The 115,343-nt window shown below is 60.4% G+C and carries 103 protein-coding genes, 1 tRNA gene, 1 pseudogene and 1 riboswitch (2 of these 106 cut by a window edge); of the genes and pseudogenes, 47 read left to right on the forward strand and 58 right to left on the reverse strand.

The genetic code is table 11. From position 1 onward, the window contains the following. From NZ453_RS12960 to yjfF, 4 genes are all read left to right on the forward strand, one after another. Window positions 1-872 carry the 3' portion of an ABC transporter substrate-binding protein gene (locus NZ453_RS12960; RefSeq protein WP_263771042.1) on the forward strand. The gene continues 79 nt to the left of window position 1, outside the view, so the window shows 872 of its 951 coding nt (coding positions 80-951); its start codon lies beyond the left edge, outside the window; its stop codon occupies window positions 870-872. Window positions 873-1,002: 130 nt separating this feature from the next. After that, a complete protein-coding gene (locus tag NZ453_RS12965; RefSeq protein ID WP_263771043.1) occupies window positions 1,003-2,514 on the forward strand; it encodes a sugar ABC transporter ATP-binding protein in 1,512 nt (503 codons plus the stop codon). Then, complete coding sequence (locus NZ453_RS12970) at window positions 2,511-3,560, forward strand: ABC transporter permease (RefSeq protein WP_263771044.1); 1,050 nt, start codon at window positions 2,511-2,513, stop codon at window positions 3,558-3,560. The genes NZ453_RS12965 and NZ453_RS12970 overlap by 4 nt, the downstream gene beginning before the upstream one ends. After that, on the forward strand, window positions 3,557-4,603 hold the full coding sequence (gene yjfF, locus NZ453_RS12975; protein ID WP_263771046.1) for a galactofuranose ABC transporter, permease protein YjfF: 1,047 nt from the start codon (window positions 3,557-3,559) through the stop codon (window positions 4,601-4,603). Before NZ453_RS12970 ends, yjfF begins: the two co-directional genes overlap by 4 nt. 18 nt (window positions 4,604-4,621) lie before the next feature. Here yjfF and NZ453_RS12980 read toward each other — a convergent pair whose 3' ends face one another. Continuing rightward, window positions 4,622-5,683, reverse strand: a complete 1,062-nt coding sequence (locus NZ453_RS12980) for an ROK family protein (protein ID WP_263771047.1) — start codon at window positions 5,681-5,683, stop codon at window positions 4,622-4,624. 378 nt (window positions 5,684-6,061) lie between these two features. On the opposite strand from NZ453_RS12980, the gene NZ453_RS12985 reads away from it, so the two are divergent. The 10 genes from NZ453_RS12985 to galK all read left to right on the forward strand — a co-directional run bounded on the left by NZ453_RS12985 (window position 6,062) and on the right by galK (window position 16,823). Further along, window positions 6,062-6,817, forward strand: coding sequence for an ABC transporter ATP-binding protein (locus NZ453_RS12985; RefSeq protein ID WP_263771048.1), 756 nt, complete (start codon window positions 6,062-6,064; stop codon window positions 6,815-6,817). 18 nt (window positions 6,818-6,835) lie between these two features. After that, entirely contained in the window at window positions 6,836-7,645 is an 810-nt protein-coding gene (locus NZ453_RS12990) for an ABC transporter permease (RefSeq protein ID WP_263771049.1), read from the forward strand. Window positions 7,646-7,653: 8 nt separating this feature from the next. Further along, window positions 7,654-8,505, forward strand: coding sequence for an ABC transporter permease (locus NZ453_RS12995; protein ID WP_263771050.1), 852 nt, complete (start codon window positions 7,654-7,656; stop codon window positions 8,503-8,505). A gap of 19 nt (window positions 8,506-8,524) precedes the next feature. Beyond that, on the forward strand, window positions 8,525-9,289 hold the full coding sequence (locus NZ453_RS13000; protein WP_263771051.1) for an ABC transporter ATP-binding protein: 765 nt from the start codon (window positions 8,525-8,527) through the stop codon (window positions 9,287-9,289). A 26-nt stretch (window positions 9,290-9,315) separates the two neighbouring features. After that, entirely contained in the window at window positions 9,316-10,401 is a 1,086-nt protein-coding gene (locus NZ453_RS13005; RefSeq protein ID WP_263771052.1) for an ABC transporter substrate-binding protein, read from the forward strand. Window positions 10,402-10,428: 27 nt separating this feature from the next. Next, a complete protein-coding gene (locus NZ453_RS13010) occupies window positions 10,429-11,943 on the forward strand; it encodes a sulfatase-like hydrolase/transferase (protein ID WP_263771053.1) in 1,515 nt (504 codons plus the stop codon). A gap of 32 nt (window positions 11,944-11,975) precedes the next feature. Continuing rightward, window positions 11,976-13,211 (forward strand): anaerobic sulfatase maturase, encoded by a 1,236-nt coding sequence (locus NZ453_RS13015; protein WP_263771054.1) that lies wholly within the window; start codon window positions 11,976-11,978, stop codon window positions 13,209-13,211. A gap of 40 nt (window positions 13,212-13,251) precedes the next feature. After that, window positions 13,252-14,397, forward strand: coding sequence for an aldose epimerase family protein (locus tag NZ453_RS13020; protein ID WP_263771055.1), 1,146 nt, complete (start codon window positions 13,252-13,254; stop codon window positions 14,395-14,397). 228 nt (window positions 14,398-14,625) lie between these two features. Then, a complete protein-coding gene (locus NZ453_RS13025; protein ID WP_263771056.1) occupies window positions 14,626-15,660 on the forward strand; it encodes a UDP-glucose--hexose-1-phosphate uridylyltransferase in 1,035 nt (344 codons plus the stop codon). Window positions 15,661-15,668: 8 nt separating this feature from the next. Beyond that, window positions 15,669-16,823, forward strand: a complete 1,155-nt coding sequence (gene galK / locus NZ453_RS13030; RefSeq protein ID WP_263771057.1) for a galactokinase — start codon at window positions 15,669-15,671, stop codon at window positions 16,821-16,823. 154 nt (window positions 16,824-16,977) lie between these two features. Here galK and NZ453_RS13035 read toward each other — a convergent pair whose 3' ends face one another. The 16 genes from NZ453_RS13035 to gyrA form a co-directional block, all read right to left on the reverse strand. Continuing rightward, the gene (locus NZ453_RS13035) at window positions 16,978-18,588 is read right to left on the reverse strand and encodes a methyl-accepting chemotaxis protein (RefSeq protein ID WP_263771058.1); all 1,611 of its coding nucleotides are present in this window, start codon (window positions 18,586-18,588) and stop codon (window positions 16,978-16,980) included. A gap of 234 nt (window positions 18,589-18,822) precedes the next feature. Beyond that, a complete protein-coding gene (locus tag NZ453_RS13040; RefSeq protein ID WP_263771059.1) occupies window positions 18,823-19,407 on the reverse strand; it encodes a hypothetical protein in 585 nt (194 codons plus the stop codon). A gap of 538 nt (window positions 19,408-19,945) precedes the next feature. Next, a complete protein-coding gene (locus tag NZ453_RS13045; protein WP_263771060.1) occupies window positions 19,946-20,152 on the reverse strand; it encodes a hypothetical protein in 207 nt (68 codons plus the stop codon). A gap of 97 nt (window positions 20,153-20,249) precedes the next feature. Then, a complete protein-coding gene (locus tag NZ453_RS13050; protein WP_263771061.1) occupies window positions 20,250-21,038 on the reverse strand; it encodes a 3'-5' exonuclease in 789 nt (262 codons plus the stop codon). A gap of 1 nt (window position 21,039) precedes the next feature. Beyond that, window positions 21,040-21,939 carry a cysteine synthase CysM gene (cysM, locus tag NZ453_RS13055; protein WP_263771062.1) on the reverse strand — a complete coding sequence of 300 codons (900 nt, stop codon included), beginning with the start codon at window positions 21,937-21,939 and terminating at the stop codon, window positions 21,040-21,042. Further along, window positions 21,932-22,927, reverse strand: coding sequence for an ADP-glyceromanno-heptose 6-epimerase (rfaD, locus tag NZ453_RS13060; protein WP_263771063.1), 996 nt, complete (start codon window positions 22,925-22,927; stop codon window positions 21,932-21,934). The genes cysM and rfaD overlap by 8 nt, the downstream gene beginning before the upstream one ends. A 94-nt stretch (window positions 22,928-23,021) precedes the next feature. Beyond that, the gene (gene rfaE1 / locus NZ453_RS13065; protein ID WP_263771064.1) at window positions 23,022-23,954 is read right to left on the reverse strand and encodes a D-glycero-beta-D-manno-heptose-7-phosphate kinase; all 933 of its coding nucleotides are present in this window, start codon (window positions 23,952-23,954) and stop codon (window positions 23,022-23,024) included. Between the two features lie 32 nt (window positions 23,955-23,986). Next, window positions 23,987-25,153, reverse strand: a complete 1,167-nt coding sequence (lapB, locus tag NZ453_RS13070; protein ID WP_420851651.1) for a lipopolysaccharide assembly protein LapB — start codon at window positions 25,151-25,153, stop codon at window positions 23,987-23,989. A 56-nt stretch (window positions 25,154-25,209) separates the two neighbouring features. After that, a complete protein-coding gene (locus tag NZ453_RS13075) occupies window positions 25,210-25,479 on the reverse strand; it encodes a LapA family protein (RefSeq protein ID WP_263771066.1) in 270 nt (89 codons plus the stop codon). Window positions 25,480-25,556: 77 nt separating this feature from the next. Next, entirely contained in the window at window positions 25,557-25,850 is a 294-nt protein-coding gene (locus NZ453_RS13080; RefSeq protein WP_263771067.1) for an integration host factor subunit beta, read from the reverse strand. A gap of 9 nt (window positions 25,851-25,859) precedes the next feature. Continuing rightward, on the reverse strand, window positions 25,860-27,557 hold the full coding sequence (gene rpsA / locus NZ453_RS13085; RefSeq protein WP_263771069.1) for a 30S ribosomal protein S1: 1,698 nt from the start codon (window positions 27,555-27,557) through the stop codon (window positions 25,860-25,862). Window positions 27,558-27,711: 154 nt separating this feature from the next. Further along, the gene (locus tag NZ453_RS13090; protein WP_263771070.1) at window positions 27,712-29,652 is read right to left on the reverse strand and encodes a bifunctional 3-phosphoshikimate 1-carboxyvinyltransferase/cytidylate kinase; all 1,941 of its coding nucleotides are present in this window, start codon (window positions 29,650-29,652) and stop codon (window positions 27,712-27,714) included. Window positions 29,653-29,654: 2 nt separating this feature from the next. Then, window positions 29,655-30,539, reverse strand: coding sequence for a prephenate dehydrogenase (locus NZ453_RS13095; RefSeq protein WP_263771071.1), 885 nt, complete (start codon window positions 30,537-30,539; stop codon window positions 29,655-29,657). Next, the gene (hisC, locus tag NZ453_RS13100) at window positions 30,539-31,627 is read right to left on the reverse strand and encodes a histidinol-phosphate transaminase (protein ID WP_263771072.1); all 1,089 of its coding nucleotides are present in this window, start codon (window positions 31,625-31,627) and stop codon (window positions 30,539-30,541) included. The genes NZ453_RS13095 and hisC overlap by 1 nt, the downstream gene beginning before the upstream one ends. A gap of 55 nt (window positions 31,628-31,682) precedes the next feature. Further along, the gene (pheA, locus tag NZ453_RS13105) at window positions 31,683-32,774 is read right to left on the reverse strand and encodes a prephenate dehydratase (protein WP_263771073.1); all 1,092 of its coding nucleotides are present in this window, start codon (window positions 32,772-32,774) and stop codon (window positions 31,683-31,685) included. A 53-nt stretch (window positions 32,775-32,827) separates the two neighbouring features. Continuing rightward, window positions 32,828-35,482 (reverse strand): DNA gyrase subunit A, encoded by a 2,655-nt coding sequence (gene gyrA / locus NZ453_RS13110; RefSeq protein ID WP_275983194.1) that lies wholly within the window; start codon window positions 35,480-35,482, stop codon window positions 32,828-32,830. Between the two features lie 293 nt (window positions 35,483-35,775). Between gyrA and NZ453_RS13115 the strand changes: the two genes are divergently transcribed. The 7 genes from NZ453_RS13115 to NZ453_RS13145 all read left to right on the forward strand — a co-directional run bounded on the left by NZ453_RS13115 (window position 35,776) and on the right by NZ453_RS13145 (window position 41,919). Beyond that, window positions 35,776-37,107 (forward strand): TRZ/ATZ family hydrolase, encoded by a 1,332-nt coding sequence (locus NZ453_RS13115; RefSeq protein ID WP_263771075.1) that lies wholly within the window; start codon window positions 35,776-35,778, stop codon window positions 37,105-37,107. Window positions 37,108-37,185: 78 nt separating this feature from the next. Further along, a complete protein-coding gene (locus NZ453_RS13120; RefSeq protein WP_263771076.1) occupies window positions 37,186-37,869 on the forward strand; it encodes an OmpA family protein in 684 nt (227 codons plus the stop codon). A gap of 74 nt (window positions 37,870-37,943) precedes the next feature. Beyond that, window positions 37,944-38,645, forward strand: coding sequence for a bifunctional 2-polyprenyl-6-hydroxyphenol methylase/3-demethylubiquinol 3-O-methyltransferase UbiG (gene ubiG / locus NZ453_RS13125; protein ID WP_263771077.1), 702 nt, complete (start codon window positions 37,944-37,946; stop codon window positions 38,643-38,645). Between the two features lie 349 nt (window positions 38,646-38,994). Then, a complete protein-coding gene (locus NZ453_RS13130) occupies window positions 38,995-39,765 on the forward strand; it encodes an ABC transporter substrate-binding protein (RefSeq protein WP_263771078.1) in 771 nt (256 codons plus the stop codon). 18 nt (window positions 39,766-39,783) lie between these two features. Further along, entirely contained in the window at window positions 39,784-40,542 is a 759-nt protein-coding gene (locus tag NZ453_RS13135) for an amino acid ABC transporter permease (RefSeq protein WP_263771079.1), read from the forward strand. A gap of 36 nt (window positions 40,543-40,578) precedes the next feature. After that, a complete protein-coding gene (locus tag NZ453_RS13140; protein WP_420851652.1) occupies window positions 40,579-41,310 on the forward strand; it encodes an amino acid ABC transporter ATP-binding protein in 732 nt (243 codons plus the stop codon). 12 nt (window positions 41,311-41,322) lie between these two features. Beyond that, complete coding sequence (locus NZ453_RS13145; protein ID WP_263771081.1) at window positions 41,323-41,919, forward strand: MarC family protein; 597 nt, start codon at window positions 41,323-41,325, stop codon at window positions 41,917-41,919. On the opposite strand, the gene NZ453_RS22065 is transcribed toward NZ453_RS13145, so the two are convergent. The 3 genes from NZ453_RS22065 to NZ453_RS13160 all read right to left on the reverse strand — a co-directional run bounded on the left by NZ453_RS22065 (window position 41,894) and on the right by NZ453_RS13160 (window position 43,730). Further along, complete coding sequence (locus NZ453_RS22065; protein WP_263771082.1) at window positions 41,894-42,814, reverse strand: DMT family transporter; 921 nt, start codon at window positions 42,812-42,814, stop codon at window positions 41,894-41,896. The genes NZ453_RS13145 and NZ453_RS22065 overlap by 26 nt on opposite strands. 114 nt (window positions 42,815-42,928) lie before the next feature. Continuing rightward, window positions 42,929-43,363: a hypothetical protein gene (locus tag NZ453_RS13155; protein WP_263771083.1), complete on the reverse strand. Its 435-nt coding sequence runs from the start codon at window positions 43,361-43,363 to the stop codon at window positions 42,929-42,931. A gap of 280 nt (window positions 43,364-43,643) precedes the next feature. Next, window positions 43,644-43,730, reverse strand: a tRNA-Leu gene (locus NZ453_RS13160). Window positions 43,731-43,816: 86 nt separating this feature from the next. On the opposite strand from NZ453_RS13160, the gene queA reads away from it, so the two are divergent. From queA to NZ453_RS13190, 6 genes are all read left to right on the forward strand, one after another. After that, window positions 43,817-44,863, forward strand: coding sequence for a tRNA preQ1(34) S-adenosylmethionine ribosyltransferase-isomerase QueA (gene queA / locus NZ453_RS13165; protein ID WP_263771084.1), 1,047 nt, complete (start codon window positions 43,817-43,819; stop codon window positions 44,861-44,863). Next, entirely contained in the window at window positions 44,853-45,971 is a 1,119-nt protein-coding gene (tgt, locus tag NZ453_RS13170) for a tRNA guanosine(34) transglycosylase Tgt (protein WP_263771085.1), read from the forward strand. The genes queA and tgt overlap by 11 nt, the downstream gene beginning before the upstream one ends. A gap of 57 nt (window positions 45,972-46,028) precedes the next feature. Beyond that, on the forward strand, window positions 46,029-46,352 hold the full coding sequence (gene yajC, locus NZ453_RS13175) for a preprotein translocase subunit YajC (protein WP_263771087.1): 324 nt from the start codon (window positions 46,029-46,031) through the stop codon (window positions 46,350-46,352). Between the two features lie 84 nt (window positions 46,353-46,436). Next, entirely contained in the window at window positions 46,437-48,323 is a 1,887-nt protein-coding gene (gene secD, locus NZ453_RS13180; protein ID WP_263771089.1) for a protein translocase subunit SecD, read from the forward strand. Between the two features lie 12 nt (window positions 48,324-48,335). Beyond that, on the forward strand, window positions 48,336-49,280 hold the full coding sequence (gene secF, locus NZ453_RS13185) for a protein translocase subunit SecF (RefSeq protein WP_263771090.1): 945 nt from the start codon (window positions 48,336-48,338) through the stop codon (window positions 49,278-49,280). Between the two features lie 88 nt (window positions 49,281-49,368). Continuing rightward, a complete protein-coding gene (locus NZ453_RS13190; RefSeq protein ID WP_263771091.1) occupies window positions 49,369-50,070 on the forward strand; it encodes a cytochrome b/b6 domain-containing protein in 702 nt (233 codons plus the stop codon). Between the two features lie 238 nt (window positions 50,071-50,308). Here NZ453_RS13190 and NZ453_RS13195 read toward each other — a convergent pair whose 3' ends face one another. From NZ453_RS13195 to purB, 6 genes are all read right to left on the reverse strand, one after another. Beyond that, window positions 50,309-51,811 carry a tripartite tricarboxylate transporter permease gene (locus tag NZ453_RS13195; protein WP_263771092.1) on the reverse strand — a complete coding sequence of 501 codons (1,503 nt, stop codon included), beginning with the start codon at window positions 51,809-51,811 and terminating at the stop codon, window positions 50,309-50,311. Window positions 51,812-51,992: 181 nt separating this feature from the next. After that, the gene (locus NZ453_RS13200; RefSeq protein ID WP_263771093.1) at window positions 51,993-52,454 is read right to left on the reverse strand and encodes a tripartite tricarboxylate transporter TctB family protein; all 462 of its coding nucleotides are present in this window, start codon (window positions 52,452-52,454) and stop codon (window positions 51,993-51,995) included. A gap of 51 nt (window positions 52,455-52,505) precedes the next feature. Continuing rightward, a complete protein-coding gene (locus NZ453_RS13205) occupies window positions 52,506-53,483 on the reverse strand; it encodes a tripartite tricarboxylate transporter substrate binding protein BugD (protein ID WP_263771094.1) in 978 nt (325 codons plus the stop codon). Window positions 53,484-53,801: 318 nt separating this feature from the next. Beyond that, entirely contained in the window at window positions 53,802-54,260 is a 459-nt protein-coding gene (locus NZ453_RS13210) for a c-type cytochrome (protein WP_263771095.1), read from the reverse strand. A gap of 148 nt (window positions 54,261-54,408) precedes the next feature. After that, window positions 54,409-54,729, reverse strand: a complete 321-nt coding sequence (locus tag NZ453_RS13215; protein ID WP_263771096.1) for a DUF2322 family protein — start codon at window positions 54,727-54,729, stop codon at window positions 54,409-54,411. Between the two features lie 29 nt (window positions 54,730-54,758). Next, window positions 54,759-56,126 carry an adenylosuccinate lyase gene (purB, locus tag NZ453_RS13220; RefSeq protein ID WP_263771097.1) on the reverse strand — a complete coding sequence of 456 codons (1,368 nt, stop codon included), beginning with the start codon at window positions 56,124-56,126 and terminating at the stop codon, window positions 54,759-54,761. Window positions 56,127-56,240: 114 nt separating this feature from the next. Between purB and NZ453_RS13225 the strand changes: the two genes are divergently transcribed. The 9 genes and pseudogenes from NZ453_RS13225 (at window position 56,241) to NZ453_RS13265 (ending at window position 67,682) form a co-directional block, all read left to right on the forward strand. Beyond that, window positions 56,241-56,852, forward strand: a complete 612-nt coding sequence (locus NZ453_RS13225) for a glutathione S-transferase (RefSeq protein ID WP_263771098.1) — start codon at window positions 56,241-56,243, stop codon at window positions 56,850-56,852. Between the two features lie 1,101 nt (window positions 56,853-57,953). Further along, a pseudogene (locus tag NZ453_RS22210) lies at window positions 57,954-58,220 on the forward strand (methyl-accepting chemotaxis protein); the annotation flags it as partial. A gap of 359 nt (window positions 58,221-58,579) precedes the next feature. Continuing rightward, entirely contained in the window at window positions 58,580-58,948 is a 369-nt protein-coding gene (locus tag NZ453_RS13235; protein ID WP_263771101.1) for a response regulator, read from the forward strand. Between the two features lie 11 nt (window positions 58,949-58,959). Beyond that, window positions 58,960-59,313: an STAS domain-containing protein gene (locus NZ453_RS13240; RefSeq protein WP_263771102.1), complete on the forward strand. Its 354-nt coding sequence runs from the start codon at window positions 58,960-58,962 to the stop codon at window positions 59,311-59,313. Then, entirely contained in the window at window positions 59,310-61,637 is a 2,328-nt protein-coding gene (locus tag NZ453_RS13245; RefSeq protein WP_263771103.1) for a chemotaxis protein CheA, read from the forward strand. The genes NZ453_RS13240 and NZ453_RS13245 overlap by 4 nt, the downstream gene beginning before the upstream one ends. A gap of 114 nt (window positions 61,638-61,751) precedes the next feature. After that, on the forward strand, window positions 61,752-64,976 hold the full coding sequence (locus NZ453_RS13250; protein ID WP_263771104.1) for a methyl-accepting chemotaxis protein: 3,225 nt from the start codon (window positions 61,752-61,754) through the stop codon (window positions 64,974-64,976). 18 nt (window positions 64,977-64,994) lie between these two features. After that, on the forward strand, window positions 64,995-65,561 hold the full coding sequence (locus tag NZ453_RS13255) for a chemotaxis protein CheW (protein ID WP_263771105.1): 567 nt from the start codon (window positions 64,995-64,997) through the stop codon (window positions 65,559-65,561). A gap of 165 nt (window positions 65,562-65,726) precedes the next feature. Continuing rightward, window positions 65,727-66,563, forward strand: coding sequence for a CheR family methyltransferase (locus tag NZ453_RS13260; protein ID WP_263771106.1), 837 nt, complete (start codon window positions 65,727-65,729; stop codon window positions 66,561-66,563). Window positions 66,564-66,590: 27 nt separating this feature from the next. Continuing rightward, a complete protein-coding gene (locus NZ453_RS13265; RefSeq protein WP_263771107.1) occupies window positions 66,591-67,682 on the forward strand; it encodes a protein-glutamate methylesterase/protein-glutamine glutaminase in 1,092 nt (363 codons plus the stop codon). Window positions 67,683-67,753: 71 nt separating this feature from the next. On the opposite strand, the gene NZ453_RS13270 is transcribed toward NZ453_RS13265, so the two are convergent. The 13 genes from NZ453_RS13270 to NZ453_RS13330 all read right to left on the reverse strand — a co-directional run bounded on the left by NZ453_RS13270 (window position 67,754) and on the right by NZ453_RS13330 (window position 82,999). Next, a complete protein-coding gene (locus NZ453_RS13270) occupies window positions 67,754-68,467 on the reverse strand; it encodes an ABC transporter ATP-binding protein (RefSeq protein ID WP_263771193.1) in 714 nt (237 codons plus the stop codon). Then, window positions 68,467-69,306 carry an ABC transporter ATP-binding protein gene (locus NZ453_RS13275; protein ID WP_263771108.1) on the reverse strand — a complete coding sequence of 280 codons (840 nt, stop codon included), beginning with the start codon at window positions 69,304-69,306 and terminating at the stop codon, window positions 68,467-68,469. The genes NZ453_RS13270 and NZ453_RS13275 overlap by 1 nt, the downstream gene beginning before the upstream one ends. After that, entirely contained in the window at window positions 69,303-70,610 is a 1,308-nt protein-coding gene (livM, locus tag NZ453_RS13280; protein ID WP_263771109.1) for a high-affinity branched-chain amino acid ABC transporter permease LivM, read from the reverse strand. Before livM ends, NZ453_RS13275 begins: the two co-directional genes overlap by 4 nt. Continuing rightward, complete coding sequence (locus tag NZ453_RS13285) at window positions 70,610-71,566, reverse strand: ABC transporter permease subunit (protein ID WP_476747134.1); 957 nt, start codon at window positions 71,564-71,566, stop codon at window positions 70,610-70,612. The genes livM and NZ453_RS13285 overlap by 1 nt, the downstream gene beginning before the upstream one ends. Window positions 71,567-71,690: 124 nt before the next feature. Further along, window positions 71,691-72,785, reverse strand: coding sequence for a branched-chain amino acid ABC transporter substrate-binding protein (locus tag NZ453_RS13290; protein ID WP_420851643.1), 1,095 nt, complete (start codon window positions 72,783-72,785; stop codon window positions 71,691-71,693). A 284-nt stretch (window positions 72,786-73,069) separates the two neighbouring features. Further along, window positions 73,070-74,014 (reverse strand): substrate-binding domain-containing protein, encoded by a 945-nt coding sequence (locus NZ453_RS13295; RefSeq protein WP_263771111.1) that lies wholly within the window; start codon window positions 74,012-74,014, stop codon window positions 73,070-73,072. Window positions 74,015-74,075: 61 nt separating this feature from the next. After that, on the reverse strand, window positions 74,076-75,080 hold the full coding sequence (locus NZ453_RS13300; protein ID WP_263771113.1) for an ABC transporter permease: 1,005 nt from the start codon (window positions 75,078-75,080) through the stop codon (window positions 74,076-74,078). A 7-nt stretch (window positions 75,081-75,087) separates the two neighbouring features. After that, complete coding sequence (locus NZ453_RS13305; protein WP_263771114.1) at window positions 75,088-76,581, reverse strand: sugar ABC transporter ATP-binding protein; 1,494 nt, start codon at window positions 76,579-76,581, stop codon at window positions 75,088-75,090. Window positions 76,582-76,673: 92 nt separating this feature from the next. After that, window positions 76,674-78,116, reverse strand: coding sequence for a sugar ABC transporter ATP-binding protein (locus NZ453_RS13310; RefSeq protein WP_263771115.1), 1,443 nt, complete (start codon window positions 78,114-78,116; stop codon window positions 76,674-76,676). Between the two features lie 2 nt (window positions 78,117-78,118). After that, window positions 78,119-79,120: a sensor histidine kinase gene (locus tag NZ453_RS13315; RefSeq protein ID WP_263771116.1), complete on the reverse strand. Its 1,002-nt coding sequence runs from the start codon at window positions 79,118-79,120 to the stop codon at window positions 78,119-78,121. A gap of 12 nt (window positions 79,121-79,132) precedes the next feature. After that, entirely contained in the window at window positions 79,133-80,773 is a 1,641-nt protein-coding gene (locus NZ453_RS13320; RefSeq protein WP_263771117.1) for a response regulator, read from the reverse strand. An 88-nt stretch (window positions 80,774-80,861) separates the two neighbouring features. Continuing rightward, window positions 80,862-81,788, reverse strand: coding sequence for a carbohydrate kinase family protein (locus NZ453_RS13325; protein ID WP_263771118.1), 927 nt, complete (start codon window positions 81,786-81,788; stop codon window positions 80,862-80,864). Beyond that, window positions 81,785-82,999, reverse strand: coding sequence for an AGE family epimerase/isomerase (locus NZ453_RS13330; protein ID WP_263771119.1), 1,215 nt, complete (start codon window positions 82,997-82,999; stop codon window positions 81,785-81,787). The genes NZ453_RS13325 and NZ453_RS13330 overlap by 4 nt, the downstream gene beginning before the upstream one ends. 254 nt (window positions 83,000-83,253) lie before the next feature. Between NZ453_RS13330 and NZ453_RS13335 the strand changes: the two genes are divergently transcribed. Next, on the forward strand, window positions 83,254-84,261 hold the full coding sequence (locus NZ453_RS13335; protein WP_263771120.1) for a LacI family DNA-binding transcriptional regulator: 1,008 nt from the start codon (window positions 83,254-83,256) through the stop codon (window positions 84,259-84,261). 21 nt (window positions 84,262-84,282) lie between these two features. Here NZ453_RS13335 and NZ453_RS13340 read toward each other — a convergent pair whose 3' ends face one another. From NZ453_RS13340 to NZ453_RS13400, 13 genes are all read right to left on the reverse strand, one after another. Then, the gene (locus NZ453_RS13340) at window positions 84,283-85,302 is read right to left on the reverse strand and encodes a zinc-dependent alcohol dehydrogenase (RefSeq protein ID WP_263771122.1); all 1,020 of its coding nucleotides are present in this window, start codon (window positions 85,300-85,302) and stop codon (window positions 84,283-84,285) included. 49 nt (window positions 85,303-85,351) lie between these two features. Next, window positions 85,352-86,293, reverse strand: coding sequence for an AraC family transcriptional regulator (locus tag NZ453_RS13345; RefSeq protein WP_263771123.1), 942 nt, complete (start codon window positions 86,291-86,293; stop codon window positions 85,352-85,354). Window positions 86,294-86,339: 46 nt separating this feature from the next. Continuing rightward, window positions 86,340-87,137: an L-iditol 2-dehydrogenase gene (locus tag NZ453_RS13350; protein WP_263771124.1), complete on the reverse strand. Its 798-nt coding sequence runs from the start codon at window positions 87,135-87,137 to the stop codon at window positions 86,340-86,342. Continuing rightward, window positions 87,134-88,537: a D-arabinitol 4-dehydrogenase gene (dalD, locus tag NZ453_RS13355; RefSeq protein ID WP_263771126.1), complete on the reverse strand. Its 1,404-nt coding sequence runs from the start codon at window positions 88,535-88,537 to the stop codon at window positions 87,134-87,136. The genes NZ453_RS13350 and dalD overlap by 4 nt, the downstream gene beginning before the upstream one ends. 34 nt (window positions 88,538-88,571) lie before the next feature. Continuing rightward, window positions 88,572-89,618, reverse strand: coding sequence for an ABC transporter ATP-binding protein (locus NZ453_RS13360; protein WP_263771127.1), 1,047 nt, complete (start codon window positions 89,616-89,618; stop codon window positions 88,572-88,574). A 123-nt stretch (window positions 89,619-89,741) separates the two neighbouring features. Beyond that, window positions 89,742-90,572 carry a carbohydrate ABC transporter permease gene (locus NZ453_RS13365; protein WP_263771128.1) on the reverse strand — a complete coding sequence of 277 codons (831 nt, stop codon included), beginning with the start codon at window positions 90,570-90,572 and terminating at the stop codon, window positions 89,742-89,744. Window positions 90,573-90,580: 8 nt separating this feature from the next. Next, on the reverse strand, window positions 90,581-91,441 hold the full coding sequence (locus NZ453_RS13370; RefSeq protein WP_263771129.1) for a carbohydrate ABC transporter permease: 861 nt from the start codon (window positions 91,439-91,441) through the stop codon (window positions 90,581-90,583). Window positions 91,442-91,541: 100 nt separating this feature from the next. Continuing rightward, complete coding sequence (locus tag NZ453_RS13375; RefSeq protein ID WP_263771130.1) at window positions 91,542-92,849, reverse strand: ABC transporter substrate-binding protein; 1,308 nt, start codon at window positions 92,847-92,849, stop codon at window positions 91,542-91,544. A 1,255-nt stretch (window positions 92,850-94,104) separates the two neighbouring features. Continuing rightward, window positions 94,105-94,674, reverse strand: coding sequence for a class I SAM-dependent methyltransferase (locus NZ453_RS13380; protein ID WP_263771131.1), 570 nt, complete (start codon window positions 94,672-94,674; stop codon window positions 94,105-94,107). An 83-nt stretch (window positions 94,675-94,757) separates the two neighbouring features. Next, entirely contained in the window at window positions 94,758-95,708 is a 951-nt protein-coding gene (locus NZ453_RS13385) for an AraC family transcriptional regulator (protein WP_263771132.1), read from the reverse strand. Window positions 95,709-95,913: 205 nt separating this feature from the next. After that, window positions 95,914-96,960 (reverse strand): ABC transporter permease subunit, encoded by a 1,047-nt coding sequence (locus NZ453_RS13390; RefSeq protein ID WP_263771133.1) that lies wholly within the window; start codon window positions 96,958-96,960, stop codon window positions 95,914-95,916. A gap of 15 nt (window positions 96,961-96,975) precedes the next feature. Continuing rightward, the gene (locus NZ453_RS13395; RefSeq protein WP_263771134.1) at window positions 96,976-98,478 is read right to left on the reverse strand and encodes a sugar ABC transporter ATP-binding protein; all 1,503 of its coding nucleotides are present in this window, start codon (window positions 98,476-98,478) and stop codon (window positions 96,976-96,978) included. A gap of 147 nt (window positions 98,479-98,625) precedes the next feature. Beyond that, on the reverse strand, window positions 98,626-99,558 hold the full coding sequence (locus NZ453_RS13400; RefSeq protein ID WP_263771135.1) for an ABC transporter substrate-binding protein: 933 nt from the start codon (window positions 99,556-99,558) through the stop codon (window positions 98,626-98,628). Between the two features lie 348 nt (window positions 99,559-99,906). On the opposite strand from NZ453_RS13400, the gene NZ453_RS13405 reads away from it, so the two are divergent. The 5 genes from NZ453_RS13405 to NZ453_RS13425 all read left to right on the forward strand — a co-directional run bounded on the left by NZ453_RS13405 (window position 99,907) and on the right by NZ453_RS13425 (window position 105,698). Continuing rightward, window positions 99,907-100,392, forward strand: coding sequence for a GFA family protein (locus NZ453_RS13405; protein WP_263771136.1), 486 nt, complete (start codon window positions 99,907-99,909; stop codon window positions 100,390-100,392). 168 nt (window positions 100,393-100,560) lie between these two features. After that, window positions 100,561-101,316, forward strand: a complete 756-nt coding sequence (locus NZ453_RS13410) for a winged helix-turn-helix domain-containing protein (protein ID WP_263771137.1) — start codon at window positions 100,561-100,563, stop codon at window positions 101,314-101,316. Then, the gene (locus NZ453_RS13415) at window positions 101,316-103,895 is read left to right on the forward strand and encodes a hybrid sensor histidine kinase/response regulator (protein ID WP_263771138.1); all 2,580 of its coding nucleotides are present in this window, start codon (window positions 101,316-101,318) and stop codon (window positions 103,893-103,895) included. The genes NZ453_RS13410 and NZ453_RS13415 overlap by 1 nt, the downstream gene beginning before the upstream one ends. Next, entirely contained in the window at window positions 103,892-104,905 is a 1,014-nt protein-coding gene (locus NZ453_RS13420; RefSeq protein WP_263771139.1) for an ABC transporter substrate-binding protein, read from the forward strand. The genes NZ453_RS13415 and NZ453_RS13420 overlap by 4 nt, the downstream gene beginning before the upstream one ends. 40 nt (window positions 104,906-104,945) lie before the next feature. Beyond that, window positions 104,946-105,114: riboswitch (yybP-ykoY riboswitch) on the forward strand. An 8-nt stretch (window positions 105,115-105,122) separates the two neighbouring features. After that, window positions 105,123-105,698, forward strand: coding sequence for a TMEM165/GDT1 family protein (locus NZ453_RS13425; protein WP_263771140.1), 576 nt, complete (start codon window positions 105,123-105,125; stop codon window positions 105,696-105,698). Here the strand turns inward: NZ453_RS13425 and NZ453_RS13430 are convergent. The 6 genes from NZ453_RS13430 to NZ453_RS13455 form a co-directional block, all read right to left on the reverse strand. Then, entirely contained in the window at window positions 105,695-106,939 is a 1,245-nt protein-coding gene (locus NZ453_RS13430; RefSeq protein ID WP_263771141.1) for an MFS transporter, read from the reverse strand. The genes NZ453_RS13425 and NZ453_RS13430 overlap by 4 nt on opposite strands. Next, window positions 106,936-107,766 (reverse strand): DeoR/GlpR family DNA-binding transcription regulator, encoded by an 831-nt coding sequence (locus NZ453_RS13435; protein WP_263771142.1) that lies wholly within the window; start codon window positions 107,764-107,766, stop codon window positions 106,936-106,938. Before NZ453_RS13435 ends, NZ453_RS13430 begins: the two co-directional genes overlap by 4 nt. A 178-nt stretch (window positions 107,767-107,944) precedes the next feature. Next, window positions 107,945-109,555: a methyl-accepting chemotaxis protein gene (locus NZ453_RS13440; protein ID WP_263771143.1), complete on the reverse strand. Its 1,611-nt coding sequence runs from the start codon at window positions 109,553-109,555 to the stop codon at window positions 107,945-107,947. A gap of 331 nt (window positions 109,556-109,886) precedes the next feature. Further along, window positions 109,887-110,984: a tRNA 2-thiouridine(34) synthase MnmA gene (mnmA, locus tag NZ453_RS13445; protein ID WP_263771144.1), complete on the reverse strand. Its 1,098-nt coding sequence runs from the start codon at window positions 110,982-110,984 to the stop codon at window positions 109,887-109,889. Then, the gene (locus tag NZ453_RS13450; protein ID WP_263771145.1) at window positions 110,977-111,567 is read right to left on the reverse strand and encodes a hypothetical protein; all 591 of its coding nucleotides are present in this window, start codon (window positions 111,565-111,567) and stop codon (window positions 110,977-110,979) included. The genes mnmA and NZ453_RS13450 overlap by 8 nt, the downstream gene beginning before the upstream one ends. After that, window positions 111,564-112,010, reverse strand: a complete 447-nt coding sequence (locus NZ453_RS13455) for an NUDIX hydrolase (protein WP_263771146.1) — start codon at window positions 112,008-112,010, stop codon at window positions 111,564-111,566. Before NZ453_RS13455 ends, NZ453_RS13450 begins: the two co-directional genes overlap by 4 nt. A gap of 104 nt (window positions 112,011-112,114) precedes the next feature. On the opposite strand from NZ453_RS13455, the gene NZ453_RS13460 reads away from it, so the two are divergent. The 5 genes in view from NZ453_RS13460 to NZ453_RS13480 are tightly spaced (at most 34 nt apart) and all read left to right on the forward strand, a layout consistent with a single transcriptional unit that may run on beyond the window. Beyond that, entirely contained in the window at window positions 112,115-113,044 is a 930-nt protein-coding gene (locus NZ453_RS13460) for a branched-chain amino acid transaminase (protein ID WP_263771147.1), read from the forward strand. A gap of 34 nt (window positions 113,045-113,078) precedes the next feature. After that, window positions 113,079-113,273 (forward strand): zinc-finger domain-containing protein, encoded by a 195-nt coding sequence (locus tag NZ453_RS13465; RefSeq protein WP_263771148.1) that lies wholly within the window; start codon window positions 113,079-113,081, stop codon window positions 113,271-113,273. A 34-nt stretch (window positions 113,274-113,307) separates the two neighbouring features. Beyond that, a complete protein-coding gene (gene waaF, locus NZ453_RS13470; protein WP_263771149.1) occupies window positions 113,308-114,411 on the forward strand; it encodes a lipopolysaccharide heptosyltransferase II in 1,104 nt (367 codons plus the stop codon). After that, complete coding sequence (locus tag NZ453_RS13475) at window positions 114,408-114,854, forward strand: YybH family protein (RefSeq protein ID WP_263771150.1); 447 nt, start codon at window positions 114,408-114,410, stop codon at window positions 114,852-114,854. Before waaF ends, NZ453_RS13475 begins: the two co-directional genes overlap by 4 nt. Beyond that, window positions 114,851-115,343, forward strand: partial view of a hydrolase gene (locus NZ453_RS13480; RefSeq protein ID WP_263771152.1) — the 5' end (the start) only. The gene runs 512 nt beyond the window's last position; only the first 493 of its 1,005 coding nucleotides appear in the window; it begins with the start codon at window positions 114,851-114,853; its stop codon lies beyond the right edge, outside the window. The genes NZ453_RS13475 and NZ453_RS13480 overlap by 4 nt, the downstream gene beginning before the upstream one ends.

Raw genomic sequence — 115,343 nt, forward strand, 5'->3', positions numbered from 1 at the left:
CATTGACCCTGGGTTTCGCCCAGGTCGGCGCGGAAAGTGAATGGCGTACGGCGAACACCGTGTCGATCAAGGAGGCCGCCAAGGCCGCCGGAATCACACTCAAGTTCTCCGACGCGCAGCAGAAGCAGGAAAACCAGATCAAGGCCATCCGCAGCTTCATCGCGCAAAAGGTTGACGTGATCGCGTTCGCCCCCGTCGTCACCACCGGCTGGGACACCGTCCTCATGGAAGCCAAGAAGGCCAAGATTCCGGTCATCCTGACCGACCGCAGCATTGAAACCAAGGATGAGTCGCTGTACGTGACGATGATCGGCTCGGACTTCACCGAAGAAGGTCGTAAAGCCGGCAAATGGCTGCTCGAGAACTACAAGGGCCAGGGCGATGTGAATATCGTCGAGCTCCAGGGCACAGTAGGCTCGGCACCGGCGATCGAGCGCAAGAAGGGCTTCGAGGAAGTGATCAAGGCGGAACCGCGCTTCAAGATCACCCGCTCGCAGACCGGCGATTTCACCCGCGCCAAGGGCAAGGAAGTCATGGAAGCCTTCCTGAAGACGGACAAGAACATCCAGGTCCTCTTCGCCCATAACGACGACATGGCCATCGGCGCCATCCAGGCCATCGAAGCGGCCGGCATGAAGCCCGGAAAAGACATCATGATCATCTCGATCGACGCCGTTAAGGGCGCGTTCGAAGCGATGATGGCCGGCAAGCTGAACGTGACCGTCGAATGCAACCCGCAGCTCGGGCCGCAACTGATGGACATCGTCAAGGAAGTGAAGGCCGGGAAGCAGCAACCGAAGCGGATCAACACCAAGGAAAGCATCTTCCCGATGGAAACCGCGGCCAAGGAATTCCCGAACCGCAAGTACTAAGCGTTGTAATGTAGTAGCCCGTGCCCGGCCTCGCCGGGCGCGGTCATCAGCAGGGAGCCTAGAACAAAGCAAGGAGTGCAACCGCCCGGATGCCGGGGGAACGCCTCCCATTCGAGGGGAACAGGGTCTCATGAGTACCGAACCCATCCTGGTCATGAAGGACATCTGCAAGTCTTTCCCAGGTGTCGTCGCACTGAAGAACGCGCAATTGCGCCTTTTCCCCGGCGAAGTTCACGCCGTCATGGGGCAAAACGGCGCCGGCAAATCCACATTGATCAAGGCGCTCACGGGCGTCGATCTGCCCGACAGCGGAGAGATCCGACTGCAGGGCAAACCCATCCAGCCGACGTCCGTCAACGAAGCCCAGAAGATCGGCATCAGCACGGTCTACCAGGAAGTCAATCTCTGCCCCAACCTTTCGGTGGCGGAAAACATTTTCATCGGTCGCTTTCCGATGCGCGGATTCGCCATCGACTGGAAAGCGATCGAACGCGAGTCGAAAGCAGCGCTCGCCGCACTCAATATTCACATCGACGTCAACCAGACGCTGTCGATGTACCCGGTGGCTATCCAGCAGATGGTCGCCATCGCCCGCGCACTCTCCACTGAGGCGCAGGTCCTGATCCTCGACGAACCGACCTCCAGCCTGGATGAAGGCGAGGTCGAGCGCCTCTTCGACGCCTTGCGCCAACTGAAGGCCAAGGGCATGGCGATCCTGTTCGTCACGCACTTTCTCGACCAGGTGTACGCGATCTCCGATCGCATCACGGTTTTGCGCAACGGCGAGTTCATCGGTGAATACGCCGCCAGCGCCTTGCCGCGGATCGACTTGATCAACGCCATGGTCGGACGCGAAGTCAACGAAGCCGTATCGGCAACCAATGGCGCCAGCGCCACCGACATAACGAACGCCAAGCCTTTCGTTTCGACCCAAGGCCTCGCCTCTCGGGGTGGCATGCGCCCGCTCGATCTGGACGTTTACCAGGGCCAAGTGCTCGGCCTCGGCGGTCTGCTCGGCTCGGGTCGTACGGAGACGGCGCGCATGCTGTTCGGGATCGATGCGACTGACGCCGGAACCGTGAAGGTGGAGGGCAAGACGGTCAAGATCAACTCGCCGTACAAGGCAGTGCGGCAAGGGCTCGCCTTCTGCCCCGAGGATCGCAAGACCGAGGGCATTGTCGCCGACCTGTCGATCAGGGAAAACATCATCCTCGCGCTGCAGGCCCGGCGCGGCGTCTTCCGCTTCCTTTCCAAGCGCACGCAAACGGCGATCGCCGACGAATACATCAAGCAACTTGGCATCCGGACACCGGATGCGGAAAAGCCCATTGGACAACTCTCGGGCGGCAATCAGCAAAAGGCCCTGCTCGCCCGCTGGCTCGCCACCGATCCGAAAATGCTGATCCTCGACGAACCGACCCGCGGCATCGACATCGCCGCCAAACTGGAAATCATGGAGCTCGTAAAGGCGCAGTGCCGCAAGGGCCTGGCCATCCTCTTCATCTCTTCGGAAATGAGCGAAGTGTTGCGCGTCAGTGACCGCATTGCCGTCCTGCGCGATCGGCAAAAGATCGGCGAGATCGCCGGACAGGATGCCGACGAACAGCGCATCTTCCAGATGATTGCGGGGGCCGAAGCATGAAGCCCGACACCTTCCGCAACCTGATCCGCAACCCGCTGTTCTGGCCCTGCGTCACACTGACGTTGCTGTGCGCCGTGAACTTCTACTTCAACCGCGGCTTCTTCGATATCGAGATCAAGGACGGCCATCTTTACGGAAGCGTCATCGACATCCTGAACCGCGCCGCACCGCTGATGCTGATCGCGATGGGCATGACGCTCGTGATTGCCACCCGTGGTATCGACATTTCGGTCGGTGCCACGGTAGCGATCGCCGGGGCCGTCGCCGCTGCGATGATCGGCGGCTCGCTCGTCATCAAGGATGGCGTTCAGACCTACGTCTCCAACGTACCGATGCCGTTGGCGATCGCCGGGGCGCTGGGTGTTGCCCTGCTCTGCGGGCTATGGAACGGCCTGTTGGTGGCTGGCGCCGGCATGCAGCCGATCGTCGCCACGCTGATCCTGATGGTTGCCGGGCGAGGCATCGCCCAACTCATTACCGAGGGCCAGATCGTCACGGTGTATTACGAACCGTTCTTCTTCTTCGGCAACGGATTCCTGTTCGGCATCCCGTTCTCGCTCTATATCGTCGCCGTCGTGCTCATCATCCTGTTGCTGCTGATCCATCGCACGGCGCTCGGCCTATTTATCGAAGCCGTCGGCGTCAATCCGGTCGCCTCGCGTTTCTCCGGTATCCAGGCGCGCACGCTGGTCTTTTCGGTCTATGCTTTCTGCGCGGTGACAGCGGGCATCGCGGCGCTGATCATCACGTCGAACGTGAAGAGCGCCGACGCCAACAACGCCGGCCTGCTCATGGAACTCGATGCCATTCTCGCCGTCGCGCTCGGCGGCACCTCGCTCGCCGGCGGACGCTTCCATATGATCGGCACTCTGATCGGCGCACTGATCATTCAGACACTGACCTACGCCATCTACTCGCTCGGCGTGCCGCCGGAAATCAACATGGTCGTGAAAGCGCTCGTGGTCTTCGGCGTCTGCGTCATCCAGTCGCCCGCCCTACGCGAAATTCTCGCCAAACACGCATTCCGCACCCGGGAGGTCGCATGAACCTGCTTGCCCGCATCAATGCGCGCACCTTGCCGCTCATCGTCACCAGCCTGCTGTTCGTCGCGCTGTTCGCGTTCGGCTCGGTCTCCTACGACAGTTTCTTCTCGGCCCAGGTCTTCCTGAACCTCTTTATCGACAATGCGTTCGTGATCGTCGTCGCCATCGGCATGACGTTTGTCATCCTGACGGGCGGCATCGACCTGTCCGTAGGCTCCATCGTCGCCCTGACGACGATGGTGACGGCTGCCCTGGTCGAACAGCATCACTGGAGCATCTGGGCGGTCATCCCGCTCGTTTTGCTGATGGGCTGCGCGTTTGGCGTGATGATGGGTGTCCTCATCCAGTATTTCGAGCTGCAACCGTTCATCGTCACGCTTGGTGGCATGTTCCTCGCCCGCGGACTCTGCTACGTGATCAGCATCGATTCGATCTCGATTACCGATCCGAGCTACGCGGCCGTGTCCGAATACCGCATCATGTTCGGCGAAGAGGCCTTCCTGTCGATCAGCGCCGTCATCGCGCTCGTCACGCTCGCGATCGGGATCTTTCTGGCGCAGTACACGCGCTTCGGGCGTACCGTCTACGCGATCGGTGGCAATGAACGTTCGGCGATTCTGATGGGGCTACCCGTCGCGCGTACCAAAATCCTGGTCTACACCTTGAGCGGGTTTTGTTCGGCGCTCGGCGGCGTGCTCGTCACGTTCTACATGCTGTCGGGCTACGGGCTGCATGCACTCGGCCTCGAGATGGATGCCATCGCTTCCGCGGTCATCGGCGGCACGCTGCTCACGGGCGGTGTCGGCTATTTGGCGGGCACTCTGGTCGGCGTGCTGATCCTCGGCGTCATCCAGTCGTTGATCGCCTTCGACGGCAGCTTGAGCTCCTGGTGGACCCGCATCGCCATCGGCGTCCTGCTGTGCCTGTTCTGCTTGATGCAGCGCTTCTTCGAACACGGCGGCAGCAAACTCAGCGCACTTTTCTCGTACTGGAACAAGCCCGAGGAAGAAGGCTCGGCCGGCAGCGGAGCGCAACCGGCGCGCTGAGAGGCGATTCGTCCGGCTCTACCGCCGGACGAACTCGTCGAGCACGAGCCGGGCCGCTCCCGCGACGTAGGCCTCCGCGTCGAGCGTTTCGTAGCGAACGTCGCAGTCGAATCCGGGGTTGACGGTTTTCTCGATCGTCTCCCGGATGGGTACAAGAAGTTGTTGGCCAGCCTCCCCCAACTCGGCGTAAATCGCCACATGCCGTATATCGAGCACGAGCATCATCGTGGCGACGGCTCTTCCTAGAAGTTCAGCCGCCGCCTTCACTTTCTTCTGCGATACCTTGTCGCCATCCGTGGCGGCCGCCAATTCGGCCGCCAGCGTCTCTCTGTTCACCACGGTTTCGAGACATCCGGTTTTTCCACACCGACATAGGACTCCATTGCGTTCGACGGGGAAATGGCCGATTTCTCCCGAGCAACCGCGCTCGCCCTGGTAGATGCGGCCATCCATCACGATCCCTACTCCAATGCCGGAACGGATTGTCACCACCAGCAACGAACTGGGCGCAGCGGGAAGACTCGCGATGGCGGCCGTAAAACAACGGATATTATTGTCGACGGTGATTGGCATTCCGACACGCGCGGCCAGATCCTTCGCGATACCCGCGAACGGCACTCCCTCCCGGCCAAACAGGTGGCTCGGTACGCCAACGCCGCCGCCTTCCAACGTAATTCCGAGTTTCGCGGCCTTCTGAGCCGCTTGCCGCAGCAGACGTTCTAGGAAAGCGGTCAAGTCAGCAACGTTCTTGAACTGCGGCGTGGACAGTTCGCTCTCGAACAGGCATTCCCGCGATAGGTTGCGGATATTGACCCGCGCACGGCTGTATTCGACGTCGATCCCCACCGCTGCGGGTTTCGTAGAAGACAGCGCATAGACCATGGCCGACTTCCCGGCTTGGTTTTGGCGTTCGTTGCCGGAAGAGACGATAACCCCCTGCTCCTCCATGCGCGTCATGAGTTTGACCGCCGTAGCCCAGCCCATTCCGCAACGCTGCGTGATGTCTCTCTTCGATAACGGCGTTGCGGCGACAGCTAGTTCATTGAGAATAAGCCGTTCATTATCTGTCAGCATCAACATGATCACCCTCGAATTACTTGCGAGAAACGCGAAGCCAGCTTATGCCAAACGGTAGTTACCCCGGTCACCAAGACTACCATAGGCCGTCCAGCGATTCTTGCGACTCCCACCCATTGGCGACAATCACTCCACCCCGAACGACGCCGCTACGAAACCGTGAGCAGTGTCCAACCGAGTAATGATCCCGCCACCCATGTTGTTGACTTCGCTCTCTTCGCTCATTAATATCGCATCACGATATATCGCACAACGATAAATATTTTAGTCGATTCGTAGCAGTCTTGTCTTCATCGTCTCAGTTGGTGGAAAGCGCGTCATTTCACCGATGCATGAAGAGGCTGCTTTGGAAAAGAGTTCACGATTATCGCGGGGGGCATAGTGGAGCAATCGGCGGCAAGCAACGCAAAGATCGAGGTTCGCAACCTGACCAAAAAGTTCGGCGACTTGCTGGTTCTCGATCGCATCAACTTCAACATCAAGAAAGGCGAGCTCGTCGCCATCGTGGGGCCGACCGGTTGCGGCAAGACGACCTTCCTCAACTGCATGTCGAAGCTCACCGACACCACCGACGGTGACATTTTCATTGACGGCGTCCCCGCCGATCCGGTCAAGCACAACCTCGCCTTCGTCTTTCAGGAGCCTACCGCATTGCCTTGGCGGACAGTTGCCCAGAACGTCGTGTATGGAATGGAGGTCAAGGGCGTTCCGGAGAAAGAACGCGCGGAACGCCTTGAGTACATCCTCAACCTCGTCGGCCTGAAGGACACCGCGGACCTTTATCCCAATCAGGTATCGGCAAGCATGATGCAGCGCATCGCCGTCGCGCGCGCCTTCGCCGTCAATCCAGATCTGCTCCTGATGGACGAGCCGTATGGGCAGCTCGACGTGAAGCTGCGTTTTTACCTGGAAGACGAGTTGGTCAAGCTCTGGCAGACATTGAACAGCACCGTGCTCTTCATTACGCACAACATCGAGGAGGCCGTCTATGTCGCCGAACGCATCCTCGTTCTGACGCCGAAGCCAACCAAGGTACGGGCGGAAGTCATCGTCGATCTTCCTCGCCCACGCAATTTTCTCGATCCCCGCTTCGTCGAGATCAGACGGCAGGTAACCGAGCTCATTCGTTGGTGGTAAAGCACTCAGGACATCCCCATGGCCTATCAAACAGTAAAAGCAAGAAAGTCGCTGAAGCTCAGAGTCCTGCCGTGGCTTAGTCTCACGGCGGTCATCCTTATCTGGCAGTTCTGCGTATCGCCCCCTGGCGTGAATGACTGGCGGATTCCGGGTGTTCTGCTCGCTCGCCCTTATGACGTATTACTGCTCGGAATCGAGAAACTCACCGACGTGAATCCTGACGGGGCGACCTTGCTCGTACATGCCTGGGTCAGTCTTCAGGAATCGCTTTCCGCCTTTCTGCTTTCTCTCCTCGTCGGCATCCCCCTTGGTCTCATGATGGGTTGGTTCGGCGTCGTACGCGGGCTCTTCCGCCCGGTTTTTGAAATGTGGCGCCCGATTCCGCCCGTGGCCTGGATTCCGTTGGCGATCTTCTGGTTCGGCATCGGCATGGAAGGCAAGATCTTCATCATCTGGCTGGGCGGCATGACGCCCTGCATCATCAACGCCTACATGGGCGTAAAGACGACCAACCCGGTACATATTCAAATGGCCCGTACATTCGGGGCCAGCGACTGGAAGATCTTTACCAGCATCTGCATTCCATCCGCCTTGCCGATGGTTTTCGGCGCGCTCCAGATCGCCCTCGGCAACTGCTGGACAACGCTCGTCGCGGCGGAGCTTCTCGCTTCCGACCAGGGACTCGGCTATCTCATCACGGCCGGCCGAAGCATCGGCCGCACCGACATCGTCGTCCTCGGAATGATCAGTCTCGGCATTACCGGCGTGATCATCTCGCAGATCATCTACCGCATCGAAGCCAAGCTGCTGGCTGGAATCAGGAGATAGGAAACGCCATGAGCAAATCGACCCATGACGTAAGCAATGAGGTTGTCGTACGCACTATCGTGCGGAAACGCTTGACGCTGCGTTCCCTGGTGCGAGAAGAAAAATTTCTGTACGTCGTCTCGCTCGTCGTCTTCTTCACGATATGGCACCTCGCCGCCACACGCGGAAACGGCGACAGTGCCTTGGTCACGCCTTGGGCGACGTTGCAGGGACTCTACGACATGATGAGCAGTCCGCTCGGTGGCGAGACCCTTGTCGGACACACCTGGAACAGTCTGCGTCGTGTGCTAATCGGCTTCAGCATCGCCGTCTGTTTCGGAATTCCACTCGGCCTACTGCTCGGCATCTCGGAAACTGCCAGCGCCATTCTGCGCCCGCTCGTCGATGTCTTCCGGCCAATGCCGCCACTTGCCTGGATCTCGCTTTCGATTCTGTGGTTCGGTATCGGCGAGGAACCCAAGATTTTCATCATTTTCCTCGCCTCCTTCATTCCGTCCGTTCTCAACGCTTACAACGGCGTGCGCTTGATCGAGCCCGAACTGTACGACGTCGTCCGCGTTATGGGCGGTAGCCGCTGGGACGAAATCAAGCAGGTGGTTGTCCCCGCCTCGATGCCCGCCATCTCAGCCGGCCTGCAGCTCTCAATCACCAGCGCCTGGATGGGCGTGCTCGCCGCAGAGCTCGTCAGTTCGAACTCCGGACTCGGCTACATCATCATCCTCGGCATGCAGAACTCGGATCCTCAAATGGTCCTTGGCGGCATGGTCATGATCGCCGCCGTCGCCTGGGTTCTGACTGCGAGCATGGAGAAGATCGACATGATGCTCTGCCCATGGCGGCGTGAGATCAAGGGACTCTAAAAAACACCAGGGACTGGTCATGAACAAGCACGTCAAGATCTCCGCCGAGAACGTTTCGAAGGAGTTCATCCAGAAGGGAACACAGCGCGTCCCCGTCCTGAAGGACATCTCGCTCCAGGTCTTCGATCAGGAATTGCTGGTCGTCCTCGGGCCAGGGCAAAGCGGTAAAACAACTCTGCTGCGGATCATTGCCGGCCTGGAAAAGCCGACACAAGGTCGCATCACGCTCGACGGCGAAGAAATCCGCGGCCCCGGCCCCGATCGCGGCCTGGTTTTCCAATCGTACATGCTCTTCCCCTGGAAGACCGTGGAAGCCAACGTCCGACTCGGTCTGGAGATGGCCCAGGTGCCGAAGGAAAAGCATGCCGAGACGGTCCGTCACTATCTGGACCTCGTCGGTCTGAATGGCTTCGAGAAGTACTACCCGCATCAGTTGTCCGGCGGCATGAAACAACGCGTGGGCATCGCCCGGGCATTCTCGACGCAGCCGAAGGTGATGCTCATGGACGAACCGTTTGGACAGCTCGACGCGCAGACGCGTTTGTTTATGGAGCGCGAAACCGAACGCATCTGGCTCTCCGACAAACGCACCACCATCTTCATTACGAACAACATCGACGAGGCGCTTCTGCTCGGCGACCGTATCGTCACGCTCGAAGGCAAGCTTCCGGGGCGGATGAAGAAATCTTACGAAGTCAATCTGCCGCGCCCTCGCGACCCGATGGACATGGAGTTTTTGAAGCTCAGACACACCATTACCTCTGAGCAAGAACTAACCCTTTAGGTAATGGAAAAACGACAGGAGGCGTCATGAAGAAGAGCATTCTCACCGCGTTGTGTTCGGCCCTAGCCCTGGCGGCGGCTTCGGTCCCGTCAGCCCATGCCGCCGAGCTGATCAAGGTCAAGACAGCCTGGGTAGCCGGTCTCGAAATGTTCCCGCTGTGGTACGGCAAGAACAAAGGTTGGGACAAGGAAGAAGGGCTGGAAATCGAATATCAGAAATATGCAAACGGCCCCGCACAGATGGAGGCCCTTCCCTCCGGTGCCTGGAACATCGCCAGCACCGGTGTCGGCGGCATTCTGGTCGGCGGCATGCGTCATGACGTAAGGATCATCGGTGCACCGATGCCTGATAGCGACACCTCCAACGCAATCTACGCGCGTGCCGATAGCCCCATCTTCGCGACCAAGGGTTTCAACAAGAGCCTTCCCAACGTCTTCGGGTCACCGGAATCGGTCAAGGGGAAAAATGTCTTGGTCACGATGAACTCCGCCAACCACTTCATCGCGGGACAGTGGCTCAAAGCCCTTGGCCTGCAGCCAAGCGAAGTGAAGCTGACCAACATGGACGTCAACTCGATGCTCGTCAGCTTTGACAAGAACATCGGCGACGTGATGTCGGCATGGACGCCGATCACGACGGCGGCAGAGGCTCGTGGATACAAGCGCGTGGCATCCAGCGTCTCGCTGGACTCGCGCCAGATCTCGCAATTCGTCGCCGACCGCAAGTGGGTCGAAGCCAATCCGGACACGGCCGCAAAATTCCTGCGCGTGCAATACCGCTGCAACCAATACATCCGCGACAACATCAGCTCGCCCGAAGTGATCGATGCCGCCGTCAAGTATTACGTCGAAGTGCTGGGCGACAAGAAACTCTCCCGCGACGAAATCGCTTTCGGCGTGAAAGACCGCGCCCCGCTCACGCTGCAGGAAGCGTTGGATTTCGCCACACCGGTTAACGGGAAGGACAAGTTGACCAAGTGGAATAACGACGCCGCGGAATTTTTCACCAGCGTCGGCAGCTACAAGATGGAAGAACTGAAGAAGTTCATGGCGACGCCGCTGGTGACCAACGTTTACCTCAAGAAGGCGGCCGAAAAGCCTCTGCTGAAGTAGGCATAAGCGAAGCTAAGGAGACGGCGCATGAACAAGCCGAACATCGTCATGATCATGACGGACACACAGGCTACCAACATGGTCGGCTGTTACAGCGGGCAACCCGTTGGCACCGAGAACATCGACGACCTGGCGTCCGGGGGCGTAACGTTCGGCTCAGCCTACACGACGTGTCCCGTCTGCACTCCAGCCCGCGCCGCCCTCTTCACTGGAATCTATTCCAGCCAGAGCGGTGCGTGGACCAACAATCTCGCGCTCGGCCAGAACATCCGCACCATGGGCGCCTACTTCAAGGAAGCCGGCTACCGTACGGTGTACATCGGTAAGTGGCATCTCGACGGACACGACTACTTCGGTACAGGAAATTGCCCCGACGAATGGGATCCCAAGTATTGGTACGAAGGCGCCAACTACCTCGCGGAAAAAACAGAGCGCGAGATATCCCTATGGCGCAACGGTCTCAATTCGGCCGACGATTTGCGCGCCAACGGTATCGACGCGACATTCACCTGGGCACATGGGATCACGCGCCGGGCCCTCGATTTTCTTGACGAGGCAGCGCAACATCCCGGTCAGCCGTTCCTGCTCGTACTGTCGTACGATGAACCGCACCACCCCTTCACCTGCCCGCCCGAGTATGTCGACCGTTACGCCGACTATGCCTATCCGCTCGGCGCGAAAGCTTCGGACACGCTACAAGGCAAACCGCAACATCAGCAGCTCTGGGCCGAAGCCATGCCGGCGCCGGTCGGCGAGGATGGGCACTACCGCCACCCGCTTTACTTCGCCTGCAACGACTTCGTGGACGACAAGATCGGCGAAGTGCTGCGCCGAATCGACACGCAGGAAAACGAAAACACGTGGATCGCCTATACGTCGGACCACGGCGAAATGCTCGGCGCCCATCGCCTCATCAGCAAGGGCGCATGCGCCTATGACGACATCACGCGCATCCCACTGATCCTGCGTCCTCCCGGGGATACGTCGCCCAAGCGAATCGACTGCCCCGTGAGCCATATCGATCTGCTGCCGACACTCCTCGACGCAGCAGGTATCGAGCGCCCGGAGGCATTGCAAGGGAAGAGCCTTCTGCCGCTGATAGCAGGGGCTGAACAGGCGGGAAGCGACGTTCTGATCGAATTCAATCGCTACGAGATCGAGCACGACAGCTTTGGCGGCTTTATCCCGATGCGGGCGATCGTCAGCGATGACTTCAAGCTCGTCATCAACCTCTTCGATACGGACGAGCTTTACGACCGCAAGAACGATCCGGATGAAATGGACAATCTGATCGAGCGGCCGGAATACGAGCGAATCCGCAACGACTTGCACGATCGGCTTCTCGAGCGCATGGATCGGATTCGCGATCCGTTCCGCGCCTATCGATGGGCAACCCGGCCGTGGCGGCCGGAGAAGCAACCGGCCTGGATGGGTGCGTTCCGCCCGAAACCTGACGACGGCGTTTCACCCGCCGTACGCGACTATGACACCGGGCTTCCCACGCTAGGTGTAAAGGTCGAGAAGAAGGCTCTCAAGTTCTGATCGACATCCTTTCGCCCTGTCAGGAATGCATCATGCGAGCCCAAGCGCCGTTCCATGTCATGCTCAAACCGATCGGCGCACAGTGCAACCTGCGTTGCGACTACTGCTTCTATCTGGAAAAGGCGGCGCTGTTTCCTGAGCGACGAGGCGCGGCCTTACGGATGACCGAAGCGACGCTGGAGTCCGTGGTGCACCAGATCATCGAGGCCCGAGCACCTGGACAAGACGAGGTTGTCTTCGCCTGGCAAGGGGGCGAACCGACGCTGATGGGCCTGCCGTTTTTCGAAAAAGCCATCGCCTTGCAATCCCGCTATGCGCCGCCCGGCGTCCGCATAGCGAACACCTTCCAGACCAACGGTGTCCTTGTCGACGAAAACTTCGCTCGCTTTTTCCGCGAACACGGGTTTCTTGTCGGTGTCAGTATCGACGGTCCCGAAGCCCTGCACGACCGGTTCCGACGTGATGCGGCCGGCCGCGGCTCGTTTTCCCGTGTTATGGCGGGCATCGAGGCTATGAGCCGGCATGGAGTCGAGTACAACCTCATGACCTCAGTGCAACGCCACAATGCCTCACATCCGGAAGACGTCTATGACTTCCTGATCGGGCTCGGCTCTCCGTTTATCCAATTCATTCCGATCGTAGAGCCCGACCCGGAACACACGGTAAGCGAACGTTCGCTTACCGGCGAATCGTGGGGCGAATTTCTTACCCGCGTTTTCCATCGGTGGAGGAAATATGACGTCGGCCGGGTGTTCGTCCAACACTTCGACATGGCGCTCGGTGTCCATCTCGGGCACCCCGCGTCCTTGTGCGTGCATGCGCCGCAATGCGGACGAGGCTTGGCGCTTGAGCATAATGGCGACCTCTTCAGCTGCGACCATTTCGTCGACGCAGACCATCGGCTTGGCAATCTGCTTCACGAGAATCTGGCACAACTCGCCGACGGACATCGTCAGCAAGAGTTTGGGGCCGAAAAATCGCGATTCCTGCCCGATGCGTGCCGACAGTGCCCCCACTTGCATCTTTGCCATGGCGGATGCCCAAAGGACCGCCTGCTGCCCACGGCATCCGGCCGTCTCAACTGGCTATGCAGCGGATACGCACGATTCTTCGAGGAAAGCCGCCCGTATTTCCTCGCCATGATTTCCGCGCTCAACCGCGGGCTGCCAGCCGCCGAGTTTGATCGATTTCTCCCCGCCGACCCCATCTCAGTTGACCATCGTAGCCACGGCGAGGATGACGCAACACGTCGAAGTAGCATCGGTTAGGCAAACATCACTTGCACGACACCCAAACAAAGGAGGGCACATGAAGAAGAATGGATGGCTGTCTGTTTTCGCTTTTTGCTCCGTCATTGGTACGCCAACGTATGCGGAGAATGTCGACAATCTGCTTGTGGACGCCGCTGCATTCCAAAAGGATCTTCAGGGCATCCGGACAGATCTTTACACGCTTCGAAACAGAACGGGACTGTCCGCACAGGTAACCAACTACGGAGCCAAGCTCGTCACACTCATTGTGCCGGATAGAAATGGCGTGCCCGCCGACATCGTGATGGGTTATGACAACATCGACCGTTATCTCACCGCGAATCCCAATTTCGGATCGACGGTCGGACGATATGCGAACCGGATTTCCAACGCGAGTTTCACGCTGGACGGGGCGACCTATACCCTTACCAAAAATGATGGGGACAATACGCTGCACGGAGGAAACAAGTCCTTCCGGCACGTGGTTTGGCAAGCGACCCGGATCGACGACTCAACGGTCGCCTTCACGTACTACTCCAAAGACGGTGAAGAAGGATACCCGGGCAACCTCAATGTCCGCGTCGTCTACGCGCTGACCGACAACAATGAGCTAAGAATCGAGTACCAGGCAACGACCGACAAACCGACGGTTCTCAACCTCACCAACCATTCCTTCTTCAACCTGGCCGGCCATGGGAATGGCGACGTGCTCGGTCAGTTGCTGGAGGTCAACGCTTCCGGTTATACGCGGGTGAAAGCTGGTTTCATTCCCACCGGCGAGATTGTTCCGGTCGCTGGCACGCCGATGGACTTTCGCAAGCCGACACCCGTCGGGGCCCGCATTCGGGATGATTACCCCGAGCTCCGCATGCCGGCGACACCAGGTTACGACCAGAATTTCGTTCTCGACAAGAAACCCGGGCAACTCTCGTTCGCCGCCCGTGTCACCGATCCCAAATCCGGAAGAGTCATGGAGTTGTTTACCACGGAGCCCGGTCTTCAGGTGTTCTCAGGGCAGAACTCGAACGGCGCAGGTGGTTTTGTCGGTAAGCGCGGCGTCCCGTACAACGTGTACAGCAGCCTCTGCTTGGAACCGCAGCATTTCCCTGATTCGCCAAATCGGCCGGAGTTTCCGAGTACGGTACTGCGGCCCGGCGAGTGGTACTCGCAAACATCGGCGTATCGTTTCTCGACGACGCGCTAACTGCCGCCGCCCATCCCCGCCGGATCTGGCGGGGAACGATGTTCAGAAGTGCGCCAAGGACGACCAATCGGGATTTGTACTTCACGGCTGATTTCAATGAAAAATCGAGCGGTGGCGAACCGGCCCGATCCGCGGAAAATGCAAATCAGAGATAATTGCCTGAACGTCCTTGCCCACGTTTCTCAGTGGCATCAATGATTATGACGACAAGAATGGACCGTTAAAACCATGTTGTTCGATCCTACAGATCATCCGCACCGGCGGCTCAATCCACTCACGGGTTCCTGGGTTCTCGTTTCTCCTCACCGCGCCAAGCGTCCCTGGCAAGGGCAGCAGGAAGCGCCTGATCGGTCCGCCCGCCCGGCGCACGATCCCGAGTGTTACCTCTGTGCCGGGAATAAAAGGGTGACCGGAGAACTCAACCCCGATTACCGTGGGACCTTCGTATTCACCAACGATTTCGCTGCGCTAACCGCCGACGCGCCGGATGCCCCTCCTCCCTCGAATCCGCTATTCCGTGCCGATACGGCACGCGGTACAAGCCGCGTCATCTGTTTCTCGCCCGATCACAGCAAGAGTCTGCCGGAACTTGCATTACCCGCGATCCGCGAAGTCATAGACACCTGGCGTTCACAGAGCGCCGAACTTGGGAAGCAATACCCTTGGGTGCAGGTGTTTGAGAACAAGGGCGCGATGATGGGGTGTTCGAACCCGCACCCGCACGGCCAGATCTGGGCTAACAGTTTCCTGCCTAACGAAGCTGCGCGCGAGGATGAAAACCAGCGCGATTATCTTGCGGCCAACGGACGCTCCCTGCTGCTCGATTACGTGCGGTCCGAAGCCGGTGGAAGCCGCGTCGTGGTCGACACCGACAAGTGGCTCGCCGTCGTTCCGTACTGGGCTGCGTGGCCCTTCGAGACACTGCTGCTCCCGAAAGACCCAGTCCGCCGACTACCGGAACTCGATCCCGCGCAGCGTGCCGATCTCGCCATCGCGTTGAAAAAGCTGACGAGCCGCTACGATAATCTCTTTCAATGTTCGTTCCCGTACTCGATGGGCTGGCACGGCGCGCCGTTCGACGGCAAGGAGAACCCGCACTGGCAACTGCATGCGCACTTCTACCCGCCCCTGTTGCGTTCGGCGAGCGTGCGCAAGTTCATGGTCGGTTATGAAATGCTTGCCGAGCCCCAGCGGGACCTGACGCCGGAACAAGCGGCTGAGCGCCTACGCGCGCTCAGCGACGTCCACTACAACGAATCGTGATCCGTACCATGACGCCACTCCAGAAAACTCGCCAGACTTTCACCGCTACATTTTCTGCACAGCCACAGCTATCGGTCCAGGCGCCCGGCCGCGTTAACCTGATCGGCGAGCACACCGATTACAACGATGGTTTCGTGCTTCCCTGCGCGATCGACTACCACACGGCAGTCTCTGGTTCGCAACGCAGCGATCGCCGGGTGCGCGTCATTGCTGCGGACTACGACGGAGAGCGCGACGAATTCTCGCTCGACGCACCAATCATTCCGAACCCCGACAAGCTGTGGGCGAATTACGTCCGAGGCGTCGTGAAATACCTGCTCGAAGCTGGCGCAAACCTCACCGGAGCCGACCTTGCGATCAGCGGCAACGTGCCGCAGGGCGCCGGCCTCAGTTCCTCGGCCTCGCTTGAAGTTGCCACGGGGCAGTTCTTCAAGGCGCTCGGCAATCTCGCCCTCGACGCCACCGAACTGGCGCTGATCGGTCAGCGTGCAGAGAACCGTTTCGTCGGCTGTAACTGCGGCATCATGGATCAGTTGATCTCGGCGCGCGGCGAAGCCGGCCATGCCTTGCTGATCGATTGCCGTAGCCTCGCTGCGCAGTCCGTCTCCATGCCCGAAGGCATCGCGGTCGTCATCATCAATTCCAATGTCCAGCGCGGCCTGGTGGGTAGCGAATACAACACCCGCCGCCGCCAGTGCGAGGAAGCGGCGCGTTTCTTCGGCGTGAGGGCGCTGCGCGACGTAGACATGCCCACTTACGCCGCCAAGAGCGCCGGTCTCGACCCTGTCGTCGCCCGCCGCGCACGCCATATCATTACCGACAGTCAGCGTGCGCTCGACCTCGCCCAGGCCTTGCCCGCCGGCGACATGTCGCGCATCAGCCGGCTGATGGCAGACTCGCACACCTCGATGCGGGACGATTTCGAAATCACCTGTCCCCAGGTCGATGCGCTGGTAAAGATCGTCAAGGACGTCGTCGGCGAAGCCGGCGGCGTGCGCATGACGGGTGGCGGTTTCGGCGGCTGCGTGGTGGCACTGGTGCCGAACGAACTTGTTACACGCGTCGGCGAAGCCGTCGCCGCTCGCTACACGGGTGAAACCGGACTGAGTGCAACGACGTACGTGTGCCACGCCTCCGCAGGCGCCGGCGTTTGTCCGTACTAGGCAGAGCCTTCGAGGCCGATCCCATTCGACGCGCTCCGTGCGGGAAAGCGCCTTGGGGATTTAACTGCTGCCCGAGGCACCCCGGTGTTGCATCCCGGCGCTCCTAACCCTAACCACGCCACTACGCCGATCTGACCGTCACCTAACTGAACCTCTAGAGGCGGTACGCCGCGACGATACCGCTCATTTCGCGCGCCAACTCATCGAGGTGACGTGCCGAGTCGGCGCTGTTCTTCGCGGCCGCGCTGCTTTCCTCGGCCATCTGCGCAATGCTTTCGACGCTACGCGCGATGGTGTTGCTCGCCTGGCTCTGCTCGCGGATGGCGGAGCTGATCTCCTCGACCATGCTGACCGAGCTTTGACTGCCATGGCCGATCTCCTTGATCACCGAATTGGCTTCGCCGGCTTTGTTGACCCCGGTTCCGACCAGGCCAACGGCATTGACCATGCTCTCCGCGGCTTCTTTGGAGACGGTCGAGATCGATTCGACCATGCGCGAAATCTCGGTCGTCGAAGACGCCGTGCGCTCCGCCAACTTGCGCACTTCATCCGCTACGACGGCAAACCCCCGGCCCTGCTCGCCGGCACGCGCAGCCTCGATGGCGGCATTGAGGGCAAGCAGATTCGTCTGGTCGGCCACTTCCTTGATCACCGAGACAATCGACGAAATCTGCGCGCTGCTCGCTTCGAGTTCGCGCATCCGCTCAGCCGTCCGGTTTACCGATTCGGCAATCCGGTTGATCGCGCCGACCGTTTCACCGATCACGCCTTCGCCGACGGCGGCGCTTCGACCCGACTGTACTGAAAGCGCATGCGCCTCTTCGGCACGGTCGCTGACGTGGGTGATACTCACGGTCATCTGCTCGATGCTGGCCGCCATGTTGGACGCCGAGTCGCTCTGCTGCGACGACGCCACGGCTACTTCGCCCGACGCCAAGGCGAGCTGTGACGACGCCTCGGTCACCTTGGCCGCCCCGCTAGCAATCGATTCCAGGTTTGCCCGGAGCTTGGCAACCAAGCGGTTCAGAGCATTCGAAACTTCGGCGATTTCGTCTTTGCCGAAGATCGGCACGCGCACGGTGAAATCCAGATTGCCCTCGATGCGCGCCACTGCTTCACCAATTGACGATAGCGAGCGCCCAATGCCGCGGATGACGAAGAAGCTGATGAGACCGATGATGAGCGAGGCCGTAAGCGTGATTGCGAAAACGGCCCATAGCCCGCGGTTGGCGGCCGACTCTGCGGTTCCCATATGCTCGTCCGCGTCCTTGTCATTAACCTTGACGTGCTCTTCGATCAGAGCATGCAGTTTTTCGCGCGTCGTCGCCATACTGGTCGCCAAGGCAAGGGCGCCGGCTTTGTCGTTATTGCGAGATTTTTCGATTACGCTCGCGAGTTGCGTGAAATAGGCCGTCGCTGCGGCTTTCTCATCGGCGAACAACTGCTTTCCACGTTCCGTTCGCAGCAAGGGCTCGTAGTCGCGCAACGCCTGCTCGACCTTCTTTATTCCGTCCTGGATGTCGCGTTCGCGCGCCTGCATTTGCTCGGGGTTATCGGAAAGCAAATGCCGGTACATGGCGAGTGCAACGTCCTTCTGCCCGTTGCCTAGGTTGCTGAGGATTCGCATGCTCGGAACCGATTTCTGATCGAAATAGCTCAGCGCCGCGTCGAGGGACCTCGAAACGTAAAGGCCCAGCCCACCGACCGCGATAAGCGCGACGATGGCACTGAGGGCAAGGGTTTTCAGTTTCTTGGATATATTCACGTTGTTCGTCCTCGGGTTGTCAGAATGGCAGCTCGCCGACATGAATCCTAATGGCGACGCGAGGACGCGGAAATCGGGCGATTCCCGGTATTTCACTTCTCAATTCCCGATGAGAACGCTTCTCATTGCAGAAACAGCGATTCGCGTTTGCGAATACCGCTGAATGGAGCGCTCAAAAAAGAAAACCGTCCGCGTTATTTTGCGGACGGTGCAAAGGCACTGCCAAGTGTAAGATCAGGCGGCGAGCAACTGCTCGATCAGCCCATCGCAGGGCTTCATCGCCCGCCGGCGCGTACGCCGGCGCAAGTTGATTTCCGCACGCGTGAGTGGCGCCGGGCGGTCAGCATTACGACCCCGCCCATCGGCATAAACCGCGGCCATCGGACCGCTTGTGTTCCGATGCCAATCAACGATATGGACGCGCTTCTGGGCCAGCAGCGCTTCCATGTAACGCGCATTCTTGATCGTGTTGCGGGAAAGCCCGGTGGCGAGCGCGATCTGGCGATAGGTCATGGGGCCAAGGCGTTTCAGCGCAGCGACGATCTTTGCCATTCCTACCGAGTCGCGATCGACCTGTTCGAATTTTGGTTTCGGCAAGTCGCGCCCTACACCGGCCCGGTACAAGGCGGTCGAAAACCCGTTGCTGGTTTTCCGCCACCCGGCGATGTGAATCTGTTTCGCTTCGCGCATCGTCTTGAGATAACGCCCGCCCGAAAGCGTCGTCACGGCGATGAAGGCGTGCTGGGCAATCTCGCGCGCGGAGAGCGGACCCTTCTCCTCAAGTACGGCGAGTATCCTCTGTATGGCCGGCGTCATCATTTTGCCCCCCCTGTTCCCGGCAAGAAAGCGCCGATCAATGTCGCGGTCGGAGTCGTTCTGTTCGTCGTCTGATTCATCTTTCCGTATCACCAGAATAGGCTGTCGTTTGGTTGCTCGCCAGCGGTCGCATCTTTCAGTTCGCCGAACACAAACGTCGAAGCGAGACACGACCACACGCGTATAAGTATCGATAAGTGATAGTCGGTCGGGTATCGGGCAATTCCCTATTTGGAGCTGCTAAATACCTGAAGGCCGCCTCGCCGACTGTCGAACGCGGCGCACCACCCGGCGCGTTCGCAACCAATGGCTACAGAGATGTTTACGGCAGCGTTCGCCGTAACCGTAGATGAATTAATGCGCTTTGTTTGCCCCGGCAAACAGAGGCAGCGCTCTGATGAGGGCCGAGCTAAGGGAAAACGGAACTGAAGGCGTTTGAGTTGAATCAGGGAATGGTAACCCCGGGGAGTTACCGGGAAGCTGTAGGAAGCTTTGTGGAGGGGACAAGAAGAAACGTGGGTAAGCCGAACGTTTAGCACGCTCAAGAAAGCTTGCCGGCTTCGTCCTTGATGAGATTCAGCTTGGTCCGCGCACGGTGCAACAGTTCATTCAGTTCGCGCACCTTCGCGTAATCGTCGCCATGCGATTCATCCGCCAGCCGCCGACCCATCTCCTGGATGACGACGAACAGATCGAGCATCTCGTCGATCGTCTCTATCCGCTCGCTTTCCCGACTTCCGTCAAGCATCGCTTCCATCCTCTTTATTACAACGCCATGCTAGCGGAGCAAAGCAAGTTTCACAACCACCGCGTACCAGGACAGGGGAAAGGGGCGGCAACCGGTTTCAGTCTCCCCAGGCCGCGAGGAATTCCTGCCAGTGCGGCTTGTTCAAGCGCGCCAGTTCGCCGCGCACGAAATCGATTTCGGCGTCATACTCCGCCCGCGTAATTTCGCCGCGCATGAGCCGAAAACGGATGAAAACCAGATAGGTGTTCATCACGTCGGTCTCGCAGTAGTCTCGAACGCCGGCAATCTCGCCTTTCTGCCAGGCATCCCACACTTTGCCGCCGTCCATTCCCAGCTTGCCCGGAAAGCCGATGAGTTTCGCCAGAGCATCGAGCGGCGCGCATGCCCGCGGCTGGTACATGGCCAGGAGGTCCATGAGGTCGAGATGACGCGTGTGGTACCGGCTGATGTAGTTATTCCACTTGAAGTCGCGACTGTCGCCGTAGTCGCCGTCGCCAAGATCCCAGTAACGAGGCGCCGCAACGCCGTGTATCAGGCCGCGGTAGTGCAAGACCGGCAGGTCGAAGCCGCCGCCGTTCCATGAAACGAGTTGCGGGGTGAACTTTTCTACACCGTCGAAAAAACGCTGGATGATCTCCGCTTCGTTCTGTTCCGGTTCCGCCAGCGACCACACTCGTAGATCCTTGCCAGAACGCAGCACACAGGAGATCACCGCCACACGCTGCAGGTGGTGCGGCAAGAAATCGTTGCCGCTCTGCGCACGGCGCTGCTGGAAGGCGATTTCAGCCACTTCGGCGTCCGACAGTGACGGATCGAGATCGTGCAAACGCCGCAGTCCCGGCACATCGGGAATTGTCTCGATATCGAAAACAAGGACGGGATGCATCTCAGCCCGGGAACACGCCGGTTGAAAGATAGCGATCACCACGGTCGCACACGATCGACACGATGGTGGCATTCTCCACCTCGCGCGCGATGCGCAACGCCACGGCCATAGCGCCGCCTGACGAGACTCCGGCGAAGATGCCCTCCTCGGCGGCAAGACGTCGCGTCATTTCTTCGGCCTCGCCCTGCGTTACTGGCTCGACGCGGTCCACACGGGAACGATCAAATATCTTCGGCAAGTAGGCCTCGGGCCATTTGCGAATGCCCGCAATCTGCGATCCGGGTGCCGGCTCGCAGCCGATGACGCACACAGCGGGGTTCTGTTCCTTGAGATAACATGAGACGCCCATGATCGTCCCGGTCGTCCCCATACTGCTCACGAAATGGGTTACCCGGCCGTTGGTGTCGAGCCAGATCTCGGGACCCGTTCCTTCGTAATGGGCCAGCGGATTGTCCGGATTGGCGAACTGGTCGAGGATGGTGCCGCGACCTTCGTTGCGCATTTTCTCCGCAACGTCGCGGGCGAGCTCCATACCGCCATCGCGCGGCGTCAGAACGAGTTCGGCTCCGAATGCCCGCATCGTCTGCCGGCGTTCCATGCTCTGATTCTCCGGCATAACGAGGATCATCCGATAACCGCCCATCGCAGCTGCCATCGCCAGCGCAATTCCCGTGTTCCCGGATGTGGCCTCGATCAGTGTGTCGCCAGGCTTTATGTCGCCGCGCTGCTCGGCTCGGCGGATCATCGAGAGCGCGGGACGATCCTTGACCGACCCGGCCGGATTGTTTCCCTCGAGCTTGGCCAGCACCACGTTGCCGCGGGCCGCAATGTCGGCACCCGGTAGGCGTTTGAGGCGTACCAGCGGCGTGCCGCCCACATAGTCGTCGAGCGTCTTATACATGGCTATTCAACCATTCGACGTATTGGGCAACGCCTTCTTCGACGTTGGCGAAAGACGCCGTATAGCCGGCGGCACGCAGTTTCGTCAGGTCGGCCTGCGTGAAACTCTGGTACTTGCCCTTGAGCGCATCGGGAAACGGGATGTACTCGATAAGCCCCTGCTTGAGCAACGCGGCCAAAGGCTGCGCAGATTCCCCACGCAACGCACGGCAGCTATTCACGTTCGCCACCGCCAGCTCGTTGAAGCTTTGCGCGCGGCCGGTCCCGACGTTGAAAATCCCGGACTCGTTCGGATGAGCAAGGAAGAACAGATTGACTTTCGCAACGTCGCCGACGTAAACGAAATCGCGTTTCTGCTCGCCGTTCCCGTAGCCGTCGCAGCCCTCGAACAGCTTGACCTTGTTCTCGGCGCGAAACTGGTTGTAATGGTGAAATGCCACCGACGCCATCCGCCCCTTGTGCGATTCGCGCGGTCCATAGACATTGAAGTAGCGAAAGCCAACGATCTGCGCCGTCGCCTTGCGCAGCCGTTGGCGCACGATCTGGTCGAAGAGGAATTTCGAGTAACCGTAGACGTTCAGCGGCGCTTCGAACTCGCGTTCCTCCCGAAATTCGCGGCTTCCACCGTAGGTAGCGGCACTGGAGGCATACAAGAACTGCACCTCCTGATCCTGGCACCAGTCGAGCAGCGAAAGCGAGTAGCGGAAGTTGTTTTCCATCATGTAGCGGCCGTCCGACTCCATGGTGTCCGAACAGGCGCCTTCATGGAAAACGGCTTGGACGGTACCGTTGAAGTGACCGGACCGCACGCGTTCAAGGAATTCTTGCTTGTCGAGGTAATCGGCGATCTCGCAATCGACGAGATTCTTGAACTTGTCGGCCCTCGTCAGGTTGTCGACCGCAACGATCTTCGTAATGCCTGCGTCGTTCAATGCCTTGACGATGTTGGCGCCGATGAAACCGGCCGCGCCGGTCACGATGGTATACATGGGATCTCCTTGGGTGGCATGCAAGCATGCCGTCACTGTCGGTACGCGGCGCGGTAATCACTCGCGTCCCAACGTTGGTGTTCGCTCCGGCTCCTCAGTTCAACGCCGCTTCCAGTTCGTCGCGGGTAACAACGGCCGTGCCCAGCTTGCCGACGACGACACCCGCCGCGACATTCGCGACGTGTATTGCCTGCTTCCAGTCTGCGCCGCGCGCCAGCATCACGGCCAGCGTGGCAATTACGGTATCGCCTGCGCCGGACACATCGAAAACCTCACGCGCAACGGCTTTCTCATGAATGACCCCTTGTTCGTTGAACAACGTCATTCCCTCCTCGCTACGCGTTACCAAAAGTGCCTGCAAGTCGAGTTCTTGCCGCAATGTCTGCGCGCGCCGCTCCAGATCGGCCTCGTCCTTCCAGCGTCCGACCACCTCGCGCATTTCGGAACGGTTCGGCGTAATGACCGTCGCTCCGGCGTAACCAGAGTAGTCGTCGCCCTTCGGGTCCACAAGCACGATTTTTCCGGCCGCACGCGCCAGAGCAATCATCTCCGCGATATGCGTCAGTCCGCCTTTACCGTAGTCAGAGAAAACCACAGCGTCGCAGTCGGGCAGGCGCCGCTGGAATTCAGAGAGTTTTGCCCGCAGGACCTCGTGTGACGGCGTCGTTTCAAAGTCGATGCGCAGAAGCTGCTGTTGGCGACCAATGACCCTCAGTTTGACGGTGGTAGCAACGGCGTCGTCGATATGCAGGCTGGCATCGATCCCACCCTCGCGCATCAGCCGGCGCAGGCTTCGCCCCGGCTCGTCGTTGCCGACGAGTGCAAGCAGAGATACCTGTGCGCCCAAGGCCGCTGCGTTACGTGCCACATTCGCCGCGCCCCCCGGGCGCTCCTCGCTTCGCTCGACTTTGACGACCGGCACCGGCGCCTCGGGCGATATGCGCGAAACCTCGCCGAACCAGTAACGGTCAAGCATTACGTCACCCACGATGAGCAGACGCGCGGCAGAGAGCTTGCCTAAATCCATCGTCGCTTTGTCCTTGAGAAGAAGGCAGGAAGTCAGGGGGCCAAGTCGAATTCTTCAGTCCGTTTTGGCGAATAGGTTTCCCACCCGCCGCACGCCGGGCAACGCCAGTAGAACTGGCGCGCCTTGAATCCGCAATTATTGCATCGATAACGCGCCAGGCGACGCGTATAGCCTTGCACGATGCTCTTCGCAAGTTCGAGATCGGGTCGTGTTTCGGGCGTGGCAAGCAACAAGCGCGCTTCGATCAACTTGTCGAACCCGAGCAACGTCGGGTTGCGTTTCAACTCGTCGCGCACCAGCCCATACGCGGCATCGGGGCCGTCACATTCGAGCATCAGCTGGAAAACGACGTCGAGCAGATCGAGTGACGGATAGCGTTCGAGGTAGCCCTTGAGCAGTTGCAACCCCTCGTTCTGCCGTCCGAGTTTACGGAAGGCGTCGAGTAGTCGTTGTGCCACCAGCGCTAAGTATGTGGGGTCCTGCTGCTCGATTCTTTGCCAGCAATCGATTGCCGCCTCGAGCTTTTCCTGCTGAGCTTCCACGTCGCCCTGCAGCATTGTCGCACGGACGCATTTGCGATTGCGCTCAAGCGCGGTACGGAGATATTCCGACGCGGCATCCGGCCGGGATCGCATGATCTCGGTCGCAGCAAGTTCGCAATAGTATTCAGCGATTTCCCGTTGCGACGCGACGTCGGGCAATTCACCGGCAATGGCGATCGCTTTTTCCCAGTCTTTTTCGAGCTGGTAGATTTCAAGCAGGTTTCGCTTCGCGTCTTCGCTCAGGGCCGACTGACGCAGTTTGTCGAAAACCTCCTCGGCCCGGTCCAATAGGCCAGCTTTGAGATAATCCTGACCAAGTTCGGCCAAGGCTTGCAGTTGCAGATCTTGCGGAATGTCTTCTCGATCGACGAGATTCTGGTGCATGCGGATGGCACGCTCGGTTTCGCCGCGGCGGCGAAACAGGCTGCCAAGCGCGAAGTGAAGCTCGACCGTCTGCGGATCGACCTTGACGGCGTCGACGAACGCCTCGATCGCCCGGTCGGGCTGCTCGTTGAGCAGGAAGTTGAGTCCTTGAAAATACGACCGTGGAAGCGCTCGCGATTCCTTCACGATGTGCTTGATATCGATACGCGCTGCCGCCCAGCCAAGGACGAAAAACAGCGGGAAGAAGAGGAGCTGCCAGTACTCGAATTCAATCATGTGATCGAGGGTATGAAAGGCCGGCTCATCGCCGACTCAACGCCAGCACACGTTCAGCTCGGCGTTATTTGTTGTTGTTTCACGAGGGCGACTTCACGCTTCAGGCGCGAGATTTCGCGACGCAGTCCGAACACCGTCCCTAGCAACGCCATGAGTCCGAGCACGGCACCACCCGCGAAAAAAGCAAGGACGATGATGATCAAAGGTGCCTGCCACGTCGCGTCGAAAAAGAAACGAACGCTTACAGGCTCCGTATTTTTGAGCGCAAACGCGAGCAGGAAGAGGAATATGAAAATCCGGCAACCCCACAGTACGGCTCGCATCCGTTGTCCTCCAAGAATGAAAAAGGCGGCAACTTTCGTTGCCGCCCATGGTGATTCACCTTGTCACGGCTCGTCACTCAGACCCGACTCAACGCGCCATCAACGCGCTCGCGTAGTTCCTTGCCAGCCTTGAAATGCGGCACCCATTTCTCTGGAACGCTGACCTTGTCCCCCGATTTGGGGTTACGGCCGACGCGCGGGGGCCTGTAGTTCAACGAAAAGCTTCCGAACCCGCGAATCTCGATACGGTCCCCTTTGGCCAGGGCCTCGGACATCGCATCGAGAATCATTTTGACCGCAAAATCGGCGTCTTTCGCGACGAGCTGGGGAAAACGCTCCGCCAGCCGCGCGATCAGATCTGACTTGGTCATGCTCTCGCCTTATTGCGGGTTGTTGAGCTTGGCCTTCAGCAGCGCACCAAGGTTGGTCGTACCCGAACTGGCGCTATTGTCCGCAGACAGCTTCTGCATCGCTTCGTGCTGTTCGGCTTGCTCCTTGGCCTTGATCGACAGGTTGATCGAACGGGTCTTGCGATCGATGTTGATGATCATCGCTTCGACCTCGTCGCCTTCCTTGTAGATTTTGGTCAGGTCGTCGATACGATCGCGCGACACTTCGGAAGCACGCAGGTAGCCTTCCATGTCGCCTTCCAAATTGACCACAGCACCGCGAGCATCGACCGACTTGACCGTACCGCGGACGATCGCGTTCTTTTCGTGCGTGGCGATGAAGCTGGTGTAAGGATCGCCGTCGAGCTGCTTGATGCCCAGCGAGATGCGTTCCTTCTCGGTATCGATGGCGAGAACAACCGCCTCAACCTCGTCGCCCTTCTTGAAGTTGCGAATCGCCTCTTCACCCGGGACCGACCACGACAGGTCGGACAGGTGTACGAGACCATCGATGCCGCCAGGCAGGCCAATGAAGACGCCGAAGTCGGTAATCGACTTGATCGCACCCTTCACCTTGTCGCCCTTCTTGTGGTTCATGGCGAACTCATCCCACGGGTTGGCCATGCACTGCTTCATGCCGAGGGAGATACGGCGACGTTCTTCGTCGATCTCAAGGATCATGACTTCGACTTCGTCACCGAGCTGGACGACCTTCGACGGATGGACGTTCTTGTTGGTCCAGTCCATTTCCGAAACGTGTACCAGGCCTTCGATGCCTTGCTCGATTTCGACGAATGCACCGTAGTCGGTCAGGTTGGTGACCTTGCCGAACAAGCGGGTACCTTGCGGATAGCGGCGCGAAATGCCGACCCAAGGATCTTCGCCGAGTTGCTTGAGGCCGAGCGAGACGCGGTTCTTGTCCTGGTCGAACTTGAGGATCTTGGCTTGCACTTCGTCGCCGACCGAAAGGACTTCCGACGGGTGACGAACACGGCGCCAGGCCAGGTCGGTGATGTGCAGCAGGCCATCGATGCCGCCGAGGTCGACGAATGCACCGTAGTCGGTGATGTTCTTGACGATGCCCTTGACGACGCTGCCTTCCTTGAGGTTCGAAAGCAGTGCTTCGCGCTCTTCCCCAACGCTCGCTTCGAGAACAGCACGGCGCGAGACCACAACGTTATTCCGCTTGCGATCGAGCTTGATGACCTTGAATTCGAAGGTTTTGCCTTCGTACGGCGTGGTGTCCTTGACCGGACGCATATCGACCAGCGAGCCAGGCAGGAAGGCGCGGACGCTGTTGGCCATGACGGTGAGGCCGCCCTTAACCTTGCCGGTGATCGTGCCGGTAACGAGGGTCCCCTCGTTGAGGGCGCTCTCGAGGTAGTTCCAGGCGGCGACGCGCTTGGCACGCTCGCGGGAAAGCCGCGTCTCGCCGAAGCCGTTCTCCAGTTGCTCGATGGCCACCTGGACGAAATCACCCACCTTGACTTCGATTTCGCCAAGGTCGTTGAGGAATTCTTCGCGTTCTATATAGCTTTCGGACTTCAGTCCGGCATTGACGACTACGAAGTTCTGATCGATGCGCACGACCTCGGCGGTGATAACCTCGCCCTGGCGCATCTCCTGACGCGTAAGGCTGGCTTCAAAAAGGTCGGCAAAGCTTTCTTGGGATGTGGGGTTAGCTGACATATGGATACCTGACCGCACAGTGGCGGGTTGAAGTTAAACACACATTGACGGAACGCGACTCTCCCGCCACCGAACGCTTCTAGTGGCACCCTTGCGTGCAGGAAAGAGACCGGACCGTCAATACCTTTCGCGAGCGGCTCGCCGCTTCGCTTTGCTACGATGGCTCCCTGCTCCAGGCAAGCACCTGATCCACCGTCTCAGCGATAGTCAGGTTGCTCGTATCGAGCAGGCGCGCATCCTCGTTTTGCCGTAATGGCGCGACGCTCCGCTGGCTATCCCGCTCGTCGCGTTCGCGCAAATCCTGCAAAAGAGGCAGGATACTAGCAGGGATTCCTTTTTCCATCAACTGCTTATAGCGTCTCTCGGCTCGCACTTGGACGCTCGCGGTGAGGAAGACTTTTGTCTGTGCATCCGGGAACACGACAGAACCCATATCCCGCCCGTCGGCGACCAAACCCGGAGCACGGCGGAAGATCCGTTGACGGAAAAGAAGCGCCGCACGGACGGACGGCAGGGCTGCCACCTGGGAAGCACCGACCGAGATATCTTCGTGGCGTATCGCGTCGCCGACCTCTTCACCTGCAAGGCGGGTGGAGTTTTCACCGAACACCACATCCAGTTCCGCAGCCACAGCCGCCACGCCGCCTTCGTCCGTCCAGGCGATGCCCGCGCGACGCGCCGCAAGCGCCGTCAAGCGATAGAGAGCCCCCGAATCGAGGTAGTGCCAGCCGAGTGCCGCGGCCACGCGGGCCGCGATCGTCCCTTTACCCGAGGCCGATGGGCCATCGATCGCGATCACCGGCACCTGCTCAGCGACCCTGGCAAGCCGCTCGAAGTAATCGGGGAAAGTCTTCGCGACACAACCCGGATCGTTGATGCGCAGGGGAACGGCTTTCGTCGCGAGCGAGAAACACATCGCGATTCGATGATCGTCGTAGGTATCGATACCGTGGCTTGGAGAAACCAGCGCTTCCACCGCGGGCGGCGTGATGCGGAGAAAGTCGTCACCCTCGTCCACCTGGGCGCCAAGCTTGCGCAACTCGCTCGCCATCGCCGCGATACGGTCCGTCTCCTTGACACGCCAACTCGCGATACCGCGCAATGTCGTCGCTCCGTGGGCAAATAGTGCCGTTGTGGCTAAGGTCATCGCCGCGTCGGGGATCGAGTTGCAGTCAATCTCAATGCCGTTCAAGCCCCCGGAAGGCGAGCGCGTCTCGATCCAATCCGGGCCAGCTGCGACTTCAGCGCCCATTGCCCGCAATGCGTCGGCAAAACGCACATCCCCCTGAACCGACTCGCTCCCAACGCCTTCTACCCGTACCGGACCGCCCGCAATGGCGCCGAGCGCGAGAAAATAGGAGGCCGAAGAGGCGTCTGCCTCGACACTCAGAGCGCCGGGGCTCCGGTAAACGTTCCCGCCGGTTACCGTAAACCGTTGCCATCCGTCGCGCTCGACGAGAACGCCGAAGCGCGCCATGGTGGCCAAAGTAATATCCACGTACGGCTTCGAGATCAACTCGCCGACGACCTCAATCGTTATTTCGCAGCCGGCGAGCGGCGCAGCGAGCAACAAACCGCTGAGGAATTGGCTAGAGACGCTACCGCGTACCCGCACAATGCCTCCGCGAACGGAGCCGGGGCGGATTCCCAAAGGCGGGAATCCTTCGTTCCCAAGACACGAGATATCGGCTCCAAGTTGACGCAGCGCATCGACCAAGTCGCCGATCGGGCGCTCATGCATGCGCGCCACGCCGGTCAGAACGTAATCCCCGCCGGTGAGTGCAAGCACCGCCGTCAGGGAACGAAAAGCCGTCCCCGCATTCCCCACGAACAGCTCCGCGCGCCGGTTCGGAAACCGGCCGGCACAACCGACGACGCGATAGGCGTGCTCACCCAGCGATTCAACATGCACGCCCAATGCATTCAGCGCGTCCAGCATGCGAGCAGTGTCGTCCGACTCAAGAAGCCCCCGAATTTCGGTCGTGCCGTCGGCCAGGGCGGCAAGCAGCAGAAAGCGGTTGGAAAGGCTTTTTGATCCCGGTAGGCGTACCACGCCCGATGCCGAGATAATCTCCGGCAAATCGATGTAATTCATACTTATTTCACCTGCCCTGCGGGCCAGGAACGCCGCGCAGCGCGCGCGACGTCGAAGACTTTCTCAAGCGTGGCACCATCGCCGCTGAGCAACGCGCCGCGTAAAACGTCGAGTTCGATGCAATAACGATCAAGCTCCGCGAGCAATGCGACGCGATTGGCAAGGCAAATGTCCCGCCACATCTCGGGGTGGCTGGCAGCGATGCGCGTGAAGTCGCGGAAGCCGCTCGCGGCGAAACGAAACAGGACGTCGCTGTTGTCGCGAACTGCGAGATCGTGCACCAGCGCGAACGACAGCAAATGCGGCAAATGACTGACCGCCGCGAATACGCCATCGTGTTCGGAGGGCGACAGTTCGTGAACTTGGGCGCCGCACCATTCCCACGCGGAGCGCACCCGCGCCACATTGAGGACCACGTTCTCGGGCAAGGGCGTGAGCACGACCTTCTTCTCACGGTAGAGATCCGCGCGCGCGGCCGCCGCACCACTGTTCTCAGCGCCGGCAATCGGATGGGCAGGAACGAACTGGGCGACGCGCGCCCCGAAATGCTCACGCGCCGCAGCGACTACGTCTTCTTTCGTGCTGCCGCCGTCGGTAACCAGCGTCTGTTCCCCGATGTACGGCGCAATGCGCGCCATGATTTCCGGCATCCGGCCGACCGGCGAGGCGATCAGGACAATATCCGCATCGGCAACTTCGGCTCCGGGATTGGCGCCAACGCGATCGATGATCCCGAGTTGCAGAGCTTGCGTGAGCGTGCCGACACTACGACCGAAGCCCACCACTTCGCCTACCTGGCCAGCCGCTTTCAGCGCCAGGGCAAACGAGCCACCGATCAGGCCAACGCCGAATACGACAACCTTGCCGAACTCCGGCGAGGCCGCCATCACACGGCCTTGCCCAGCGCTTCCAGGAAACGCCGGTTCTCTGTTTCGGTTCCGATCGTCACGCGCAACCATTCAGGCATTCCGTAACCGGCAATGGGACGGACGATGACGCCTTGCTTGAGTAACCTGGCATTGACGCCAGCCGCGTCCCCGGCTTTGAAGGCGATGAAATTGCCGCGCGACGGAATGTATGGCAAACCGAACTTTTCGAGTCCGGCGACGATCTGCGTCATTCCGGCGCGATTCGCTTCGTGGCTGCGCACGACAAACTCCTGGTCGTCGAGCGCCGCGGTGGCCGCGGCAAGCGCCAGGTTGTTGCAGTTGAACGGCTGCCGCACTCGGTTCATCAGATCAGCCACCTCCGCCGAAGCGAGCGCGTAGCCGATACGCAGGCCGGCCAACCCATAGATCTTGGAGAAAGTACGGGTGATGACGAGGTTCGGGAACTCGGGCAACCACACCGTCGTATCGAAACGCTCAGCCGCGGGAATGTACTCGTTGTACGCTTCGTCAAGCACCACGATGACGTCGTCAGGCAGTGATTGTATGAACGCCTTGAGTTGCGGGTAAGGGAGAAATGTCCCTGTTGGGTTGTTCGGATTGGCGATCCAGATCAAGCGCGTGTTCGGACGAACCGCCTGGCGCATGGCTTCGAGATCGTGGCAAAACTCGGCGGCAGGCACTTCAATGAGTTCCGCACCTGCTGAAAGCGAAGCCAAGGGATAGACGGCAAAAGCGTGCTGCGAATAGACCGTCGACCGGCCTGGGGCTAGGAAAACGCGGGCAATAAGATCAAGCACGTCGTTCGATCCGTTGCCTAGGACGACGCGCTCTGTTCCCAAACTGGTATGTGCTGCGACTGCCGCCTTGAGTTCGAAGTCGTCCGGATACCGTTCCAAGGTGCTGATCGCTTTCTCCAGCGCGACCTTAGCCTTGGGGCTCATTCCCAACGGGTTCTCATTTGACGCCAGCTTGACGATGCTGTCGACCGGGATGCCCATCTCGCGCGCGAGTTGCGTAATCGGTTTTCCCGGTTGATAGGGAGAAATCGCCCGAACATTCGGTAATGCCTGATCACAAAGTGCCATGTCTGTCCTTGGAATTGAGCAAAAGCTGAATCTGCAGCTGCAGCTAGGCGGTTAGCTAGTAGACCGCCACGGGATACGAACCCAGCACCTTCAGATAAGCGGCTCGTTGTGCGAGTTCGGAAAGCGCCTTGCCTACCGCCGGGTCGTCGCGGTGGCCGTCGATATCGACGAAGAACACGTACTCCCACAAGGTATGCCGGGCCGGTCGCGATTCGAGCCGAGTCATCGAAACTCCTGCATCCGAAAAAGGCGCCAGCAGCCAGCACAATGACCCTGTCCGGTTAGGTGCCGACATAATGAGCGATGTCTTGTCGCGTCCGGAGGTACCCGCCTCGCGCCGCCCGAGAACGGCGAAACGCGTTGTGTTGTTCGGTTCGTCTTCAATATTGCTGGCGAGCATCGGCAGGCCATAGCGTTCGGCAGCGGCTTCGCCGGCGATCGCTGCCGTTCCAGTCTCGGCAGCGGCAAACTGGGCTGCCTGCGCGTTGCTGCCGACCGAGATGCGTTGAGCATGCGGAAGCACACGGTTTAGCCATTCATGGCATTGACCCAGCGACTGCGCATGCGAGTAAACCTTGGTGATCTTGTCGAACTCGGTTTCGTTGCTCAGCAGGTGCTGGTGAATCCGCAGCACAACCTCGCCGCAGATCTTGAGTTGCGTATTCATCAGAAGGTCGAGCGTACGACCGATCGCCCCATCGGTGGAATTCTCGATCGGCACAACGGCATAGTCGGCGTGACTGGCTTCCACTTCGCGGAACACGTCGTCGATCGAGTTCTGCGGCATGAGTCTCGCCGCATGGCCGAAGTGTTTGGTGGCAGCACTTTCCGAAAAGGTACCGAGCGGGCCGAGGAAAGCGACGCCGAGCGCCCGTTCGAGCGACAAACACGCCGACATGACTTCCCGGAAAAACCAGGTAACGCTTTCATTGGAAAGCGGCCCGCGGTTTACCTCCTGGATGCGGCGGAGAACTTGCGCTTCCCTTTCAGGCCGGTACACGAAACCGGCCTCACCGTGTTGGGCCTTGATTTCGCCAACCTGCTGCGCACACCGCGCACGCCTGTTCAGGAGATCGAGGAGTTCGGTATCGATGACGTCGATCTCGCTTCGCACAACCGCTAGTTTCTTCTCCAGTTCATCGTTCATGTTCGGCGTCCGGCATGGTTTCGACAGATTGTTTTCCGCGGTGGCTATCCAGACTATTCGGGCGTCTCGGTCGGGGTCCCTTCACCGTCGCCTTCGTTGGCGGGTCCGTTTCCAACGTCGGTATCGTTGCCATTCTCGCTCGGTGCTACCCCGTTTCCGTTCTCCTGCTCGTCTTCCGTCTCAACGACTTTTTCGATCCCAGCGAGTTTCTCGCCTTCATCGAGAGAGATGAGTGTCACGCCCTGCGTCGCCCGCCCGAGTTCGCGGATTTCACGCACACGCGTGCGGATCAGGACGCCGCCCGTGGTAATCAGCATGATCTCGTCTTCGTCGCGCACCAGACGCGCGCCGATCACCTTGCCGTTGCGCTCGCTCGCCGCGATCGCAATGACGCCTTGAGTACCGCGCCCCGAGTGCCGGAAATCAGCGAGCACCGTACGTTTCCCATAACCGTTTTCTGTGGCTACAAGCACCGTTTCCTGATGGTTCTCGGCAACGAGCAGCGAAAGGACTTGCTGCCCGTCACCCAGCTTCATGCCGCGCACGCCACGAGCCGTGCGGCCCATCGGGCGCACGTCCTCCTCGTCGAACCACACCGCTTTACCGGCGTCGGAGACCAGGACGATGTCCTGAGTTCCGCTGGTGATCTCGGCACCGATCAGGAAGTCATTTTCGTCCAGAGCGACGGCGATGATCCCTGCCTTGCGCGGATTCGAGAAATCGGACAACGGTGTTTTCTTGACAGTGCCCTGCGCCGTGCACATGAAGATATAGCGGTCTTCGGTGAATTCCTTGATCGAGAGGATGGCGTTGATCTTCTCGCCTTCCTCGAGCGGGAACATGTTGACGATGGGCTTGCCGCGACTGTTTCGCGTTCCTTGCGGTACCTCGTAAACCTTGAGCCAATACACACGGCCACGGTTGGAGAAACACAAGATGTAGTCGTGCGTGTTGGCGATGAAGAGATGATCAACGAAGTCATCTTCCTTGATGATTGCCGCTTGCTTGCCACGGCCTCCCCGCCGTTGGGCACGATAATCGGCGAGCGGTTGCGACTTGACGTAACCCGAGTGCGAGAGCGTCACCACCATGTCCTGCGGGGTGATGAAGTCTTCCATGCACAGGTCTTGGGTGTCGATAACGATCTCCGACCGCCGCTTGTCGCCGAATTGCGCGCGGACAGCCACGAGTTCGTCGCCGATGATCTCCGTAATACGCTCCGGACGCGCCAGGATGTCCATCAAGTCGGCAATCCGTTCGATCACTTCCTTGAAATCAGCAACGATCTTGTCGCGCTCGAGGCCGGTCAGACGCTGCAAGCGAAGGTCGAGAATTGCTTGGGCTTGGGCCTCGGAAAGCAGGTAGCCGCTCTTGGACAAACCGTACTCAAGCCCCAGCCCCTCGGGGCGCGTCGCATCAAGGGCCGCGCGCTCCAGCATCTCGGCAACGGTGTGTGATGACCAGAGCCGTCCCATCAACCCGCGCCGCGCGTCTGCCGGGGTCGGTGAAGCCTTGATCAGCGCGATGATTTCATCCACGTTATCGAGGGCGACCGCCAACCCCTCCTGGATGTGGGCCCGCTCGCGCGCCTTGCGCAACTCGAACACGGTGCGCCGAGTAATCACCTCCCGCCGGTGGGCGAGGAAGCAATCGAGCATTTGCTTGAGATTCAGCAACCGCGGCTGCCCGTCGACAAGGGCCACCATGTTCATGCCAAACGTATCCTGCAATTGCGTCTGCTTATACAGGCAATTGAGAACAACATCGGGCACTTCACCGCGCTTGAGTTCGATTACGACGCGCATACCCGATTTGTCGGATTCGTCGCGCAGGTCGGAAATGCCTTCGATCCGTTTTTCGTTGACCAGTTCGCTGATCTTTTCGAGCAATGCCCGTTTATTTACTTGATAAGGAATTTCGTCGACGATGATCGCTTGCCGATCGGCGCTGCCCTTGATCGGTTCGAAATGCGTCTTGGCGCGCATCACCACGCGACCGCGCCCCGTCCGATATCCTTCGCGCACCCCAGACACGCCGTAGATGATGCCCGCCGTCGGAAAATCGGGAGCCTGGACGATATCGATGAGATCGTCGATAGACATTTCCGGATTGCGCAGCAGTGCTAGGCAGGCATCCACGACTTCGTTCAGATTGTGCGGCGGAATGTTCGTCGCCATACCGACGGCGATTCCTGACGAACCGTTAATCAGGAGGTTCGGGATCCTCGTCGGCATGATCAACGGCTCCTGCTCGGAACCGTCGTAGTTCGGGCCGAAATCAACCGTCTCCTTGTCGATATCCGCCAGCAGCTCGTGCCCAATACGGGCCATCCGGACTTCGGTATAGCGCATCGCCGCCGCGCTGTCGCCGTCGACCGAACCGAAGTTCCCTTGGCCGTCTACGAGCATATAGCGCAACGAGAAATCCTGCGCCATGCGGACGATCGTGTCATAGACCGCTGTATCACCATGGGGGTGATACTTACCGATGACATCCCCGACGACGCGCGCTGACTTCTTGTAGGGTTTATTCCAGTCGTTCGAAAGTTCGTGCATTGCAAACAAGACGCGGCGATGCACCGGCTTCAAACCATCGCGCGCGTCCGGTAGCGCTCGTCCGACGATGACGCTCATGGCGTAATCGAGGTATGAACGCCGCATTTCGTCTTCCAGGCTGATCGGAAGCGTTTCTTTAGCAAAGAGTTCCAAGGCTTGTTCCATTGATCTATTCGGGGAATTCGTGCGAAAAACCGAACTTCGGGGGCGATGTTGGCGTCTGCGGAAACGTTTGATTCTACCACCTGAGCGCTCTACCCCGGAACATCGGCAAATAAACGAGGCATATGGGGAAATCGCCGTCTAGACACAGCCAAGCCCTTGATTCTTTCCTCGCGACGAAGCAAATGACGACATCCGCGCTTCGTGTTAGCTCCGAAGCAAAGTAAGCTAGGGCCGCTTTCCCGGACTTTTTCGCCTCCCCCCAATGTACGAGAACACGCCTCATGAACGCACCCGTCGCCGTTGATCTTGTTATCGAAGCAAAGTGGATCGTCCCCGTCGAGCCGGCGAACGCCGTCCTTGAAAATCATGCCGTAGTAATCGACGAAGGCAAGATTGTTGCAATTTTGCAACAGCCCGATGTTGTCCATCGTTTCACGCCTCGCCAAGTAAAATGCCTCCCCCATCACGTGCTGATCCCAGGGTTGGTAAACCTGCATACGCATGCAGCAATGACACTGCTCCGAGGGCTCGCAGACGACCTTCCGCTCATGGAATGGCTGGAAAATCACATTTGGCCCGCTGAAAGCAGGCATGTTTCCGCGCAATTCGTGCATGACGGAACACTGCTCGCGTGCGCCGAAATGCTGCGGGGAGGCATTACCTGCTTCAACGACATGTATTTTTTCCCGAAAGCGGCAGCAAAGGCGGTCCTCGCGTCTGGAATCCGTGCCGTACTTGGCCTGATCACCTTCGATTTTTCAACGAGTTACGCCTCAGACGCCGATGATTACTTTGCAAAAGGACTTGCCGCACGCGACGAGTTGCGAGACGAACCGTTACTCGGGTTTTGCATCGCCCCGCACGCTCCTTACACGGTCAGCGATCGCAACTTTGGCAAAGCGTTAACGCTCGCCGAGCAATGTGATCTCCCCATCCATGTCCATTTACATGAAACTCATCAGGAACTTGCCATTGGCATAGAAAAATTCGGCGTTCGCCCCGTCGAACGCCTACGAGGCTTAGGACTGCTGAGCCCGAGCCTGATTGCCGCACACGGCGTTCATTTGGAACCAAACGAAATTGACTTATTGGCAGATCACGGGTGTTCCGTCGCTCACTGCCCGAGTTCAAATCTGAAGCTAGCCTCTGGCATCGCCCCCATTGCTCAACTGACCGCCAGCCGAGTAAACGTAGGGCTGGGAACGGATGGAGCGGCAAGTAACAACCGCTTGGACATTTTCGCGGAGATGCGCCTCGCAGCCCTGCTCGCAAAAGGGTTCAGCGGCCAGGCCGACGCCGTACCCGCACACTTTGCCCTACGCATGGCGACCCTTGGCGGAGCGCAAGCGCTGGGTCTCGACAAGAAGATCGGAACGATTGCCGTAGGAAAATTCGCGGATATCTGCGCCGTCAATATTCATGACATCGGTCTTTCACCATGCTATGATGTGATTTCGCACCTGGTTTATGTCGCTGGACGCGAGTCTGTTACCGATGTTTGGGTGGCTGGCGAATGCCGAGTGGAAGACGGCATCTTGCTTGCTATGGACGAATTGGAGTTGATAAAACTCGGCGCTTTGTGGCAGAATCAAATTCGTCCGCGCAATTTTTGATCAAGTTTTCCCGATAATTAGGCGTAACGGGCCAAGCGGAGTCGGTTCCGCGGGCTATAACTAACGAGGTGAATCCAGATGAAAAAAACTGTAAAACATTCAATTTTCGCCGTAGTGGCCACAACTCTTGGTCTCTTCGCGTCGTTGGCGCAAGCCCAGGCGGTTGACAGCGTTTACCTTATCGACGGTCGCGGTGAAGTTGCGACGAACAGCACGGGCCTGTGCTGGCGTACGGGTTACTGGACGCCAGCAGCGGCGGCGAAGGATCCGAACGGCTGCAAGTGCGACAAGGATCTGCTGCCGAAGGAAGTCTGCGAACCGAAGGTTGCTGCTCCTGCCGCTGCTCCCGCTGCTCCTGCCGCTGCGGCAACGAAGCCTGCTGGTGACAAGATCACGGTGGCCGCCGACGCTCTGTTCGACTTCAACAAGTCGACTCTGCGTCCCGAAGGCAAGGCGAAGATCGACGAAGTCGTCGCCAAGGCCAACAACCTCGTGCTCGAAGTCGTGATCGCGGTTGGCCACGCAGACCGTATTGGTAGCGCCGCCTACAATCAGAAGCTCTCTGAAAAGCGCGCTGCTGCGGTCAAGGACTACATGGTCAGCAAGGGCATCCCGGCCAACCGTGTCTATACCGAAGGCAAGGGCAGCAAGCAGCCGGTCACCAAGCCGGGCGATTGCAAGGGTCCGAAGAGCCAGAAAGTTATCGCTTGCCTGCAACCTGATCGTCGCGTCGATATCGAAATCATCGGCACGTCGAAGTAACTCGGTAAGTTGAAAAGAAAGCCCTGCTCCGGCAGGGCTTTTTTATTCCTGGAATTCGGTGATACCCTTTCCCAATGGTTAACGCTGACGCCACAGAACTCGACAAATTCAGCCAGCTTGCTCATCGCTGGTGGGACCCGAGCAGCGAGTTCAAACCGCTGCACGATATCAATCCTCTTCGCTTGGGGTGGATAGACCACCATGCCTCACTCGCCGGAAAGAACGTCCTTGATGTAGGCTGTGGGGGCGGCATCCTGTCGGAAAGCATGGCTGAGTTTGGCGCCACAGTAACCGGCATCGACTTGTCGGAAAAAGCGCTCGGCGTCGCCCGGCTGCACCTACTCGAAAGCGGTCGGCAAGTCAGTTACCGACATGTTTCGGTTGAAGACTTGGCGCAGGAAATGCCATCCGCGTTCGATGCCATAACCTGTATGGAATTGCTCGAACACGTTCCTCGCCCGGCGAGCGTTATTTCGGCATGTGCGGCACTCGTCAAACCGGGAGGACATGTGTTCTTCTCGACGCTGAATCGAAACGCAAAAGCGTATCTCCTGGCGGTGATTGGAGCAGAGTACGTCCTTGGCATGCTGCCAAAAGGCACGCACGAATATGCCAAATTCATTAGACCATCCGAGCTATCGCGATGGGCCAAGGGAGCGAGACTGGAGCCTGATGAGTTGATTGGCATGTCGTACAACCCACTGAGCAAGCGGTACTGGCTCGGTTCAGATACCGACGTCAACTACCTCATGCACACCGTCAAGATCACGGCTTAGGGCAAGAAAGGCTCTTTCTTCGATCCACTCAGGCATGGCCTCGCTGCCGTTCTCCTTGGCGAATAACTACGTGACGCCATGCGGATACGGTCACCGATTCGGTTGTTCTCGGCCTGTCGGGACTTTTGCCGAGGCTTAAGCAAAGCCGGGGCTACACAAGAAACGCCTCCCAGCACACGTTTCACGGCAACCGTCTGTTTCCTCTAGTCACGTTCCAAGAGAAGACGATATTTTTCTTTTGTTCAACATGTCGTGATTCCTGTATCCTCAGCGCCTTTTGCGATGAGGCGAGGACTCTGCCGCCGTGCCGGTGTATCCTTGCGAAATTTCCACATCCAAGGAGCCATTCATGCGATTCTTGACTCGACTGCTGACCGTCGTCGTTCCGTTCTCGATGCTGCTTGCCACCCCCGCCCTAGCTCGTGACTGGCAAAAGATTCAGGAATCCGGAACGATCGTTGCCGCAACCGAGGGGGCCTTTGCGCCGTTCAATTACTATGAAGGCTCCAAACTTACCGGCTACGAGGTCGACGTCGCCGAAGCACTAGCCAAGAAGCTCGGCTTGAAACTCGAGTGGAAAGTCGTTCCTTTCGACGCTCAACTGGCCGCCGTCAAGCAAGATCGGTTCGATTTCGCCATCGCCTCGCACGGTTATACGAAGGAGCGTGCGAAGGCGGTCGACTTCGCCAGCCCGCACTACTGCACCGGCGGCCAGATCGCTGCACCAAAGGACGGCCCGCTTACGGTAGCGTCATTGAAGGGAAAGTCCGTCGGCGTACAAATCGCGACGAGCTATTTCGAGGCAGCGAAGAAGATTCCCGGAGTCAAGGAAGTGAAGACCTACAAGGCCGACCCGGAAGCATTCTCAGCACTCAAGGCAAAGAAAATTGACGCGTGGATTTCCGACCGCTTCACGATTATGGAGACGTTGAAGAAAACCCCGGATGCAGGGATCGTGGCTGGCGAGCAGGTTTTTGTGGAGCGCGTATCGCTCATTATGCGCAAGGACAACAAGGAGTTTATGGATAAGATTAACCAAGCCCTCGCCGATTTGACGAAAGACGGCACGCTGGCCACGATTTCCGACAAGTATTTCAAGACGGACATTACCTGTCGCTAGTAACGCCCGTACGTCAAAATGAACTGGACGAAGCGCTATCCCGGATGGACGATGTTCGGGTCCATGGTCGGTCTGTTGTTTTTTCTTTGGGGGGTAGCAATTCCGCTGTCCGCCGCACCGGACCCGATCGGTCCGGCGGCGCAGCAATTCGCGGAAGGTACCCGGATCACCGTATGGCTGACGGTGATCTCCGGGTCGGCCGGTGTGGTGTTAGGCGTGATCGCGGGAATGGGCAAGCTCTCGAAATTTCTGCCGCTACGCTGGCTTTGCGACTTTTACGTGTGGCTGATCCGTGGAACGCCTCTACTTCTGCAGATTCTCTTCGTATGGCTGGCACTGCCGTCCATTCTTCCCGAGGGGGTTGTGCTCTCCGATTTTGCGTGTGCGGCCATCGCTCTGGCACTTAACGTCGGCGCCTATAACACCGAATGCGTGCGTGCCGGCATCCTCGCCGTTCCGCATGGCCAAATCGAAGCCGCGCGCGCTCTCGGGCTTACGCCCCTCCAAGGTTTTGTCGATGTCGTGTTGCCGCAGAGCTTGCGCGTTGCTCTTCCAGCGCTAGCCAACAACCTAGCCTCTCTCGTCAAAGATTCTTCGTTGGCCTATGTAATCAGCGTCGTCGAGTTGACGATGGTCGGATACCGTGTGCAAGCGGAAAGCTATCAGCCAGTACCCGTTTTCCTCACCATAGGCGTCATTTACCTAATCCTGACGACAGCATTTACAACCCTCACCGCAGCCCTCGAAACGCGGCTTGAGGTCGGTCAGAAACGGTAATCGATCAGCATGAGCGACCCCAATAATCAAAAGCAGATCATCGTCGCGCGCAATGTCGACAAGCGATTCGGTTCCTTTTATGCGTTGCGCGGCGTAAGCGCCACTTTTTTCGAAGGACAGGTGACGGCTATCGTCGGTCCGTCGGGATCAGGGAAATCGACTTTTCTGCGCACACTGAACCGACTCGAAACCCATGACGGCGGCGAGATCATCGTCGACGGAATCGAACTCAACGACGATATCCAGCATCTCGATGCCATACGGCGCGAGGTGGGCATGGTTTTCCAGAGTTTTAACCTGTTCTCCCACCTGACGATTCTCAGGAACATCACGCTGGCTCCAATGCGCGTGCGGAAAATGCGGCGCGATGAGGCTGAGGCGAAGGCGCTGGCCCTGCTCGACCGCGTCGGTCTAAAGAATCAGGCCCACAAATACCCGGTCCAACTCTCCGGCGGCCAGCAACAGCGGGTGGCTATCGCCCGCGCCTTGGCTATGGACCCGAAGGTTTTGCTTTTCGACGAGCCAACCTCAGCGCTCGACCCGGAAATGGTCAATGAAGTATTGACCGTCATGCGCGAGTTGGCACACACGGGGATCACAATGCTGGTCGTCACCCATGAGATGGGCTTTGCCCGTGAAGTTGCAGACCGGGTGATTTTCTTCGACGAGGGGACGATCCTGGAGGACACGACGCCCCACGCATTCTTCACCAATCCGGACCATGAGCGGGCACAAGCGTTCCTGTCGCAGGTACGGCACGGCTTCTAGCGCGGCCTAGGCATGAACGGCGAGCTGTTTTCCTCTGTTTTCGTCCTGCTGCTCGTACTCGACCCGCTCGGCAACATTCCATTCGTTCTTTCCCTCCTGCGCAACGTTCCTCAATCACGCCGCCCGGCGATCATCCTGCGCGAATGCGCCATAGCAGTCGTCGTTCTGATCGTTTTTCTTTTCGTCGGCGACCACCTTCTCGTGGCGATGAAGTTGAGCGACCCCGCACTCGAAATCGCTGGCGGCCTCATTCTCTTCCTGATCGCTTTGCGCATGGTTTTTCCACCAGCCGATCGTGGTTCAGCGGAACACGAAATGGATGGGGAACCGTTCATCGTCCCCCTCGCCGTTCCGATGATCGCCGGCCCCTCGGCGCTGGCTACGGTGCTGCTTGCCTCACGACAGTCCGGTCAAATGACGGTGTGGCTCAGCGCGGTCGTAATAGCAAGCGCCATAAACGCCGTATGCCTGCTCGCCTCGGGTTGGTTTGCCCGTCTGTTCGGCAAGGCCGGCATGGAAGCGCTGGAACGCCTAATGGGGTTGATCCTAACCACCATGGCGGTGCAAATGCTGATCTCGGGAATCAGGATCGCTTTTCGTTTAGGCTAACACCCGCCGGTGCGCGCGCCGGCCAGAGAGGGACCAGTTGCACCGCCAGGATGCATGCGAAGATCAGAGAACACCCCGCGAGCCCCGTCGGGCTTAACCGATCCCCCATCATCAGGAAACCGAACAAGGCCGCAAACAGGGTCTCGGCGGAGAGAATGACCGCCGCATCGGCCGCCTCCGCGTAGCGTTGCCCAACTACCTGCCCGGTGTAGGCCACACCAACAGAAAGAACGCCGGTATAGACGATCGGCACAGCCGCTCCGAGGATGGCCTGTACCGTGATCGTTTCCGTCAGGAGTGCCCAGAGTAGGCAGGCAATGCCACAGGTCAGGAATTGGCCCGCGGCGACGAGAAAAGGGGCCTCCATGCGGTCAGCAATGCGCCCGACAAACAGCACGTGCAGCGCCCAAAAAATGCTGCTCGCAATAACCCAGGCGTCCCCGACCCCAAGGCTCACGTTACCGGCCCCGGACAACAACCACGTCCCCACCACGCAGCCAAGCGAGGCGGGCCAGACCGCCCAGTGGGGATGCACGCGCATAATCACCCACGAGGCGACGGGCACGAGGGGAACGTAAAGGGCGGTAAGAAACCCTGCGTTGGTTACGGAAGTCGAAACCAAACCAATTTGCTGGAAAACGGCACCGAAGGTCAAGAGCAATCCCAACACCAAGATCCCACTCGCCTCACGTCGCCCCGGTTTCAATCCGCGTGCCGCAATCTGCCGCCAATCCCTCCACGCCAGCGGCGCGACGACACAGACGCCCAATAGGAAGCGCACCCCCGTGAATGTAAAGGGTCCCAGTCCTTTCATTCCCTGGGCCTGAGCGACGAACGCCGACCCCCAAATGAGAGCGACCGCGAGAAGGAGAAAATTTGCTCGAGTACGTGTCACAGTTCGAATTGCGGAGGAAACCTGAAAGTGTAGCGCAGGACACGCCGACGCCCTAGCGGGGCGGGCTTAGCGGACCTCGCACGAGAAGAACCGGAATGAGAGCCCTTCTTTCCCCTACTCCGGAACAGCGTAAATCCACACGAGCAGGATTTGCGCTTGCGATTCTGCAAGCCGCGCAAGCTCGGCCAGCGGGGCCAGGCGGGCGATCAGTTCTTCCGCATCCCAGCCGGCGCTCTCGAACTCTTCCGTGGCCGCGAGCTCCTCGCTCACGGAAACAAGCGCATCATCCTCAAGATCGACGAGCTTATCGAACAGTTCATCCGCGATGCGAAGCACAGATGTCTCGTTCTCTGCGACATAGATCGGCTCGTAGGTATCGAGTGCCGATTGGAGCGAGTCACCGGTAAGCACGGAATGCAGGATTGCGAGGCGCATCGTGTCAATGCCGTTTGCTTCGAACCCGCTCCATTCGGCAAGCGGGTTTGTCGATTCCCCGACGGCGACGTACTCGTCGTCTTCGGCCGCAATGACGACAGTCAAAAACTCCATGAACCCTCCGATTTAGCCCAAGTACTGCGCCCCTCGCGCCACGGCGAGGAAAGACGATTCTAGACCATGCCGTATGCAATTAACGAATACGGACACAAGGCAAGGAGGAGGCATTAACTGTGTCCCGCAGATTCCGAACGCCCCAGCACGAGACGGCATATGCGGTTCATCTGCGCCGATACTAGACGAACAGTGCAACCCGCACGAAAAGGCGAAGGACCAGCCGTGCCGCGTGGTATAATTCGCAGCTTTGCTAGTGATTGATTCGTAGGGGTTTTTTTGGTGCCGGGAGGGGGAATCGAACCCCCACGGTGTCACCACCGCTGGATTTTGAATCCAGTGCGTCTACCAATTCCGCCATCCCGGCCAGAGTTCGCGTGAGACGAACCAAAGGAGGCCGAATTATCCCCGATTCATTCCGAACTCACAAGCCGCCGGACAAAGCTTTTTCTCATGCTAACCCTTGACGATTTCGATTTCGACCTTCCGCCTGAGTTAATCGCTCAGCATCCTGCGCCACAACGGACAGCCAGCCGGCTGCTGCATGTCGCCGGCGAAAAGCAGGAAGACTGCCGGTTCGCTGATCTCGTATCCTTTCTTTTGCCCGGCGACCTCCTTGTTTTCAACGATACCCGAGTCATCAGGGCGCGTCTGTTTGGGGCAAAGGAAACCGGCGGAAACATCGAGGTGATGATCGAGCGCATCGTGGACGATCGCCATGCTATCGCGCAGATACGGGCCAGCAAATCCCCGAAACCGGGCTCCCGGATCATTCTTGAAGACGCTTTTGAGATGCAAGTAACAGGACGTACGGGCACCCAGGGTGAGTTCTTTGCGTTGGAGCTTTCCGGAGCGGGGAGTCTATTCGCGCTGCTCGAACAACATGGCCGGCTCCCGTTGCCGCCCTACATCGAGCATCCTGCAGAGGTTGACGACGAGAACCGCTACCAGACCGTATATGCGCGCCGCGCCGGGGCCGTCGCCGCGCCAACCGCCGGCTTGCATTTTGATCAGCCGATGCTCGACCGCCTGCAAGTTCATGGAGTCGGTCTCGCCTGGCTGACGCTGCACGTAGGCGCCGGAACGTTCCAACCTGTCCGGGTTCACGACATTGCGGAACACAAGATGCATTCGGAGCGCTTCGACATTCCACAGGCCACGGTCGACGCGATCGCTCACACACATCACGTGGGAGGCCGCGTTGTTGCCGTCGGGACAACGAGCTTGCGGGCACTCGAATCCGCCGGGCGCACAGGGAGCCTGCATGCTGGCTCGGCGGAAACTGATATTTTCATTACCCCGGGCTTCCAGTTCCGCGTGGTCGATCGTCTGATCACCAACTTCCATTTACCGAAATCGACCTTGCTCATGCTCGTTTCCGCTTTCGCTGGCATGGACGCTATCCGTGCCGCCTATCGTCACGCAGTCGCCAAACGTTATCGCTTCTTCAGCTACGGTGACGCCATGCTTCTGGAGAAACAACAAGATCATGCAGTTTGAACTCCTCGCGACCACGGGCTCCGCGCGCCGAGGCCGGCTTACCCTGGCCCATGGCATCGTCGAAACGCCTGTTTTCATGCCAGTGGGTACCTACGGGACCGTAAAGGCAATGACGCCGCGCGACCTCGTTGAGATCGGAGCGCAGATTTGCCTCGGCAACACGTTCCACCTTTGGCTGCGTCCAGGCCTCGAAGTCGTGCGTGCGCACGGCGGTCTACACAAGATGATGGGATGGGAACGCCCAATCCTGACCGATTCGGGAGGTTTCCAGGTGTTCTCGCTGGGAGCTTTGCGCAAGATCACAGAAGAGGGAGTCAAGTTCTCTTCACCGATCAACGGCGACAAACTCTTTCTGACGCCCGAAGAATCGATGCGCATCCAGCACGCGTTGAACTCGGATATCGTCATGATCTTCGATGAATGTACGCCCTACCCGGCGACCCGCGACGAAGCGGCCCACTCCATGCGTCTTTCGCTGCGTTGGGCGCAGCGTTCGCGTGCGGAGCACGGTCGTCTTTGCAACACGAACGCTCTCTTTGGCATCGTGCAGGGCGGGATGTTCGAGGACTTGCGCGACGAGTCGCTCGCGGAACTTACATCGCTCGACTTCGATGGCTACGCAATCGGCGGGCTTTCCGTCGGGGAGCCTAAGGAAGAGATGGCGCGGATTCTCGCGCATACGACACCCCAATTGCCGACGAACAAGCCGCGTTACCTGATGGGAGTCGGTACCCCGGAAGATTTGGTCGCCGGCGTGCTGGCCGGTATCGACATGTTCGACTGCGTAATGCCGACGCGCAACGCACGCAACGGGCACCTGTTTACCCGCTACGGCGATATCAAGATAAAGAACGCGCAGTACAAGAACGACACACGGCCGCTCGACGAAAGCTGCGATTGCTACACCTGCACCCACTTCTCGCGCGCTTATCTACATCACCTGCACCGCGTGGGCGAGATTCTCGGCGCACAACTCAATACCATCCACAATCTCCGCTTCTATCAGACGCTTATGCGCGAACTCCGGGGATCCATAGAGGCAGGGCATCTCGAGGAATACGCTGCTCGGTTCCTTGCCGGACGCGGTCAGACCGCAGTGATACAATAGCCCGCTAACTTTTTCGCTAATGTCGCGTTTCGTTCCATATTCCCCAAGGAGATCAATGTGCTAATCAGCAACGCTTATGCTCAGACTGCCGCCGCCGGCCCCATGGACGGCGTCATGCAATTCCTGCCGATCATCCTGATGTTCGTCGCGCTCTACTTCTTCATGATTCGTCCTCAACAAAAGAAGGCCAAAGAGCACAGGGCCCTGCTTGAAGCCCTCGGGAAGGGTGACGAGGTTTTGATGCAAAGCGGCATCATGGGCCGCATTACCAAAGTCGCTGAAGATTTCGTGACGGTGGAAATCGCTGAGAAAGTCGAAATCCAGGTTCAGAAGCCCGCCATCGCGGCCGTGCTTCCTAAGGGCACGCTCAAGAATATATAAGAACTGCTTTTCGGGATTGGCGCGCGGGGGAACTCCCCCGCCCCCGAATCGATTCGCGATTTACCCTCACTGCACACTCCGCACATGAACCGCTATCCGCTTTGGAAATATGCCGTCGTCGCGATCTCGTTGCTGATCGGCCTGATTTACACTTTGCCGAACTTTTTCGGCGAGTCGCCTGCCGTTCAGGTGTCGAGCGGCAAGCCAACACTTAAAGTTGATACAAAAACCCTCGAACGCGTTGAAAGTACGCTGAAGACCGCCGGAGTCGACGTCAATGGTGCGTTCCTGGACACCAACGGCGTGAAGGTCAGGCTGAAGAACACCGACACGCAACTCAAGGCCAAGGATATTCTAGAGAAACAGTTCAACCCTGATCCGTCGGATCCGCAGTACGTCGTGGCTTTGAACCTGCTCTCCGCCTCTCCCCAATGGTTGACCAGCCTCCATGCCCTGCCGATGTATCTCGGCCTGGACCTGCGTGGCGGTGTCCATTTCCTGCTCCAAGTTGACATGAAGGGCGCGATGACCAAGCGCCTGGATTCGATCAGTGCCGACCTGCGTACGCTAATGCGGGACAAGAATGTCCGCCACGCCGGTATCAATCGCGAAGGCGATCGTATCGTGATTCGTTTCCGCGACGAGGAAACGCGCACCAAAGCCCGCGCTGCGCTCGAGGATGCACAGCCCGAATTGCAACTCGCCGATCAAGGTGAGGGAAACGATCTCCGACTGGTATCCACGTTGAAGCCGATTGCCCTGAAGAAGATTCAGGAATCCGCGATCAAACAGAACATGGGTACGCTGCATAACCGAATCAACGAACTCGGCGTCGCCGAGCCTGTGATTGCGCAGCAGGGAGCTGACCGTATCGTGGTCCAACTGCCGGGCGTGCAGGACACGGCAAAGGCCAAGGATATTCTCGGTCGTACGGCGACCCTTGAGATCCGCATGGTCGACGACACGCCGGGTGCGCTTGAAGCGGCGATGGCAGGCCAAGTTCCGTTCGGAACCGAGCTTTATGTTGAACGCGGTGGCCGCCCGCTGCTCGTCAAGAAACAGGTTGTATTGACCGGCGATCGACTCACCGATGCCCAACCGGGCTTCGACAGCCAGACGCAGGAAGCGGCTGTCCACCTCAACCTCGACTCGACCGGTTCGAGAATCTTCCGCGATATCACGCGGGAGAACGTCGGCAAGCGCATGGCGATCCTGCTTATCGAGAAAGGCAAGGGCGAAGTCGTTACCGCCCCCGTCATCCGCACCGAGATCGGCGGTGGTCGCGTGCAGATTTCGGGCAGCATGACCACTGCGGAAGCTAACGATACAGCACTCCTGCTGCGTGCCGGTTCGCTTGCCGCGCCAATGGAAATCATCGAGGAACGAACCATAGGGCCGAGCCTCGGCGCGGACAACATCAACAAGGGCTTCCATTCCACGTTGTGGGGTTTCGCCGGCATCGCCCTGTTCATGACGGTCTACTACGTCATGTTTGGCCTAATCTCGGTCATTGCGCTTGCCTCGAACCTGTTGTTCCTGGTTGCGCTGCTTTCTTTGCTCCAGGCTACCTTGACGCTGCCGGGTATCGCCGCCATCGCCCTGGCGCTCGGCATGGCCATTGACTCCAATGTGCTGATCAACGAACGTATCCGGGAAGAATTGCGCGGCGGATCAACCCCTCAGGCGGCAATCCACACGGGCTATGACCGCGCTTTCGACACGATCCTCGACTCGAACGTGACCACACTGATCGTCGGCCTGATGCTTCTCATCTTCGGCTCGGGACCGGTACGCGGCTTCGCCGTGGTGCATTGCCTCGGCATTTTGACATCGTTGTTCTCCGCCGTCGTTGTCTCGCGAGCGCTGGTCAACCTGATCTACGGTCGCCGCCGCAAGCTCGAATCGCTGGCCATCGGGCAGATCTGGAAACCAGGCAATACCGCAAGCAGCAGTGCGCCCGCCAGCAAATAAGGAAACGACATCATGGAATTTTTCCGCATCCATAAAGACATTCCCTTCATGCGCCATGCGCTGGTGTTCAATGTCATTTCGTTGATCACCTTTCTGCTGGCGGTATTTTTCCTTTCTACGCGCGGTCTGCACCTGTCGGTAGAGTTCACCGGCGGCACACTCATCGAGGCGCACTATCAGCAAACAGCCGACCTCGCCAAGATCCGCGAGGGATTGACCAAAGGCGGTTATACCGACATCGCTGTGCAGAACTTCGGTTCCAGCCAGGATGTGATGATCCGCCTCCCGCTAAAGGAGGAACAGAATTCGGCAAAGATCGGCGAGGACGTCATGCGCGTACTCGATGCCGAAGCTCCGGGTGCATCGTTGCGCCGCGTCGAGTTCGTAGGCCCGCAAGTCGGCCGAGAACTTGCCGAGAACGGTGCGCTGGCCCTCATGCTTGTCATCCTGGGCATCGTCGGGTACCTCAGTCTACGTTTCGAATGGCGCTTCTCGTTAGCAGCGATTATTGCCAACCTGCACGACGTGGTCATCATCCTCGGTGCTTTCGCCTTCTTTCAGTGGGAATTCTCGCTGGCCGTGCTGGCCGCCGTATTGGCTGTGCTCGGTTACTCGGTCAATGAATCCGTCATCGTCTTCGACCGGGTGCGCGAAACGTTCCGCCGCGTACGCGGATTGACGACCCCCCAAGTACTCGACCACGCCATTACGAGCACGATCTCGCGGACGATCATCACCCACGGTTGTACGGAAATGATGGCCATTTCCATGCTGCTCTTCGGCGGCGAAACGCTGCACTACTTCGCCATGGCATTGACCATCGGTATCGTGTTCGGCATCTATTCGTCGGTACTCGTCGCCAGCCCGCTTGCCATGTGGCTCGGCGTTTCACGCGAGCACTTCATCAAGCCTAAGAAACAGATTGAAGGAGCCAACGAGGACGGCGCGGTGGTGTAGTCTGTAATGGCCGACTCGTCGGCGCCATCCGAGCCAGCTTCTTCATCACGGGCGCCGAAAGGCGCCCGTTTTCATTTGAGGAGAACTCATGGAGCATGAACGTATCAAGTTATGGGACTTGCCGGTTCGCATTTTTCATTGGCTTCTCGTTCTCCTCGTGATTGCCGCGGTAATTTCCGGCAAAGTAGGCGGCGACGCCATGGACTGGCATGCAAGGATCGGCATCGCGATTCTCGGACTCATTGTTTTCCGCTTGGTATGGGGATTCATAGGACCGACATACGCCCGCTTTACTCACTTTGTCCGCGGGCCGGCTGCCATAGCGGACTATCTACACGGGCGCTGGCAAGGTATTGGGCATAATCCGTTGGGGGCGCTTTCTGTCGTTGCTCTGTTGGTGATGATCGCGCTGCAGGTCGCAACGGGCCTGTTTTCCAATGACGACATCGTGTTCAACGGTCCGCTTTCACAACTTGTCGACAAAGCGTTAAGTGACCGATTGACCGGTTTCCACAAGCTTTCGATCAACATCCTGATCGCCTTGATCGGGCTCCACATTGTCGCTATCGCGTTCTATGCCGCAGTCAGGAAGGAAGACTTGATAAGGCCGATGATTACCGGGTGGAAGGCAGTTCCGCGTAGGCAAGAGCCTCCCTCAAAGGGTGGCGGTAGGGCAGCGCTTATCGTTGCTATTGCCATTGCCGTTGGCGCGATGTACGCCGGTTCGGGCGCTTGGCTGCGCCATGATTCACCACTCCCGGCCGTGGCAAAAGCAGCGAACGGTCGGTGACTAGGGAAGCAAAGAACTCTCGGCTGCTTAATAACCGGCAAGGTCGGTAGATAACCAACGACGGGGCACGCCTTTAATCAACATCTCGGCCGAGACCCGACGGACGCGCAGTTCTTTGTCCACGCGGGCCAGCGTCCATCTTCTGTACATTGCCGATTCATCTCCTTGCCCCGCCTGGCATCCGGCGGGGGGCTGGAAACAAGCGCGAGCAAAGCGGTCGGCCGTCGCAGGTCGGGGGTTAATCGCCCTGGAAAGCTTCTTCCCGCTTTTTGTAAAACATCGGCAGACTCGCGACCACAATGGCCAACACGCCAAGCCCGAGCATTACGGCGCTGATCGGCCGCTGTATCAGGATCATCGGATCGCCGCGGGACAATAACAAGGCTCGCCGTAGGTACTCCTCCATCATTGGCCCGAGAATAAACGCCAGCAGCATCGGAGCAGGTTCGCAATCAAGTTTGACGAAGATGTACCCCACAACGCCGAAGATAGCCATTACGAAGACGTCGAATTCGGTATTGTTAAGACTGAAAACGCCGATACCGCAAAAAACGAGGATCGCAGGAAACAGGAACTGGTAAGGCACGCTCACCATGCGTACCCACATTCCGACTAGCGGTAAATTGAGCACGACGAGGAACAAATTGCCGATCCACATCGAAACGATGATGCCCCAGAAAAGTGCCGGCTGCTCGCTGATGACGGATGGCCCGGGCTGAATGCCCTGAATGATCATCGCTCCGATCATAAGCGCCATGACCGGGTTCGACGGTATCCCGAGCGTCAGCATCGGTATGAAGGACGTCTGCGCACCCGCGTTGTTTGCCGATTCCGGTGCCGCGACTCCTTCGATCGCGCCGCTGCCAAACTCAGCCGAATGCTTGGATACTTTTTTCTCGATGGCGTAGGCGGCAAAAGATCCGAGGATCGACCCGCTCCCCGGCAGAATACCAAGCACCGAACCTATCGCCGTTCCCCGGAGTATCGGAGCAACCATCCGCTTCCAATCTTCCTTCGTCGGCATCAGGTTGGATACCTTCTTAACGATGAGGGAACGGTCGTCCTCGTCTTCCAGATTACGAACAATCTCTGCGAGACCGAACATGCCCATCGCGACGACGACGAATCCGATCCCATCGGACAAGCGCGCCATACCGAACGTAAAACGCTGTGTGCCGGTGGTAATGTCGGCACCGACCAAGCCGAGCAGCAATCCGAGCACGACCATCCCGGTAGCATGCAGAAGAGAGCCGCGAGCAAGAACCAGCGAGGCGAGCAACCCGAGTACCATAAGGGAGAAGAATTCGGCGGGGCCGAACTTGAGCGCTATTTCCGCCAGGGGTGGTGCAAACAGAGCGAGGACAACCGTCGCCACGGTCCCGGCGAAGAAAGAGCCGATGGCCGCCGTCGCAAGAGCCACACCCGCACGCCCTTTGCGTGCCATCTGGTAGCCATCCAGGGCGGTCACCACCGAGGCCGCTTCGCCCGGCACGTTGACCAAAATCGACGTGGTGGAACCGCCGTACTGAGACCCGTAATAGATCCCAGCCAGCATGATCAGCGACGAGACGGGTGGTAATGAAAATGTCACCGGTAACAGCATCGCGATCGTAGCTGTCGGCCCAAGACCGGGAAGCACACCGATCAACGTGCCGAGAAAGACTCCGGCCAGGCAATACAGGAGATTCAACGGAGTCATGGCCGTCGATAAGCCAAGACCAAGGTTCGCAATCAGTTCCATAAGACGCCTCTATACCCGGAGTTTCTGTGAACCGGGGCGGAAATGCATTAGCTCAACGCCAACCGTGCTGAGCACAACACAGCGCAATCGCACCACCCTCCCCCGCACATCCGAACTCTCTTGAGTGATGAAAGAATTGGCGATCAGTTGCGAACTCTTGTAGTCCGCCACGTCCGCCAACCTAATCCACGAACCATGATCCGATGATCGGAAGGGGAACACCCAGTCCTATCTGGAACACGAGGATGCAGAAGACGGTGACTCCGGCCGCCATTGCCAACGCGTGACCCCATCTGAATCGCGTACTCGCTAGCGACGCAACGAGAACAAGCGCGGGAAGCGCGATGACAAGTCCCGCACCGCGCACAACAAGGCCAAAGAGTACTGTGGCGACGGCAACAAGAAACAGGCCTTTCCACGCGATACGGCCGAGTGGCGTCCCAGATTTGAAGAAGGAACGAATGATCGAAATAGCGCCGATCACGATAAGCAAGCCACTGAGGATGGTTGGAAAGTACCCCGGCCCCATCTTGACCGCACTACCCATCCCGTAGTCGCGGCTCAATAGGGCCGCGACTACGCCGATGGCAACGTAGATAACGCCGGTCAAAAAGTCCTTCGCATTATTCCGTATCGGATTCAAAGCGCCCCCCCTGTCCGATCGTTTGTTGTGTCCGGATTGACTGCGGAAAAATCAATCCGCGAAGACGCCTGCTTTCTTGATGATCGGTCCCCACTTATCGATTTCAGCCTTGAGGTGAGCACGCAGTGCCTGCGGTGTAGCACGTTCCTGGCTGACCGGCTCAGATCCGAGATCGGCGAAGCGTTGCTTCAGCGTAGCGTCCTTCAACGCTTCCTGAAGCGCCTTCGATAGCTTGTCCACGATCGGTTGCGGCGTTCCCTTCGGCGCATACATCGCGTGCCAGACGGTGACAGTGAAGTTCGGCAAGCCTGCCTCGCTCAGCGTCGGGATGTCGGGGAAAGCCGCAACACGCTTGGCCGTCGTCATGCCATACGCTTTGACCTTTCCGGCCTTGATTTGGCTGGCATTGTTCGTCGTCTGATCGCACATGAAATCCACCTGCCCGCCGAGCAGGTCGTTCATTGCCGGCCCGGTTCCCTTGTAGGGGACGGTCACGAATTCGGTATTCAGTGCCGACATCAACAGCATGCCGCAAAGGTGGGACGCCGAACCTACGCCTGCGTTGGCGACGTTCATCTTTTCCTTGTTGGCCTTGGCGTACGCGATCATCTCTTTGAGGTCCTTGGCCGGGAAGTCTTTACGGGCGATAAGTGCCATGGCGCCGTCGTTCACCAGACCGACGGGTTCAAAGTCGCCGATGGGGTCGTAGGCCAGTTTGCGATAAAGGGCGGGGGCCGTAGCGTGACCAATGTGGTGGACCAAAAGCGTGTATCCATCGGGCTTCGCTTGGGCTACCCGAGCAGCCCCTAAGGTACCACCGGCGCCACCGACGTTTTCAACGATGATCTGCGTCTTGAGGATCGTACCCATTGACTGAGCCGTCAACCGCGCGACGGTGTCAGAGGGCCCGCCCGCCGCAAACGGAACGACGAGCGTAATGACCTTCGAGGGATAGTCCTCTGCGGAAGCCTGTGCAGCGAAAAACGTGGCGACAAGGCACGCGGCAAACTTCAACGAACTCTTAATCACGATCCACCTCCACTGACCTAGAAAGTAAACGCATCGGTTTCAACGTTCGTGGGTCGTATGCCACAAGGCTATTCGCCAGTCATATGCAGCGCTGTCCGCTGTAGCGGATTCTTTGTCGCCGTAATGCCTTGCATCCCTTTTGAGTTATCGCTTGATGAATAGCAATCTGACCCCGTCAATCCGTGCTCCCGGACGATTGTATTCCTCCGGGGCACTCAGTACAACGGCAAAAACCTGGGTTAAACCCGGCGACGCGATGCCGCCAGAAGCGCACGCAATGGCCTCATATCGCCGGACTAAACCAATTCCAGCGTACTGTTAATCTTTGCGAAAATCGTCGTGGCAGTTCTTGCACGAGCGGGCCACCTTGCCGAACTGGCCTTTCACCGCCGCGGCATCGCCCGCAGCCGCGAGCTTGGCCAACTCGTTCGCTTCCTTGGCCAGGGCTGCTCCGAGGTCGCGGAATTTGTCTGGCTGCTGGAACACTTCGGGTCTCGCCCGCGTCTTTTCTCCACCGATTTCCTTGTCGGTACCCGGCGCAAAAAGTGAGGCGAACAAGCCGGAGTTGGCCGCCGCCGCCACGGCGTTGGCAGCAACGGCCACCTGATCCTTGTCGTATGAGCCGTCAATGTTCGCTTTGATCTTGCCCATGTTCCACGAAATGAACGACAACCCGGCCTTCCTGTAATGGATCATGTCTTCGGGCTTCAGCGTTTGCTGGGCGATCGAAAGGCCGGTAATACCGGCGAGCACAAGAGCAACAACGATTCTTTTCATGGTTCTCACTCCGTTCAGGTGAAGGTAACGGCCGGTGAGCCGCGTTTAGCCCTTGGCCCGGCCGGGAGCACGCGTTTCCCCGCGACCCGGGACCCGGGACCCGGGACCCGGGACCTTAGGCGCCGGAGAAGAACAAAGGTTTCACCGCTCAGATGGCAAAAACATGCTTTATGCGCAACGTCTTGCTCTCGCCTATGAGATCGAGAAGGCGGTCGATATTCGGATGCTTTCCCCGATTCGCCTGGGCGTCTTGAGTGTGCTCGCCGTAGAGTTCCAAACCCTTCTTCGCCGCTTCCGGAGTAATGGCGCCGTAGGTTTGCGCAAGGTGGTTGTACACAGCGAGCGACCCTTGGCTACCGGGCTTGTTTTCGATTGCCGCCACAAGATTTCCATCGGCATCGATCAGGTTGATGGCCGCGAGGTGTGAGATCCGCGGCAGTTTCTTCAGGTTTTCCGCAAATTGCGACATCGGTTAATCGTCCTCGCGTACTGCCCGTATCAGATACGATGTGCCAGTTCGGCCGCCTTGCCGGTGTAATCCCAAGGGGTGAGCTTGAGCAGCGCCGCTTTGGCTTCCTGAGGAATCTCCAATGACTCGACGAAGCTCTGCATCACCTCACGCGATACCCGATTGCCCCGAGTTAACTCCTTGAGCTTTTCGTACGGATTGGCCACGCCGTATCGGCGCATAACGGTCTGGATAGGCTCCGCAAGCAACTCCCAGTTAGCGTCGAGATCGCTGCACAGTACATCGGCATTGGCCTCTAGCTTGCCCAAGCCCCGCAGCAGCGAATCGTAGCCGAGCAGGGTGTAACCGAGAGCGACGCCCATGTTGCGCAACACAGTCGAATCCGTAAGATCGCGTTGCCAACGTGAAATGGGCAGCTTCTCCGAGAGATGCTTGAGCAGCGCATTGGCGAGCCCGAGGTTGCCTTCGGAGTTCTCGAAGTCGATCGGATTGACCTTGTGCGGCATTGTGGACGAGCCGACTTCGCCGGCCTTGAGTCTCTGCCGGAAGTAGCCGAGCGATATATAGCCCCAGACGTCCCGAGCCAAATCGATCAGGATGGTGTTGGCCCGAGCAAAGGCGTCATAAAGTTCGGCCATCGCGTCGTGGGGCTCAATCTGGATTGTGTAGGGATTGAATTCGAGGCCCTGCTTTTCGACAAATCGACGCGCGAAAGCTTCCCAGTCATAGTCCGGGTAGGCGACAAGGTGGGCGTTGTAGTTGCCAACGGCGCCGTTGATCTTGCCCAGCAGGCCAACGCCGGCAATGTGAGCACGCGCACGGTCGAGGCGATAGATCACGTTGGCGAGTTCCTTACCCAGCGTGGTCGGCGTGGCAGGCTGTCCATGCGTACGCGACATCATGGGCAAATCGGCGTGCTGATGCGCCATGTCGCGCAAACGCGCCGTCAATTTGTCGAAGGCTGGCAACAACGCCGCGTCACGCGCTGCCTTCAGCATGAGGGCATGTGCAAGGTTGTTGATGTCTTCCGAGGTACACGCGAAGTGAATGAACTCCGAAACGCGCATCACCTCTTCATTGCTCGCCAGCCGCTTCTTGATCCAGTATTCGAGCGCCTTGACGTCGTGGTTCGTGACGGCCTCGATTTCCTTCACCTCGGCCGCCTGTTCCGGCCCAAATTCACGCACCAAGCGATCGAGTTCCGCGACCGTCGAAGCCGAGAACGCAGGGATCTCCTTGAAATGAGGCTCAGCCGCCAAGGCCTTGAGCCATTCGATTTCGACCTGCAATCGCCGACGAATCAACCCGTACTCGGAGAAGTGTTCGCGCAAGGCGTCTACCTTGGCAGCGTAACGTCCATCCAGTGGCGACAATGAGGTGAGCGTGTTGAAAGACATGGAAGCATCCTTTGCAATTGACTCGCTATTCTACCTGCCCGTGAAAACTGCCCGCAATTTGGCGGCCTCGGCAATGCTATAATTTTCCGCGAACCTCTCAGTAACAGGAAGCCAATGAAGCTCATCGGATCACTCACGAGCCCCTTCGTGCGCAAAGTACGTGTTGTGCTAGCGGAAAAGAAGATCGAATACGATTTTGAGATCGATTCTCCGTGGACGCCCGAAACCGCGGTCCCGAGCATCAACCCTCTGGGAAAGATTCCCGTTCTGGTTCTTGACGATGCAACGGTGCTGTTCGACTCGCGGGTTATTGTCGAATACATCGACAGCGTGGCGCCGAATAACAAACTGATGCCTGAATCGAATCGCGAGCGCGCCGAAGTCAAACGCTGGGGCGCTGTTGCTGACGGTATTTGCGACGCTGCCGCCCTGGTTTTCCTCGAGAGGAAGCGCCCGGCAGCCCAACAAAGCGCCGATTGGATTTCGCGTCAGGAAGACAAGATCATGCGCGGCCTCGACTACATGGCCGAGCAACTTGGCGAGAGCACGTGGTGCATGGGTACGCATTTCACATTGGCTGATGTGGGCGCAGGCTGCGCGCTAGGCTACCTCGCATTCCGTTTCCCGGAGATCGACTGGAACCAGTCGCATCCCAACCTCGCCCGACTGCATACCAAGTTACTGACGCGGCCATCATTCGCCGAAACCGTTCCGCGCAACGCCTAAGCCGGTACGCGCCGGCGTAACGCCTCTGCACGCCCCCGCCGCTTCCGGGTTCCCGCAAGCGGCGTTTTTCTGTCCGCTGGTCAAGCCACCGGGCGATCGCGCATCTCAGACGCCCACGGGCTGGCGGCTTTGTCACGAATCGCCCCCATCTTGTCGTACACGCGCGATGGAGACGAAAAGTCGTCGACTGGCACGGTCGAACCCCGACAAAAATCAGAGCCACTTCGGCTCAGAAGGACCACCTTATATACCCATAGGCAAGCGCCTTGCACCCCTGCAATCCGTAAACTAGGCTGGGCATAAGGTCCGGGGGGCGTAAGCAGTCAAGCAACCGATTTTTAACTTATTTCACAGATCAGAAACCTTTGTTCTCGTACCACCCCATAAGCTGCCTCCCACATTGGGCAAGAACGGTCACCGTCAAGCGGGTACCTGCCGTTACGGCAGGACCGCGCCCGCAGCATGGCAGGGGGGAAAATGGCTTTCACAGAGATCAAACGTGCGGAAGGATGGCAACCTAGGAGTACGGGCAAGCCCGACCTCGTCACCCTGCTTCTGATCGCCGCGATTGCCGTTTCTGCCGGCGGGAGCCTCTTCTATTTGGGTGGTGTTTCCCTCGCCTCCTTCATCCTGGCGACCTCAATCATCATCCTGTGCGGCTTTCTTGCCGCATGGCACATGATTGACCGGCGCCGAGTGATAAACGCGACAGCAGAGGCCGAGCGCCACCGCATCCATACCGCCATGGAAGAAGAAAGCAGACGGTCGATCGCCGGGCTAGACCGTTTGTGTGTCGATGTTTTGCCCGTATGGGCGGGGCAGATTGAAATGGCTCGGGCGCACACCGAGGAATCGGTGACCGCCTTGACGGCTCGCTTCGCCGAGATTTCGCAGCGACTGGCGGCGACGACCTCTCATAGCGGCGACGGGCATACGAGGGCCGGCGAGAACTCGATCCTTGCCCTCTTGCAGGAAGCACAAAAGGAGCTTGACTCCATCGTCACCGCGCTACGCGCCGCGCTCTCCAGCAAGGAAGCCCTACTCACCGAAGTAACCGCCCTGTCCGCCCACACCGAAGCGCTCCGACGTATGGCGCAAGACGTCGGCGACATCGCCAATCAGACGAATCTTCTCGCTTTGAATGCAGCGATCGAAGCCGCCCGAGCCGGCGATGTCGGCCGTGGATTCGCCGTTGTCGCTGACGAGGTACGCAAACTTTCTACACTCTCCGGTGAAACCGGCAAGAAGATCGCGACCACCGTGGATACCGTCAACCGTTCCATCGCCGAAACCCTTTCGGTTTCACAGCAGTACGCCGAACAGGACAAAGCACTCGTCAACAGTTCGAGCGAGGTCATCGGGCACGTAATTTCGCGTTTCGGCGATGCGGCCACGCGGCTCACCGAGGAGTCGGCGGAAATGCGCCAGGAAGGTATCGCGATCGGCCACGAGATCGAAGACGTTCTCGTGGCACTGCAGTTCCAGGACCGCGTCAGCCAAGTACTGAATCACGTCAACAACGACCTGCACAAGCTGCGCAAGAACATTGAGGACGGCAAGCAACAGCAGGCTTCGGGCGCGGCGGCGGAGCGGATCGACGCCGAGCGTTGGCTCGCCGACCTCTCGAAAACCTACACCATGCCCGAACAACACGTCGTGCATAGCGGCGGCAAGGCGTCCGCCGGACAAAACGCAGAATCCGACATCACATTCTTTTGAGGCAGGCCATGGCAAAGACCATTCTCATCGTCGATGACTCCGCGTCGCTCCGGCAGGTTGTCAGCATCGCGCTGAAGGGCGCCGGCTATGACGTGATCGAGGCGTGCGACGGTAAAGACGCACTCACCAAACTCGACGGGCGGAAGATTCATCTGATCATCAGCGATGTGAATATGCCGAACATGGACGGCATTGCCTTCCTGAAGGCAGCCCGCCAGTTGGCCGCCTACAAATTCACGCCGGTGGTCATGCTGACCACCGAGGCAAGCGCCGACAAGAAAGCGGAGGGCCAGGCCGCGGGCGCCCGAGCTTGGGTCGTCAAGCCCTTCCAGCCAGCGCAGATGCTCGCCGCCGTGAGCAAGTTGATCCAGCCGTAGGAAGGTAGGCCATGGAGAATCGAATAACCTCTCCGGGAGGAACGCCGGCGTTCGCCGTCGAGGGCGAGTTCACGATTTTCTCGGCGGCTGCGCTCAAGCCGGAGATCGTGGCGGCGGTTCGTAACGCCGCGGGCCAAGCGGTTGAAATCGACCTTGCCCAAGTTTCGGAAATCGACAGCGCGGGTCTGCAACTGATGGCGCTCGCCAAGCGTGAAGCGGCGGCCGCCGGCCGAGACCTGAGCTTTGTCAGGCCCAGCGCCGCCGTGCTCGACGTGTTGGCGCTCTGCGACCTGGCGTCGTTCTTCGACGTCCCGGCCAGTAGCGATAACGGCGACCCCCGGCCTGCACAAAGGGATCCATCATGAACCTCGACGAAGCTTTGAAGACTTTCGTCATCGAGAGTCGCGAACTGCTCGAGGGCATGGAAGACGCCCTGCTTCGCATCGAACAGTCTCCGGGCGATGCCGACCTTATCAATGCCGTCTTCCGAGCGGCGCATACCATCAAGGGTTCCGCCGGTCTATTCGGTCTCGATCCGGTCGTCGAATTTACGCATAACGCCGAGAACGTACTCGCCCGGGCCCGTGCGGGAGAATTGCCGATCAACGCGGAATTCGTCGCCCTGTTTCTCGAGGTGTGCGACCACATGCGCACCCTCGTCGACCGCGTCGCCAACGGCGGCGACTTCGATGTAGAAGTTAGCGACCGCAGCCATGAGCTCGTTGTCCGCTTGCAGGCCTTTTCGCCGGCGGGCATACCTGCGGAACAGAAGCCCATGTTGCCGTCCAGTTCGCCCGACGTTGTCGCTGAAACAGCCGATGAAGCGAGCACCGAAACGGGCGATTGGCATATCTCGCTTCGCTTCGGGCGCAGCGTGCTGAAAAACGGCATGGACCCCCTGGCCTTTCTCCGCTACCTCACGACGTTCGGCACCATCGTTCGCATCGTCACGCTTTTTGATGACCTTCCGGAAACCGATGCCTTCGACGCGGAAGAGTGCTACCTCGGATTCGAGATCAGCTATCGCACCGACGCCGATAAAGCCGCGATCGAGGGGGCCTTCGAATTCGTGCGCGACGACGCGCAGATTCGCATCTTGCCGCCGCACAGCAAGATCAGCGAGTACGTCGATTTCATCCAGAGCATGTCGCCCGACGAGATCAAACTCGGCGAAATCCTCATCCGCTGCGGCACGCTGACACAGAATGAACTCGACACGGCGTTGCGCACGCAGGCCGAGGAGGAAGCGGCGGGCGAGGCACATCACCCGATCGGTGAGGTTCTGGTGGCGCAGCGCACAGTGAGTCCAGCCGTCGTCGACGCCGCCCTGCAGAAACAGAAAGCACTCAAGGAGAACCGTGGCGGCGACTCAAGCATGATCAGGGTTAACGCCGACAAGCTCGATGAGCACATCAATCTGATCGGCGAGCTGATCATCGCCAGTGCCGGAATCGATCTCAGCGCGATCAAGAGCGGGATACCGGAGCTCCTGGAAGCGGCATCGGTGATGAAGCGGCTCGTCGAGAACGTACGCGACTCCGCGCTGCAGTTGCGCATGGTGCAGATCGGCGCCACGTTCAACAAGTTTCAACGTGTCGTCCGCGATGTATCGAAGGAAATCGGCAAGGAAATCCGGCTGGAGATCAGCGGCGCCGAAACCGAACTTGACAAGACCGTCATCGAAAAAATCAGCGACCCGCTTACCCATCTCGTCCGCAATTCAATGGACCACGGGATCGAATCGGCCGACGTCCGGCTCGCGCGGGGAAAACCGGCGTACGGGACGCTGCGCCTCAATGCGTATCACGACTCCGGTAGCATCGTTATCGAAGTCTCCGACGATGGCGGCGGGCTAAACCGCGAACGGATTCTCGCCAAAGCCATCGAGCGCGGCCTCGTGAAACCCGATGAATTGCCGTCAGATGACGACGTGTACAACCTGATCTTCGAACCGGGGTTCTCCACCGCCGAGCAGATCAACAATCTTTCGGGACGCGGCGTCGGCATGGACGTCGTCCGGCGCAACATCAAGGACTTGCGCGGCAGCATCGACATCGAGACAACGGCTGGCCAGGGCTCCACGATGCGTATCCGCCTGCCGCTGACACTGGCGATCATCGACGGTTTCCTCGTCGGAGTGGGCAACTCATCGTTCATCGTCCCGCTCGAGATGGTCGTCGAATGCGTCGAACTCACGCAGGAAGAAGTCGACGCTTCACACGGCCGCCAGCACCTGAATCTTCGCGGCGAAGTCTTGCCGTTCATCCGCCTCAAGGAACTCTTCGACCTCCCCGACGTGCCGCCGCCGGCCGAAAACGAAGACGACGATGATGACTTCGGTTTAGGAAACGCAGACGGCACTCGAGACGAAGGCACCTCGACCGCCAACGCTCGCTATGAGGTGGACGAAGAACTTGCCTTCCTTCTGCAGCCGGTGAAACGCGAAAACGTGGTCGTGGTGACATACGCCGGCAAGCGCGCCGGGCTCGTCGTCGACGAATTGCTTGGCGAGCACCAGACAGTGATTCGTCCCCTAGGCGCTGTGTTCAACGGCATGGAAGGCATCAGCGGCTTCACCATCCTCGGTACCGGCCGCGTCGCATTGATCCTCGATGTGCCGGGACTGGTGCGGCGGGTAGCGAGCGACGATGTCCGCAAGAACCGCGCACCTTCTACACACAGGGGTTAGTCGGCATGGCCTCCTATTTCGCGTCTCCTAACTACCGTACCACTGCTTCTCCACAGCATTTGCAACAACGCTTCGTCGCGGGAACCGCGGCACACCATCGTAAAGGGAAATGACATGAAACTCACCGTCGCAAGGAAAATGGCCTTACTCGCCGGCACCGCGCTGATCGGAATCGCCATTCTGACCGGGCTCAACCAGAGCCTCGTCGGCAAGGTCTACGAGGCGGCGAACTACAACAGCGTCAACACGGTCCCCAGCCTGCTCGCGTTGGGCGATATGCGCCAGGAAATTTCCCGCCTCCGTTTGCGCATCGACCGACACGTGATGAATACGGATGCCAGCAAGATCGCGGACCTCGACAGATCAATCAAGGAAACGATCGACAACACGGAAAAAGGTTTCAAGAAGTACGAGTCGCTGGTCTCCGACGACAAAGACAAGGCGCTGCTGGAAAAGGTACACAGTGCGTACAAGGCTTATCTCGGTGATGCTGATCAGATACTCGCGGAGTCCCGAGCGAACCGAAACGATAGGGCTCGCGAATTGGTCGAGAAGTACTTGGCAACGGCGCGTGAGCTTGACGCTATGCTCACCGAGCATCTGGCATATAACGTAGATATCGGAAAACGCTATGCCGATGAGGCGGAAAAGACGAAGTCGTCGGCAGTTTACTTCGCGCTCGGAATTGCCGCGTTGACCTTGATTCTGGTCGCCGCGATCTCGGTGCTTATCACGCGCAACCTAGTTCGCCAACTTGGAGGCGAGCCAGACCTTGCCGCTGGAATTGCGAACAGGATTGCAGGGGGCGACGTGGGTGTCCGCATTGAGGTCAAACCCGGCGATACGACGAGCCTGATGGCGGCCATGCAGAAACTCGCCGACAAACTCGAATGGTATCGCTCGATCATCGATGCCGTGCCGTTCCCGATCCATGTCATCGACATGGACATGAACTGGGTCTATCTCAACACCGCTTTCGAAAAACTAATGGTCGAACGCGGCTACGTGCGCGACAAGCGCGACGCTGTCGGGAAACCATGCTCCACTGCCAACGCGAACATTTGCAAGACCAAGAATTGCGGCATCATGCAATTGAAGGAAGGCGTCAAGCAAAGCTTCTTCGACTGGGGCAACCTGAAGTGCAAGCAAGACACCGCGCACGTAATGAACGCCAAGGGCGAAGTTGTCGGTTACGTGGAAACGGTCACCGATCTTTCCGCCACGCTGAGCATCAAGGACTTCACCGAGAAGGAAGTTCAACGCGTTGCCGAGAACCTGGAACGTCTGGGCAAGGGCGACCTCAATCTTGATCTGAAAGCACTCGCGGCCGACCAATACACGTTGGAAGTGGCCGCCCAGTTCCGCAAGATCGACAACTCGCTCAAGCAGGTTGGCTCCTCCCTGACCGCGCTGATCACCGACGCCGACATGCTGTCGCAGAGCGCGATTGCGGGCAAGTTCGAGGTCCGCGCCGACGCGCTCAAGCATCCGGGCGATTTCCGCAAGGTGGTTGAAGGCTTCAATGACACCCTGAACGTGGTGGTGGACAAGCTTGAATGGTATCGCTCGATCATCGACGCCGTACCGTTCCCGATTCATGTCATCGACAACGACATGAACTGGACCTACCTCAATACCGCCTTCGAGAAACTGATGGTCGAACGCGGTTACGTGCGCGACCGGAATGACGCCGTCGGACGCCCCTGCTCGACAGCAAATGCGAACATTTGCAAGACCAAGAATTGCGGCATCATGCAACTGAAGGGCGGCGTCAAGGAGAGCTTCTTCGATTGGGGCAACCTGAAGTGCAAGCAGGACACCGCGTTCGTGGTGAATGGCAAGGGTGAAAAAGTCGGCTTCGTCGAAACCGTCACCGACCTTTCGGCCACTCTTGGCATCAAGGAATTCACCGAGAAGGAAGTCCAGCGCGTCGCCGCCAACCTCGAACGGCTGAGCAACGGCGATCTCAACCTCGATCTGAAGGCCTTGGCGGCCGATCAATACACGCTGGAAGTCGCTGCCCAGTTCCGCAAGATTGACAATAGCTTCAAGCAGGTCGGCGCCTCCCTGACGGCGCTCGTCTCGGACGCCAACATGCTGTCCGAAGCGGCCGTCGATCTCAAGCTCGACACGCGCGCCGACGCCAGCAAGCACCATGGCGACTACCGCAAGGTGATCGAAGGCGTGAATGCAACGCTCGACGCGGTAGTTAATCCTTTGAACATGCTGATCGGCGATGTCCAGAGCCTGGCCAAGGCGGTTGTGGAAGGCCAGTTGGACGAGCGTGGCGACGATACGCGCCACCGCGGACAGTTCAAGGAGGTTGTGCGCGGTCTCAACGATCTTGTCGAGGCCGTCGTCGACCCGATCAACGAGATCAAGAGGGTTATGGGCGCGCTGGCGAACGGTGACCTCACGCAGAGCATCAGCAAGGATTACCGCGGCGAATTCAAGGTTCTGAAAGACGCCATCAACGAAACGACCGCCAAGCTCGCCTCGACCATTGCCGAGGTCAACAACACGGCCGAAGCATTGGTCTCCGCTACGTCGCAAGTCTCTGCTACCGCGCAAACGCTGTCGCAGGCATCGAGCGAACAGGCGTCGTCCGTTGAGGAAACGTCGGCATCCGTCGAGGAAATGGCGTCGTCGATCCAGCAGAACACCGAGAATGCAAAGGTCGCCGACAACATGTCGGCGGAAGGCAGCAAGAAAGCCGCCGCCGGAGGTGAAGCGGTCAACGAGACGGTCGGCGCCATGAAGCAGATCGCCAAGAAGATCGGCATCATTGACGATATCGCCTACCAGACCAACCTGCTGGCGCTTAACGCGGCAATCGAAGCCGCTCGCGCCGGCGAGCATGGCAAGGGCTTCGCCGTGGTCGCCGCTGAAGTTCGCAAGCTGGCGGAACGCAGCCAAGTCGCTGCGCAAGAAATCGGGCAACTGGCGGTCAATAGCGTCGGCATGGCTGAACGTGCGGGGAAACTCCTCGACGAGATCGTGCCGGCGACGAAGAACACGGCCAACCTTGTTCAAGAGATCACGGCGGCCTCCGAGGAGCAGACCCTGGGCGTCTCGCAAGTTAACACGGCAATGAGCCAGTTGAGCCAGATCACGCAGCAGAATGCCAGCGCCTCCGAAGAACTAGCGGCCACCGCCGAGGAAATGTCGGCGCAAGCGGGCAACTTGCAGGAGTTGATGGAGTTCTTCGATCTGGGCAGGCAGGCCAAGGACAAGCGCGGGCGGCAAACCCCGGCATCCGCCGAGTTCAGTACCCGACACTCGGGCCGGGACAAGGCCGGTGCGGAGAAAATCGATGAGTCGCACTTCTCCCGTTTCTAGCGCTCGAGGAGACGACTGATGACTACCCCGACCACCCAGGTCGTCAAGGCCCCTTCCGGGGCTGGCCATCCGGCCGGCGCCGGAACGGTGGAAGACCAGCAGCAGTTCCTGACTTTCCATCTCGGCGAGGAGATGTTCGCCATCGGCATCCTGTCAATCCGCGAGATCATCGAGTATGGTCAATTGACGCAGGTGCCGATGGTGCCGCCATTCATTCGCGGCGTCATCAACCTGCGCGGCTCCGTCGTGCCGGTCGTCGATCTCGCTGTCCGCTTCGGTCGGGCCGCCTGCCCGGTGACCAAACGCACATGCATCGTGATCATCGAGACCGCTCATGAAGAGAGCCAGCCCAGCCAACAAATGGGCATCGTCGTCGACGCGGTATCCGAAGTGCTTGAGATTCCGGCGGCCAATATCGAGCCGCCGCCGGAATTCGGCGCGCGCATTCGTATCGACTTCATCAGTGGTATGGGGAAGGTCAATGGCAAGTTCGTCGTATTGCTCGACGTAAGCCGGATACTCTCCATGGACGAGGTCGCCGTCGTCGCCTCGCTGAATCGGCTGGAAAGTCCCGCGGTAGCGTAACGATGCGGCGAGGAAGGCAACCATCGACGGCGGCTGGCGGCGCAACGCCTAGCCAGCTCGACCGGAGTTCGGTCGCCTCTCCGCGCCGGAAGCGCACCGTGGCGTACCGTCGGCAACGAGCCCCCGGCCCGTGCGCGCGACGGCGCCGTCTGTCGGTCTGAGCCCATGCCGGCATCGCAAGCCGAACCGGTCGCGGAAGCGTGTCCGCTCACGGATACGGAATACGCGCAATTCCGCAAACTGATCTTCGATATCGCCGGGATTAGCCTTACGGATGCGAAGAAAGCGCTCGTTGTTGGCCGTCTGGTCAAACGCTTGCGGCATTTCGGCTTCACTTCCTTCGGCGAATACTTCCGTTACATCACGAGCGGCTCCGATCCGGCGGAACGCCAGATGATGGTCGATCTCCTGACGACGAACGAGACGTACTTTTTTCGTGAACCGAAGCACTTCGATTTCGTACGCGAGATCGCTGCGCAACACCGACGAGGCGCGTTCCGCGTATGGAGTGCCGCCTCATCGAGCGGCGAGGAAGCGTACTCTGTCGCGATGGTTCTCGCGGATACGCTCGGCGATGCCGCTTGGGAAGTCGTCGGTACGGATATCAGCACGCGCGTTCTCGAACGCGCCAGCCGGGGTTTGTATCCACTTGAACGAACCGGCGGAATTCCACCTCAGTATCTCAAGACCTACTGCCTCAAGGGGGTCGGGGAATACGCGGGAACTCTTCTCATCACACGGGAACTGCGTGAGCATGTGCAGTTCCGACACAGCAACCTGCTTTCGCCGCGCACGGACATCGGGTGTTTCGACATCATCTTTTTACGTAATGTGATGATCTATTTCGACGCGCCGACGAAACGCAAGGTTGTGGCCAATCTTTTGCCGTTCCTGAAGAGCACGGGGTATCTGATCATCGGTCATTCGGAGTCCTTGAACGGGGTCACAACCGACCTTGCGCTGGCCCGCCCGACCATCTTTCAACGCATCGGCACACGCTAGGCGCCGCCACTCCACACGAGGAGCCTCATGGGACAAAAGATCAAGGTAATGATCGTCGATGACTCCGCGTTGGTGCGCCAAATCGTTACGCAGGCAATCTCGCGCGAGCCGTCGATCGAAGTCATCGCAACGGCGCGTGATCCGCTTTACGCCATCGACAAGATGAAGACGGAGTGGCCCGACGTCATCGTGCTCGACATAGAAATGCCGCGCATGGACGGGCTGACGTTCCTGAAGAAGATCATGGCGGAACGGCCAACGCCGGTGATCATCTGCTCATCCTTGGCTGAAAAAGGTGCACAGGTGACGATGGAGGCGCTGAGCGCGGGCGCGATCACCGTCATCACAAAGCCGAAGTTCGATCTGAAAGCCTTCCTCGAGGACTCGGCCAATGACATCGTCGGCAGCATCAAAGCCGCGGCGCGGGCCAACCTCGGTGCCTTGAAGCGGCGCGCCACGCTGCCGCCAGCCGTCATTCCGGATCGGCCCAAGAACTCGGCCGATGTGATGCTGCCAAGCACGCATGGCGGCGCCCGCATGTACGGCACTACCGACAAGCTCGTCGCGATCGGTACCTCGACGGGCGGGACTCAGGCGCTCGAGGCGGTGTTGACCCGGCTGCCGCGCACGAGCCCCGGCATTGTGGTCGTACAGCACATGCCGGAACGGTTTACCGCGATGTTCGCGGCTCGCCTCAACGGCCTGAGCCAGATCGAGATCCGGGAAGGCCGCGACGGTGACCGCGTACGCGGCGGCCTGGCGCTGATCGCTCCCGGCGGGCGGCACATGCTGGTCAAGCGCTCCGGGGCGCAGTACTACGTCGAAGTGAAAGACGGCCCCCTTGTGAATCGTCACAAACCGTCGGTCGACGTTCTTTTCCGTTCGGTAGCGCAGGCGGCGGGCAAGAATGCCCTCGGCGTCATCATGACAGGCATGGGCGACGACGGCGCACGCGGGCTGAAAGAGATGCGCGATGCAGGAGCACCGACGATCGCCGAGGACGAGTCGACATGTGTGGTATTCGGCATGCCCAAGGAAGCCATCCGGCTCGGCGGCGCCGCCCGCGTTATGCCGCTCGATGCGATCCCCGACGAAATCGTCGGCCACGGGCAAGCGTAACCAGATGATCCTGAGCTACCCAAACACCTCAGGCAGCGTCCGCTTTCACTCGTAGCCGGCTTCAAGTCCGCTCAATGCGCGGCGCCTTCGAGGTAGGCAGCGCGCACTTCTGAGCTTGCAAGGAGCTCGCGCCCGGTCCCGCTGAGCACGATGCGTCCGTGCTGCAATACGTAACCGCGATGCGCCACGCGCAAGGCGTGGTGGGCGTTCTGTTCGACGAGCAGCACGGTCATTCCGTGGTCGCGATTCAGGCTACGGATCGTCTGGAAAATCTTCTTGATATACAGAGGAGCCAGCCCGAGCGAGGGCTCATCCAGGAGCAGCAGCCGCGGTCTCGCCATCAGCGCGCGGGCGATCGCCAGCATCTGCTGTTCGCCTCCCGAGAGCGTACCGGCGCGCTGACCACGCCGTTCCTCCAGAATGGGAAACAAGGCATACACGCGACGCAAGTCCACGTCGAAATTCGTGGGATCGGCGAGCACAGCGCCCATCTGGAGGTTCTCGAACACGCTCATGCGCGGAAAGATCCGACGCCCTTCCGGCACCAGCGCGATGCCGCGGCGGGAGATCTCGTGCGTCGGCAAACCGGTGATGTCTTCGCCGTCGAAGACGATACGCCCCGCCGAAGCGCGGGGCTTGCCGAACAGCGACATCATCAGCGTCGACTTGCCCGCGCCATTGGCACCGATAAGGGTCACCACCTCGCCCACCTGCACCGATAGGTCGATGCCTTGCAGCGCGCAGATCGGGCCGTAATGCGCATGCACGCCTGAAAGCTTGAGCATCATCGTGCCGCCCCTTTGTCCCCATCGTAGCGCTCGTCTTCCTCCTCCCCAAGATACGCCTGGATGACGCTCGGGTTGGTGCGGATCGCTTCGGGCGTTCCCTCGGCGATCTTGCGCCCGTAATTGAGCACGCAGATGTGATCGGAGACGTTCATGACGACGTTCATGTCGTGTTCGATGAGCAGGATTGATAGTCCGTCGTCGCGCACCAGGGATTGCAGGAGCGCGTTGAGCTCGGCCGACTCGCGCGGGTTGAGACCGGCCGCCGGCTCGTCGAGACAAAGCAGGATCGGATCGACGCACAGCGCGCGCGCGATTTCGATACGCCGCTGCGTACCGTAAGGCAAATCGCCGGCGGCGAGATCCGCCTTGTCGATCAGCCCGAGGCGCGTGAGCCATCGCACGGCCTTCTCGACCGCCTGCGTTTCCGCCCGGCGGTACGAGGGCAACCCCAACAACCCGGCGAGCGAAAAGCGCGACGCCTCTTGCAGCGGGTTGTGCTGCGCGACGATCAAGTTCTCGAGCACCGTCATTTTCGGGAACAAGCGAATGTTCTGGAAGGTGCGCACCACCTGCGCCGCACGCGCCACTTGGTGGCTGGCGAGCGCCTCCAGCGCCAGCGTTCCACGTTGCGGGTGGTTGAGACGGACACTGCCGACCGTTGGCTTGTAGAACCCGGTCATGCAGTTGAACAGCGTCGTTTTACCTGCGCCGTTCGGTCCGATCACGGCCGTGATTCTGCCCGTATGCACGTCAAGCGACAGGTCGTCGATGGCTGTCAGCCCTCCAAAGCGCATGGTCAAGCGGTCGACGGCCAAAAGCGGTTGGCGTTCGCTCATGGGCGTCCCTCCTCGCGTGCGTGGCGCAGCGTCGGTTCGCGCTTGGAGAGAATGCCGCCCGGTTTCCAGATCATGATCAGGATCATCGCGGTGCCGAAGAGCAGCATGCGGTACTCGGCGAAGTCGCGGCCGAGTTCCGGCAACAGCACGAGCACGAGCGACGCGAGCACGACGCCCAACTGGCTGCCCATGCCGCCGAGGACGACGATCGCCAGAATGATCGCCGACTCGTTGAAGGTGAAAGACTCCGGCGAGATGAACCCCTGCCGGGCGGCGAAGAAAACGCCAGCCACGCCGCCAAGCATGGCGCCGAGCACGAAGGCCGAGAGCTTCACGTTGGTGACGTTGATGCCGAGCGCCTTGCACGCGATCTCGTCCTCGCGAACCGCCTCCCAAGCCCGCCCGACCGGCAGTCGGCGCAGCCGCGTAACGAACACATTGGTCAGCACGCACAGCACGAGGATCACGTAGTAAAGGAAGACGATGCGATGCACGGGCGAGAATTCGAGCCCGAAGAACGAAGCGAAGGTCGGCTCGTCGCTCGGCGGCTTGAAGGGAAGACCGAAGAAGGTCGGGCGCGGAATCGACGTGATCCCGTTCGGCCCGCCCGAGAATTCAGTCCAGTTGATCAGGATAACGCGGATGATTTCTCCGAAACCGAGCGTCACGATCGCCAGGTAGTCGCCGCGCAGGCGCAGACTCGGCCAACCGATGATGAGTCCGAAGCCGGCGGCAATCAGGCCGGCTACCGGCAAGGCTACCCAGAAGCCCCAGCCGAATTGCGTCGACAACAAGGCGTAGGCGTAGGCGCCCACCGCGTAAAAAGCCACATGGCCGAGATCGAGCAGGCCGGCGAGGCCGACCACGACGTTGAGCCCCCATCCGAGCATCACGTAGATGAGCACGGTCGTCGCCGTATCGACAACGTAGCGGTTGTCCGAGAACGCAATCGGCAGCAGCAAAGCCCCGATGAACGCCAGCCAGCCGACGCGAACGATCATCCGGCGCCCGCCTGCCGTCCGCCGCTGGTCACTCGACGTGAGCGAACGTTCGCGGCGCACACGGCGCTCCCCGAGTCGATCTGCGAGATAGCGCAGCACCAAGCGTCCGGCGAACACCGCCAGCACGAAAGCCGCGAGTATCGGCCAGCGCGTTGCCACCTGCAGCGTACCGCCCTGGTCGACGGTCGTCAGTCCGACCATTGGGATGCCAAGGAGCAGAGCGACGAAAGCGACGGCCAGCGCGTCCTTGCTGCGATCGGCGAGCGTGGCCCCGCCGAGAACCTGCACAACCGGCTCGCCCATCACACCTTCTCCACTTCGGGCCGGCCGAGCAATCCGGAAGGACGGAACATCAGCACAAGAATCAGGATCGAGAAGGTCGCGACGTCCTTGTACTCGGGCGACAGATACGCCGCCCAAAAGGCTTCGACAAGACCGATCAGCAAGCCGCCGAGCATGGCCCCGGGCATGGAGCCGATACCGCCGAGTACGGCAGCAGTGAAGGCTTTGATGCCGGCGACGAAGCCGATATAGAAGTCGACGACGCCGTAATAGACGGTCACCAATACGCCCGCGACGGCAGCGAGGGTCGCGCCGAGCATGAAGGTGAGCGAGATCGTACGGTCGACGTTGATGCCGAGCAGCGCCGTCATCGTCGGGTCCTGTTCGCAAGCGCGCTGTTGGCGCCCGAACGACGTTTTGCCGATCACGTACGAGAACGCGGCCATCAGCGCCACGGTAACGATCACGATCAGCAACTGCGAGTAAGCGAGGTGCACCGTGAAGCCCTCGCTGGCATAGAGATCGAAGCCGCCGACCACCACCGGCGGAATAGGCTTCACCCGCGCACCTTGGGTCAGTTGCACCATGTTCTGCAAGAAGATCGACATGCCGATCGCTGAAATCAGCGGTGCCAGCCGCGTCGATCCACGCAGCGGGCGATACGCGGTGCGCTCGACGGCCCACCCGTACACCGATGTAAACAGGACTGAAAGGAGCAGCACGGTGAGCAGCGCCAGCGGCACCGAGGTGATGCCGAGCGAAGCGAGCAGGGTAAAGGCGCTGACGGCGATGAAGGCGCTCACCATATAGATGTCGCCGTGCGCGAAATTGATCATGCCGATGATGCCGTACACCATCGTGTAGCCGATCGCGATCAGGCCATAGACGGCGCCCAGCGTCAGGCCGTTAATAAGTTGCTGCAGCGCCAGCGCCATGCACTTCCCCGATTCCCACTTCTTGTTCTTGACAACGTTCATCGACGCATCCAACCGCACCTCGCGTGCGAGCTAACTCATGCGTCAACGGTTTGACCCGCCGCGCTCCGCGCGACCCGGCGAGGAGTCGCGCGCGAAACGAGCGCAAGGACGGGCTCATGACTGATTACTTGGCGACGTAGTCGTACTTGCCGCCCTTCCATTGGTAAACCATGAAGCCGGGCAGTTTGTTGTCGCCCTTGGCGTCAAAGGAGAGCTTGCCGATGACGGTGTCGAAGCTGCCGGAACGCATGGCTTTTTCGAGGTCGGCGTACTTCACGCTCTTGGCTTGTTCGGTCGCTTGTGCAAACAGCTGCATCGCAGCATAGGCATACATCACGTAGCCCTCCGGCTCGACCTTGGCGTCGCGGAACTTCTTGACGACGTCAGCCGCGGCGGGGTTCTTGCGCGGATCCGGCGAGAAGGTGAACAGCACGTTGTCCGAGGCTGGACCGGCGGCCGTGACGAGTTCGGTGTTGGTCATCGTGTCGCCGCCCATGACGGTCAGCTTGAGGCCTGCCTGTTGCGCCTGACGCAGGATCAGCGCCACTTCGGTGTGGTAGCCGCCGTAGGCCATCACTTCGACGCCGGCCGACTTGAGCTTGCTGACAAGACCCGAGTAGTCCTTCTCGCCGGCGGTGATCGACTCGCGCAGCGCCGGCTTGGCGCCCTTGGCCTGCAGAGCCTTGGCAATTTCATCTGCCAAGCCCTTGCCATACGCGCTCTTGTCGTCGACGACGGCGATCTTCTTGCCCTTGAACGTATCAGCGAGATAGTTGCCGGCGACTGCGCCTTGCTGGTCGTCGCGGCCCATGATACGGAAGATGTTCTTCAGGCCGCGCTCGGTGACCTGCGGGTTGGTCGACACCGTGGCCATCGGGATCTGTGCCTCGTTATACACATCGGACGCAGGGATCGTCGAGCTGGAACACCAGTGGCCGTGCATGAACACGATCTTCTTGTTCACCATCGCGTTCGCGACCGATACGGCTTGCTTCGGATCGCACGCATCGTCGCCCACTTCGAGCTTGATTTTTTGGCCGAGAACGCCGCCCTTGGCGTTGATGTCGGCGATGGCGAGCTCGGCCCCCTTTCGGATCTGATCACCCGCCGACGCGTACTGCCCGGTCATCGGCCCAGCGATCGCTACCAGGTGGTCGGCATAAACCGGAACAGCGGATACCAGCAGGCCGATTCCGGCCAGCAGCATGTTCTTGCGCATTATTCTCTCCTCGGGTCGTGGACGTGGAAGGCTAGGGAACGAAGCCGCTTCGCGGTGAGGGCCGAGTCGCCAACGGACTCTTGGCAACGGCGACGGCCGCAAAGAGGCGATATTTTAACCGCAGGACTTGCAGAAATCCTCCCCGTTTTGCGTGCCCGAGAATCGCGCGCTATGAGGCGAGACGGGGAGCCGGCTTCCTTTGCCTCTCCGCAGCCAGACGCGCAATGAAAAAAGGCAGGCACCCCGGCGGGGTCGCCTGCCTCAAGCTCCTCGTGAAAAGCCGGTTACTTATTGCGCAGAATCGCAACGCCGGTGTCGATGACCGCCGGGCCAGTGCTCATGTCGTGGAGGGCGGCGTTAGCCTGGGCAACGCCGAGATAGCCCATGGTGAAGGGGTTCTGCGCCATCGCGGCCTTCAGACTGCCGTCCTTGATCAGACCGAGGATTGCGTCGGACTTGTCGAAGCCGATGCCGATGATCGGTTTGCCGGAAGCCTTGATGGCGTTGCCAACGCCGACCGTCGAGCCTTCGTTGGCGCCGAAGATGCCGACCAGATCCCCGTTGCCGGAGATGAAGCCGACGGCCGCTTCCTGTGAGGCAGCGGCGTCGCCGTCCTTGTACTCGGTGGTCAGGATGGTGTAGCCGGCGGGCTTGATGACGCTGCGGAAGCCGTTTTCACGGTCCATCGTCGAATTCGTCGCGGTGTTGACGCTGATGATGCCGATCTTGCCGCTCGTCTTGCCCGCGGCCTTGAGTTCCTCGATCATCGTCTGCCCGGCCAGCACGCCAGCCTGGTAGTTGTTTGTCGACAGTGTCGCAATCGCCGGAACGTCGGCACCGGAGTCGACGTAGATGATCTTCACGCCTTTGGACTGCGCGTTCTTCACCGCGTCGGAAATCGCCTTCGGATCGTTGGCGGCGAGCAGGATCAGATCGGCCTTGTCGGCGACGGCGTTGTTGACCGCTTCGATCTGCTTGGCGTTGTCCTTGACGTCCGGGGCGTCCCACTTGTACTTCAGGTTGAGCGCCGTGGCCATCGCCTTGGCACCTTCATCGACCTTCACCCAGTGCTGGTCCATCTTGTCCATCGTGATCAGATAGACGGTCTTCGACGGCGCCGGTGCCGCCGCGGGCGCGGCAGCAGCGGGGGCTTCCTGCTTCGGGGCGCAGCCGATCAACGCTACGGCGGCGAGCGACGCCAACATCAATGAACTAAGTCCTTTTCCCATTTTGTGCAACCTCCTTGTGAAGTTTCAAACCTTCCGATTCGTCTTGTGCCGGCTTGAACCCTTACTGAGCCGGGCGCTTCTTGAACAACTCCAGTTTGCCGCTACGCGCGATGCGGTCGATCAGCACCGAGATGATGACGACGACACCGATAACGAGGTTTCTCAAGGCCAGCGGGGCGCCGGCGAATTGCAGGCCGTTGTTGAGCACGCCCCAGATGAACGCGCCGATCACCGTGCCGAAGAGCAGCCCCTGCCCGCCCATCGTGCTAACACCGCCGATCACCGACGCCGCCACCGCATTCAGTTCGTACATCATTCCCGCGTTCATCGTCCCCATGCCGCTCTGCGCCGTGAGCATCAGGCCGACGACCCCGGCCAGGAAGGCGCTGAACACATACACGCGCGTCTCGGCGACGACGACGTTGACGCCCGAGAGCTTGGCCGCCTCGTAATTGCTGCCGATGGCGTACGTATGGCGCCCGGTGCGCGTCTTGCCGAGGATGAAGGCGAAGATCACGAAGAGGACGATGCCAATCCAGATCGGGTTATACAGGCCCAGCGTGTTGCCGTAATAGAAGAAGCTCTTGAACGCGTTGGCACTCGCCGGTATGCCGTCGGTATTCATATTGCCGTTGGCCAACTGTGCGATGCCGCGCGCGATGATCATCGTGCCGAGCGTGGCGATGAACGCGGGCAGCTTGGTGATCGAGACGAGTAGACCGTTGATCAGTCCCACCGCGCAGCAGGCGACGATCGTGATGGCGCTCGCCAGCCACGGGTCCATACCCCTGGTCGTCATCAGCGTCGCGGAAATCATGCTCGACATGCCGGCCACCGAACCGATCGACAGGTCGATACCGCCGGTGATCATGACGAACGACTGGCCGATACCGATGATCATGATCGGCACCACCTGCCGCAGCAGGTTGGTGGTGTTCTCGCCCGAAAAGAAACTCGGGTTGATGACACCGAAGACGAGGATCATCACGGCGAGCGCCACGCTGACCGAAATGACCTGTCCCATGCCGCGGATGGCCAGAATTTCCTTGAGATAGTTTGCTTTCATCCGTCGCTCACTGCAAAGCGTATTGGGTTGCACAGCGCAGAATCTCGTCCTGCGTCGTTTCCTTGGATATCAGGTTGCCGGTGATGCGCCCGTTGCACATGACGAGAATCCGGTCGCTCATGCCCATCACTTCGGGCATTTCGGACGAGACGAAAAGCACGCCGATGCCTTTCGCCTTCAGTTCGTTCATGATGGTGTAGATCTCGACCTTCGACGCCACGTCGATGCCGCGCGTCGGCTCGTCGAAGATGACGACCTTCGCCTCGCGCACCAGCCATTTGCCGAGCACGACCTTCTGTTGATTACCGCCAGAGAGATTTTTTGCCGTCTGCTCTTCCGACGGCGTGCGGATGCGCAGATCGCGAATGGCACGCTGTGTGAGGTCTTTCTCGGTGCCACTGCGCACGACGCCCCAGCGGTTGCAGACGCTGTCCAGGTTGGCGAGCCCGATGTTCTCGCGGATCGAAAGCTCGGTGCACAAGCCTTCCTTTTTGCGGTCCTCCGGACCGAGAACGATGCCGTGCCGGATCGCATCCATCGGGTGCCGGATCGATAGCGTTTCGCCATCCAGCGTGATCGTGCCGCTTTCGACCGGATCGGCGCCGAAGATTGCGCGCACGAGTTCGGTACGCCCCGCGCCCATCAGTCCGGCAAGGCCGATGATCTCGCCAGCGTAGAGCGAGAACGAGACATCACGCACCATGCCCGAGGACAGGCCGGAAACCTCTAGTATCTTCCGCCCCTTGTCGACGGCGACATGCGGGAACTTCTCTTTGATCTCGCGCCCGACCATCATCGAGATGATCTCGTCGAGCGTAGTCTCCGCAAAGTCGCGGGTCGCGACGTACCGCCCGTCGCGGAAGATCGAAACGCGGTCGGTGATTTCCTTCAGTTCATCAAGACGGTGCGAGATATAAATGATGGCGCAGCCCTGTTCCCGCAAGTCACGCACGATACGGAAGAGCTCCGTGATCTCGCGCTCGGTAAGCGCCGAGGTCGGTTCGTCCATGATCAGGATGCGGGCATTCGTCGACAGCGCCTTGGCGATCTCGACCATCTGCTGCTTGGACACCGGAAGCTTCTTCACGACCGTGCGTGGGTCGATGTCGATCTTGAGCTTGTCGAGCATCGCCTTCGCCATGCGGTTCATGTCGGTCTGCCGGACCACGCCGCGCGTATGCATCTCGCGCCCAAGGAACATGTTCTCGGCCACCGTAAGGTCGGTGCACATGTTCAGTTCCTGGTGGATGATCGCAATGCCGAGTTCCTGCGCCTTCTTCGGCGTCAGTTCGCCGATCTCGAGGCCGTTCAGCCGGTAGCTTCCCGAATCGCGGTTGTAGATGCCGCTGATGATCTTCATCAGCGTCGACTTCCCGGCGCCGTTCTCGCCGAGGAGCGCATGCACTTCTCCCGCCTTCAGATTGAAGTGCACATCGTCCAGCGCCTTGACTCCGGGGAACGATTTGCTGATCCCGGACAGTTCCAACACATACTCTTGCACGCGACCTTCCCTTGGTTCGTTGGTCCGCCGTCGGCTCTTCTTCTAGGCCGAATTGCAGCGTGCGGCGACTCTAGCACCCGCTTTTTTTCGACTCAAAGGTCATTCTTCAGGTGAAGGGAGACGTTCTTTGGATTGAGAACGATTTTTCTCTCGAAGAGGTCGGCTTCCGACGCACTCGACGTCAGGCCGAGAATCGCGACGCCTTTGGCGCGCAACAAGCGGATGAAGAACGCGCTGGTCTCTTCGAGACTGCGATCGATCGAACTGAACGGCTTAACGCAAACGACGACGCCCGGCCGGTACAGGTGCCAGCGGCAATAGACGAGCTTGAGCAGGGCAACCGGCGAAAGCTGGTCCGGATACTTCCCCAGCTCTCCCGGTTCAAAAAAAGGCGCATATTCGCGCAGGCAACTGGCGAGGTAAGCGGGCGCGGCCCAGAACGTGGCTGTCTTGCGGCTGGCTGCGAAAGCGAGGTTCTCCACGGCCGTGAAATCGGGAAAGAGCATCGTTGCCGCCGGGTTCTCGGGTACGAAGGCAACGCGTTGATCAAGTGCCTCGTGGAGATTACGCGCGTTGAAAGGCCGACCATCGACGGCGATCGATCCAGCGGAGGGCGAAACCTCGCCGGCAAGCAAGGCACGTACGGCCTGCAGCATCGGCCCTTCCTCGTCGTACAGGCATAGTTCGTCGCCGGCATGCAGGCGAAAGCTCAGCCCTCTCAATGCTCCGGCAACAACCGTGGAAAAGGCCAACGCTGGCGGCGCATTGGCAGGAGGAGGCACACCGTGAGTCAGCGCCGGGTGGGGCACCGAACTCTCCCAGGAGAAGCAGGAGCGTATCGCCGCCGCATCGAGCTGGCCGTGCTCGAAAGCCCAGAAGTTCTTCCCGTTCTTGATGACGATCACGCGATCGGCATATCGCTCGAGTGGTGCCACCGCACCGTCTACCAGCACGAAGCCGATGCCTGTTGCCGCGATTCTCACGACAAGCTGCATCAACTGGTCGACCTCGGCGTCGGAAAGAAACGTCGACAGATCCTGCAGAACAACGACTTCCGCGCCAAGTGCGATGTTCTTGACCACCTCGACGTTACAACGTTCGAGCTCGCCAAGATCACGTGCCAGCACCCCGGGTTCCACGGCCAAACCGAACTCACTCAGAAGTTGCCGCGTTTGCCGTTTGATCAAGGGGGTATCGATGAACCGACCTTTCACGCCCGGCCGTATCACGAAGATATTTTCTCCGACCGACAGGTCGTCGATCAGGGTTTTCACCGGGCGAACCACGCCGACCTTGCGCGGCCGCCGCGGATCGATTTCCTCAATCGGGCTCGCTTCATTGCGCCAGTAGAAGCGCCCGCGTGTCGTAGCCATCTTGCCGGACATGATCCCCGACAGCGCATCCTTCACCTCGGCATGCATGGAGAAAACCCCGACGATCTCGCCGCCCCGCAGAACCAGGGTGAAATCGGAGAGCGGCTCCCGGCCAGGTTCACCCGCCGTCACGTCTTCCATGCGGAAGAGCTCGGGACGCATGGTCAGCCGCCAGTGTTCCGCCTGACGGGCAGCGCGATGTCTACGCGGCAGCCGATGCCCTCAACGCTCGAAATGCGCAGTCCGTACGGCTCGCCGAAAAGCAGCTTGATACGGTTGTTCACATTGACGAGCGCGATGTGCCCGGCGCGCGACTTTTCCTCATTGCGCGTCACGAGTTCCGGGAAAGCCAGACGCCTGTTGATGTCGTCAACCTTTTCCTCGGGCATACCGACACCGTCGTCGGCAACCTCGATCGACAGGCGTGGCCCATCGACGGCGATGCGTACCGTCACCTGCCCTGCCCCCACCTTGTTCTCCAGGCCGTGGATGATCGCGTTCTCGATGATCGGCTGCAGCGTCAGCTTGGGCACCAGAAAATCCCGCGCAACCTCGCTCCCCGGCGCCATCTCGACGCGCATCGCGATCCGATCGCCGAAGCGGTAGTTCTGAATCGCAAAGTAGTTCTCGGCGTTCGCGAGCTCCTCTTCGAGCGTCACCAAATTATCCATATTGGATATCGTGTAGCGGAAAAAGGTCGCGAGCGCCTCGGTGATGTCGGCGATGTTGCGCATCCCGGCCGACAGCGCGTCGCCGCGGATCGCCTCCAGCGTGTTGTAGAGAAAGTGCGGATTGATCTGGTTCTGCAGCGCGAGGTATTGCGCCTGCCTGTTGGAAAGCCGGTTCACCTCGTGATTGTCGAGGCGCTTGCGGATCTTCTCGAGCGCCTCCCGCTCGGCTTGCGTGTAATACACCGGGCGGTCGAAAATCGCCTCGGGATCGTAGCCGCGGTTGAAGCGCAGGTACAGCCGGTCGAGAGCCTTCAAGGGCCGCACGATGCCGCGGTAAAAGAAGATCGAGTTGGCCGCGAAGGCCCCGACCAGCAGCGCGCCGATTCCTGTGCCGGCCAGGCCGTTGAGGTAGAACAGGACGCCCAGGATCGCATAGGCCGCCGCGCAGGCCACCGCGCGACGCATCATGTCCCAGCCTTCGTAGAACGCGGCCATCGTCTCCCCCGCTCAGTAGTAGAGCTTCCGGTACTTCGACGGATGGATGCCCGTAAGGCGCGTAAACACTCGCGAGAAATGCTTGACGTCGCCGTAGCCAACGTCGGCGGCAATGTCGGCGATCGTTTTGGCCGGGTCGGCGAGCAGGCGTTTCGCTTCCCGAATACGCACGTCCGTCAGGTATTCGAGAAAGTTGAGCCCCGTCTCCTTCTTGAACAGCACCGAAAAGTAGGTCGGATTGAAGCCCGCGCGCTGACTCACGCTCTCGAGCGAGACCGGTGCCGCGTAATTCGCCTGGATGTACCGCTGGACCTCGCGTACCGGCCGGTTGCTCTCGCGGCGACGCCGGGCCGCGACGTGCTCGACGAGTGCGCCCGCCCGCTCGCCGAGAAGTTCGAACACCTCGGCGCGGCTGGCACAGAACCCGAGCTTATCTTCGGTATCGGCAAGCATGGCTTCGATCGGTTCGTCCACGGCGTTCTGGCTCTTCAAAGCAAAACGCAGGATCTGCAAGCACTCGTCGGCCACGGCAAGAACACCGCGCCCCGACATGGCCCCGTCGTTCGCAACGCGGTCCCCTACCTCACCGATCACGCGGCACGTCTCGCCGGCATCGACGATTTCGACACACGCCAGCAGGCGCTGGCGCAGGCCGGGATTCAGTACGCGGGTCACGACGTCCCCCACATCGGGGTCGGGAAGCTTCTCGATGATGCGGCCCGCGCCGAGCAACAGTCGGTCAGCCACCGCGGTTTCCGCGTCGCGCAGCGAATTGCGCAGCGTGCGCAAATCCGGCGTCGTCCGGCCGAGGCCGACCGTAACCTTGATGCGGTCGAACAATTCGCCTTGCGCCTGCAGCTTGTCGATCACGGCGAGCAGCGCGCGCCGCAGCGGTTTGAGGTGCGCATCGCCGAAGTTGATGACGCCATAAATACCACGCGGCGTCGCATGCAGCGCATGCGCGTGGGCTTTCCCGGCAAGCGCCCCGGTGAGCGCGGCCTGGGTTTTCTCGGCTAGCAGCCGGCGGACATTGGCATTGATCGATGCGTAATGCACATCAGCCTTGACAACAAGCCCCTGGAACAGATCGGGGACGAAGCCGAGATCGAATTCACGGTTGATCCGCTCCAGCGTCGAGCCGTCGGCTCCGGCTTCGTGAGGGAACAGCGCCGCGTCGTCGTCGGCGAGCAGGCGCGCGACAAAGTCTTCGCGATGCCGCTTCGCGTCGTCGCGAGCGCGCTCCGAATACACGGCATCGCGTTGTTTCGTCGCTTCGCGCTCGGCATATTTCTGCACCATCTTGCGCAGCGTCTGGTTGATCTCCACGGCTTTCAAAGGCTTCAGGAGATAATCCTCGACGCCGAAGCGGATCGCCTTCTGCGCGTACTCGAAGTGCCGGTAGCCGCTCACGATGATGAAGTCGGTTTCCGGGTTCGTCTGCTTCGCCCGGTCGATGAGCTCGATTCCGTCGTAACCCGGCATGCGGATGTCGGTGATGACGACATCCGGGCGCTCGGCGTTGATCAGATCGAGTGCAGAGAGGCCGTCGCTCGCTGTGGCAACGAGCTCAAGGCCGAGCTCGTCCCACTGGATCAGGTTCTTGATCAGCAGCAGGACTTTCGGTTCGTCGTCTGCAATGATTACGCGGAACATCGCTTCTCCGACCCGCCGGGCGCAGCTTCCGCCCGGCTCTATCGTTCGCCTATTGCGCCCATTGCCGCCGCCGGAGCGGCGTGGCGGTTCAGCCGGATATGATGCTCACCTGGGCGGAGAGCCGTGCGAGAACCTCCGCCGACGGCGGCGTTGCGCCGGCCGACAGGCAGGCGCCCGCTCCTGCCGCGATCGACGCACGCAGATGCTCGTCCCAGCCGGCATCCGGATGGTCCATCAGGCTGCACAGCAAACCGCCGAGACTGCAGTCGCCCGCGCCAACCGTGTCGACGACTTCGATCTTCGGAGGCGAAGCCCGCCACGAACGGTCGCCGACATAGATCGCTGCCCCCTCGGCGCCGCGCGTGAACAGGATCGGCGCCGCCGGGTTCATGGCCCGCAGCCTCACAAAGGCACCGGCGTCGTCGGTGGTGCGGAAGAGCCCGCACAGGTCCTCCTCGGAGACCTTCACGAGGTCGGCGATCGCTACCATGCGCGCGAGGATCGGGTCGTAACGTTCGGTCATGGCCACGCGGAAGTTCGGGTCGTAACTGATGCGTACGCCACGCTTCTTGAGCCGTTCGGCCAGGGCGACGAGGCGATCGGCGAGCGGCGGCCGGGCGAGGCTGATGCTGCCAAAGTGCGCCCAGCTCACAGCGTCTTCCCAACCCGCCGGCAAAGCGTCGGCGTCGAAGTGCAGATCGGCGCTGTCGTCGCCGACGAAGAAATACTTCGGCGGATGCGTCTCGTGCACGATCGCGAGCAGCGGGGAGCGGTCATAGCGCTGCATGAATCGCATGTCGAGCCCGGCTTTCTCGCTCGCCTGCCACAGCGTGTCGCCGAAGCAGTCGCGGCTGACGGCACCGCCGAAGGCGCTCGGCACGCCGAAGCAGGCCATCACCTGCGCCACGTTCCACGGAGCGCCGCCGGGTACGCTGGCCCAGCGGTCCGGGCCGAGACGGATCATGTCGGTCAGCGCTTCGCCGAAAGAAACGAATTTGGGAAGGCCGGCCATCATACGTTCTCCAGTTCGCCCATGCCGCGCAGCACATCGAAACAGGCTCCGATGTCGTGGTAATCGACCTTGCCGCCGGGGCTCTTCTCGCGCGTGTGATTGAGGTTGGCCGGGTCGAGGATGCGGAACCAGGCGCCGTGTTCGTGATCGACGAAATGGTGCCAACAGTAGTCCCAGATCTTCTCGTACCACTGCCAGTACTCCGGCTTGCCGGTACGGGTGGCGAGCAGCGCCGCTGCCGCGAAGGACTCGGCCTGCACCCAGTGATACTTGTCGCCGTCGCAGATCTCGTCCTCGGGCCCGAAGCCGTAATGCAGGCCGCCGTGCTCCTTGTCCCAAGCACGACTGACACCAGCGTTGAAGAGCGCTTCGGCACGCGGCAAATGCCAGTCGGCCGGCAAATGCGCATCGAGCTGCAGCAGCAGCTTCGCCCACTCCGTGTGGTGGCCCGGTTGGTAGCCCCACGGCCGGTAGATGTTCGTCTTGTCGTTGCGGTTGTAGTCCCAATCGACCGACCAGTCGGTGTGGTAGTGCTCCCAGATCATGTCGTTGGCGAGCGCCGCCTGCCGGCATGTGATGTTGCGCGCCAGCATCTCGGCACGCTCGATATAGCGGCGATCACCGGAGGCGACAAAGGCGTAGATCATCGCTTCGCAGGCGTGCATGTTCGCGTTCTGGCCGCGATAAGGCAGCACGGTCCAATCGGCGCGCGCCTCGTCGGCATAGAGGCCGGCGACCGGCTCCCAGAACCGCTTCTCGGCAACCTCGAAGGTTTCCTTGAGCCACCCCGCCGCCTCGGCGACTCCGCTCTTCAAGGCATGCGCATAGGCGAGAATGACGAAGGCCATGCCGTAGCAGTGGCGGGTATCGTCGAGCACGGTGGCACGCCCGTCGTGCCAGTCGATCAACCACGCGTAGCCGCCGGTTGCCGGATCGAGAAACGCCTTGCGCAGGAAGTCGACCCCGTGTCGTACGCCGTCCTGGAAGCGCTTCTCGCGCGTCAATGCATAGAGCATGGCATGGGTGATGATGAATCGTGTCGCATTCACCAGATGCCGCGTGCGTTTGTCATAGACGGTGCCGTCGTCGAGATAGAAGTGGTACATGCCGCCACTCGGGTCGATCGCGCGGTCGGCGTAGAAATCCATGATCCAGCGGATGTGCTGGCGCAGAAAGGCGGGGGAACGAAAATCCGGGGCTGGAGGTATGGTCATGATGTGCCGATCAGTAAACAAGATTGACGAAGCGAAGCGCCGCCCAAGCCACAGCAACCGGAGCGCATCGCGGTTGCCAGAAATCCCTGAGGGAGCATCGGAAGCCTTTACCTACTACAATGCGGCCATTTTCCCTGCAAAGCGAGTTTAAGGTCGCCGACGGTGCTTGATCAAGCGCCGTCGAATGAAGTTTACTAAACAGCGTCGGGAACCACAACGAAAAGGCGGCCCGACCGCCGAAAACCGGAGAACTCATGTCCGTCACCGTCCGCGATATCGCGAAGGCCGCCAAGGTTTCCGTCGGCACTGTCTCGCGCGCGCTCAAGAACCAGCCGGGAATGGCCGAGCGCACGCGGCGCCGCATCCGTGACATCGCCGTTTCGCTCGGCTACGACTTCGAGCGCCTGCAATCCGAGCCGATCCGCCGTATCGCATTTCTGCTGCACCGGCAGCACAAGCTCTCGGCGACCGCTTTTTTTTCGGAAGTCCTGCACGGGGTCGAAGACGCCTGCAGCAGCCTCGGCGTATCGCTGAGTTTCCTTGCCGTCGGCCCGGCCGACCCGGTGATGGCCCAACTCTCGCGGCATGAAGCAGACGCATTGATCTGTGCTGGCTACTTCGAGCCCGAATTGCTGCAACTGCTCAGGCAAAGCGGCAAGCCGATGGTCCTCGTCGATCAATGGTCGCTCGATTTCACCTCGGTCAATCCGGATAACGAAACCGGCGCCTATCTGGTCACGCGCCATCTGCTCGACACGGGCCGTCAGCGCATCGCCTTTCTCGCCCATTCGCTCGCCCACTTCAGCATCCGTCAGCGCGAACGCGGTTTTCGCCGTGCGCTGTTCGAGGCCGGCATCCTCGCCGATCCGGGACTCGACGTCGTGGCGCCGCCGGGAGCCGACGTGGAAACCGGCGTCGCGTTTCTGACCCAACACCTGCTCGCGCTGCCGAAACCACCCGATGCGATATTCGCGTACAACGACGCCGCCGCGTTGCTTACCATGCGCCACTGTCAGGAGGCGGGCTTCTCGGTGCCCGACGACATCGCTATTGCCGGGTTCGACGACATCGCGATGGCTGCGCTCAGCAACCCGCCGCTGACTACCGTGCATGTCGACAAACCGCAGCTCGGACGGCGCGGTGTCGAGTTGCTGATGCAGGCGGCAGCGAGCCGTAGCGAAGAGACGCTCCCGGTCGAACTCGTCGTCCGCGATAGCACGCGGCCGACGTCGTCGCCTAGCCGACCAACGCCGCACGCTTAGTCACCAGGCCTCATTAGGCGGCTAAAGGTCAACCATCACCTTCATGATCGACGGCCCGTTGGCGTCGATGAAACGGTAGGCATCGGGCCACTCGTCGAATGGGAGATGCCGGGAAACGAGCGGGGCGATCGAGACGGACGAGGCGAGCAGTTGCACGGCAGCCTCCCAGTCCTCACGCCAATACATCATGCTGCCGGCGAGGACGATCTCGTGCTCGCCGACGATGCTCATGTCGACGACCGGCGGCTTTCCATAAACGCCGACGATGAGAACCAGACCTCCCTTCTCAATCGCTTTCACGACCGAGCGCAGCGACGCTTCGACGCCCGCCGCTTCGAAGGCGAGATCGAATCCTCCCGGCCCGAAGGCCGCCTCCGTTGCATCTTCGAGCGACTCGCGGCTTGTGTTGACCGCGTGGTCGACACCGCACCGGCGGGCTACGTCGAGTCGGTAATCGGCCACGTCGGTGATGAGCACCTTGGCCGCGCCCCGCGCCTTCGCGACCTGGGCGATGAGGTTGCCGATCGTTCCGGCGCCGAGTACGACCACGTTACGTCCGGCAAGGTCTCCCGCACGCTTACAGGCATGCACGGCGACCGACACCGGCTCCACGAAAGCGCCTTGGTCGGCGGTGAAGTCGTCGGGCAGGATAACCAGGCGTTCGGCCGGGATGTTGTACAACTCGCGGCCGCAGCCGTCGGCCTGGAAACCGCGCACGCGCAGGTTCTCGCAAATGTTGAACCTCCCTTTGCGGCACGGATTGCATTGCCCGCACACGATCTGCGGCAAGGCGGTGACCTTGGCGCCGAGCGGTGGCGGCGTATCGACGCCTGGGCCGATCGCCTCGACCGTTCCCATGAACTCGTGGCCCTGGATGACGGGGTACGGCGTGAAGGGGTGCGAACCGTGCCAGACGTGGATGTCCGAACCGCAGATGCCAATCTGGCGCACGCGGATCTGTACTTCGCCGGGACCCGGCGGCGTCTCGGCGACGGTTTCGAAGCGGATGCTGCCGGGTTTTTCCATGACGGCCTGTTTCACTTGGGTCTCCGTATTCTCAGAATGTCGAGGTCTTTGCCGATCGTCGTGGTCAGGACGACGAACCGCCGAACCGGCTTTCGGACTGCTTGCGGAACTCGGTCGGCGTCACGCCTTTGAGCTCGCGGAAGCGACGGTTGAAGTTGGCCACGTTGTTGAAGCCACATTCGTAGCAGATGTCGGTCACGTAGCGGTCGGTGCTCATGAGGAGCTGGCAGGCGCGGTTGATGCGCACCTGATTGACGAAGTCGGTGTACGTGTTCCCCGTGGCGCGGCGGAAGAAACGCGAGAAGCGGCTCTCGCTCATCCCAAGTTCAGCGGCAACGTCGGCGGCGGTAATCGACTGCGCGACGTTTTCGGTAATCCGGTTGACGATGTCGTTGATCTGATCGAACTCCGCATCGCTCTCTGCCCCCTTCATCTGCACGCTCGACAGCAGCCGATAATCGGTCCAGCGCGCGAGGTCAGTCATGAAGTCAAGGAAGGCGGCCAGGCGCCGCATGCCCTTCGCCGCCTTGACCTTGTGCCAATGGTCCTGTCCACCGTTGGGGAACCCAAAGAACTCGACACCGTGGCGCGAGCGTTCGAGCAACGGCACAATCTCGGCAAGCTCCGGCATCTGGTGGCACGCGTTCTCGATCGGCGCGTGCTGGAACTGGATGACGAGGTCACGTTTCTGGACGCCCTCCTCCGGCAAATCGAGCGAAATCCAGTTGTGCGGGAGATTGGGGCCGCACAACACCATGTGGCCTGGTTCGAACGGGCCGATCCAGTCGCCGACGAAGGCTTTTCCCGACGTGGCGATGATCATGTGCAACTCGTATTCGTCGTGGCAGTGCCAGCGCGCCAGCGGGGTCGGAAAGCCGTGATCGAGGCAGCGGATGAAGCCGACTTCTGCTGTCGGCTCGTAGCCCAACTCAGGGTTGCGGTTGAAATCGCCTTCGAGCTCCGGCTGGCGTTTCCGCTGTGCGGCAGGCTTGGCAGGGGTCGCCATGGCTAGGTTCCGTCCATCAGGTTCAGATCATTACTCAACTCATTATTCAACTCATTACGTTCCCACCGTCCACGTTCAGGACTTGCGCGGTGATGTACGACGCCTCGTCGCTCGCGAGGAATACGGCCGCGCCAGCGATATCGGACGGCGCGCCCATGTACCCGAGCGGCACGGCTTCGCCGACCTGGCGCTTTTTTTCCCCGAGCGAAAGGTTCTCGTACTTCGCGAACAGCGCGTCGACATGCTTCCACATCGGCGTGTCGATGACGCCCGGCGCAATCGCATTGACGCGGATGCCGTGCGGCGCCATTGCCAGCGCGGCGCTCTGCGTATAACTGATCATCGCCGCTTTCGTCGCACAATAGTGCGCCACCAGCGCCTCGCCGCGCCGGCCCGCCTGCGAACTCAAGTTGATCACGGCGCCGCGCGTGCGATTCTCCACCATGTGCGCCAAGACCTTCTGCATCACGAAGAAGGCGCCCTTGACGTTAACGGCGAACAGCTTGTCGAACATCGCCTCATCGCTCTCGAGCAACGGCGCCAAGTCGAACAGGCCGGCATTGTTGAACAGGATGTCGATCGGGCCGAAACGCTCTTCGGCCTGCGTGATAAAGCGATCGATATCCCCCATGCGGCGCACGTCACCGGCAACGTACTGCGCCCGCCCGGGGAAAGCGGCGAGTAGCTCCGCCGCCTGAGGAGACGGATCGGCTGCCAGGTCGACGAGCGTGCAGAACGCGCCCTGATCCAGATAAGCCTTGGCGACTGCCGCGCCGATGCCGCTCGCGGCACCGGTCAGCAAGGCACGGCGGTTCTGCAATCGCGACCCGCCGCCCGCGCTCATGGTTGGCGCCCCCGCACGAAACCGGCGACACGCTCATAGGCCGCGCCCACCGCAGCAACCACGGTCGGATTGTTCGCCAGATCGCCCCATAGCACCGGATCGGCGCAGAAGGCGGCCACCGGATCGGGTGCGGCGCACACGGCATGCGCCGCTTCCGGGTTCATCGCCTGGTCCTGGTAGGTATAGGCGATCTGCCCGCGATGCCAGCGTTCGAGATAGGCGAGGAAGAGCGCCGGCAACATGGCGACGCTAGCGATGCCCTGGCCGCGCCCCAGACGGTCACGGAATGTCGGCACGATGAAGCCGGGGATCTTCGAATAGCCGTCCATCGCTACGCGCTGATTCGTGTCGCGGATCGCCGGGTTGCCGAAGCGGTCGAGCACGACATCGCGATACTTCGCGAGATCGATCGGGCTCGGCGTCAACACCGGAATCACGTCGTCCGTGACATAGTCATACGCGAACTTGCGGATCTCGGCGTCGTGCGTTCCTTCGTGAATGTACTGGTAGCCGATCAGCGTTCCCGCCCACGCGATGCAGCTGTGCGTAGCATTGAGCAAGCGGATCTTCGCTTCCTCGTACGGCGCCACCGATTCGACCATCTCGACGCCGACCTTCTCCCACTCGGGGCGCCCGGCGCAGAACTTGTCCTCGATCACCCACTGGATGAAGCTTTCGCCCATTACCGGCACGGCGTCGGCCCAACCCGTCGCCGCGAGTACCCGCTGAGCGACATCCGGCGAAGGCCGCGGGGTGATGCGGTCGACCATCGCGTTCGGACACGTCGCATTGGCCTGTACCCAGTTGAGCAGAACCGTATCTCCGAGCCGCTCGATGAACTGCAGGAGGCCGCCGCGGAAGCGTTCGCCGTTATGCCGCAGGTTGTCGCAATTGAGCAGCGTCACCGGCCCGCCACCGTCCTGCATGCGCCGACGCAGCATGGCCACGATAGCGCCATAGATCGTCGTTCCCGGCTTGCCGGCATGCAGCGCGGCAAGATCGGCGACGATGTCGGGCAGCCCGGCGTCAAGCCGGTTCTGCGTATCAAGGTAGTAGCCAGCTTCGGTGACGGTGAAGGAAATGATGCGGGTCGCCGGGTCAGCGGCACGGGCGATCAGCGCGCCGAGTGTGGGCTCGTACGGAATCACCTCGCGGATCGACGTCACCTTGGTGTAGGTGTGTTCACTCTGCGGCGAAATCGTTTCCAGCGTGTACGCCCCGCCTTGCTTGGCCAGCGCCGCGATCATCTCCATGTTGTCCGGGCGGACGTTGCCTCCGGCAAGGCTCCAGCGGGCATCGCCCGATTCGATCAGCTGGTGGATGTAGAGCGCCTGGTGCGCACGGTGAAACGAACCCAACCCCAAATGGAGCATCACCAGGGTTGCGGGGACGGAACTCATTTTGGTCTCCCTATCACATGATTTACGAAATTCATTACGCGGCCTGCGAGGCGGAAACGACACGCCCCTGCGCGTCGAATACGTGGGCCACCTCGGCATCGACGTCGATGCCGACACCTGCGCCGACGTCGAGGTGGCAGCGTTCAGTCTGCCGTGCGACGAGCGGGACGCCCTGCTCAGTCGTGACGTAGATCAGCGTCTCTGCGCCGAGCGCTTCGACGAGATCGACCTTGGCGCGAATCTGCCCGTCACCCTCGTGTACCAGCTTCACGCTTTCAGGGCGCAAACCCACATAGCCGCCAGCCGGTGCCTTGAGCGCGGCGATTGTTTCCAACGCCGGAAGTTTGGCCACGCTCACCACGTTCATCTGCGGCGTGCCGATGAACTGCGCGACGAACTGATTGGCGGGCCGATCATAGAGCTCGAGCGGCGTGCCAACCTGTTCGATGACCCCCTCGCGAAGCACCACCACGCGGTCGGCCAGCGTCATCGCTTCGACCTGATCGTGCGTGACGTAGATCGTCGTCGCATCAAGATCGCGATGTAGTTTGGCGATCTCGATCCGTGTCTGCCCACGCAAGGCGGCGTCGAGATTGGAGAGCGGCTCATCGAAGAGGAAGACCTTGGGTGCCCGCACGATGGCGCGGCCGATGGCGACACGCTGCCGCTGCCCGCCCGACAGCTCTTTCGGCGTGCGCTGCAGATACTGCGTCAGGTTGAGGATCTGCGCCGCGCGCTCGACCTTCTCCTTGATCACCGCCGGGTCAGCCTTGGCGAGCTTGAGCGCGAAACTCATGTTTTCGTACACGCTCATGTGCGGATACAGCGCATAGCTCTGGAACACCATGGCCAGATCGCGTTTGCTCGAAGGCAGATCGGTGATCTCGCGTCCGTCGAGATGAATCGATCCGGTATCGACATTCTCAAGCCCAGCGATCAAGCGCAGCAAGGTCGATTTGCCGCAGCCCGATGGGCCGACGAAGACGACGAACTCGCCCTTGTTGATCGAGAGGTCGACACCCTTGATGACACGCTGGGCGCCGAACGATTTTTCGATGCGGTTTAATTGCAGGTAACTCATCACAGTCCCTCGCTGAATTGTGTTTGTTCCATGCCATCTGCCAACCATTCGTGACACGAAGACGAGCCGCAGACAGCACGGCAAGACGAAGTCGACACAGTCACGGATGGCTTGCACATGGAATTACTTGACGGCACCAAAGGTCAGGCCTTGCACCAGCTGTTTCTGGCTGAACCAGCCGAACACCACGATCGGTGCGACGGCCATAAAGGAAGCGGCAGAGAGCTTGGCCCAGAAGAGCCCTTCCGGACTGGAATACGAGGCGATCAACGCGGCCAGCGTACCGGCCTTGGCGGCGCTGAGATTGAGCGACCAGAACGCTTCGTTCCAACTCAGCACGAGGCAAAGCAGCCCCGTCGATGCCAGGCCGCCCATCGTCAGCGGTAACAGAACGAGCCGGAATTCCTGCCATAGCGAGGCGCCGTCCATGCGCGAAGCTTCAAGAATCTCTCCTGGAATCTCCTTGAAGTTCGAGTAGAGCATCCAAACCATGATCGGCAGGTTGGAAAGCGTGAAGACGATGATCAACCCCGTCGTCGTGTCAAGCAGGCCGGAGGTCTGCGCCATCACATACACGGGAACCAGCGCACCGACGGCGGGCATCATCTTGGTCGAGAGCATCCACATCAGGATGTCCTTGGTCCGCTTGGTGCGGAAGAAGGCCATCGAGTACGCGGCCGGAAAGGCGAGCGCGAGGCCAAGCACGGTCGATGCGACGCTGGTGACCAGCGAGTTCTGTGCGTACAACAGATAGTCGCTGCGCGCCTCGACGATGATGAAGTTCTCCATCGTCGGTTTGAAGAACAGCAGCGGCGGCACCGAGATCGCCTGCAGCTCGGTCTTGAATGCCGTCAAGACCAGCCAGCCGAGCGGGAAAAAGAGGAACAGCGCCACGGCCCACGAAAGGACCGCACGCACGACGTAGATGAGCTTGTTGATCTGGGTCTGAGTCATGGTGTGCCTCACTTGTCCAGGTTCTTGCCGACCATGCGGATCAGGAACACCGCGGCGACGTTGGCAAGCACAACGGCGAACAACGCTCCGGCGGAAGCCACCCCGGCATCGAACCCGAGCAGTGCCTGCTTGAAGATCAGGAACGCGACGTTGGTGCTGGCATCGCCCGGACCGCCGCCGGTGGTCGTATAGATTTCGGCGAAGACGCTGAGCAGGAAGATCATCTCGATCATCACCACGACGGCGACCGAACGGCCGAGGTGCGGGATGTACAGGTAGCGCAGCTGCTGCAGGTAGTTGGCGCCGTCCATTCGTGAGGCTTCCAGCTGCTCGCGGTTCATCGACTGCAGCGCCGTCACGAAGATCAGCGTCGCGAACGGCAGCCATTGCCACGAGACGATGACGATGATGCTGAAGAGCGGAAAGTCGGTCAGCCAGTCGACCGGCGCGGCGCCGAAGAACGCCCAAACCTGCGCCAGCACGCCGTAGATCGGGTTCATCATCATGTGCTTCCACAGCAAGGCGTTCACCGTGGGCATGATGAAGAACGGAGAAATCAGGAGGATGCGGACGATATTGCGTCCGGGAAACGGCTCGTCGGTCAAGAGCGCGATGGCAATGCCGACGACAACGGTGATAACGATCACCCAGCCGAGCAACAGCAAGGTGTTGATGACCGCCGTGCTGAACGACGGATCGGTAACGAAATACTCGAAATTCTCCAGACCGACGAAACCGCTTTGATCGGGCTGCATCAGGTTGTAGCGGATGACGGAGAAATAGATCGTCATCAGCAACGGCACGATCATCCAGAGAAACAGCGTAAGTACGGCAGGCGCCATCAGGACGCGCGGGAGCAGACGTTTCATTGGCGTGGACCCTCGATGCTGGGAAGGATCCGGGCAAGAGCGGTCACGACGACCGCCCCCGCCACGGATAAACTCTTTGCGTCGCGTTCTACGCGTCGTCTTACTTGTAGTAACCCGCCTTCTTCATTTCACGGTCAGCCGCGACTTGCGATGCCTTGAGCGCCGCATCGATCGAGGTCTTGCCGGAAAGGGCGGCGCTCATCTGCTGCCCAACCGTCGTTCCGATCGACTGGAACTCGGGGATGGCGGCAAACTGAACACCGACATACGGGCTCTTCGGCAGCGTGCTCTCGTTCGGGTTAGCCGTATCGATGGCCAGCTTCTCGGCTTCGGCGAACTTGGCAACCTTCAGGAACTCGGGATTCGCGTAGGTGCTCTTGCGTGTACCGGTCGGAACGTTACCCCAGCCGACTTCCTTGCCAACGAGGTTGATGTAGTCCTTGCTGGTCGCCCAGTTAATGAACTTCGTCGCCGCCTCGACCTTCTGCGAGCCGGCGGGGATGGCCAGCGACCAGGCCCACAGCCAGTTGGCACCCTTCGGCGTCACCATCGTCGGTGCTTGGGCGAACGCGACCTTGTCGGCCACCTTCGATTGCTTCGGATCGCTGATGAATGAAGCCGCGATCGTCGCATCGATCCACATGCCGCACTTGCCCTCGTTGTAGAGCGCGAGAATTTCGTTGAAGCTGTTGGCCGACGATCCGGGCGGGCCGTACTTCTTCAGCAGGTCGACGTAGAAGGTGATGGCGTCCTTCCATGGCTTCGATTCGAGCTGCGGTTTCCAGTTCATGTCGAACCATTGGCCGCCGAACGTGTTGACCAGCGTGCTCAGGAAGGCCATGTTGTCGCCCCAGCCCGGCTTGCCGCGCAGGCAGATGCCATAGACGCCGTTCTTCGGATCGTGGATTTTAGCGGCGAGGTCCTTGATCTCATCCCAGGTCGGCCGCTCCTTCACCGTCACACCCGCCTTGTCGGCGAGGTCCTTGCGGTACATCAGCATCGAGCTTTCGCCGTAGAACGGAGCCGCGTACAGCTTGCCGTCCACCGATAGGCCGTTACGCATTGCCGGCAGCAGATCGTCAACGTCGTACTCGGCGGGCATCTTCAGTTCGGCGAGCCAGCCCTTCTTGCCCCAGATCGGCGTCTCGTACATGCCGATGGTCATCACGTCGAACTGCCCCCCCTTCGTCGCGATGTCGGTCGTCACGCGCTGCCGCAAAACCCCTTCTTCGAGCGTTACCCACTTCACCTTGATATCCGGGTTCGCGGACTCGAAGTGCTTCGTCAGTTTTTGCATCTCGATCATGTGGCCGTTGTTCACCGTGGCCACGACCAGCTCAGTTGCGGAAAAAGCGGTCCCACTCATCAAACCAAAGGCTAAAGCTGCCAGTAAAGGTTTCAGGGTCATGATTGCGCCTCCTTGTAGGTTTCGTATTGGTAGCCGACGTTAGCAAGCCATCGACGCGCTCAATATAGATACTTTGCTGCACCCATATCGGTACTCTTTCGGCAGAACTATGTACTTATTTGCGTCGATACGGCGAAAATTTGCCGAATACGTGCTACATCGTATTACCTGTGAAATGAGCATGGTTTTAGCTGAAATGTCCATCTCACGGCCATTCCGGGACAGAAAAAATGACAACGAGATTCGTTTTCGCGCGAGAAAGGAGCTCTAGAGGGAACACGATGTCGCTGCCGAGCATGAGAACCTTTTGCACCGTAAATAAACTCGCGCCCGAGCATCTCAAACGATCGCCAGAGCTTTGCCGCCTATGCGCAAGGTATCGAAAGATGCAAGGGAGTCTCCTTAGCAAGTCGCCTCGCCTGCCCCCATGACGATTGTCTTCAAGCGGCTGACGCTCAGCCGTCTCGGCTCATTGCAGCAAGTGATGGCCAATCAGACTATTCTTTGACCCATGGACCCACAACGAGCCTTCAAATATGCCGGCCCCGCGCTCGAATCGCGCCGTCGCCGCTTGGACGCTGTGCTGACGAAACCGGCCCACCAACCCTCGCAGTCATCTAGTGCCACAGTGAAAGGCGGCCAAGAATGACGACGATCCGCTTAGCACGAGGCCGCTACGGAGCGCTTCAAATCTGTCCTCGTTGGCCGTCTTCAAAGGTTCTTGTGTCCCCTGTCGCCCTGGAGAGATTACTTGTCGTACAGGCAGAGCTACCGTGCGAGATCGGTTTGATATTGACGAGGGCCTATGAGCCACGGCGGTCTGGATTAGGGTGGTTGCGCCGGGTTTCTCGAACCGCCGGAATTGTTCTGTTCAAGTTTCTTTATGCCAACCGGGACGGTGAAGTCGAGGACATTTTCGGTTCCAATGGGCACGATGTGGACGGAACCCATCTTGATGTTTCGCTGACGGTCAATGGCAACAGACTACGCTTGCTTCCACTAAGCGTTTTCACGCCAGTTTCTTGGCAGAAACGCAGAGCCGAAAGATCCTTGCGATCCATCGAGATTGTGAAGAATGCTCTTGTCCAAAATGGATTCACTATCCATAGGAACGCGACTGAGGGTCACCAGATTCACTGCGATCTTGCCCACACTAACTGTCCGGCGAGATGACGCTGCATCATCGGTTTTCAGAACCACTTCCGGGGACAGTGTCCAGCAGCCATAAACGCCTCGGTCGTTCATGTCAGATCCACTACGACGACCGCTCCGCTATCACTTCCCAGACCGCTTTCGGTTCCGCATACCGATGGATGACGAACTCTTGTACTGAGTGCAGGTGCCAGCCATTCGCGAAGAGGTCGTCAACCGCGCGACGATCGAAGAATCGCTTGGGATGGCCGTCAACGTTGTAGTAGTTCTCCGCCAGGCGGGGGTGGCCGCTGGCGCCGAAGTGGTGATCGTTGGTTGAGTTCAGCCGGCACAGGAGCAAGCCACCGGGTTGCAACGTCGAACGAAGCCGCTCCGCAAGCGCGAGCGTCTCGCCCCACGGGAAGTAGTGAAGCGACAGGCTGGCAACGATAACGCCGGCGGTAGCGACGGGGAACGGCTCGCGCAGGTCGCGACAATGGAATTCCGCGGTGGTTCGCTTCCTGGCTATCTCAATCGAATCGCTCGACAGATCAATGGCGACGACGCGCAAGCCTGCGTCCACGAGAGTCGCCGTGTCTTCACCGGCCCCACATCCGAGTTCCAGGATCGGTTCGCGACCGGCGCGTTCTTTCACCAATGGTAGCCAGCGGCCGATCCACGGGTCACTATTCATGTTGTTGTCCTAGTTGTCTTCAACAGATAAGCGAGCGGCCTGTGCGGGACCGTTCCGCCGCAAGCGCCCGCCCAACCTTTCACCTACAGCTTCTTCAGCGGAATGCAGGCGTTCACGACCCACTTGCCTTCCGGATGCTGCTCGGCGTTGTTCAAGTACATCTCATAACACGGCTTGTCGTCGCACTCGTAACCGGATTGCACCAACCAGGCAAACGCGTCTTCCCAGGCCTGCTGAAAGCCATCGTCGGTAATCTCGAAACCGCACACCGCGTAGCGTCCGCCGCTGATCGTCTGGATACCGATCTGGCCTTCAGGCTTGGTACCGGGAGGAACGACGACGCAGGCGTCGACGCGGCATCGCTCGGGCGGCGTCACTTCCGGATTGTCCCAGTACACCGCGAACGTCAGGCCCGACGCGAGAAATCCTCGGGGCTCCGCCCACTGCATGAGTTCGCCGAATGCCCGCTGACAGACTTCCTTGCCGTACGGACCGATCTTGCGCACATAGGCCACGTTGTAGTCCGGCATTTCCTTGATCTTTGCATCCACTTCGGTTTTCCTTTCGTCGTTGTTCTGGGCTAAGCACCCAGTCCCGGCATTGTTGCCGGCGACCAACAACGAAACGTTTTCCCGCTTGCGCTCTGTGTTTCCCGTCTTGCTTTTTCGATAGGCCGAGGGCGAGACCCCGAAATGCAATTTGAATGCCTTGGCGAAATTCTGCGAACTCGAAAAGCCGCATTCGATGGCGATGACGGTAACCGGCTCCACGCGCACCGCCAGCAGCTGGTTGGCCGCCCATTCCAGGCGGAGGCGCCGCGTGTAATCGGCCACCGTCTCACCAACCACCGCCTTGAAGATGCGATGAAAGTGGAACATGGAGAGCGACGCCGCTTTGGCCACCGCTTCCAGCGAAACGTCGGCATCCAGGTGTTGGCTGATGTAGTTCATCGCCAGGCAGACCCGCCGCCGATACTCGTTCGCCCGATACTCCTTCGTATGAGGCGCGACTTGAATACTGTGGGACGGAGGCATCCGTTTCCCAACTCCCCGAACCGTGGACGAAGCCGAACTATACCAGCCGCCGAAATCGTTCTTCTTCGCACACGACCACACGAAATCGGAACGTCATGCGTGGCAATCAAGTGACGGCGTGCCGTCCAGGCAAATCGCGCTCGTAAACGAACCATCGCGCCCTGCCTTACGGCCGGACGCGATGAGAAGGACTAAGACTCGAAATTCAGTTAGCGCTGTTGTGCTGCTGACGCCACTTGTCGAGCAACACGGCGAGGACAATGACGACACCCTTGGCGACGTATTGCCAGAACGACGACAGACCGAGAATCGTCAGGCCGTTGTTCATCACGCCGATGATCATGGCGCCGATCACGGTGCCCCAGATGGACCCGATACCGCCGTTGAGGCTGGTGCCGCCGAGAACGACGGCCGCAATGGCATCCAGCTCGTAACCCACGCCCCAGTTGCCGTTAGCGGCATAGAGCCGGCTCGAAGACATCGCCCCGGCGATCCCCGAGAAGAGCCCGTTAATCGCGTAGACGAAGAGCAGCACCGTCGCCACCTTGATGCCCGTGAGGCGTGCCGCCTGGGCGTTGCCGCCGACAGCGTAGATGTGCAACCCGAGGATCGTCTTGCGCAGGATAAACCAGGAGAGAATCGCGATCGCTACCGCGACCCACACCAGCCAGGGTACGGCCAGGAAATCGCCGTTACCAAGCCAGTCGAAGCTCGGGATGTTGTTGTTAAGCACCGTCGTGCCGTCGGCCAGCAGGTAGGCCGCGCCGCGCAACGCGGTCATCGTTCCCAACGTGACCACGAAGGGGTTGATGCTGAAGTACGCGACCATCGTGCCGTTGATCAAGCCGCACAGCAGCCCGGCGAGGATGAACGTCGGCAATGAAAGTTCGGGTATCGCCGTAGGCAGCGACATCTTCATGCCGAGCACGGCCGAGACGGCGAGCATTGAGCCCACCGAGAGGTCGATACCGCCGGTCAGGATCACGAACGTCATTCCCGCGGCAAGGACCAGGTTGATCGCCACCTGGCGCAGGATGTTCATGTTGTTCGCGGCGGTAATGAAGTTCGACGTGCCGTCGTCGCTGTAGTAAATGGTCAGCGCATAGAACAATGCGTACATCACAACGAGCACGGGCAGCATGCCGAGGCGTTCGAAGGCGCGCCGTCCGAACGAGACCTGCGTGCCTTGCCCCGAGCTTTCGCCGGCCGGTTTGGCCACCGTCGCGGCCGCTGATTCGGTTCCAGTAGTCATGTTTTCTCCTTGCCCTCAGGCGGCCAGACGCGCGTCGTGCGTGGCCAGCGTCATCACTTTTTCTTGTGTCACGTTCGCACCCTGGCATTCGCCAGTGATCACGCCTTCGCGCATGACGATCACCCGGTCGCAGATGCCGATCACCTCCGGCAGCTCGCTGGAGATGACGACGATCGCCACGCCCTGGGCGGCGAGCTGATTGATGATGCGGTAGATCTCGGATTTGGCGCCGACGTCGACGCCGCGCGTCGGCTCGTCGAGCAGCAGCACTTTCGGCTTGATCTCGAGCCAGCGCGCCAGCAGGACTTTCTGCTGATTGCCCCCCGAGAGACCGCCGACGATGCCTTCCGGCCCGTTCACCTTGATCGACAGGCGCGAGATGGCCTCTCCGGTCAGCTTGCGCAGCGCCGAGTGGTTGATGACGCCAAGCTTCGCGTTTTGGCGCAGCACGTTCATCGACGTATTGGCGAGCGCGGAGAGTTGCAGGAACAAGCCCTGCCCCTTGCGATCTTCCGGCAGATAGCCGATACCGAGCCGGATCGCGTCCAGCGGCTCATTGATGTTGACCTCCTGCCCTTCGAGCAGCACCCGACCGCTCGTCCTCGGATCGGCACCGAAGATCAATCGGGCGAGTTCGGTACGCCCGGCACCGACCAGCCCGGCCAAACCGAGCACTTCACCAGCATGCGCCTTGAATGATGCGGGTTTGACTTTGCCGCCGCCGAGGTTTTCGACCTCCAGCACCGGTTTCCCGGCCTGCCGACCCGTTTTGTGCTGATAGAAGTCGCCCAACGGGCGCCCCACCATCATTTGCACGATGCGTGCGGGATCAAGCTCTTCGCGCGACAGTTCGCCGACATAACCACCGTCGCGCAGCACCGTCACGCAGTCGGCCAACGCATTCACTTCGGCCATGCGATGGCTGATGTAGATCACCGCCATGCCCTCATCGCGCAGCTTGCGCACGATACGGAAGAGCGCGTCGGTTTCTCGATCGGAAAGCGCCGCCGTCGGTTCGTCCATGATCAGCACGCGTCCCTGATGGATCAGCGCGCGGGCAATTTCGACCTGCTGTTGCTGGGCGATTGAGAGCCGGCTCGCCGGCGTCGTCGCCTTGAACGGCGCGTCCAGGCTCTGCAAGACGATTTCGGTGCGCCGGTTCATCTCGGCAATGTCCGCCATGCCCCAGCGGGTGCGCGGCTCGCTGCCCATGAATACGTTCTCGGCTACCGTCAGATTGGTGGCAACTGAAAGCTCCTGGTAGATGAGACCGATGCCCGCCGCCCGCGCATCGGCGGGTTTGTCGATGGAGGTCGGCTTGCCGTCGACCTTGATGATGCCGGCATCTGGTTGGTAAACACCCGAAAGCACCTTCATCAAGGTGCTCTTGCCGGCGCCGTTTTCACCCATCAGCGCGTGGATCTCATGGCTGCGCACGGTCAGCTTGACACCGTTCAGCGCACGCGTGGCACCGAAGCTCTTGCTGATGCCTTCCATTTCCAGAACGACTTGACCCATACCCTCTCCTGCCGAAGATACGACTCGAAGCACTGACCGGCGGCTCGCTGGCTCAATACTTCATCGTACTCCCTGCGTTTCGTTCGTGTTCTCAACCGTCGGTCCCCGCCCCCGGGGGCCGACGGATTTACTGCGTCGAAACGACGATTACTCCTTCACCCATCCCGGGTAGTCTTTGAGGTTGGCCTTGGTGACCAGAGGAACCGGCAGCAACTTGACGGCGCTCTTCGGCTTCTTGCCGTTCATGATGTCGTAGCCGACCTTGACGCCTTCGTTGGCCATCGCATAGGGGTTCTGCGCCGAGCTGCCTTCGAAGATGCTGTTCGGGTCCTTGAGAGCGACCACTGCGTCCGGAGCACCGTCAACGGCCGTAATGAAGATGCCGGTACGCTTGGCTTGCTTGATCGCCAGTTCCGCGCCGATCGCCGTCGGATCGTTGATCGCGAACACAGCGTCGATCTTCGGATTCGCCGTCAGCAGATCCTGCATGACCTGCATGCCGCCGTCACGGCTGCCCTTGGCATCCTGGTTGTCGGAGAGAACCTTGATGCCAGGCGACTTGGAGAAGACCTTCTTGCAACCGACCACGCGGTCAACGACGGAGGTGACGGGCGGCCCGTTGACGATCACGACGTTGCCCTTGCCGTTCAGTTTCTTGGCGATGTATTCGCACGCATTCGCGCCTGCAGCCACGTTGTCCGACATGACCGTGTAGTCCGCGCCTTCCGCGCCTACGTCAACGGCGACGACGACGATACCGGCGTCACGCGCCTTCTTCAGCACCGGGGCGATGGCCTTCGGGTCAACGGCGTTGACGAGGAGGAGGTCGATCTTGTTGGCGATGAAGTTTTCGATCTGGCCGACTTGCGTGTTCAGGTCATACTTGGTCGACAGAGCCGTGACCTTGACGTTCGGGTTGATCTTCTTGGCGGCGTCTTCCGTGCCCTTGCCCATGGCCACGAAGAAGGGGTTGGCCATGTCGCCGACGGTGAGGCCGACGGACTTCAATTGCTTGTCGGCGGCCGAGGCGCCGGCTGCCAGGAACAGCGATGCGAGCATTACGGGAATGATGCGCTTCATGTAACTCCTCCTTGGTTGAATAGTTCTTCGAGCGACGTCGGCACAAAGCTGAACTACGACCGCCTGGCCCCCGTCACCGCAGTTCGGTCGCTCGATCATCACGTGAGGCTGATCTGCGAACGACGCGCGGAGTCTAGGAGGTGCCGGTTAACGGCGAATTTCAATTTCTCGCGTCATGTTTCAACCGGGTTGAAACATTTGTAACAATCGGTGCGCGCTGCCGACTCCCCCTCCGCAAGCGTCGAATCCGAGCAAACGCCGTTCCCGAAAGCGCATTCATGCGTTCCCGGAACCATCTGCCGGCGTGCGAATCCATCGGCCATTACGAAGTTGTGTTCAGGAGGCCACATGCATCTCGAAGGCAGTTGCCATTGCGGCGCCGTCCATTTCAGCCTCGAGTCCGACTCGCCGGTGCCTTTCATGCGTTGCTACTGCTCGATCTGTCGAAAAACAGCGGGAGGCGGAGGGTACGCCATCAACATCGGCGGTGATGCGCGCACGCTGAAGATACGCGGCAAGAAGAATCTAGGGGTCTTTCACGCCATCCTGCGCGAGCCGGGTGAACGGCCAAAACGTTCCCCGGCGTTCCGCCACTTCTGTCTCAAGTGCGGCAGCGCCCTCTGGCTCTGGGACCCACGCTGGCCGGACCTCGTCTACCCGCTCGCCTCGGCGATCGACACGCCGCTGCCCAAACCGCCGGAGGTGGTAGAAGCTTCGCTCGACTCGGCGGCTTCGTGGGCAGACGTCCCGCCGGATGTACCGCGGAGACGGCATGGGCTTTGGCCCAGCGAGTCGCTTGTGGAGTGGCACGACCGCCATCACTTGCGCCGCTAACCCAGGGCGCACTTCCCTATGACTTCTTCCGTCCTCTTCTGGGACAGGGCACCGCTTGCACGAGCCCTGCGACTCCAAGAAGCGTACAAGAACGGTTATCATCCGTCCTCTGCTTGAACGTCCCGGGCAACACAATAAGGCATCGATCCCCGGGCGGATGGAGGGCCGATGACCACGAATGCCGTACCGCACATCCTGATCGTTGACGACGAGGTCGACATGCGCGAGCTGTTGTGCGACCTCGTCGAATCGAACGGGCTGCGCGCGACGGCGGTTGCCGACGGCGCTACGATGCGCGCCGAACTCGCCAATGGCGGTTATGCGCTGCTTATCCTCGACCTGCGCCTGCGCCGCGAGGACGGTCTGGCGCTCGCGCGCAGCGTGCGCGAATCGGCGGAAGGCTGGGATGCGGCGATCCCGATCATGATCCTTACGGGCAAGGGCGACGAAACCGATCGCATCCTCGGCCTCGAACTCGCCGCCGACGATTACCTGATGAAGCCGTTCAATCCGCGTGAACTGCTGGCCCGCGTCCGCGCTTTGCTGCGCCGCGCCGGCCGGGAGCCGAACGGTGGGCGGAAGGCAGAAGCGGCGCCTGCCGCGCACGAGACCGCCCGCTTTGGGGACTGGACGCTCGACTTTACCGACCGCGTGCTGCGTGATCGGAACAACCAGCCATGCCCGCTCACGCCGAGCGAATTCGCGCTGCTGGAAGCCTTCTGCCGCAATGCCAACCGTGTGCTGACGCGCGACCAGTTGCTCGAACAGTTGCGCCGCGACCATTCCGAAGTGTTCGATCGCATGATCGACGTGCTGATCCTGCGCCTGCGCCGGAAGATCGAACGCAACCCGACGCACCCCGAATTCATCCGCACCGAGCGCGGCATCGGCTACCTGTTCTGCCTGCAACCCGGGCACCCGTGATGCAACCGGCTCCCGCCGAAGCGCGCTTCCTGCCGACGAGCGTTCGCAGCCGCCTGCTGCTCGCCTTCGCGATTATCTTTGCCTCGGCGATGGCGCTGGCCCTCGTCGGCTGGATCGGTATCCGCGACACACGCGACGCGCTGCGCGACTTCCAGTCGCACGTCCTGCCCGAAGTCGCCCGGTCGCTCGAACTCTCGCAACGCACCGCGGCGATCGCCGCCATGGCGCCGTACGTCGCCGAAAGCACGCGCCCGTTCCAATTGCAGAGCGAGGCGCAAGGTCTGCTGAGCCGGCTGGACGAAGCCGAGCGGTTGGCCGCGGCACTACCGGCGGAACGCAGCCGCGAACTCGACGTCGGCTCGGCGCTCGCGGCCCTTAAATCCACCGTTACCGAACTGATTGCGGTCACGCGCAAAGATCTTTTTCTCCAGGAAGACCTGCGCGAATACTTCTACCGTCTGTCGAGCGAGAGTAGCGAACTGCAGATGGCCGCGACGCCGGGCCGCGACGACGTTGACGCCATCTTCCGTGATCTGATGACGGCCATCGAGGTCGACAACCCCGAGATGCTGGTGCGTCTGCGCGAGCGGGTCACGCAGCAGACGAATCGCATCGACCGCCGCAACCTCGCCTCGGCTCGCGTCGTCAATCTGGTGCGCGACAACTTGGAGGGGCCGGACAACGTTTTCGTATTGCGCGAGCGCCAGTTCCAGTTGCGCGAGCGCAAGTCCTTTCTTGTCTCGCGTACGCGCGCCGAGGCAGAGCGCCTGAGCGAGCGCGTCGACGCCTACGTGCGGACGGCGCGCGCGCAGGTGGACCGGCAGGGCGAATCGGTCACCCGGGCCGTACGTTCCGGCGCGCTCGGCATTACCGTGCTCACCCTCGTCTGCATCGCCGTCGCCGCGCTCGGCATCTGGGTCGTGGTGCGCATGGTGAGCAGCCTCGCCGGCATTACCCGCGTGATGAGCAAGCTCGCGCAAGGCGACACCGAGCAATCGACACCGGAGACCGGACGCCGCGATGAGCTAGGCGCCCTCGCCCGCGCCTTCGAGGTTTTCCGGGACAACGCGCGCGCCGTACGGCGCATGGCACATGACATCCGCGAGCAGAGCGCACTGCTCGGCACCGTCGTCGAGAGCATGAAGGACGGTCTGTCAGTGTTCGACCGCGACGGCCGGCTAGTCACCTGGAACCGCCAGTACCCGCCGCTGCTCAACCTCGACTCGAGCGCCATCAAGCGCGGCATGACGCTCGAAGACATCCAGGCCCTGCTGCCCGAGATCATTCACGATGGTACCGGCGCCCCGTCGGTACTCGCCGGGTTCAACCAGGCGCGCCAGGAAGAGGCCTACCGCTTCGAACTCGCCTTCGCCGGCGGGCATGTCGTCGAGTTCCGTAGTAACCCGATGCCGGGCGGCGGTTTCGTGACGCTCTACAGCGATCTCACCGAGCGCCGCGCGGTGGAGGCGCAACTGCGCCAGGCGCAGAAAATGGAAGTACTCGGCCAGCTCACCGGCGGTGTCGCCCACGACTTCAACAACCTGCTGGCCGCGATCAACGGCAACCTCTACCTGCTGCAGCAGGACGAGACGCTCTCGCCCGCCAGCAAGCGGTATGCGGCGCGCGCCAATTCGGCCGCCGAACGCGGCGGCACGCTGACCCGCCGCCTGCTCGCTTTCGCCCGCCGCCAGTCGTTGTCGCCGAGCGCCGTCGATGTCGACGCGTTCATCGGTGATCTGGCCGACCTCATCGAATACAGCGTCGGCCAGGGCATCGAGGTGATCCTCGAACTCGACGCCGGAGGAGCCTGCGTGTGGGCGGACCGGGGGCAACTTGAAAACGCGCTGCTCAACCTCGCGATCAATGCCCGCGACGCCATGCCCAACGGTGGCACGCTGCATCTGCGCAGTCGTTACGAGGACGAACGCGACGTCGTCGCCATCGAGGTAGCCGACAGCGGGCAAGGCATGGAGCCGAAAATCCGTGAGCGCGTATTCGAGCCATTCTTCACCACCAAGGAAGATTCGGGCAGCGGCCTCGGCCTGAGCATCGTCTACGGCTTCGTCAAGCAATCGGGCGGTGACATCGAGGTTGCCAGCGAACCGGGACGGGGGACGACGTTCACCGTGCATCTGCCGCGCCACGTCGGCCAGGCGATCGTTCACGCGTCCGCCCCAGCGATCAGCGAGCCGCTGCCGGCGCAATCCATTCTGCTCGTCGAAGACAATGCCGACGTGCGTTCGGCGCTCGCCGATCTTCTGGTTTCCGACGGCCATATCGTCTCCGCCGTATCGAGCGTGGACGAGGCGCTCGCCCGGCTGGCGAGCGATCAGTACACGCTGGTGCTCTCCGATGTCGATCTGGGCGGCGGCGCGCACGGCGTCGAACTCATGCGCCGGATCGCGGAAGCGCGTCCGGGGTTGCCGCGTATCCTGATGTCTGGGCTACCGGCGGAAATCCTGGCCTTCCGCTTCGGCCTCACCGGCAAGCAACCGCTCCTTTCCAAGCCGTTCACGATCGCCGAACTCAAGGCGGCGGTACGCGAAGCGGCGTCACTGTTCAGCCACGAGCGATCATGAGCCTACCCAGAGACATACTCAAAACCGCCCGCCCTTCAGTTGGCGCCATGCTGTGCCGCGTTCTCTCGCGCTTCGCGCGCCGGCAAATTCTTGGTCTGGCGAGTGCCTGCGCGCTGGTTGCTTTGCCCGCTCTTTCCGGCGCCGCCGAACTCGGCCGCATTGGCGTCACGGTCACCGACCTCGGCAATCCGTTCTTCGTGCGCATCGCCCGCGGTGTCGAAAACGCCGCGCGCGGTATCGCTGGAAAGGACGTGAAGGTTTTCGTGATGTCGAGCGCCTATGACCTGCAACGGCAGAACGAACAGATCGAAGCTTTCATCAAGAAGAAGGTCGACCTCATCATCCTCATCGCTGCCGACCCGGTGAACATCGAACCAGCCGTGCGACGGGCGCAGGCCGAAGGCATCCGCGTCATCGCGCTCGACGTGCGCGCCGCCGGTGCCGACGCGACCTTCACCACCGACAACGTGCAGGCCGGCGAACTCGCCTGCCAACACATCGTGCAGCGGCTCAAGGGCAAGGGCAACGTGGTGATCGTCTCCGGCCCACCGGTATCGTCGATCGTGGACCGGGTGTCGGGCTGTATGTCGGTTTTCAAGGCATCTCCCGAGATCAAGGTACTTTCCTACGATCGTAACGGCGGTGGTAGTTCGGAGGGCGCGTTCGCAAAAATGACGGATTTGCTGACTGCCTTTCCCCGGATCGACGCCGTGTTCGCGATCAACGACCCCACCGCGATGGGCGTGGAGGAAGCAGCCCGTCAGGCCGGGCGCAAGGAATTCTTCATTGTCGGCATCGACGGCGCGCCCAAGGCAAAGGCGCGCATGCGCGAGGTTGATTCGCTGATCGTCGCCACGGTGGCCCAGATGCCTGATCTATTGGCTCAGAAAGCGATCGAAGCGGGCTACACGCTGTTGCGGCAGAAGCCCTTGAGCCAGCCTGTGGTAATGATTCCCGGCGTTCTGCTTACGCGCGAATCGCCGCTCGATGTCGGTGGTTGGGGGCCGTGATCCGCGTGGTTGTTGGCGTATCACGTCAGGGCGTATAATGCGCGCCGTCATTGGGGAGTAGCCTCCCTTCGCAACGAAGGGGCGTGCGCCAACAGACTTGCCTTACGGGGCATGGCGTACGCGGTTTCCATACTTGGCGAGACCTTTGACCACCGCTTCCGAGGGCCGGAGAGGCGCGTGGTCAATCGTCTGCTCCGGCCAGGAAAACCACAAGAAAATGGAAGCCTTCCTCATCTCGACAGGCATCGTCGCTCTGGCTGAAATCGGCGACAAGACGCAACTCCTTTCCTTCATTCTCGCCGCCAAGTTCCGCAAGGCGATGCCCATCACTCTGGGTATCCTGTTCGCGACCATCATCAACCACGGTTTCGCCGGCGCGGTGGGCGCGTTCGTCACCTCACTGGTATCGCCCGGCACCATGCGCTGGATCTTGGGCCTCTCGTTCATCGCCATGGCGATCTGGACGCTGATCCCGGACAAATTCGACGAAGGCGATGCGAAGTTCGCCCGTTTCGGCGTCTTCGGAACCACGTTGATCGCCTTTTTCCTCGCCGAGATGGGAGATAAGACGCAGATCGCGACCGTTGCCCTAGCCGCCCAATACAAGTCTTTTTACAGCGTTGTCTCCGGTACCACCGTCGGCATGATGATCGCCAACGTGCCGGCCGTACTGCTTGGCGGCAAGCTGGCCGACAAGCTTCCGGTGCGTCTGGTGCACGCGGTCGCCGCCGCCATTTTCGGAATTCTCGGCATTGCCACGCTGGCGGGCGCTGGCTCGGGTTTCGGGTTCTAGCCCGACGTCACCTGGTCAAGGCGGACAACCAGTACGAGCAATAAGACGGCGAAACCGCCAATCGTCGGGAAGATCGCTTCCAGCCCGACGTGGGCCGCAAGCAACCCGAAGCCTGCCGGCATCAGCGCGCCGCCCAGACACGCCGCCCCAACCTGCCAACCGATGACCTTACGCGCCGTGACGGGGTCGAAGCGGCGTGGCGTTTCGTGCATCAGGCCGGGATAAACAGGCGCACAGCCGAGGCCGAGCAGTGCCAGCCCAGTCATCGCCAATACCGGCGTACCGGGAACAAGCAGGAGGACGATGCCGGCGAGCGAAACGGCAATCCCCAGCCGCACCAGCCGCCGGTTGCCCAAGCGGTTGGAAACGAAGCCGGCGAGCACACGCCCGGCCATGATGCAGCCGTAATACAACGTCACGGCCTTGGCCGCGGTTCCGGCGTCAAAACCGCGCCCCTCGATCAACAGACTCGGCACCCACAACCCAGCCCCCATCTCGACGCCGACATACACCGTAAACAGGAAGGCTGCTAGCACCGGCGCCCACGTCGGTGTGCCTGGGCGACCTCCCGCGGCCACCTTTTCCGGGTCGTGGCGTGCCGGTCCCTGGCGTTGCCAAAGACCGAGGCTGAGCAGCAGCACGGTCGCCAAGCTCAACTGGCACACGCCGAGCAGAAGATAGCCGCGGGACCACCCGCCGGCTGAAGTCAGCGCCGCGCCCATGATTACCGGGCCGAGCGCTGCGCCGACGCCCCAGCACGCGTGTAGCCAGTTCATGTGCTTGGACGAATAGTGCTCGGCGACGAAATGATTGAGGCCGGCATCCACCGACCCGGCGCCAAGGCCGAGCGGGAAGGCCAGTACGACGACAAGCGGGAAGTTGGGCACGTGCGCCAACGCAAGCAGCGAAAGCCCGGTCAGCAAGGCGCTGGCGAAGGTGACTGGCCCCGTACCAAACCGCGCCAATACCCGACCGCTGACAAAGCCCGAAAGCGCTGAACACGTGGCGAGAATCAACGTGACCACGCCAAGAGCTTCCAACGGCTGCGCGAGGCTGATCCGCATCGCCGGCCACGCAAGGCCAAGAACACCGTCCGGCAAACCGAGGCTGACGAAGGCGAGATAAATGATCGTCAGCAGAATAAGGCGTACGAAGGCGCCACCGTGCACCGCGGCTTCCTCGGGCACACGTTGTATCGGCACCTGCATACCGGCGACCCCGGCGCTTTTCTCCTGACTCATGCTCGACTCCCTGTAGTGGGTGTGGCGGGTGCTGCCCGGTGCACCTCGACGCCGATTGCAAGCAAGGCGGCTGCCTGCTCGTGCGGCGCGTCAGCTTCAAGAACCACGTCGTGGAACATTCGCGCCGGACCGACCGAGAACGGCGCTCCCGTGCCCAGTTTGTCGGACGTTACGGCGCCGATCACCCGCCGCGCCTGAGCGGCGAGTTGCCGTTTAAATTCAGCTTCCTCGAAGCCGAATACCGCCACGCCTGCCACGGCGTCGAGCGCGCAGGCGCCGAGCAGATAAACGTCCGGCCGCAGTTCGGCAACATCGCGCAGCGCACGGGCACCGAAGGCGCCTCCAGTGCGTTTGTCCACAGTGCCGCCGATCATCACGACCTCGATGCCCTCACGTCCCGCCGCTTCCGCAGCAACCGCGGGAAAGTTGGTGACGAGCGTCATTCGCATATCGTCGGGTAGCGCACGAACCGCCGCGAGGTTGGTCGAACCTGCGTCAACAAACACCGTCTGACCGGCCGCTAGCATGCTCAACAACCCGGCAACCGTTTCACCGAGGCGGCGCTTTTCGGCCGGCATGACGCGGGCGCGCTCGACGAGCGGCCCCGAGGCCGCCGAGAGCGGCAAGGCACCGCCATAAACGCGACGACAAAGCCCAGCCGCCGCTAGCTCGCGCAGGTCGCGGCGGATCGTGTCTTCGGATGCGCCGAACTGCCGGGCAAGTTCCGCAGCCAGAACGCGGCCCTCGCTCCCGAGGCGTTCAAGAATGCGGCGTTGCCGTTCCTCGGGAAGGCATTCCTCCAGAAGCGTTGCAGAATCGCTTTGCACGTTTTCACCCGGTTCAACATAAACGCGTCTAATTGTGCATCAATACGCACAAACACGCAATGATCGCTGGAGTGCCCGGGAACAAAGCGAACGGGACGCCAAAAAAAACCGGCGAAGGGGATCGCCGGCTTTCTGCTCTTAACGTTGGGGGCGTTCGGTGGCGCCCCGAAGCTTTCCGTTACACCTTGAAACGCTGCACCGATTGCCTCAGATCGACAGCCAGCTGTTCCAGAGCGAGCACGTTGTCGTTGGCGGCATGCACCGATTGCGCGGACTCTTCGAGCATCGACGAAATCTGCTCGACGTTGCGCGCGACACTGCTGCTCGCCTGGCTTTGTTCGGTCGTCGCCGCCGCCACATCGCTGACCTTGCCCAAAGCGATTGCCGTCGCCTCGTTGATCTGCCGCAGTGCGTCGCCGGCCTTGGCGGCGATCTCGACGCCGCGCGTTACCTGCGGCCCTACCTGCCCCATGCCGTCGACGACGCGTTCGGTATCGCGATGAATGGCTTGAATCATGCCGGTGATTTGGTCGGTGGCTTGGCCCGTGCGCTCGGCAAGCTTGCGCACCTCGTCGGCAACGACGGCGAATCCGCGCCCTTGTTCACCGGCACGCGCGGCTTCGATCGCCGCGTTGAGGGCGAGCAGGTTCGTTTGGTCGGCGATCTCCTTGATCACCTGGGCGATGCCGCCGATTTCGCGCGAACGCTCGACGAGACCGCCGATCAACTCGGTCGCTTCGCTCACGCGGCTTGCGGCGCGTTCGATTTCGGCGCTTGCCTGATGCACAAGCTCTTGGCCCTGGTTCGCCAGTTGTGTGGCGCGGGTGGAGTTTTCCTCGGTTTCACGCGAACTCTGCGAGATGTGGTCGACGCTCACCGCGAGTTCCTCGATCGCGGCAGCCGTCGATGAAACGGCTTCCGACGACTGCTTCGCCGCGTTGTTGATCTGCTCCATCTGCCCGGACAAGCTTGCCGAAGCATCGCCCACCCGGCCGGCACTCTCCTGAATATGACCGATGATGTCGTGCAAGCTGCCGCGCATGCGTTCGACCGATTCGATCAGGCTGCCCGATACCGTTGCCCCGTCCACTCGCTGCGTCAAATCGCCGCCCGCGATCGCGCCGGCCAGCGACGCTGCCTGATCAGGCTCACCGCCGAGGACCCGGTAGATGCGTCTGGCCATGAAAACGGCCACGGATACGACAACCGCGAAGATAACGAGTCCGATCAAGCCGAACCGCAGCGCGTACGCGGCATACGCCTCGTCGATGTCATCGATGAAGAGGCCAAAGCCGACGATCCAGTTCCACTCGGGAATCTTCACCAGGCCGTTGAGCTTCGCTACCTCGACTTCACCTTTCGGACGCTTGGTCTTGATTTCGACCATCGACTGGTCGGCAGACTTCAGCGAATCGACGTAGACCTGCATCAGCGTACGGCCATCCGGGCCTTTGCTGCCCAGATCGATCTGCCCTTCCTTGCGGGAGTCCGGATGAACGACGACGAGGCCGTCCATCTGGCGTACGAATACATAGTCATCACCCTGGCGCAACCCAGATAGCGCCTGCTTCGCCCGCGCCTGGGCCTCTTCGTGGCTGAGCTTGCCGGATTTCTCCTGCGCCACGAAAAGGTTCACCTGTTTGCCGGCTAGACTGACCATCAGCTCAATTTGGTTCCGGCGCTCCTCAATCATTGAGGAACGGATGATCTGCAGCGCGACGACGACGAGAACGAGAGCTCCCAATGCCGCGCAGCCGACGACCCAGGCTAATCGTGTGGATAGTTTCATGTTCCCCTCCGCCAGGTTATGAATGAATTCTTCGGAACCCGACGCGCGTTCCGCGTCTGTGAATTCATTCTAGACACTGTGCAGAAGGTATGGGCTAACCGATGCAAGCTAACGGTTCAAAGACGGCAGAGGACTAGCCACCCGATGAGGCGATTGGCCCACGCGCACATGCCGGAACAAAGCGCGGATGATCAATGGCATCCGGGAAAAGGCGGGGAACAGCCCGACGGAAACCACTTCATGAACGCGGTTACTTGCGCTCGTGTGTCCTCTCTCAACCGCCCACGTCCCGAAAACGGCTCAGATACGGGGTTCCCGCCGTGTCGACGACTTACGCGATGATGCCGCCCCCTAGGCAGACGCGGCTCTCGTAGACCACCACGGACTGCCCGGGCGTAATGGCCCATTGCGGTTCGGCGAAACGAATGCGGCATGTTTGCGCGTCTACGCTTTCGACCTCGCACGGCGCATCCGGCTGACGATAACGCGTCTTCGCGGCGTACACCCAGTGCGTATGCGGCGCGCGCCCGGAAATCCAGGAAAGCTGGTCGGCGACCAATTCGTCCTTGAGCAACGCCGGGTGATCATGCCCCTGCACCACGTAGAGGACATTGCGCGCCATATCCTTGCCAGCGACAAACCAGGCATCGTGCTCTCCATCCTTCGCATACGTCTTCGTACCGCCGATGTGCAGCCCCTTGCGCTGCCCGAGCGTGTGGTAAGTCAGGCCGTCGTGTTCGCCGAGAACCCGCTCGTCGTCAAGGCAACGGATTTCGCCTTTCTTCGGCGGCAGATAGCGCATCAGGAACTCTTTGAACGGACGCTCGCCGATGAAGCAGATGCCGGTCGAATCTTTCTTCACCGCCACATGCAGCCCGGCCGCTTCGGCCATTTTTCGCACGTCGCGCTTGTACAGGTCGGCGAGCGGAAAGAGCGTGCGCGCGAGTTGCTGCTGATTGAGACGATGCAGGAAGTAACTTTGGTCTTTAGTGCCGTCTTCGGCCTTGAGCAGTTGAAACTCGCCGTTGAACTCGCGTACGCCGGCGTAATGGCCGGTGGCGATCTTGTCGGCCCCCATGGCCAACGCATGATCGAGAAACGCGCGGAACTTGATCTCCGAGTTGCACAACACATCGGGATTCGGAGTCCTCCCAGCCTGGTATTCAGTGAGGAAGATCGAGAACACGCGTTCCCGGTATTCCTTGGCGAAGTTGACCACTTCGACGTCGATGCCGATCTTGTCGGCGATGCTCATGACGTCGATGAGATCCTGTCGCGATGAGCAGTATTCGTCAGTGTCGTCATCTTCCCAGTTCTTCATGAACAGGCCGATGACGTTCCATCCCTGTTCCTTCAGCAGCATCGCCGCGACGGCCGAGTCGACGCCGCCGGACAAGCCGACGACGACTGTTTTCTTTTGTTCAGGCATCAGGCTTTCCCCAGCTTAACCATTTGTCCAGAGGCAACACGACGGCAGGCTGCCCATTGTCATTGAACCAGCTATCCACCGCGTAACGAACCCCTGCCATGGGGTCTCCCATCGATACCTTGCGCGGCGCAACGCCATCGATCTCCTCGATGACCGCCGTCCAGTGGTCGAAAATCAGGAAACGGGTACGCACCACCGGCTCGCGTACTCGATGCCAGCGCAACATCGCGTTTCGTTCGAGCAGGTTCAGCAACCGCGTCGTCGTCGTCGAGTGGTCGATGCAGTCCATCCGTCCGTAGACGCCATCATCGGCAATGTTGCCGCCTTTGTCGGCCCCTATCGGGGACACCTTGCCCGCCCAGCCGAGGAGACGCCCGATTGCGATGCCGATCAGAGCGCGCTCCTCGGCAGGCGTTTGCGCCGTCCCGAGGAACGTACGGATTTCGCTGAGTTGCCCGGCACTGAACGTTACGGATGCCGTGGTCAGGCAACTGTAGTTGAAGCAAACATCGACGCTTTCCTGCGCACTGACCACTGCGCCGGGTAGCAACAGCGCAAAGACGAGACCCGGCAACCGCTTCATTTGTAGTGGGTGATAAGGTCGAGCGGGTAGCGTCGCCCGGCGCGCAGGTCTTCGACGCAGCGCAGAATCATCGGGCTGCGATGACGATCTTCAAGCGCGCGTACTTCGTCGAACGAGAGCCAGCGCGGCCCGATGATGCCTTTATCCAGCGGGCGCTCGGGCTCATGGCCGATGATTCGCCCGCCGAAAGCAAAGCGCAGATAGGTAATGTCCTTGCCCGGATGCCGCCAGTTGTAGATGCCGACGAGGTATTCCGGCACGAAATGGTAGCCGGTTTCTTCCAGCGCCTCACGGGCAACCGCGTCCGTCAGCGCCTCCAACCGTTCGAGGTGGCCGGCCGGCTGATTGAAGCGTATTCCTTCGTCGGTCTCTTCTTCGACAAGCAGGTATTTCCCGTCTTGCTCGAGCACGGCGGCGACGGTTACATGGGGTTTCCAGATCATTATGCGGGTAGGTAAAACGCGGCAAACCCTTATTCTACCGCCATCCGGGGGGCAAAATCGGCTAGAATCCGACCTTCGAATTCGATACCCGGGGAGACGAAATCATGTCAATGGCGGATCGCGACGGCTTCATCTGGCACGATGGCCAACTCGTGCCGTGGCGCGAGGCGACGACCCATGTCCTGACCCATACGCTGCACTACGGCATGGGCGTCTTCGAAGGCGTGCGCGCCTATAAGGCAGCGAAAGGAACCGCGATTTTCCGCCTCCGCGAACACACCGACCGGCTATTCAACTCGGCGCACATCTTCCAGATGAAGATGCCGTACGACAAGGCAACGCTGATTGAAGCACAGAAGGAAGTCGTTCGCGCCAACAAGCTCGAATCCTGCTACATCCGGCCAATCGTCTTTTATGGATCGGAGGCCATGGGCATCGCGGCCAATACCCTCTCGGTGCACGTCGCCATTGCGGCTTGGCCGTGGGGCGCCTACCTGGGTGCCGAAGGCATGGAAAAAGGCATCCGCATCAAAACGTCGTCGTTCACGCGCCACCATGTGAATATCAACATGTGCCGTTCGAAGTCGGTGGGCACGTATACCAACTCGATTCTCGCGCATCAGGAAGTGGCCAACGACGGCTACGACGAAGCGCTTCTCCTGGACGTCGACGGCTATGTTGCCGAAGGCGCCGGCGAGAACATCTTCATCGTCAAGGGCGACACCCTATTCACGCCGGACCTCACCTCGTGCCTTGAGGGGATCACCCGCGCCTCGGTACTCGCGCTGGCCCGGGATCTCGGATTGTCGGTGGTCGAGAAACGCATCACGCGCGACGAAGTGTACTGCGCTGACGAAGCGTTCTTTACCGGAACCGCCGCCGAGGTAACGCCGATTCGCGAACTCGACGGTCGCCAGATCGGCGCCGGCCAGCGCGGCCCCATCACCGGCAAGCTCCAGAACCTCTACTTCGACTGTGTGAACGGCCGCGTGCCCGCACACGAAGATTGGCTAACCTACGTCAACGCGGCGTAACCCCAGCGGAAATAACTCAATCGAAAGTACGACCATGGCCGACAACAACACCCAACGGACGGTTGAAATCACCGCCAAAGACCTGCCGCTGCACTGCCCGATGCCGGACGCCCCCTTGTGGGCCAGGCACCCGCGCGTCTTCCTCATCGTCGCGCCGGACGGCGAAGTGGTCTGTCCGTACTGCAGCACCCGCTACGTTTTCAAGGGCGAAGCTCCCAAGGGACACTGACGCGGCTGCCCGCGTGGAGTAGTTGGAGTAACGTTTGAAAGGCCGTCCTCAGAATTCCGGAGAACCGGTTTCAGCCCGCCGCAAGGCGCCTTCCGCCGAACAGGCTCTGATCGTCGCCCCCAACTGGATCGGCGACGCAATCATGGCGCAGCCGCTGTTCATGCGGCTGCTCGAACACCACCCCGGTCTGCGACTCGACGCCCTCGCCCCACCCTGGGTGGCGCCGGTGCTCGAACGGATGCCGCAGATTAGAGAGATTGCCATCAACCCCTTCGCGCATGGCGAGCTCTCGCTCAAGGCCCGCTTCCGCCTCGCCCGTACGCTGGCCGCGAAAGGTTACGACCAAGCGTACGTTCTGCCCAATTCGCTCAAGTCGGCGCTGATTCCGTTGTTCGCCGGCATTCCCCGACGCGTGGGCTTTACGGGTGAGTCGCGGTACAGGCTGATCAACGTGCGCCATACGCTTGACCCCGCCGCGTTGCCGCAGATGGCCGAACGCTTCGCGCAACTCGCGGAGGAGGTCGGTGCACCGCTGCCACGCCCGCTACCACTGCCCCGGCTCGTGAGTACGCACGAACAGCAGGCGAAAGCGCTGGACGAACTGCGTTTGGCGAAGCCCGCCCGGGTAGCCGTGTTCTGCCCGGGCGCGGAATACGGACCGGCCAAGCGCTGGCCGGCGCGCCATTTTGCCGCCCTCGCCGATGCCCTGGCGACCCATGGGTACGTCGTCTGGCTACTTGGCTCGGGCAAGGACAAACCGGTCGGCGACGAAATCGTACGGCTGGCGACCGGCGGGGCGCGGCCGGTCAACTTCTGCGGCGCCACGCGGCTTACTCAGGCCATCGACCTGATCGGTCTTGCCGACGTCGTCGTCTGCAATGATTCGGGCCTGATGCACGTGGCGGCGGCAGTAGGGCGACCCCTGGTCGCACTCTACGGCTCGTCCTCGCCGGGATTCACGCCGCCGCTCTCGCCGACGGCGCAAATCCTGAGCCTGAACCTTGATTGCAGTCCCTGCTTCAAACGGGAATGCCCGCTCGGCCATCTGGATTGCTTGAACAAACTCGAACCGCAACGCGTGCTCGCCGCCTGCCTGGCGGCGGCCTCGCGTGCGGCGGTGATGGGAGAAAGCGCATGAGAACGCTCTACACCTCGTCGGAGGACGCCGAGGAGGCGTTCTACAACGCGATTGGCCACGGCGATATCGACGCACTGATGAATGTGTGGGCCGAAGACGAAGAAATCGTCTGCATCCACCCCACCGGGCAACGAATCACCGGGGTGGGCGCCATCCGCGAAAGTTGGCAGGCGATCTTCGGCGACAACGCGCGCTTTTCGATGCAAGCGCGCTGCCTTGTGCGCTGGGAGAGCATGTTGCTGTGCATCCATAGCGTCATCGAGACGCTTTATGTCGGAGACGAGCCCATGCCGCATGCACAGATGCTGACGACGAACGTTTACCAGCGCGGAGCCGATGGCTGGCGCCTGCTCGTTCACCATGCAACGCCGGCTTCGGAAGCGGACCATGAAGGCGCCGACTTTGCCGACGATTTCGGCGGTGGCGAGCGGACGCTGCATTGAACGCTCTCCACCCGAAACCAGAAACCGGACCCCCGGGGGTATATCGCGCTCCGCCGTGGCTGCCGGGCGGCCATGCACAGACCATCTACCCGGTCCTCTTCCGCCGCGCCATCCGGGCTTTCCGCCGTGAGCGATGGGAAACGCCCGACGGCGACTTCATCGATCTGGACTGGAACGCGGCGGGCGGGTTTGCCGAGAATGGCCAATCGCCGCTTGTCGTGCTCTTCCACGGCCTTGAGGGCAGTTCGCGCAGCCATTATGCGCAGGCGCTCATGCAAACCCTCGACCATGTGGGCTGGGCCGGAGTCGTGGCCCATTTTCGCGGCTGTTCAGGCGAACCGAACCGCCTGCCGCGCGCCTACCATTCGGGCGACAGCGACGAAGCAGACTGGGTTCTGCGCCGCTTGAAGCAGTTGCATCCTCAACGTCCGCTCTACGCCGCCGGGGTGTCGCTCGGTGGCAACGTGTTGCTCAAATGGCTCGGCGAGC

The organism is Propionivibrio soli (assembly GCF_025770765.1).
Taxonomy (GTDB): domain Bacteria; phylum Pseudomonadota; class Gammaproteobacteria; order Burkholderiales; family Rhodocyclaceae; genus Propionivibrio; species Propionivibrio soli.

Bases quoted from the DNA above. Each gene is read 5' to 3' on its own strand.
- NZ453_RS12965 (WP_263771043.1), top strand. From the start codon at position 1,003: ATGAGTACCGAACCCATCCTGGTCATGAAGGACATCTGCAAGTCTTTC.
- NZ453_RS12970 (WP_263771044.1), top strand. From the start codon at position 2,511: ATGAAGCCCGACACCTTCCGCAACCTGATCCGCAACCCGCTGTTCTGG.
- yjfF (WP_263771046.1), top strand. From the start codon at position 3,557: ATGAACCTGCTTGCCCGCATCAATGCGCGCACCTTGCCGCTCATCGTC.
- NZ453_RS12980 (WP_263771047.1), bottom strand. From the start codon at position 5,683: ATGTTGATGCTGACAGATAATGAACGGCTTATTCTCAATGAACTAGCT.
- NZ453_RS12990 (WP_263771049.1), top strand. From the start codon at position 6,836: ATGGCCTATCAAACAGTAAAAGCAAGAAAGTCGCTGAAGCTCAGAGTC.
- NZ453_RS12995 (WP_263771050.1), top strand. From the start codon at position 7,654: ATGAGCAAATCGACCCATGACGTAAGCAATGAGGTTGTCGTACGCACT.
- NZ453_RS13000 (WP_263771051.1), top strand. From the start codon at position 8,525: ATGAACAAGCACGTCAAGATCTCCGCCGAGAACGTTTCGAAGGAGTTC.
- NZ453_RS13005 (WP_263771052.1), top strand. From the start codon at position 9,316: ATGAAGAAGAGCATTCTCACCGCGTTGTGTTCGGCCCTAGCCCTGGCG.
- NZ453_RS13010 (WP_263771053.1), top strand. From the start codon at position 10,429: ATGAACAAGCCGAACATCGTCATGATCATGACGGACACACAGGCTACC.
- NZ453_RS13015 (WP_263771054.1), top strand. From the start codon at position 11,976: ATGCGAGCCCAAGCGCCGTTCCATGTCATGCTCAAACCGATCGGCGCA.
- NZ453_RS13020 (WP_263771055.1), top strand. From the start codon at position 13,252: ATGAAGAAGAATGGATGGCTGTCTGTTTTCGCTTTTTGCTCCGTCATT.
- NZ453_RS13025 (WP_263771056.1), top strand. From the start codon at position 14,626: ATGTTGTTCGATCCTACAGATCATCCGCACCGGCGGCTCAATCCACTC.
- galK (WP_263771057.1), top strand. From the start codon at position 15,669: ATGACGCCACTCCAGAAAACTCGCCAGACTTTCACCGCTACATTTTCT.
- NZ453_RS13040 (WP_263771059.1), bottom strand. From the start codon at position 19,407: ATGATGACGCCGGCCATACAGAGGATACTCGCCGTACTTGAGGAGAAG.
- NZ453_RS13045 (WP_263771060.1), bottom strand. From the start codon at position 20,152: ATGCTTGACGGAAGTCGGGAAAGCGAGCGGATAGAGACGATCGACGAG.
- NZ453_RS13050 (WP_263771061.1), bottom strand. From the start codon at position 21,038: ATGCATCCCGTCCTTGTTTTCGATATCGAGACAATTCCCGATGTGCCG.
- cysM (WP_263771062.1), bottom strand. From the start codon at position 21,939: ATGTATAAGACGCTCGACGACTATGTGGGCGGCACGCCGCTGGTACGC.
- rfaD (WP_263771063.1), bottom strand. From the start codon at position 22,927: ATGTATACCATCGTGACCGGCGCGGCCGGTTTCATCGGCGCCAACATC.
- rfaE1 (WP_263771064.1), bottom strand. From the start codon at position 23,954: ATGGATTTAGGCAAGCTCTCTGCCGCGCGTCTGCTCATCGTGGGTGAC.
- NZ453_RS13075 (WP_263771066.1), bottom strand. From the start codon at position 25,479: ATGCGAGCCGTACTGTGGGGTTGCCGGATTTTCATATTCCTCTTCCTG.
- NZ453_RS13080 (WP_263771067.1), bottom strand. From the start codon at position 25,850: ATGACCAAGTCAGATCTGATCGCGCGGCTGGCGGAGCGTTTTCCCCAG.
- rpsA (WP_263771069.1), bottom strand. From the start codon at position 27,557: ATGTCAGCTAACCCCACATCCCAAGAAAGCTTTGCCGACCTTTTTGAA.
- NZ453_RS13090 (WP_263771070.1), bottom strand. From the start codon at position 29,652: ATGAATTACATCGATTTGCCGGAGATTATCTCGGCATCGGGCGTGGTA.
- NZ453_RS13095 (WP_263771071.1), bottom strand. From the start codon at position 30,539: ATGGCGGCCTCGCCGGAGTTCGGCAAGGTTGTCGTATTCGGCGTTGGC.
- hisC (WP_263771072.1), bottom strand. From the start codon at position 31,627: ATGGCACTTTGTGATCAGGCATTACCGAATGTTCGGGCGATTTCTCCC.
- pheA (WP_263771073.1), bottom strand. From the start codon at position 32,774: ATGAACGATGAACTGGAGAAGAAACTAGCGGTTGTGCGAAGCGAGATC.
- NZ453_RS13115 (WP_263771075.1), top strand. From the start codon at position 35,776: ATGAACGCACCCGTCGCCGTTGATCTTGTTATCGAAGCAAAGTGGATC.
- NZ453_RS13120 (WP_263771076.1), top strand. From the start codon at position 37,186: ATGAAAAAAACTGTAAAACATTCAATTTTCGCCGTAGTGGCCACAACT.
- ubiG (WP_263771077.1), top strand. From the start codon at position 37,944: ATGGTTAACGCTGACGCCACAGAACTCGACAAATTCAGCCAGCTTGCT.
- NZ453_RS13130 (WP_263771078.1), top strand. From the start codon at position 38,995: ATGCGATTCTTGACTCGACTGCTGACCGTCGTCGTTCCGTTCTCGATG.
- NZ453_RS13135 (WP_263771079.1), top strand. From the start codon at position 39,784: ATGAACTGGACGAAGCGCTATCCCGGATGGACGATGTTCGGGTCCATG.
- NZ453_RS13145 (WP_263771081.1), top strand. From the start codon at position 41,323: ATGAACGGCGAGCTGTTTTCCTCTGTTTTCGTCCTGCTGCTCGTACTC.
- NZ453_RS13155 (WP_263771083.1), bottom strand. From the start codon at position 43,363: ATGGAGTTTTTGACTGTCGTCATTGCGGCCGAAGACGACGAGTACGTC.
- queA (WP_263771084.1), top strand. From the start codon at position 43,817: ATGCTAACCCTTGACGATTTCGATTTCGACCTTCCGCCTGAGTTAATC.
- tgt (WP_263771085.1), top strand. From the start codon at position 44,853: ATGCAGTTTGAACTCCTCGCGACCACGGGCTCCGCGCGCCGAGGCCGG.
- secD (WP_263771089.1), top strand. From the start codon at position 46,437: ATGAACCGCTATCCGCTTTGGAAATATGCCGTCGTCGCGATCTCGTTG.
- secF (WP_263771090.1), top strand. From the start codon at position 48,336: ATGGAATTTTTCCGCATCCATAAAGACATTCCCTTCATGCGCCATGCG.
- NZ453_RS13190 (WP_263771091.1), top strand. From the start codon at position 49,369: ATGGAGCATGAACGTATCAAGTTATGGGACTTGCCGGTTCGCATTTTT.
- NZ453_RS13195 (WP_263771092.1), bottom strand. From the start codon at position 51,811: ATGGAACTGATTGCGAACCTTGGTCTTGGCTTATCGACGGCCATGACT.
- NZ453_RS13210 (WP_263771095.1), bottom strand. From the start codon at position 54,260: ATGAAAAGAATCGTTGTTGCTCTTGTGCTCGCCGGTATTACCGGCCTT.
- NZ453_RS13215 (WP_263771096.1), bottom strand. From the start codon at position 54,729: ATGTCGCAATTTGCGGAAAACCTGAAGAAACTGCCGCGGATCTCACAC.
- purB (WP_263771097.1), bottom strand. From the start codon at position 56,126: ATGTCTTTCAACACGCTCACCTCATTGTCGCCACTGGATGGACGTTAC.
- NZ453_RS13225 (WP_263771098.1), top strand. From the start codon at position 56,241: ATGAAGCTCATCGGATCACTCACGAGCCCCTTCGTGCGCAAAGTACGT.
- NZ453_RS13235 (WP_263771101.1), top strand. From the start codon at position 58,580: ATGGCAAAGACCATTCTCATCGTCGATGACTCCGCGTCGCTCCGGCAG.
- NZ453_RS13240 (WP_263771102.1), top strand. From the start codon at position 58,960: ATGGAGAATCGAATAACCTCTCCGGGAGGAACGCCGGCGTTCGCCGTC.
- NZ453_RS13245 (WP_263771103.1), top strand. From the start codon at position 59,310: ATGAACCTCGACGAAGCTTTGAAGACTTTCGTCATCGAGAGTCGCGAA.
- NZ453_RS13250 (WP_263771104.1), top strand. From the start codon at position 61,752: ATGAAACTCACCGTCGCAAGGAAAATGGCCTTACTCGCCGGCACCGCG.
- NZ453_RS13255 (WP_263771105.1), top strand. From the start codon at position 64,995: ATGACTACCCCGACCACCCAGGTCGTCAAGGCCCCTTCCGGGGCTGGC.
- NZ453_RS13260 (WP_263771106.1), top strand. From the start codon at position 65,727: ATGCCGGCATCGCAAGCCGAACCGGTCGCGGAAGCGTGTCCGCTCACG.
- NZ453_RS13265 (WP_263771107.1), top strand. From the start codon at position 66,591: ATGGGACAAAAGATCAAGGTAATGATCGTCGATGACTCCGCGTTGGTG.
- NZ453_RS13270 (WP_263771193.1), bottom strand. From the start codon at position 68,467: ATGCTCAAGCTTTCAGGCGTGCATGCGCATTACGGCCCGATCTGCGCG.
- NZ453_RS13275 (WP_263771108.1), bottom strand. From the start codon at position 69,306: ATGAGCGAACGCCAACCGCTTTTGGCCGTCGACCGCTTGACCATGCGC.
- livM (WP_263771109.1), bottom strand. From the start codon at position 70,610: ATGGGCGAGCCGGTTGTGCAGGTTCTCGGCGGGGCCACGCTCGCCGAT.
- NZ453_RS13285 (WP_476747134.1), bottom strand. From the start codon at position 71,566: ATGAACGTTGTCAAGAACAAGAAGTGGGAATCGGGGAAGTGCATGGCG.
- NZ453_RS13290 (WP_420851643.1), bottom strand. From the start codon at position 72,785: ATGCGCAAGAACATGCTGCTGGCCGGAATCGGCCTGCTGGTATCCGCT.
- NZ453_RS13295 (WP_263771111.1), bottom strand. From the start codon at position 74,014: ATGGGAAAAGGACTTAGTTCATTGATGTTGGCGTCGCTCGCCGCCGTA.
- NZ453_RS13300 (WP_263771113.1), bottom strand. From the start codon at position 75,080: ATGAAAGCAAACTATCTCAAGGAAATTCTGGCCATCCGCGGCATGGGA.
- NZ453_RS13310 (WP_263771115.1), bottom strand. From the start codon at position 78,116: ATGCGTCCCGAGCTCTTCCGCATGGAAGACGTGACGGCGGGTGAACCT.
- NZ453_RS13315 (WP_263771116.1), bottom strand. From the start codon at position 79,120: ATGGCCGCGTTCTACGAAGGCTGGGACATGATGCGTCGCGCGGTGGCC.
- NZ453_RS13320 (WP_263771117.1), bottom strand. From the start codon at position 80,773: ATGTTCCGCGTAATCATTGCAGACGACGAACCGAAAGTCCTGCTGCTG.
- NZ453_RS13325 (WP_263771118.1), bottom strand. From the start codon at position 81,788: ATGATGGCCGGCCTTCCCAAATTCGTTTCTTTCGGCGAAGCGCTGACC.
- NZ453_RS13330 (WP_263771119.1), bottom strand. From the start codon at position 82,999: ATGACCATACCTCCAGCCCCGGATTTTCGTTCCCCCGCCTTTCTGCGC.
- NZ453_RS13335 (WP_263771120.1), top strand. From the start codon at position 83,254: ATGTCCGTCACCGTCCGCGATATCGCGAAGGCCGCCAAGGTTTCCGTC.
- NZ453_RS13345 (WP_263771123.1), bottom strand. From the start codon at position 86,293: ATGGCGACCCCTGCCAAGCCTGCCGCACAGCGGAAACGCCAGCCGGAG.
- NZ453_RS13350 (WP_263771124.1), bottom strand. From the start codon at position 87,137: ATGAGCGCGGGCGGCGGGTCGCGATTGCAGAACCGCCGTGCCTTGCTG.
- dalD (WP_263771126.1), bottom strand. From the start codon at position 88,537: ATGAGTTCCGTCCCCGCAACCCTGGTGATGCTCCATTTGGGGTTGGGT.
- NZ453_RS13360 (WP_263771127.1), bottom strand. From the start codon at position 89,618: ATGAGTTACCTGCAATTAAACCGCATCGAAAAATCGTTCGGCGCCCAG.
- NZ453_RS13365 (WP_263771128.1), bottom strand. From the start codon at position 90,572: ATGACTCAGACCCAGATCAACAAGCTCATCTACGTCGTGCGTGCGGTC.
- NZ453_RS13370 (WP_263771129.1), bottom strand. From the start codon at position 91,441: ATGAAACGTCTGCTCCCGCGCGTCCTGATGGCGCCTGCCGTACTTACG.
- NZ453_RS13375 (WP_263771130.1), bottom strand. From the start codon at position 92,849: ATGACCCTGAAACCTTTACTGGCAGCTTTAGCCTTTGGTTTGATGAGT.
- NZ453_RS13380 (WP_263771131.1), bottom strand. From the start codon at position 94,674: ATGAATAGTGACCCGTGGATCGGCCGCTGGCTACCATTGGTGAAAGAA.
- NZ453_RS13385 (WP_263771132.1), bottom strand. From the start codon at position 95,708: ATGCCTCCGTCCCACAGTATTCAAGTCGCGCCTCATACGAAGGAGTAT.
- NZ453_RS13390 (WP_263771133.1), bottom strand. From the start codon at position 96,960: ATGACTACTGGAACCGAATCAGCGGCCGCGACGGTGGCCAAACCGGCC.
- NZ453_RS13395 (WP_263771134.1), bottom strand. From the start codon at position 98,478: ATGGGTCAAGTCGTTCTGGAAATGGAAGGCATCAGCAAGAGCTTCGGT.
- NZ453_RS13400 (WP_263771135.1), bottom strand. From the start codon at position 99,558: ATGAAGCGCATCATTCCCGTAATGCTCGCATCGCTGTTCCTGGCAGCC.
- NZ453_RS13405 (WP_263771136.1), top strand. From the start codon at position 99,907: ATGCATCTCGAAGGCAGTTGCCATTGCGGCGCCGTCCATTTCAGCCTC.
- NZ453_RS13410 (WP_263771137.1), top strand. From the start codon at position 100,561: ATGACCACGAATGCCGTACCGCACATCCTGATCGTTGACGACGAGGTC.
- NZ453_RS13415 (WP_263771138.1), top strand. From the start codon at position 101,316: ATGCAACCGGCTCCCGCCGAAGCGCGCTTCCTGCCGACGAGCGTTCGC.
- NZ453_RS13420 (WP_263771139.1), top strand. From the start codon at position 103,892: ATGAGCCTACCCAGAGACATACTCAAAACCGCCCGCCCTTCAGTTGGC.
- NZ453_RS13425 (WP_263771140.1), top strand. From the start codon at position 105,123: ATGGAAGCCTTCCTCATCTCGACAGGCATCGTCGCTCTGGCTGAAATC.
- NZ453_RS13430 (WP_263771141.1), bottom strand. From the start codon at position 106,939: ATGAGTCAGGAGAAAAGCGCCGGGGTCGCCGGTATGCAGGTGCCGATA.
- NZ453_RS13440 (WP_263771143.1), bottom strand. From the start codon at position 109,555: ATGAAACTATCCACACGATTAGCCTGGGTCGTCGGCTGCGCGGCATTG.
- mnmA (WP_263771144.1), bottom strand. From the start codon at position 110,984: ATGCCTGAACAAAAGAAAACAGTCGTCGTCGGCTTGTCCGGCGGCGTC.
- NZ453_RS13450 (WP_263771145.1), bottom strand. From the start codon at position 111,567: ATGAAGCGGTTGCCGGGTCTCGTCTTTGCGCTGTTGCTACCCGGCGCA.
- NZ453_RS13455 (WP_263771146.1), bottom strand. From the start codon at position 112,010: ATGATCTGGAAACCCCATGTAACCGTCGCCGCCGTGCTCGAGCAAGAC.
- NZ453_RS13460 (WP_263771147.1), top strand. From the start codon at position 112,115: ATGTCAATGGCGGATCGCGACGGCTTCATCTGGCACGATGGCCAACTC.
- NZ453_RS13465 (WP_263771148.1), top strand. From the start codon at position 113,079: ATGGCCGACAACAACACCCAACGGACGGTTGAAATCACCGCCAAAGAC.
- NZ453_RS13475 (WP_263771150.1), top strand. From the start codon at position 114,408: ATGAGAACGCTCTACACCTCGTCGGAGGACGCCGAGGAGGCGTTCTAC.